This is a genomic window from Dyella flagellata, from assembly GCF_030160275.1.
Classification (GTDB): Bacteria; Pseudomonadota; Gammaproteobacteria; order Xanthomonadales; family Rhodanobacteraceae; genus Dyella_B; species Dyella_B flagellata.
In genome coordinates this window covers 1-113,009 of record NZ_BSOA01000048.1, presented here as the reverse complement: position 1 = coordinate 113,009, position 113,009 = coordinate 1, and the positions used below count along the sequence as shown (strand labels likewise).

The 113,009-nt window shown below is 60.4% G+C and carries 106 protein-coding genes (1 of these 106 running past the window's edge); 69 read left to right on the top strand and 37 right to left on the bottom strand.

The features are described 5' to 3' along the window. On the bottom strand, window positions 1-759 hold the 5' portion of the coding sequence (locus QQJ96_RS19435; protein WP_284333686.1) for a tetratricopeptide repeat protein. The gene continues 837 nt to the left of window position 1, outside the view; the window shows 759 of its 1,596 coding nt (coding positions 1-759); it begins with the start codon at window positions 757-759; the stop codon falls past the left edge of the window. Between the two features lie 230 nt (window positions 760-989). On the opposite strand from QQJ96_RS19435, the gene QQJ96_RS19430 reads away from it, so the two are divergent. From QQJ96_RS19430 to QQJ96_RS19410, 5 genes are all read left to right on the top strand, one after another. Further along, window positions 990-3,656 carry a DUF3857 domain-containing protein gene (locus QQJ96_RS19430; RefSeq protein WP_284333685.1) on the top strand — a complete coding sequence of 889 codons (2,667 nt, stop codon included), beginning with the start codon at window positions 990-992 and terminating at the stop codon, window positions 3,654-3,656. Between the two features lie 130 nt (window positions 3,657-3,786). Beyond that, window positions 3,787-4,635 (top strand): DUF4946 domain-containing protein, encoded by an 849-nt coding sequence (locus QQJ96_RS19425; RefSeq protein WP_284333684.1) that lies wholly within the window; start codon window positions 3,787-3,789, stop codon window positions 4,633-4,635. Between the two features lie 227 nt (window positions 4,636-4,862). Beyond that, entirely contained in the window at window positions 4,863-6,275 is a 1,413-nt protein-coding gene (pdxR, locus tag QQJ96_RS19420; RefSeq protein WP_284333683.1) for a MocR-like pyridoxine biosynthesis transcription factor PdxR, read from the top strand. A gap of 453 nt (window positions 6,276-6,728) precedes the next feature. After that, complete coding sequence (locus tag QQJ96_RS19415; protein WP_284333682.1) at window positions 6,729-7,790, top strand: hypothetical protein; 1,062 nt, start codon at window positions 6,729-6,731, stop codon at window positions 7,788-7,790. A gap of 12 nt (window positions 7,791-7,802) precedes the next feature. Further along, the gene (locus QQJ96_RS19410; RefSeq protein WP_284333814.1) at window positions 7,803-8,789 is read left to right on the top strand and encodes an alpha/beta fold hydrolase; all 987 of its coding nucleotides are present in this window, start codon (window positions 7,803-7,805) and stop codon (window positions 8,787-8,789) included. 240 nt (window positions 8,790-9,029) lie between these two features. Here the strand turns inward: QQJ96_RS19410 and QQJ96_RS19405 are convergent, their stop codons facing one another. Both QQJ96_RS19405 and QQJ96_RS19400 read right to left on the bottom strand, forming a co-directional pair. After that, the gene (locus tag QQJ96_RS19405) at window positions 9,030-10,886 is read right to left on the bottom strand and encodes an ATP-dependent nuclease (protein ID WP_284333681.1); all 1,857 of its coding nucleotides are present in this window, start codon (window positions 10,884-10,886) and stop codon (window positions 9,030-9,032) included. A gap of 142 nt (window positions 10,887-11,028) precedes the next feature. Then, on the bottom strand, window positions 11,029-11,859 hold the full coding sequence (locus QQJ96_RS19400; protein ID WP_404649150.1) for a restriction endonuclease: 831 nt from the start codon (window positions 11,857-11,859) through the stop codon (window positions 11,029-11,031). A gap of 703 nt (window positions 11,860-12,562) precedes the next feature. Here QQJ96_RS19400 and QQJ96_RS19395 point away from each other — a divergent pair. The 8 genes from QQJ96_RS19395 (at window position 12,563) to QQJ96_RS19360 (ending at window position 20,254) form a co-directional block, all read left to right on the top strand. After that, window positions 12,563-12,940 carry a putative PII-like signaling protein gene (locus QQJ96_RS19395; protein ID WP_284333679.1) on the top strand — a complete coding sequence of 126 codons (378 nt, stop codon included), beginning with the start codon at window positions 12,563-12,565 and terminating at the stop codon, window positions 12,938-12,940. A gap of 98 nt (window positions 12,941-13,038) precedes the next feature. After that, the gene (locus QQJ96_RS19390) at window positions 13,039-13,821 is read left to right on the top strand and encodes an Hpt domain-containing response regulator (RefSeq protein ID WP_284333678.1); all 783 of its coding nucleotides are present in this window, start codon (window positions 13,039-13,041) and stop codon (window positions 13,819-13,821) included. A 33-nt stretch (window positions 13,822-13,854) separates the two neighbouring features. Next, on the top strand, window positions 13,855-14,685 hold the full coding sequence (locus tag QQJ96_RS19385) for an Hpt domain-containing response regulator (protein WP_284333677.1): 831 nt from the start codon (window positions 13,855-13,857) through the stop codon (window positions 14,683-14,685). A gap of 245 nt (window positions 14,686-14,930) precedes the next feature. Continuing rightward, window positions 14,931-15,155, top strand: coding sequence for a hypothetical protein (locus QQJ96_RS19380; RefSeq protein WP_284333676.1), 225 nt, complete (start codon window positions 14,931-14,933; stop codon window positions 15,153-15,155). 580 nt (window positions 15,156-15,735) lie between these two features. After that, window positions 15,736-16,899, top strand: a complete 1,164-nt coding sequence (locus tag QQJ96_RS19375; protein ID WP_284333675.1) for a TonB family protein — start codon at window positions 15,736-15,738, stop codon at window positions 16,897-16,899. Window positions 16,900-16,922: 23 nt separating this feature from the next. Continuing rightward, complete coding sequence (locus QQJ96_RS19370) at window positions 16,923-17,672, top strand: energy transducer TonB (RefSeq protein WP_284333674.1); 750 nt, start codon at window positions 16,923-16,925, stop codon at window positions 17,670-17,672. 58 nt (window positions 17,673-17,730) lie between these two features. Next, window positions 17,731-18,048 carry a hypothetical protein gene (locus QQJ96_RS19365; RefSeq protein WP_284333673.1) on the top strand — a complete coding sequence of 106 codons (318 nt, stop codon included), beginning with the start codon at window positions 17,731-17,733 and terminating at the stop codon, window positions 18,046-18,048. Window positions 18,049-18,103: 55 nt separating this feature from the next. Then, entirely contained in the window at window positions 18,104-20,254 is a 2,151-nt protein-coding gene (locus QQJ96_RS19360) for a TonB family protein (RefSeq protein WP_284333672.1), read from the top strand. Between the two features lie 101 nt (window positions 20,255-20,355). Here QQJ96_RS19360 and QQJ96_RS19355 read toward each other — a convergent pair whose 3' ends face one another. Further along, a complete protein-coding gene (locus QQJ96_RS19355) occupies window positions 20,356-21,330 on the bottom strand; it encodes a TolB family protein (protein WP_284333671.1) in 975 nt (324 codons plus the stop codon). 386 nt (window positions 21,331-21,716) lie between these two features. Between QQJ96_RS19355 and QQJ96_RS19350 the strand changes: the two genes are divergently transcribed. The 5 genes from QQJ96_RS19350 (at window position 21,717) to QQJ96_RS19330 (ending at window position 25,993) form a co-directional block, all read left to right on the top strand. Continuing rightward, complete coding sequence (locus tag QQJ96_RS19350; protein WP_284333670.1) at window positions 21,717-22,619, top strand: hypothetical protein; 903 nt, start codon at window positions 21,717-21,719, stop codon at window positions 22,617-22,619. A gap of 297 nt (window positions 22,620-22,916) precedes the next feature. Next, window positions 22,917-23,654 (top strand): DUF4386 domain-containing protein, encoded by a 738-nt coding sequence (locus tag QQJ96_RS19345; RefSeq protein ID WP_284333669.1) that lies wholly within the window; start codon window positions 22,917-22,919, stop codon window positions 23,652-23,654. 358 nt (window positions 23,655-24,012) lie between these two features. After that, window positions 24,013-24,459, top strand: coding sequence for a hypothetical protein (locus tag QQJ96_RS19340; protein ID WP_284333668.1), 447 nt, complete (start codon window positions 24,013-24,015; stop codon window positions 24,457-24,459). A gap of 140 nt (window positions 24,460-24,599) precedes the next feature. Next, complete coding sequence (locus QQJ96_RS19335) at window positions 24,600-25,169, top strand: hypothetical protein (RefSeq protein WP_284333667.1); 570 nt, start codon at window positions 24,600-24,602, stop codon at window positions 25,167-25,169. A 62-nt stretch (window positions 25,170-25,231) separates the two neighbouring features. Further along, the gene (locus QQJ96_RS19330; RefSeq protein ID WP_284333666.1) at window positions 25,232-25,993 is read left to right on the top strand and encodes a DoxX family membrane protein; all 762 of its coding nucleotides are present in this window, start codon (window positions 25,232-25,234) and stop codon (window positions 25,991-25,993) included. 163 nt (window positions 25,994-26,156) lie between these two features. Here QQJ96_RS19330 and QQJ96_RS19325 read toward each other — a convergent pair whose 3' ends face one another. Beyond that, window positions 26,157-28,193, bottom strand: a complete 2,037-nt coding sequence (locus QQJ96_RS19325; RefSeq protein WP_284333665.1) for a M13 family metallopeptidase — start codon at window positions 28,191-28,193, stop codon at window positions 26,157-26,159. A gap of 179 nt (window positions 28,194-28,372) precedes the next feature. Here QQJ96_RS19325 and thpR (QQJ96_RS19320) point away from each other — a divergent pair, with 179 nt between their 5' ends. After that, window positions 28,373-28,957, top strand: a complete 585-nt coding sequence (gene thpR, locus QQJ96_RS19320; protein WP_284333664.1) for an RNA 2',3'-cyclic phosphodiesterase — start codon at window positions 28,373-28,375, stop codon at window positions 28,955-28,957. 154 nt (window positions 28,958-29,111) lie between these two features. Continuing rightward, window positions 29,112-30,242: a tetratricopeptide repeat protein gene (locus tag QQJ96_RS19315; protein WP_284333663.1), complete on the top strand. Its 1,131-nt coding sequence runs from the start codon at window positions 29,112-29,114 to the stop codon at window positions 30,240-30,242. 212 nt (window positions 30,243-30,454) lie between these two features. Here QQJ96_RS19315 and QQJ96_RS19310 read toward each other — a convergent pair whose 3' ends face one another. Both QQJ96_RS19310 and QQJ96_RS19305 read right to left on the bottom strand, forming a co-directional pair. Then, complete coding sequence (locus QQJ96_RS19310) at window positions 30,455-30,955, bottom strand: hypothetical protein (RefSeq protein ID WP_284333662.1); 501 nt, start codon at window positions 30,953-30,955, stop codon at window positions 30,455-30,457. Beyond that, on the bottom strand, window positions 30,955-31,419 hold the full coding sequence (locus QQJ96_RS19305) for a Tse2 family ADP-ribosyltransferase toxin (RefSeq protein WP_284333661.1): 465 nt from the start codon (window positions 31,417-31,419) through the stop codon (window positions 30,955-30,957). The genes QQJ96_RS19310 and QQJ96_RS19305 overlap by 1 nt, the downstream gene beginning before the upstream one ends. A gap of 212 nt (window positions 31,420-31,631) precedes the next feature. On the opposite strand from QQJ96_RS19305, the gene QQJ96_RS19300 reads away from it, so the two are divergent. The 4 genes from QQJ96_RS19300 (at window position 31,632) to QQJ96_RS19285 (ending at window position 35,534) form a co-directional block, all read left to right on the top strand. Beyond that, window positions 31,632-32,273 (top strand): TetR/AcrR family transcriptional regulator, encoded by a 642-nt coding sequence (locus QQJ96_RS19300; RefSeq protein WP_284333660.1) that lies wholly within the window; start codon window positions 31,632-31,634, stop codon window positions 32,271-32,273. Continuing rightward, the gene (locus QQJ96_RS19295; protein ID WP_284333659.1) at window positions 32,270-33,502 is read left to right on the top strand and encodes a glycosyltransferase; all 1,233 of its coding nucleotides are present in this window, start codon (window positions 32,270-32,272) and stop codon (window positions 33,500-33,502) included. Before QQJ96_RS19300 ends, QQJ96_RS19295 begins: the two co-directional genes overlap by 4 nt. A gap of 185 nt (window positions 33,503-33,687) precedes the next feature. Further along, window positions 33,688-33,957: a hypothetical protein gene (locus tag QQJ96_RS19290; RefSeq protein WP_284333658.1), complete on the top strand. Its 270-nt coding sequence runs from the start codon at window positions 33,688-33,690 to the stop codon at window positions 33,955-33,957. Between the two features lie 227 nt (window positions 33,958-34,184). Continuing rightward, a complete protein-coding gene (locus tag QQJ96_RS19285) occupies window positions 34,185-35,534 on the top strand; it encodes a carbohydrate porin (RefSeq protein ID WP_284333657.1) in 1,350 nt (449 codons plus the stop codon). Window positions 35,535-35,556: 22 nt separating this feature from the next. Here the strand turns inward: QQJ96_RS19285 and QQJ96_RS19280 are convergent, their stop codons facing one another. Together QQJ96_RS19280 and QQJ96_RS19275 are read right to left on the bottom strand one after the other, a co-directional pair. After that, the gene (locus tag QQJ96_RS19280) at window positions 35,557-37,662 is read right to left on the bottom strand and encodes a putative bifunctional diguanylate cyclase/phosphodiesterase (protein ID WP_284333656.1); all 2,106 of its coding nucleotides are present in this window, start codon (window positions 37,660-37,662) and stop codon (window positions 35,557-35,559) included. 289 nt (window positions 37,663-37,951) lie between these two features. Beyond that, on the bottom strand, window positions 37,952-38,167 hold the full coding sequence (locus QQJ96_RS19275; RefSeq protein WP_284333655.1) for a DUF3820 family protein: 216 nt from the start codon (window positions 38,165-38,167) through the stop codon (window positions 37,952-37,954). 106 nt (window positions 38,168-38,273) lie between these two features. Between QQJ96_RS19275 and QQJ96_RS19270 the strand changes: the two genes are divergently transcribed. The 5 genes from QQJ96_RS19270 to QQJ96_RS19250 all read left to right on the top strand — a co-directional run bounded on the left by QQJ96_RS19270 (window position 38,274) and on the right by QQJ96_RS19250 (window position 42,637). Next, entirely contained in the window at window positions 38,274-39,320 is a 1,047-nt protein-coding gene (locus QQJ96_RS19270; protein WP_284333654.1) for a sulfotransferase, read from the top strand. 17 nt (window positions 39,321-39,337) lie between these two features. Then, window positions 39,338-39,703, top strand: a complete 366-nt coding sequence (locus QQJ96_RS19265) for a hypothetical protein (RefSeq protein WP_284333653.1) — start codon at window positions 39,338-39,340, stop codon at window positions 39,701-39,703. A 153-nt stretch (window positions 39,704-39,856) separates the two neighbouring features. Beyond that, window positions 39,857-40,459 (top strand): SGNH/GDSL hydrolase family protein, encoded by a 603-nt coding sequence (locus tag QQJ96_RS19260; RefSeq protein WP_284333652.1) that lies wholly within the window; start codon window positions 39,857-39,859, stop codon window positions 40,457-40,459. 109 nt (window positions 40,460-40,568) lie between these two features. After that, complete coding sequence (locus QQJ96_RS19255) at window positions 40,569-41,078, top strand: hypothetical protein (protein WP_284333651.1); 510 nt, start codon at window positions 40,569-40,571, stop codon at window positions 41,076-41,078. A 38-nt stretch (window positions 41,079-41,116) separates the two neighbouring features. Further along, the gene (locus tag QQJ96_RS19250; RefSeq protein ID WP_284333650.1) at window positions 41,117-42,637 is read left to right on the top strand and encodes a M50 family metallopeptidase; all 1,521 of its coding nucleotides are present in this window, start codon (window positions 41,117-41,119) and stop codon (window positions 42,635-42,637) included. 589 nt (window positions 42,638-43,226) lie between these two features. On the opposite strand, the gene QQJ96_RS19245 is transcribed toward QQJ96_RS19250, so the two are convergent. Beyond that, window positions 43,227-44,378: a serine hydrolase domain-containing protein gene (locus QQJ96_RS19245; protein ID WP_284333649.1), complete on the bottom strand. Its 1,152-nt coding sequence runs from the start codon at window positions 44,376-44,378 to the stop codon at window positions 43,227-43,229. 11 nt (window positions 44,379-44,389) lie between these two features. Next, entirely contained in the window at window positions 44,390-44,545 is a 156-nt protein-coding gene (locus QQJ96_RS19240; RefSeq protein WP_284333648.1) for a hypothetical protein, read from the bottom strand. A 174-nt stretch (window positions 44,546-44,719) separates the two neighbouring features. Between QQJ96_RS19240 and QQJ96_RS19235 the strand changes: the two genes are divergently transcribed. Then, window positions 44,720-45,901 carry an acyltransferase family protein gene (locus tag QQJ96_RS19235; protein ID WP_284333647.1) on the top strand — a complete coding sequence of 394 codons (1,182 nt, stop codon included), beginning with the start codon at window positions 44,720-44,722 and terminating at the stop codon, window positions 45,899-45,901. Window positions 45,902-45,918: 17 nt separating this feature from the next. Here the strand turns inward: QQJ96_RS19235 and QQJ96_RS19230 are convergent, their stop codons facing one another. Continuing rightward, complete coding sequence (locus QQJ96_RS19230; protein WP_284333646.1) at window positions 45,919-46,389, bottom strand: hypothetical protein; 471 nt, start codon at window positions 46,387-46,389, stop codon at window positions 45,919-45,921. Window positions 46,390-47,118: 729 nt separating this feature from the next. Between QQJ96_RS19230 and QQJ96_RS19225 the strand changes: the two genes are divergently transcribed. Beyond that, window positions 47,119-48,180: a hypothetical protein gene (locus QQJ96_RS19225; RefSeq protein ID WP_284333645.1), complete on the top strand. Its 1,062-nt coding sequence runs from the start codon at window positions 47,119-47,121 to the stop codon at window positions 48,178-48,180. 701 nt (window positions 48,181-48,881) lie between these two features. Further along, on the top strand, window positions 48,882-50,144 hold the full coding sequence (locus QQJ96_RS19220; RefSeq protein ID WP_284333644.1) for a GGDEF domain-containing protein: 1,263 nt from the start codon (window positions 48,882-48,884) through the stop codon (window positions 50,142-50,144). Window positions 50,145-50,147: 3 nt separating this feature from the next. Here the strand turns inward: QQJ96_RS19220 and QQJ96_RS19215 are convergent, their stop codons facing one another. After that, entirely contained in the window at window positions 50,148-50,513 is a 366-nt protein-coding gene (locus tag QQJ96_RS19215) for a cupin domain-containing protein (protein WP_284333643.1), read from the bottom strand. Between the two features lie 105 nt (window positions 50,514-50,618). On the opposite strand from QQJ96_RS19215, the gene QQJ96_RS19210 reads away from it, so the two are divergent. From QQJ96_RS19210 to QQJ96_RS19200, 3 genes are all read left to right on the top strand, one after another. Beyond that, complete coding sequence (locus QQJ96_RS19210) at window positions 50,619-50,981, top strand: hypothetical protein (protein ID WP_284333642.1); 363 nt, start codon at window positions 50,619-50,621, stop codon at window positions 50,979-50,981. Window positions 50,982-51,049: 68 nt separating this feature from the next. Beyond that, entirely contained in the window at window positions 51,050-51,580 is a 531-nt protein-coding gene (locus tag QQJ96_RS19205) for a DUF1190 domain-containing protein (RefSeq protein ID WP_284333641.1), read from the top strand. After that, on the top strand, window positions 51,577-52,737 hold the full coding sequence (locus QQJ96_RS19200; RefSeq protein ID WP_284333640.1) for a glutathionylspermidine synthase family protein: 1,161 nt from the start codon (window positions 51,577-51,579) through the stop codon (window positions 52,735-52,737). Before QQJ96_RS19205 ends, QQJ96_RS19200 begins: the two co-directional genes overlap by 4 nt. Window positions 52,738-52,978: 241 nt before the next feature. On the opposite strand, the gene QQJ96_RS19195 is transcribed toward QQJ96_RS19200, so the two are convergent. Next, complete coding sequence (locus QQJ96_RS19195; protein ID WP_284333639.1) at window positions 52,979-53,686, bottom strand: hypothetical protein; 708 nt, start codon at window positions 53,684-53,686, stop codon at window positions 52,979-52,981. Between the two features lie 250 nt (window positions 53,687-53,936). On the opposite strand from QQJ96_RS19195, the gene QQJ96_RS19190 reads away from it, so the two are divergent. Continuing rightward, window positions 53,937-54,869 (top strand): helix-turn-helix domain-containing protein, encoded by a 933-nt coding sequence (locus tag QQJ96_RS19190; RefSeq protein WP_284333638.1) that lies wholly within the window; start codon window positions 53,937-53,939, stop codon window positions 54,867-54,869. A gap of 60 nt (window positions 54,870-54,929) precedes the next feature. Here QQJ96_RS19190 and QQJ96_RS19185 read toward each other — a convergent pair whose 3' ends face one another. The 3 genes from QQJ96_RS19185 to QQJ96_RS19175 form a co-directional block, all read right to left on the bottom strand. Continuing rightward, window positions 54,930-55,604: a restriction endonuclease gene (locus QQJ96_RS19185; RefSeq protein ID WP_284333637.1), complete on the bottom strand. Its 675-nt coding sequence runs from the start codon at window positions 55,602-55,604 to the stop codon at window positions 54,930-54,932. Window positions 55,605-55,892: 288 nt separating this feature from the next. After that, window positions 55,893-56,402, bottom strand: a complete 510-nt coding sequence (locus QQJ96_RS19180) for a GNAT family N-acetyltransferase (protein ID WP_284333636.1) — start codon at window positions 56,400-56,402, stop codon at window positions 55,893-55,895. Window positions 56,403-56,438: 36 nt separating this feature from the next. Then, complete coding sequence (locus tag QQJ96_RS19175; protein WP_284333635.1) at window positions 56,439-56,855, bottom strand: hypothetical protein; 417 nt, start codon at window positions 56,853-56,855, stop codon at window positions 56,439-56,441. A gap of 171 nt (window positions 56,856-57,026) precedes the next feature. Between QQJ96_RS19175 and QQJ96_RS19170 the strand changes: the two genes are divergently transcribed. Beyond that, window positions 57,027-57,947 carry an SPFH domain-containing protein gene (locus QQJ96_RS19170; protein WP_284333634.1) on the top strand — a complete coding sequence of 307 codons (921 nt, stop codon included), beginning with the start codon at window positions 57,027-57,029 and terminating at the stop codon, window positions 57,945-57,947. Window positions 57,948-58,543: 596 nt separating this feature from the next. Then, a complete protein-coding gene (locus tag QQJ96_RS19165) occupies window positions 58,544-60,157 on the top strand; it encodes a S53 family peptidase (protein ID WP_284333633.1) in 1,614 nt (537 codons plus the stop codon). A 91-nt stretch (window positions 60,158-60,248) separates the two neighbouring features. Here the strand turns inward: QQJ96_RS19165 and QQJ96_RS19160 are convergent, their stop codons facing one another. After that, complete coding sequence (locus QQJ96_RS19160; protein ID WP_284333632.1) at window positions 60,249-62,144, bottom strand: tetratricopeptide repeat-containing diguanylate cyclase; 1,896 nt, start codon at window positions 62,142-62,144, stop codon at window positions 60,249-60,251. Window positions 62,145-62,430: 286 nt separating this feature from the next. Here QQJ96_RS19160 and QQJ96_RS19155 point away from each other — a divergent pair, with 286 nt between their 5' ends. From QQJ96_RS19155 to QQJ96_RS19135, 5 genes are all read left to right on the top strand, one after another. Beyond that, entirely contained in the window at window positions 62,431-63,066 is a 636-nt protein-coding gene (locus tag QQJ96_RS19155) for a GIY-YIG nuclease family protein (protein WP_284333631.1), read from the top strand. A 92-nt stretch (window positions 63,067-63,158) separates the two neighbouring features. Beyond that, window positions 63,159-63,899: a glutathione S-transferase family protein gene (locus QQJ96_RS19150; protein ID WP_284333630.1), complete on the top strand. Its 741-nt coding sequence runs from the start codon at window positions 63,159-63,161 to the stop codon at window positions 63,897-63,899. 158 nt (window positions 63,900-64,057) lie between these two features. Beyond that, the gene (locus tag QQJ96_RS19145) at window positions 64,058-64,375 is read left to right on the top strand and encodes a hypothetical protein (RefSeq protein ID WP_284333629.1); all 318 of its coding nucleotides are present in this window, start codon (window positions 64,058-64,060) and stop codon (window positions 64,373-64,375) included. Between the two features lie 96 nt (window positions 64,376-64,471). After that, window positions 64,472-65,302 (top strand): creatininase family protein, encoded by an 831-nt coding sequence (locus QQJ96_RS19140; protein ID WP_284333628.1) that lies wholly within the window; start codon window positions 64,472-64,474, stop codon window positions 65,300-65,302. A 51-nt stretch (window positions 65,303-65,353) separates the two neighbouring features. Next, window positions 65,354-66,517 (top strand): YncE family protein, encoded by a 1,164-nt coding sequence (locus QQJ96_RS19135; protein WP_284333627.1) that lies wholly within the window; start codon window positions 65,354-65,356, stop codon window positions 66,515-66,517. A gap of 55 nt (window positions 66,518-66,572) precedes the next feature. Here QQJ96_RS19135 and fabV read toward each other — a convergent pair whose 3' ends face one another. Then, window positions 66,573-67,781, bottom strand: coding sequence for an enoyl-ACP reductase FabV (gene fabV, locus QQJ96_RS19130; RefSeq protein ID WP_284333626.1), 1,209 nt, complete (start codon window positions 67,779-67,781; stop codon window positions 66,573-66,575). A gap of 177 nt (window positions 67,782-67,958) precedes the next feature. Here fabV and QQJ96_RS19125 point away from each other — a divergent pair, with 177 nt between their 5' ends. Beyond that, window positions 67,959-68,135, top strand: a complete 177-nt coding sequence (locus QQJ96_RS19125; RefSeq protein WP_284333625.1) for a hypothetical protein — start codon at window positions 67,959-67,961, stop codon at window positions 68,133-68,135. On the opposite strand, the gene QQJ96_RS19120 is transcribed toward QQJ96_RS19125, so the two are convergent. Both QQJ96_RS19120 and QQJ96_RS19115 read right to left on the bottom strand, forming a co-directional pair. Beyond that, on the bottom strand, window positions 68,136-70,112 hold the full coding sequence (locus QQJ96_RS19120; RefSeq protein WP_284333624.1) for a ferritin-like domain-containing protein: 1,977 nt from the start codon (window positions 70,110-70,112) through the stop codon (window positions 68,136-68,138). It lies immediately after the preceding gene. 144 nt (window positions 70,113-70,256) lie between these two features. Next, window positions 70,257-71,024 carry an SDR family NAD(P)-dependent oxidoreductase gene (locus tag QQJ96_RS19115; protein ID WP_284333623.1) on the bottom strand — a complete coding sequence of 256 codons (768 nt, stop codon included), beginning with the start codon at window positions 71,022-71,024 and terminating at the stop codon, window positions 70,257-70,259. Window positions 71,025-71,146: 122 nt separating this feature from the next. Between QQJ96_RS19115 and QQJ96_RS19110 the strand changes: the two genes are divergently transcribed. Both QQJ96_RS19110 and QQJ96_RS19105 read left to right on the top strand, forming a co-directional pair. Further along, on the top strand, window positions 71,147-72,049 hold the full coding sequence (locus QQJ96_RS19110; protein WP_284333622.1) for a LysR family transcriptional regulator: 903 nt from the start codon (window positions 71,147-71,149) through the stop codon (window positions 72,047-72,049). Window positions 72,050-72,169: 120 nt separating this feature from the next. Next, the gene (locus QQJ96_RS19105; protein WP_284333621.1) at window positions 72,170-73,603 is read left to right on the top strand and encodes an alkaline phosphatase family protein; all 1,434 of its coding nucleotides are present in this window, start codon (window positions 72,170-72,172) and stop codon (window positions 73,601-73,603) included. A gap of 70 nt (window positions 73,604-73,673) precedes the next feature. Here QQJ96_RS19105 and QQJ96_RS19100 read toward each other — a convergent pair whose 3' ends face one another. The 3 genes from QQJ96_RS19100 to QQJ96_RS19090 all read right to left on the bottom strand — a co-directional run bounded on the left by QQJ96_RS19100 (window position 73,674) and on the right by QQJ96_RS19090 (window position 75,908). After that, a complete protein-coding gene (locus tag QQJ96_RS19100; RefSeq protein ID WP_284333620.1) occupies window positions 73,674-74,585 on the bottom strand; it encodes a bifunctional helix-turn-helix transcriptional regulator/GNAT family N-acetyltransferase in 912 nt (303 codons plus the stop codon). A gap of 84 nt (window positions 74,586-74,669) precedes the next feature. Further along, window positions 74,670-75,404 carry a 2OG-Fe dioxygenase family protein gene (locus tag QQJ96_RS19095; protein ID WP_284333619.1) on the bottom strand — a complete coding sequence of 245 codons (735 nt, stop codon included), beginning with the start codon at window positions 75,402-75,404 and terminating at the stop codon, window positions 74,670-74,672. Between the two features lie 105 nt (window positions 75,405-75,509). Further along, window positions 75,510-75,908 (bottom strand): ExbD/TolR family protein, encoded by a 399-nt coding sequence (locus QQJ96_RS19090; RefSeq protein ID WP_284333618.1) that lies wholly within the window; start codon window positions 75,906-75,908, stop codon window positions 75,510-75,512. Between the two features lie 143 nt (window positions 75,909-76,051). Here QQJ96_RS19090 and QQJ96_RS19085 point away from each other — a divergent pair, with 143 nt between their 5' ends. Further along, entirely contained in the window at window positions 76,052-76,537 is a 486-nt protein-coding gene (locus QQJ96_RS19085) for a DUF3455 domain-containing protein (protein WP_284333617.1), read from the top strand. Window positions 76,538-76,603: 66 nt separating this feature from the next. On the opposite strand, the gene QQJ96_RS19080 is transcribed toward QQJ96_RS19085, so the two are convergent. Further along, window positions 76,604-77,707, bottom strand: a complete 1,104-nt coding sequence (locus QQJ96_RS19080) for a calcium:cation antiporter (RefSeq protein WP_284333616.1) — start codon at window positions 77,705-77,707, stop codon at window positions 76,604-76,606. Window positions 77,708-78,046: 339 nt separating this feature from the next. Here QQJ96_RS19080 and QQJ96_RS19075 point away from each other — a divergent pair, with 339 nt between their 5' ends. After that, window positions 78,047-78,754, top strand: coding sequence for a transposase (locus tag QQJ96_RS19075; protein ID WP_284333615.1), 708 nt, complete (start codon window positions 78,047-78,049; stop codon window positions 78,752-78,754). A gap of 68 nt (window positions 78,755-78,822) precedes the next feature. On the opposite strand, the gene QQJ96_RS19070 is transcribed toward QQJ96_RS19075, so the two are convergent. Beyond that, window positions 78,823-79,194 carry an ArsR/SmtB family transcription factor gene (locus tag QQJ96_RS19070; RefSeq protein WP_284333614.1) on the bottom strand — a complete coding sequence of 124 codons (372 nt, stop codon included), beginning with the start codon at window positions 79,192-79,194 and terminating at the stop codon, window positions 78,823-78,825. Further along, on the bottom strand, window positions 79,172-79,633 hold the full coding sequence (locus QQJ96_RS19065) for an SRPBCC family protein (protein ID WP_284333613.1): 462 nt from the start codon (window positions 79,631-79,633) through the stop codon (window positions 79,172-79,174). Before QQJ96_RS19065 ends, QQJ96_RS19070 begins: the two co-directional genes overlap by 23 nt. 186 nt (window positions 79,634-79,819) lie before the next feature. Between QQJ96_RS19065 and QQJ96_RS19060 the strand changes: the two genes are divergently transcribed. The 3 genes from QQJ96_RS19060 to QQJ96_RS19050 all read left to right on the top strand — a co-directional run bounded on the left by QQJ96_RS19060 (window position 79,820) and on the right by QQJ96_RS19050 (window position 82,853). Continuing rightward, on the top strand, window positions 79,820-80,185 hold the full coding sequence (locus tag QQJ96_RS19060; protein ID WP_284333612.1) for a YciI family protein: 366 nt from the start codon (window positions 79,820-79,822) through the stop codon (window positions 80,183-80,185). After that, window positions 80,182-81,435 (top strand): RNA polymerase sigma factor, encoded by a 1,254-nt coding sequence (locus QQJ96_RS19055; protein ID WP_284333611.1) that lies wholly within the window; start codon window positions 80,182-80,184, stop codon window positions 81,433-81,435. Before QQJ96_RS19060 ends, QQJ96_RS19055 begins: the two co-directional genes overlap by 4 nt. 155 nt (window positions 81,436-81,590) lie before the next feature. Further along, entirely contained in the window at window positions 81,591-82,853 is a 1,263-nt protein-coding gene (locus QQJ96_RS19050) for an MFS transporter (protein WP_284333610.1), read from the top strand. Window positions 82,854-82,923: 70 nt separating this feature from the next. Here the strand turns inward: QQJ96_RS19050 and QQJ96_RS19045 are convergent, their stop codons facing one another. Continuing rightward, window positions 82,924-84,129: a hypothetical protein gene (locus QQJ96_RS19045; RefSeq protein WP_284333609.1), complete on the bottom strand. Its 1,206-nt coding sequence runs from the start codon at window positions 84,127-84,129 to the stop codon at window positions 82,924-82,926. Between the two features lie 334 nt (window positions 84,130-84,463). On the opposite strand from QQJ96_RS19045, the gene QQJ96_RS19040 reads away from it, so the two are divergent. After that, window positions 84,464-85,201 carry a 2OG-Fe(II) oxygenase gene (locus QQJ96_RS19040; RefSeq protein WP_284333608.1) on the top strand — a complete coding sequence of 246 codons (738 nt, stop codon included), beginning with the start codon at window positions 84,464-84,466 and terminating at the stop codon, window positions 85,199-85,201. A gap of 188 nt (window positions 85,202-85,389) precedes the next feature. On the opposite strand, the gene QQJ96_RS19035 is transcribed toward QQJ96_RS19040, so the two are convergent. Beyond that, window positions 85,390-86,064 carry a restriction endonuclease gene (locus QQJ96_RS19035; RefSeq protein ID WP_284333607.1) on the bottom strand — a complete coding sequence of 225 codons (675 nt, stop codon included), beginning with the start codon at window positions 86,062-86,064 and terminating at the stop codon, window positions 85,390-85,392. 346 nt (window positions 86,065-86,410) lie between these two features. On the opposite strand from QQJ96_RS19035, the gene QQJ96_RS19030 reads away from it, so the two are divergent. Together QQJ96_RS19030 and QQJ96_RS19025 are read left to right on the top strand one after the other, a co-directional pair. Next, complete coding sequence (locus QQJ96_RS19030; protein ID WP_284333606.1) at window positions 86,411-86,800, top strand: hypothetical protein; 390 nt, start codon at window positions 86,411-86,413, stop codon at window positions 86,798-86,800. A gap of 122 nt (window positions 86,801-86,922) precedes the next feature. Then, on the top strand, window positions 86,923-87,297 hold the full coding sequence (locus tag QQJ96_RS19025; protein WP_284333605.1) for a hypothetical protein: 375 nt from the start codon (window positions 86,923-86,925) through the stop codon (window positions 87,295-87,297). Between the two features lie 21 nt (window positions 87,298-87,318). Here QQJ96_RS19025 and QQJ96_RS19020 read toward each other — a convergent pair whose 3' ends face one another. The 4 genes from QQJ96_RS19020 to QQJ96_RS19005 all read right to left on the bottom strand — a co-directional run bounded on the left by QQJ96_RS19020 (window position 87,319) and on the right by QQJ96_RS19005 (window position 92,807). Then, a complete protein-coding gene (locus QQJ96_RS19020; RefSeq protein ID WP_284333604.1) occupies window positions 87,319-89,103 on the bottom strand; it encodes a GGDEF domain-containing protein in 1,785 nt (594 codons plus the stop codon). 8 nt (window positions 89,104-89,111) lie between these two features. Next, window positions 89,112-90,755: a methyl-accepting chemotaxis protein gene (locus QQJ96_RS19015; protein WP_284333603.1), complete on the bottom strand. Its 1,644-nt coding sequence runs from the start codon at window positions 90,753-90,755 to the stop codon at window positions 89,112-89,114. Between the two features lie 167 nt (window positions 90,756-90,922). Next, on the bottom strand, window positions 90,923-92,146 hold the full coding sequence (locus QQJ96_RS19010; protein ID WP_284333602.1) for an MFS transporter: 1,224 nt from the start codon (window positions 92,144-92,146) through the stop codon (window positions 90,923-90,925). Window positions 92,147-92,309: 163 nt separating this feature from the next. Continuing rightward, window positions 92,310-92,807 carry a VOC family protein gene (locus tag QQJ96_RS19005; protein WP_284333601.1) on the bottom strand — a complete coding sequence of 166 codons (498 nt, stop codon included), beginning with the start codon at window positions 92,805-92,807 and terminating at the stop codon, window positions 92,310-92,312. Window positions 92,808-93,352: 545 nt separating this feature from the next. On the opposite strand from QQJ96_RS19005, the gene QQJ96_RS19000 reads away from it, so the two are divergent. The 3 genes from QQJ96_RS19000 to QQJ96_RS18990 all read left to right on the top strand — a co-directional run bounded on the left by QQJ96_RS19000 (window position 93,353) and on the right by QQJ96_RS18990 (window position 97,761). Next, window positions 93,353-94,924, top strand: coding sequence for a carbohydrate-binding protein (locus QQJ96_RS19000; RefSeq protein ID WP_284333600.1), 1,572 nt, complete (start codon window positions 93,353-93,355; stop codon window positions 94,922-94,924). A gap of 233 nt (window positions 94,925-95,157) precedes the next feature. Continuing rightward, on the top strand, window positions 95,158-96,735 hold the full coding sequence (locus QQJ96_RS18995; RefSeq protein WP_284333599.1) for a carbohydrate-binding protein: 1,578 nt from the start codon (window positions 95,158-95,160) through the stop codon (window positions 96,733-96,735). A gap of 177 nt (window positions 96,736-96,912) precedes the next feature. Next, window positions 96,913-97,761, top strand: a complete 849-nt coding sequence (locus QQJ96_RS18990) for a DUF3014 domain-containing protein (protein WP_284333598.1) — start codon at window positions 96,913-96,915, stop codon at window positions 97,759-97,761. A gap of 99 nt (window positions 97,762-97,860) precedes the next feature. On the opposite strand, the gene QQJ96_RS18985 is transcribed toward QQJ96_RS18990, so the two are convergent. Beyond that, window positions 97,861-99,303 (bottom strand): YXWGXW repeat-containing protein, encoded by a 1,443-nt coding sequence (locus tag QQJ96_RS18985; RefSeq protein WP_284333597.1) that lies wholly within the window; start codon window positions 99,301-99,303, stop codon window positions 97,861-97,863. A gap of 271 nt (window positions 99,304-99,574) precedes the next feature. Between QQJ96_RS18985 and QQJ96_RS18980 the strand changes: the two genes are divergently transcribed. From QQJ96_RS18980 to QQJ96_RS18970, 3 genes are all read left to right on the top strand, one after another. Further along, window positions 99,575-100,081, top strand: coding sequence for a DinB family protein (locus QQJ96_RS18980; RefSeq protein ID WP_284333596.1), 507 nt, complete (start codon window positions 99,575-99,577; stop codon window positions 100,079-100,081). 35 nt (window positions 100,082-100,116) lie between these two features. Beyond that, window positions 100,117-100,719, top strand: coding sequence for an RNA 2',3'-cyclic phosphodiesterase (gene thpR / locus QQJ96_RS18975; protein ID WP_284333595.1), 603 nt, complete (start codon window positions 100,117-100,119; stop codon window positions 100,717-100,719). 83 nt (window positions 100,720-100,802) lie between these two features. Continuing rightward, a complete protein-coding gene (locus QQJ96_RS18970; RefSeq protein ID WP_284333594.1) occupies window positions 100,803-101,588 on the top strand; it encodes a class I SAM-dependent methyltransferase in 786 nt (261 codons plus the stop codon). A 126-nt stretch (window positions 101,589-101,714) separates the two neighbouring features. Here the strand turns inward: QQJ96_RS18970 and QQJ96_RS18965 are convergent, their stop codons facing one another. Beyond that, on the bottom strand, window positions 101,715-102,845 hold the full coding sequence (locus QQJ96_RS18965; protein WP_284333593.1) for a glycoside hydrolase family 18 protein: 1,131 nt from the start codon (window positions 102,843-102,845) through the stop codon (window positions 101,715-101,717). Window positions 102,846-102,939: 94 nt separating this feature from the next. Between QQJ96_RS18965 and QQJ96_RS18960 the strand changes: the two genes are divergently transcribed. From QQJ96_RS18960 to QQJ96_RS18940, 5 genes are all read left to right on the top strand, one after another. Then, a complete protein-coding gene (locus tag QQJ96_RS18960; protein WP_284333592.1) occupies window positions 102,940-103,155 on the top strand; it encodes an oxidoreductase-like domain-containing protein in 216 nt (71 codons plus the stop codon). 186 nt (window positions 103,156-103,341) lie between these two features. Beyond that, complete coding sequence (locus QQJ96_RS18955; RefSeq protein WP_284333591.1) at window positions 103,342-103,863, top strand: hypothetical protein; 522 nt, start codon at window positions 103,342-103,344, stop codon at window positions 103,861-103,863. Between the two features lie 154 nt (window positions 103,864-104,017). Next, a complete protein-coding gene (locus QQJ96_RS18950; RefSeq protein ID WP_284333590.1) occupies window positions 104,018-106,015 on the top strand; it encodes an OPT family oligopeptide transporter in 1,998 nt (665 codons plus the stop codon). A 139-nt stretch (window positions 106,016-106,154) separates the two neighbouring features. After that, window positions 106,155-107,222, top strand: coding sequence for a class I SAM-dependent methyltransferase (locus QQJ96_RS18945; RefSeq protein WP_284333589.1), 1,068 nt, complete (start codon window positions 106,155-106,157; stop codon window positions 107,220-107,222). Next, a complete protein-coding gene (locus QQJ96_RS18940) occupies window positions 107,219-107,926 on the top strand; it encodes a pseudouridine synthase (RefSeq protein WP_284333588.1) in 708 nt (235 codons plus the stop codon). Before QQJ96_RS18945 ends, QQJ96_RS18940 begins: the two co-directional genes overlap by 4 nt. 18 nt (window positions 107,927-107,944) lie before the next feature. Here the strand turns inward: QQJ96_RS18940 and QQJ96_RS18935 are convergent, their stop codons facing one another. Next, window positions 107,945-108,148, bottom strand: a complete 204-nt coding sequence (locus QQJ96_RS18935) for a hypothetical protein (protein ID WP_284333587.1) — start codon at window positions 108,146-108,148, stop codon at window positions 107,945-107,947. A gap of 155 nt (window positions 108,149-108,303) precedes the next feature. Between QQJ96_RS18935 and QQJ96_RS18930 the strand changes: the two genes are divergently transcribed. After that, complete coding sequence (locus QQJ96_RS18930; RefSeq protein WP_425605336.1) at window positions 108,304-109,863, top strand: protein adenylyltransferase SelO; 1,560 nt, start codon at window positions 108,304-108,306, stop codon at window positions 109,861-109,863. Window positions 109,864-109,988: 125 nt separating this feature from the next. On the opposite strand, the gene QQJ96_RS18925 is transcribed toward QQJ96_RS18930, so the two are convergent. Next, complete coding sequence (locus QQJ96_RS18925) at window positions 109,989-110,417, bottom strand: FKBP-type peptidyl-prolyl cis-trans isomerase (protein WP_284333585.1); 429 nt, start codon at window positions 110,415-110,417, stop codon at window positions 109,989-109,991. A gap of 281 nt (window positions 110,418-110,698) precedes the next feature. Between QQJ96_RS18925 and QQJ96_RS18920 the strand changes: the two genes are divergently transcribed. The 3 genes from QQJ96_RS18920 (at window position 110,699) to QQJ96_RS18910 (ending at window position 112,829) form a co-directional block, all read left to right on the top strand. Beyond that, on the top strand, window positions 110,699-111,772 hold the full coding sequence (locus QQJ96_RS18920) for a 3-deoxy-7-phosphoheptulonate synthase (protein WP_284333584.1): 1,074 nt from the start codon (window positions 110,699-110,701) through the stop codon (window positions 111,770-111,772). Between the two features lie 104 nt (window positions 111,773-111,876). Then, window positions 111,877-112,152 (top strand): GNAT family N-acetyltransferase, encoded by a 276-nt coding sequence (locus QQJ96_RS18915; RefSeq protein ID WP_284333583.1) that lies wholly within the window; start codon window positions 111,877-111,879, stop codon window positions 112,150-112,152. After that, window positions 112,149-112,829 carry a DUF1345 domain-containing protein gene (locus tag QQJ96_RS18910; protein WP_284333582.1) on the top strand — a complete coding sequence of 227 codons (681 nt, stop codon included), beginning with the start codon at window positions 112,149-112,151 and terminating at the stop codon, window positions 112,827-112,829. The genes QQJ96_RS18915 and QQJ96_RS18910 overlap by 4 nt, the downstream gene beginning before the upstream one ends. Window positions 112,830-113,009 lie beyond the last annotated feature (180 nt).

Below are 113,009 nucleotides of genomic sequence, written 5' to 3'. Positions count from 1 at the left end.
AGCGGCTTGATACATGTAGGCATCATCGCCACTGAGTGCGGCGGCATAGATCATCTCGCCATACGCGGGGGTGATAGCCGGCAAGAGTGACACCGCCTGATCCAGGTCTTTACGAGCCAGCACCAGCTGCGCCTTCATGCCCGCAACCTGGCTGTCGGTCAAATCACTGGACCAGCCCTCTCCTCTCGCCGCCTGCGCTGCCTCTAGGTACTGCATGCCGCTGGCGGTTAACGCAAAGGCACTGCTTGGTGCTTGCTGCTTCCATTGGTCGATGATCTTGCGAGCATTCGCGTCAGCGTGGTCAAAACCCGCTGCATAGAAGGCGATATCCAAAACCCCGGGTTGAGGGGAGCCATGCAGTTGCGCATCCAGATACCCCTGGAATGCCTTGTCTACTTCGTTGGCTTTGCCTTGTGCCAAGAGCGCGGCGATTTCAGCCTGCGAGAGGCTGTGCTGATTGCGCAGTCGACAGTAGGCGCGCGTACTGTCATCGTGCCAATGTGTACCAGGGATATTCGGGTAATGCAGGCATCGTTCTAGGGGATCGGCAATACCTTCGGCCTGACTAACCCCCGCCATGAATGCCGTGTAATCCGAGTTAACCTGTTGGGTGCGATGGGTATCGTGCCAGTTAGCCCAGGCGCGAAGCACCAGCAGGAGGGCCAATACGGTAAGGATCGTCGCAATTGCCAACCGTACTCCATTGCGTGGCTGTTCTGCGCGGCCCGCCTGGCCTAATTCCTTTCCATTGCCTTGCATATATTTCCCCTGTCCCTTAGGTCGTGCGTATCTCATGCGAGGCTCGACAATGGCCCGCCGTCTAAGATGGCTGCTTCCGTCCAGATATTGCCATAACCGGATTGTCTGGCCATCGGGGCTGCCCCTCTTTTGGGCTTGTACCGTTTAAAAGAGGCGTAAATACCTGCCTCGCTATCGTTCCGTGGAATCCGGTAGCATTCAAAGCACAAGGGGAAATCCGGAGCAGGGCAGTGACAAGGGACGAATCGCGCCTGGTTAGGGGCGCAACAGGCTTGCGCCTGAAAGCGCGCTGGTGGGCGCTGATCACCATGATTTGGTTGGCCGCGCTGATGCCGGCCGCCAGCTACGCCGCCGAATACACCATTGGCCCGGCCCCGGCATGGGTGGTTCCCACCATGCCGGGTTTCCCCAGCGCCGACGCCATCAGCCAGGGTAGTTACGGTGAGGTCTACCTGCTGACCGATAGCCAGGTGCTGGCCGGTGATCAGCAACGCGTGACCTATCACCGGCTGGTCACTACCGCCATCAACGCCAGTGGCGTGAGTGCGGTGGCGAACATCCAAATCTCCTTCGACCCGTCCTACCAGACCCTGGTGTTGCATTCGATCAACATCGTGCGCCATGGCCATGTCATCGCCAAGCTGGCCACCGCGCGCATCCAGGTGCTGCAGCGGGAAGCCGAGCTGGAGGCGCGGATCTACGATGGCACCAAGACCGTCAGCGTGGCTCTGGATGATGTGCGCGAAGGAGATACGGTCGACTACTCCTACAGCACGACCGGTCGCAACCCGGTGTTCAAGGGCCTCGACTTTGGGCGAGACCCTCTGCAGTTTGCTGTCCCGATAGCACGCATTCATATGCGGCTGCTGGTGCCGCAGGATAAACATGTGACGTTCGCCGAGCGAAATACGGCGATCAAGCCAGTGGTGAGCGAGCACAACGGATTGCGCGACTACGTCTGGGACGTGACCAACCCTCCCGTGCTGAAAGTAGAGAACGACGCTCCCCTTTGGTACATGCCGTATGCCGAGGCAGCGTGGAGTGAGTTTGCCGACTGGGCGGCGGTAGCCCGTTGGGCGCAGCCGCTGTACCAGGTGCCGGCAAGCTTGAGCCCGGAGCTGCAGGCCCAGGTTGACCGCATCGCCAAAGCCGAGCCGACCTCCGCCGGGCGCATGCTTGCCGTGTTGCGGCTGGTGCAGAGCGAAGTACGTTATCTGGGTGTGGAGATTGGCCAGAATTCCCACGCGCCCAATCCGCCGGACCTGGTCTACGCCCGACGCTTCGGCGATTGCAAAGACAAAACGCTGCTTACCTTGACCCTGCTTGACCGCCTTGGCATCGAAGCGCATGCAGCCTTGGTCAACACCAGCCTGCAACGAGGCCTGGCGGACCTTTTGCCGTCGCCAGGACTGTTCGATCACGTGCTGGTGCAAGCGCGTCTCGATGGCAAAACCTGGTGGATCGATCCGACCCGCTACACCCAGAAAGCGGATCTCGCGCACCTCTACCAGCCCGATTATGGCCTGGCGCTGATCGTGGGTTCGGCCACGCAAGCGCTTACCCCCATGAAGCGGGCCGACAAGGCCTCAGCCGCGCGCCAATTGAATGTCGTGTTCGATGCCAGCGCCGGCTTCGACAAGCCCGTTCGCTACACGCTGGAAACGACCATCACCGGCGTATTCGCCGAAGCGTTGCGTGCAAGGCTCACCACCATCAACGCCTCGGATGCAGAAAAGACCTTTTTGAACTTCCGCGCAACGCGCTACCCGCACGTCAAATTGGCCGCGCCGCTGCAGATCAAGGATGACGAAGCGGCCAACCGCATCGTCATCAAGGAAACCTACACCATTGCCGACATGGTGACCCCTTCCGGCGATGGCAAACAACGCGTCGCGGACATTATCCTGCCCGACATCTCACAAGTGATGCGCGAGCCCTCGGCAACCGACCGCAAATCGCCGCTGCACCTGGCCTATCCGCAGGACGTAAGCCAGCACACCGAAATATTGCTGCCGGCCAACTGGCCCCTCAAACCCAGCAACGCCACTATCGATGATCCCGCTTTCCATTTCGAGCAAACGGTGCTCATCGACGGCGCGCGGGTAACCATGCTCGATCACTACCAGGCATTGACCGACGAAGTGCCCGCGCAGGACATGCCCCGTTATGTCAGTAACCTGGCGCGAGCGCGCAATTCGGTGGGCTATGAACTGTCGTGGGGCAAGACGGCGGCCGCTACCACCACCACCGCAGCACCCGCTACTCAGCCCTCCACGCTGGATCGCATGAACTGGCCCCTAGTCATGCTGACGTTGGGGATCTTTGCTTTCTGGCCGTGGATGGCCTTCAAGGCCTATCGATACGATCCGCCGCCCAGCGTTGAAAGCGACCCACGCTGGCAGGGCATTGGTGGCTGGTTGCTGCTATTGACTGTGCTGCTGGCGCTGAGGCCGCTGGTGTATGGATCTTCCTTGTTGCACCTGGTCCGCATCCTGTTCTCCGACAAGTGGGCGCAGTTGACCACCTACGGAAGCCACTCCTACCACGCCTTGTATGCTCCAACGATGCTGCTGGAGCTGACGGATGCAGTAGCCCAATTGACCTTCTCGCTGTTGCTGCTACTGCTGTTGTTTCAGCGTCGCAGCAGTTTCCCGCGTGTGGCACTGCTGGTGATAGTCAGCGGCGTGATCGTGCACCTGGGGGACGTGGGCTTGGCCAGTATGGTGCCGATCAAGAACATCTCGCTAAGCACGACCAAAGCGGTATGGAACGTTATCGGTACAGTCGTCTGGTCGGCCTATCTGCTTCAGTCTCGGCGGGTGAAGGCGACCTTTGTGAGGCGATATCGGGCGAGCATGTCGCCGCCGCTATCGCAGTTGGCTGAGCAAGTTTCATAGTGAGATGCGCTTTCTACCAAAGAATCCAAATTGACCGATCCATCGGCAAAAATCGATAAGGTTGGCGGAAGCTTAAATACCCCGTCCCGAAATTTGGGCGATAGGCGAATGTTCAACAAGGGGAAGGAATATGCAGTGCAAAAACTGTCAAACGGAAGTGGTCAGCGGCATGTTTGCATGCCCGCAATGCGGTCTGCCGGTTCAGACCTCTGCAGTGGCACCGCCTGATAAACAGCCTCCATCTTTAAGAAAAGACATCTCATGGCTGGTTTGGGGCCTGTTGTGTGCCCCTTGTCTGCTGCTAAGCATTGCAGAAGTTTGGAAGGGCTCGGTAGATATCGCAAAAATGGAAGGACAGGCGCTGGCTCCAGGGATCATGGCAGCTGGTGTGGCCTGGTTGCTGGGGCGTTTTGGGAAATTCCGCTTCAGGCTGACGATGGTTGTGGCCTATGCCGTTTTGGTCGGTTTATCGCTAATCGGTCTTTTAACACCGGAGGCTGCGGCAGCCGACAGCCCCTCGGCTCAACAGTCAGGTTACGAAGTCCAGTGGTCGGCAGGGTGGCAAGTTCACAAGCAGCCCATACCCCCAGAATCAGAATTAAGGGGTGAGGTGATCAGGGCAACGAAAATGGAAAGTGGCAGGACCGTGGCGACTATTACTCTTACTGTGTTTAAGAGTGAGCCAGGCGTATCTCTGTTGGGCGAGATGCAAAGTTTCGTCGGAAGTGCACAGAATACAGCAGAGAAAGCAGGGTACGAATGGTCATCTTCGCAACCGGCGGCCGGCCGTATGAAAGGGAATCCATCGCTGGAAGTGGAGACTCATTTGAAGAGAGCGAACGTAACGGTAAGGCAGTGGTTCGTAATGACCGCTAGTGATCGGCAAGTTTGCGTCATGGATTTTGCGGCGCAGGATGCCAACTATGAGCGAACGCAAGGCGACTTTCGCCAAGTGCGCGACAGCTTGATTTGTTATTGATGCTGATAAATGTCTGGACGCTGGGGTATCTCCGTGTTTCTTGTCTGCGTCCGTACATGCCTCAAGGCCGTCATTTCCTCGAAAGCGCCTCCACTTTCGCGGGAATGACGTCCAGCTAATTGGAAAGATCACGCTCAGCGTGAATGACCTACTGATTTTGTTGAAGTCATTGAGTAAAAACGCGGGAATACCTCAGCTTCCGACGCGTCTTTGTGTACCATCGCCTGATGGGCAAGCCGCTCGAAATCCCACTCGACCGCTCGAAGAAAACCTCGCTTGCCGAGCAGATCCGCCTGGCCATCAGCGTCGCGATCGATAGCGGTGTGCTTCGGCCTGGGGCCAGGTTGCCCTCGTGGCGCGATCTGGCGGCGCAACTCGGCGTCGCGCGCGGCACGGTGAAGGGAGCCTACGAGCTTCTTTTGGACGCACAGTTGATTGAATCGTCGCGCTCCAGGGGCACCCGTGTAGCAGCTCGGCCCGCGAAGGCAGTAACCCCGGCAGCTCCCACAGACGACAGTCCGCTACCGTCGATGTATCAGGATTACGTCTCCGCTCCGGCTGTCTTCCAGATGGGCGTGCCCTCGCCGGATCTGTATCCAGCCAAACTCTTTTCGCGACTGCAGATCAGTGCCGCTCGCGCGGAAGCATCTTCTCCCGCTGTCTATCCCGATCCGCGCGGCGACCTTGAGTTGCGCCGCGAAATCGCCGCCTATCTCGCTTTTTCCCGCGGCATCGAATGCCGCGCGTCCCAGGTGCTGATCACCAACGGCTTTTCGGGCGCGCTTGCACTCATTGCGCGGGTGCTTCGGATCGAAGGGCGCACAGGCTGGGTCGAAGACCCGGGCTTTCCCAACACTCGCAGGGCTTTACAGTTCGCAGGAACGAGAACCGTTCCTGTACCGGTCGATGAAGAAGGTATCGACGTCGCCTTCGCCATTCAAAGCACGCCCGACGCGACGTTCGCTTTGGTAACGCCGGGACAACAGGCGCCTTTGGGGCCGACCCTGTCGGTTGAACGGCGGGTGCGCCTGCTTGAGTGGGCGGCTGCGGCCGAGGCGTGGATCATCGAAGACGACTATCTCGGCGAACTTCAGCTGAGCGGCCGCGCCGCTCCAGCACTGGCTTCAATCGATCGGGCGGGACGGGTGATCTACGTCGGCTCATTCAGCAAGACAATCGGTCCGAGGCTGCGCTTGGGCTTCGTCGTGGTTCCGCCGATGCTGCTGCGGGAATTTGGCGAAGCCGCCGTCTGCTACGGCCCTGCGCCGGGACCGATAGAGCAACGGGCTACGGCCCAATTCATGCGAGAGGGCCACTACCTGCGCCACCTTCGCCGCACCAAGCGCGCTTATGCCGCGCAACGCGACGCGTTGGCGACCATCCTCCAGCCCATGGGCTATCCCATACGGGCCGCAGGATTGGCGATGCTGCTCGAACTGCCCAAAGGCGCACGCGACACTTTGATTGCGCGCGAGGGGCTCGCTTTGGGCATTGCACCGGCACCGTTATCGATTTGGTACTGCACACCTGAAAGTGAGTGCTCAGGCCTGCTGCTGGGTATTGCGACAGCGCGCGAGGACCAGCTCGGTGAATCCTGCGCGCGGCTGCACGAGCTAATTGACAGATACGCGTCGAATTAGCGTTATCTCTCGGCTGGCGAATTCTCGCTCCCTCCCGTACGTGTAGTAGAGCCTGTCCTCGAATGCTTAAATCGGGGAGGAGGGCTTGGGTGGGGTGAAGCAACCTCGCGACGAACTCAAACATGGCGACAAGCTCGTGTAAGCCTACCCAACCCCTGAAGTGCCTGCGTAACCCAAATGCCGTCATTCCCGCGAAAGCGGGAATCCATCTGCGCTCTTGCATCAAGGCAAAACGGATTGATCAGCATTCGCTGTGGAAAAGCGTCGCCTTCGTGGGCCTGACGGCCAGGCAATATCGAAGCGAGGAGAAGCTCAACAAGCAGAGCAGGGCGCCGCCTATCGCGCGTCCAAGCCATCGTCGCCGTGGTGCAGTCCAAATGCCAGTTTCTGGGCCTGTCCTGGACCACGCCTCTCGTTCCATCATCACCCGGATTGGCACAGTTTGAGATTCAGATGGAAGCGCTTATTCCCCAGCAGAGCCAGCGCAGCCTAGCCGAGCAACGCATCGACTATTGGGCCGCCGCTCCAGCTGTCGCCGCAATGGCCTACCCGTTTCTGCTCAAGGCATTCCACATCACCGTCGGCCCGCCCGGTTCACAGCCTTCGCTCCTGGCCATTATCGGCGCTGTAATCATCCTAGCTTCGGCATTTGCCGTTCCGATGCTCGGAATAGCCCTTGCCTGCCGCTCTGACGTCAACCCTAGTTTCCGCCGCCTCGCCTACGCCAGCGTGCTATCGCCGACGCTCTACGTCTTCTTGGGCGTCGTGCAGGGCATGCTGCGAAGTCCGCTTCCCGACGAATTAGTTTGGTGCGTTATCTGGCTCGGTATGGCGGTTTGGGCTTGGCGCGCCAAAACTCGGCTCCTAGCGCCCGCAGGCAGCGTCACTCGCTGGCGTGTTCTGCATGGAATAACCGCATCAATCCTCTGCCTCTATGTGTTCTTCCACCTGGGCAATCACCTGTTTGGCTTGATCAGTCCCCAAGCGCATGCGGCCGTGATGAAGGCCGGGCGCAAGGTCTATCGGGCGCCGGTCATCGAACCTGTTCTGGTAGCACTCCTGTTGTGGCAAGTCGCGAGCGGTCTTCGCCTCGCGTGGCGCTGGAGCACGTCAGCACAAGGATTTCAGCGAACCTTCCAGGTCGCTTCCGGCGCCTACCTCGCCGTGTTCGTGCTCGGCCATATGAACTCGGTGTTCGTTTACGCACGCACGTATCTGCACATACCGACCGATTGGAATTTTGCAACAGGCGCCCCTACCGGACTGATCCACGACGCCTGGAACATCCGTCTGCTACCTCACTATGCGCTCGGCGTTTTCTTTGTCCTGAGCCACCTGGGTTCCGGTCTGAGAGCGGTGCTGATCGCGCATGGGGTCGATCAACGCTTTGCAGACCGGCTTTGGACATGCTGTGCCGCGGCGAGCATCGTCATCTCAGCGGCAATCATGGCAGGCCTGTGCGGCGTCAGGATTGAGCTGCACGCTTCGGTCATGCCGCTTCCCGCTGTGCACTGACCCGTGAGCCGGATGACAAGCGCATACATCGGTGAAACTGACGGCGCGCCGAAGCGGTCGTCGCGAATTCTAAAGTGGCTGGGAATTTCCGCAGCAGGCGTCCTGGCGCTGGCGGTTGCGGCGGTGCTGATCTGCGCCTATACGCCAGGCGAATCGGCGAATCTCCATTCCGCCTATCTCGACACGGTGGATTCGCGATTCATCGACACCAACCTGGCGAAGTTCCACTACATCCGCGCCGGCAATGGCCCGCCGGTGGTGCTTGTGCATGGCGGTGGCGAATGGGCCTATTCCTACCGCAGCACAATCCAAGCCCTAGCTCGCACCCACACCGTGTATGCCGTGGATCTACCTGGACACGGCTACACGCAGTTGGAGAAGAAAAACTTCGCGTGGACTGTAGATGGAATGGCCGGCTCCCTCGGAACGTTTCTCGACGCCATGGGTCTGAACAAGGTTGACCTGGTGGGCCATTCCTGGGGTGGCGGCTGGGCGCTGCGCTACGCCGAGACGCACCCGGACCGCGTCGATCGGCTGGTGCTGATCGACTCCAGCGGCCTGGTCTACGACGACATCTGGGTTTGGAAGATATTGAACGTTCCGGTCATCGGTGAGCTGATGGTGCATCGAATGGGACCGTCGGACGCGAGATCGTTCCTGCAGAAGTCGTTCCACGACCAGAGCAAGGTCACCGATGCAGTGGCCAATGAATACTGGGCCCCCAGCTCGCAGCCGCTCGCCAGGACGGCGCTGCTGGAACTGCAGCGTAACCAGGATTGGTCAGTGACCGAACGGGATACAGCCAAGGTGGCCGCGCCGACGCTAGTGCTGTGGGGGAGCGATGACGCTTTCATTCCACGCTCAGTGGGTGAGAGGCTTGCAGCGCTGTTGCCTGGTAACCGATTTGTAGCGCTTGAGGGGTGCGGGCATTCCTCATTGGAAGAATGCTCGGGGCAGGGGAATCAGGCGCTGATCGGGTTTCTCGGCAAATACTGGTAAAAATTGGGGGCGTCGGGCCACACCTCAGTGCAAGGAAGGGAAAGACTCTGAGGTTCCGTGATCATGCTGTCTGAGAGCGTGGACTTGGCCTACATGGTTCCGGTCGTCAAGAACATTTTGTAAAGCGAAAGCAATATCAAACGCCACTGACACAGCCATCTGGTTGGCCTGTCTGCTGCAGCCTTGGCGAGTAAGGGCGAATTTTTTGTGAGTCGACATCGAGGGGCGCCGCCGCTCGCCTTAAGCAAGACTATGAGCTTCAGTATGAGCTGCAGCCACTTTCAATTTTTGGAGGCAGAATCTGAAGACTTTCTGAAAATTTTCAGTCGATCCAGTGTTGAGAGGGAGAACGTGGTTGTTGATGAGAGCCTCTTGAATTGCTCGCTGAAAATGCGTCTTATTGAAAAGAGCATCCGATGGGTACGCGAACCTCTGCACTAATAACTTATCGTTCGTATCGGCTAGATCCTCGATTTCTCTATTACGAAACGACGGGTCTACGTCTGCAAGGGAATAGAGAAACGGATTGATAGCAGAGCCAAATAGCTCAAAATATCGATCACGCTGTTTCTTTCCTTCTTTATCGTCGTCAAGTAGAACCAAGAAATTCTTTCCCCATGCTAGATAAAGTTGGATGACAGTGGTCAGTGATCCTGATCCAGTGCCTGGTAGAATGTTAATCGGATGTTTTTGCTTTGCGATAATTTCTTGAAAATATCTTAGGATGTAATAGTCGCTTTTCCCTTCTACCATGATTATGTCTGGTACAAGCTCTAGCTGCGAAGGGCGATAATCAAGAACGTCTAGAATTGGTTGAAAGTATGCACTCTGATCTGGATGCTGGGTTGAAAATGTTCGATATTTGTGCACGGCTATGCGCGTTTTTGTTGGCACTAATTCGTCGAAGAGTGATGGGTCGTGAAGACCCTCGTTCCTAACAATATGCGTAGAGTCAAGCCATTTTGGATTTATTAGATGATGACTATGGGTCGTGTATATGATTTGACTGTTAACACCTATCTTTCCAAAAATGTCTAGAAGCTGAGCTTGTGCTGTTTGATGCAAATTTGATGCTGGTTCATCAAATAAAAATAATACATTTCCGCCAGCTTGCGCTCTGTGAGATCGATAATACGTCAGCAAAAAAAATACAAAAAACCATCTAAAACCAAGTGATCTTTCTGTTATTAGGTAAAGACCATCCACGTCTTCAATGTTAAATTCCAAGTAAACACGGCCGTCTTGGTCCATTCCATGATTAATGGTTACTTTCTTTTTGTCATTTTTGCTTCTAGATATGTTCCCCCATTGAGAAAATACATTTTGAGAAACGTGTCTTGCCATAGTGAGCAGTAGCTGATTTAGGCTGATTTTGTCGGCTTGATCGTTAGATTTTGCTCTGGCAACGATATGGGTCTGTACGTTGGCTCTATTTCCTATGCCGTCTAGAATGTCCTGAACCACATTCCGATAGAATTTGTGTTTCTCATAATCGGTTTCGATATCTTCAAGATAGATTTTTGATGGGAAGTCAAATAAAAAATTGGGGAAAAATAGAATTCCAGGAATGTGTTTCTTTATGACATTGACGACTTTTAACCAAAGGTCTCGGTTCTTGTGGTAGGTCAGGAAGTATGATCTGCCTTTCGCTTTCCGTCCGCGTAAGGAAAGTGTCCATTCAACATTTGTGCGACTAAATTTTGAATCTTTGTACCTAATTATCTGAGAAATATATATATTTTCAATTTTTTGTGTTATCTCGAACCCGGATTCGGCTTTTACGTCTTTGGCTATAGCTATTTCATCGGCATCGTTTAGCTCCAGCTCAACCGATACTGTAATGTTTCCGGTATAGTTTGATCGCAATGATATGGGTATTAGGTTATTGGGGTTATCTATGGTGTATCCCTTTAAATCAAGGGCTGTTAATTTGTCGCTGTTATAAGTAAAATAATTTATGGCTTCAAGAATAGTTGTTTTGCCAGACTCATTTAAACCTACGAGGCAATGAATTTTTGACGATGGGTGGGTACTAATGTCTAGTTTAGTGTTATTAATTCCCTTGAAATTCTTTATTTCAAAGTGCGTGTAAAGCATATACTTCCCCTGTCATGAATATAGGTCGTAAGCTAATTCTAGAAACGGGTTTCGTCAACGTGCATAGGGAAAAACGCAAAAAAAAAGATGTTTTCGGAATGCACGGATCCTCTTTTTGCTCTTTTATTTTTGTCAATCATCATCATATTGTTCTAGTGCCTCGGCACGACGGATACTTTGTACAACCGAAGAAGTGATCTTTGGTTCGGTGATTTAGTCGCTTAACCATAGAGGCGCCACACTTCGGGCAAGTCGGATTTTGTGAAGGTCCAGGTTCCAGCCTGATTGCTTCGGGGGTGTCGATTGCTGCCATTGCCAATTCAGCGGGCATCGGCTTCTGTCTCCCGCGTATCATCGCAAGAAGCGTCTCGCCGTTTATCAACTCTATGGATTTGCCTTCCGCAAAGCGCCGTGCGTCTGCGGTGTATTCACCTATCGCCACAATCTTTACAGCAGCGGCCCCATGATCTACTAGCAGGCCGAACATCTCGCGGACGACCTTGACGTCAACCCGCTGAGTCTTCCATTGCTTGCATTGGGCGAGTATGACTTGGCCATCCTTGCGTAAAATCAGGTCGATACCGCCATCGGCACCGCCAAGCCCCATTTCGCTAATCACATAGCCTTGGCGGCGAAATGCTTCGCCGACGACCATCTCGAACTCACGCCAGGTCATGGTGCGCAGGCTGTCGAGTCCTGTTTGCGTTTCCAGTAAATGCCTACGGTGGCGACGGCGTAGGAAAGAAGCTAATGCTCCAATCCAACTGGCCACAAGAACGAACCACGCAAGTGGCGCGTAGATGCCCGTTGCAGCGGGTTTGCCCATACCTTGCAATATAGGATTGTTTGTCGATGCGAAATACCAGCCAATTCCGTAGCGAATGACTAGGTAAGCTACGATGCCCAATGCAAAACCGATGGGCCAGGGCATCGAGGCAAGTAGCTCGATGCCGCTTCCTTTGCGCCTTGCCATCACTCCCCCTGAGTCATGAGCCTTGCGGACACTCTACCGCGAAAACCTGAGGTGCGCACAACCAGGGGGCGACGAGGGAGTAATGAGGGGCTCAAGCCGGGGCGGGCAAATCGGGTGCTAGTGTCTCGGTCCTGCTATTTTGTGTTTCCCTGCCACGCCGGAGTGGCGCCGCGACTCTCTGGTGCCATCGACCCTTACGTAGCTGTCGATTTCTCCGAAGCGCGAGAACGAGAAGTGACGACAACTCGAGGGTGAATCCAATGTCGTCATGTGGGCATGAAATCGTACGAGTACTAGTCGCCGTACCTACCTTGCCTATCGGCCTAGCCCGACAGAAATTCCGCGTGCATTTGTGCAAAGCTGCCATCGTCGGGTGCGCCCCTAATCATCGGAACCGCGCACCCGACGTGAGATGTAAAGCGCGAACCGATTGAGTTGCACCTCGCACGGTTCGCTGGCCACCATCCAACTGAGTAAGGAGTTGAGTAATGGTTACCCTGAATCTTACGGCATACGCGCGCCTTCAAGTGCGCCCCTCCATGCCAAACACGCGCTTTACCACCACGCCGCTCGCGTGGTGCCAGGTGGTCAAGGGCACCTAGTCGAAATCTGCTGTAAGCCTTTTCTGACTTTGAAGCAGGGCTTCGCTCTGCGCCCATCACGCCGTGCGCAATGTGCGGCGTGACTACCTGGAGCATGCGTGATGAATATTTATTCCGACCGCTACGTTCGCGACTTATTCAGCGCCAAGCGGCGTGCTCGCAACGCAGCCCATGTGCTTCCCTACTATTGGCGTGTGGAAGATCCGGCGCTTCGGGCGTCTTTACGCGAGACGTATCAGGACGACCTCTTGCAGGAACTCAAGGGGTTTCAGCGGGCCTGGTCGATGCGCAGCAGTGTCTGGATGACCTACTTTGCGCATCGCGCGAAAAGCGTCACGCTGGCATTGGATATGCCGGTGGCGATTGAGATCGCGGATCGACTGGAGCGGGCAGCAAGCGGTATCGAGCCAGCATCTCTGAATTCGATCTACGGCAGCTTTCACGCCTTGGAAGAATTTGCCATCCGCTACTTCGAATAAGCGAATTAGCTGCTGTCAACGTCCCCGATTTTGAACAGGGAGCCGCCCTGTGCTCATCGCGCCGTGGGCAACGAACGGCGTGACTACTTGGAGCACGCATGATGAATACCTATTCCCAGCACACCACTTCCACCACCCCTATGGCAGTGAGAGACGCCGCCGCGTCATACGAGGTTCTTATACCCGCCGAGGCACCTGCACGCGTCTTGCTGTTGGAAGCGGACCCCGAGAGCCGCCGCGTTATCGTCGATCAGATCGCGGCGTTGGAGCAGGAACCACTGGTCGTACCTGACGGCTCGGCCGCCTTGGATGCGATCCACCATCAGGCGCCGGCGATGATCTTGATGGCTTGCGTCGGTGCGCCAGACCCGGAGAGTGGCGAAGTCGAGCTGTGTTCGATGATGCGAAAACTGAGAACAGGTCTTCCGTACTTTCCCATCATCATTTTGGCCGCCGAGACGAATGCCCTCCTTTGGCAATACTGCATTGGGGACAACGGAATAGACGGCGTCCTGCAAAAACCACTGCGCGTCGAGAAGCTGGAAACCTTGCTCAGGCTGTGGCTGGACCTACCGTCTCCCGCCAGGGATGAGCCGGTGCAATCACTTCCCCGTGCCCCGAACAGCGGCCTCTGGTACCAAGCCTGCCTCAAGGAAGATATCCGAGGGTTTGAGCGGGCCTGGGCTGATGGTGACATGCCTTCGATGGTTCGCTGTGCGTATCGCCTGCATGGCGTCGCACAGCTGCTGGGGGCGCAGCGGGCGACCAAGCTGGCTGATCGATTAGAACAAGCGGCACGAGGCAACAAGCCATTGGAAGCGGACGCGATGCGGAACACCCTTGCCGCTTTGAAAAAGGCGATCGCTCGCTACTTGGAATAAGTGCAGACGCGTGCCGCAAAAAGCCGGAATGCCTTGCCGCGCTACTTCATGAGTGGCCCCGATGCTGTGATGACTGATTATCCCTCACCCAACTCTTACGCCTCTCCCACGACAAAGTCTTCCGGCTGTGGTGCGGTGACCGATTCATCCGCGTCGGATGGTGCGAACACCGCCTCACGCCAGCCGCTTACACGCATCCTAGTGGTGGATGAAGATCGCGAAAGCCGAGAGATCCTGGTCGACCAACTTATGTCGCTTGGCGTGGAAGCGCTAGGCGTTCCCGACAGCCTGGCAGCCTTGAATGCTGTCGGTTATCAGCTACCCGACTTGATCCTGACGGCTTGCGCGGAGCCGGGTGCGGCAAGTTACGAAACCTCGATGCGCCTGGCGGTGGCCAACCGTGCCAGGGATGCCCGCATCCCCATCATCCTCATGACCACGGCGGTGGATGCCTTTCTTTGGTCACCGCGTGGAGACAACGGAGTCGTTGATGTCCTGTGCAGGCCGGTACGCACCGAGAAACTGCAAGCCGTGCTTGAACTGTGGCTCCGTCGGCCGCTTTCCGCCAGGCCTGCGCCGGAGCCACCGTTTCCACCCATCCGCAGCATCGCCGACTTTTACCGACTCCGCCTCACGGAGGACATCCAGCTGTTTGAGCGGGCCTGGAGCGATCGTGACAACATTTTGATGGCCGACTTGGCGCATCACCTACGAGGCAACGCGCTCATGGTAGGAGCACCACAGGTGTTCATGCTCGCTGATCGACTGGAACGGGCGATAACGGGTAAGAAGCCGTTAGGGCAGGACGCGTTGCGGGACATTCTTGCGGCTTTGAAGGAGGCGATTGCCCGCCATTTTGAATAAGCGCCAGGAGCGGCGGGTCATTTGAGACACGGCCCGCCATTCTTGCAAAACCTTGCAACGGCTTGCAGTTTGTCGACCAAGACACGCCGCAGAGGGTACTTGCGACGCTAGCATCGATCTGGGTTAATACTTGGCAGGGAAGACAAGGGGAATTGCATGGATGACTACCACCCTCAATGCGTCCGGCGCGGTGCTACCCCGGATGCCGCTAGTAGCCAATCAGATCCGCGTCGGCCTGGGCTGACATGAACTCCTCAAGAGCTAAGTCCCCGCAGATCGAGAAAGTGCGGACGGCGCGTGTCATGCTGGAAAATGCATGTGATCTTTTTGAGTCGGGTGAACGCAGAAAATCCGTCAAGTTGTTCTTAAAGGCTGCGTCGATGGGGAGTCTTGAGGCGCAAGTTAACTTGGCCAACCTCTATGACGAAGGTGACGGAGTAAAGGAAAGCTTCGAGAAGGCTCGCTATTGATACAAGCGTGCCATTTCTGGAGGAAGCCCGGAGGCTGCGTACAACCTTGGTATGAGCTATTTAAACAGGGGCTATGCCCGATGGGCTATCCATTGGTTGCGTGTTGCAAAATCAATGGGCGATGACGACGCCAGTCATCGGCTTCGTCAGTTTGAAAACGTGTAATGTACTCATCAAGCGCGACGCGATGCGGCTTAGCTCGGCTAGAATCGGGGTCTGGTTGAGTAAGAAATGATCATCCAGGCCTGGATTGGTATGTATAGGTGCTGGCTTATTGGCCATTACTACTCAACCAGGCCCCGATTTTGCCACTCGATTGACGGCAGCCCTGGCGCGTGAATTTGTGCGATTTTTCGTTTATCGTAATGCCTTGCAAGGGGTGGGGCCTTTGGCCCACGCGTTCATAAAAGAGGCGTAGCTCTCGTTGCGGAAGCAACTTATTGGGGCGCGCTCGAAGCGTATGCAAGGAGAGGTAAGGGGAATGGGGGATGTTCGAAGTATGAAGGCGCGACGCCTTTCTTGGGCGGCGTGCGGCCTGTTTACCGGGCTATTGATGATGCAGGGCGCCTATGGTGCGTCGGTGACCTATCCGCCGCTGACACCCCCTAAGGCATTGGAGCGGCCAACGCCCAATTACCCGGTTGAAGCCATAAGGCAGCGTCATCAGGGCACGGTGATAATCAAGACTCTCGTTGGCTTGCATGGTGAACCGCAAGACATTCGGGTCGAAAAGAGCAGCGGGTTCCGAGAGCTGGACGCAGCCGCCGTGGCGGTAGCGCAGTTATGGAAGTTCACGCCTGAACTCAAATACGGCGTCCCATTCAAGGCGTACGTAAGCGTCCCGTTCAATTTCAATCTGCACAACCTATCCGGGGGCGATGATCAACTGCCCATCGCAACGAGCGCCCTATCAGGGGAGTTCGTTCGCATCGAGCTGCCGGAGGGTAATGCGTACACTGCTTCTCTGGAAAACGGCAATCTGCTTCCTTCTCATCATCCGCCTTTCAAGCTCGGGCCGGGACAACAAAGGTTTCCGCCATTGCCATCCGACCCAAGCGGCTATGCGCAGAGTTTGGAAACCGCCTATCACAATGCTTACGTAACGGCCGCGGCGCACTCCGAGCCGCCTGCATCGCGCTGCCTGATGAACTGCATGCGTACGATCTGGATGGCGTTCAATGACGGGGCGGTCGCCCTTCTGAATGTGCAGGACGGTGGCTCCGAGGCGATTCTGTTCCCACGTGACGGTTTGCCTAGCACCGACGACGCGCGCGCCGTAGCAACCATTGCCGTCTATCTACACCAGCATCCGGGGCTGGAAATGGCAGACTGGGAGCTACGCGAAAAGGGCGGCGCGGGCTTGAAAACGGCGCGCCTGTATTACTACGACATGCCCGCTGACCGTGCTCTGGCCCTGGCAAGGATGGCCATTGCTCCTCCGCCACCGGCACCGCCTCCTCCGCCACCGCCCCAAGCTGGCGACTCTTTACCGCCTGCAGAGGTTTGCCACCGCACTCTAGTGAAAGGGGCAGAGCACACCGTGGTTGCTTCGGCAGCAGAAATACCGGTGGTGACCGTGGTGGTCGATCGCAGCGGCCAGGTTGCACACGAATGGATTGCGCGCTCAAGCGGCTTGAAGTACGTGGATTCGTCGGCGCTGACCGACGCCTCCCACTGGACCTTCAACGGTATCGCTTGCGACGGGCAACGCGTGAGCGAGTCGGTCGGCATCGCCGGGCAATAGCACGGGGATGTCTAGGAGAGTCCATGGATACATCCAAGGCCGTTTTATCCCGTTTCATGAAATTTCTGTTGATAGCAGGGTCGTTGGGTCTGGTCGCCTGTGCGCCGGTTAAGCCAGCGTCGACGTATGTACCGGCTTCACCTGTTAGCGAGACGGTTACGACGCTTCCAGAAATGACCATTACTGCGCACCAAAGAACTGTGGGACTTCTGGTAAGCGTGCGCGCTGATGGCATCGTCGCAGATGCAACGGTGAAACGATCGACAGGTGATGGCGAACTCGACCAGATTGCGGTCGATGCAGCGAAACGATGGCCGTTCAGTCCCGAGTCGTTGACGGGCATGGCGAAGAATTCGCTTGCTCGTGTATCGATGGCGCTGGACGTTCCGCTGCAAGCTGGGCCAGGATGTCCACTCTCCGCTGCCTCTGCGGCGAATCCGTACGTAATGCTACGCATTGTGGGTGATGGACTTCGAGGCGATGGTCCGGTCGATGCGAAGCATGCGATCTACTTGACGGTTCTTACCGATGGCTGTGGGTGGTCGGCATTGACTGCCCAGTGGTATTACGACGGACCTCGCTTGAAACCTCAACTGGTTAATAAGACTAGCAATGACATTCTTTCGCAAGGCCTGGCCACTACGGTATTCCACCTAAAAAATCCTGATCTTTGGCCGGTGGGGTCGTATCATGTAGATATCCAAGTGAATGGCTTGACCGTGAAAACCAGACACTTTGTGATCAGCCGAAGTGGACTTTCCACTGAGGACTGAGTCAAAGCGGGAAAAGAAACGCGTTAATCGGATGGTCTGGACGTGGAGGCGGCAAGGCATGTCATTCGGATGGACCCTGGCAGGTACGATCACCCAACTGATGTTGGCGTTATTCCTGTTCATGCTTGTCGTTTTTTCAGCGGGTGGCCTTGCCAACGGCGCATCGCTAGGCAAGCTTCAGATGGGCATACTGAACTTATCCATCTATTTGCTACCCGCGCTCTGCGTGCTGAGCGCCCTCATTGTGCTGTACTTGCAATGGCACGGTGGCAGTGCAATGTCATACTGGTGGTATACGATGCCTTTAGTGGCAACGGTGCTATACCTCGCTTACGCCATTATTCTTGGCCATTACGTGGCCGGCGCAAGCAAATAACCGTTTAAACAGTGGTGCAGGGGCGTAGCACTGACCACTTCGTCAGGGGGAAAACATGGGCAAGAAGACGGTCTTGGCGGCAGTGCTCGTCGGCGGGCTGGTGGGGGTTATGTCGCTCTGGGCTCAGTCGTCGCCCAGCGCGGCCGATGCACCGCCCGACGCTGACCTTAAGGCGGCTTTCACCGCCTACCACCACGGCGACTACGCGCCGTTTTTGAAGTTGATACAGCCACGAGCCGCCAAGGGAGAGCCGGGCGCGCGGACCATGCTTGGCTTGATCTACCACGATGGCTTGGCGGTGCCGAAGGATGATGCCAAGGCGGCCAACTTGTTTGGCCAAGCCGCTCTCGCCGGCGCTCCCCTCGCTGAGGAGCAACTAGGTGATCTGTATTTTGAGGGGCGTGTCGCGGGCATGCGCAATCCAGTCGTCGGTTATGCGTTGTCGGAGGCGGCTCTGGTTCATATGACCGACACGCTGGAGCGTCCGAAAATCCTGGCCCGACTGCGCTCGGAGCGACGTTCCATGACAGTCGGGCAAATCACGCAGGCACGGGTGCTGGGTGATGAGATCCAGAGACTCGGCATGCTTGCGGCACTACGTGATTACCTTGGCGATAGCGCTGCTGACCAAGTGCTTTGCCAAGTCCCGGTGGGGCCAAATATCTGCGATAAGATTAGCGGCGGTATACAGAAGATGACGCTCTGGGTGGATGCCCTGGGGCAGATTAATCGAAGCGGCAAGCAACCAACTCTCGCAGAACTCAAGTGGCTATTCATGCGGAATGCGATGATGGTGCCACAGCCTGAGGTCGTAATAACCGTCGACGGCGATGGGGCTCTTGTGAGCAACACCGTTCAATTGTTGCTTGCTGAAGCGAAGAGTGCAGGCATCGCCCTGGTTTCCGTAGTTCCGGGCAAGTCGCTGGATAGCGTTCCGCAGGCCGGCGAGCACCATTTGTCTTTCATTCCCGCAGAAGTGCTGGCCGATCCGGAGAGTCAGGTGGTTGCGGCTTTTCCTTCCCCGGTCGCTCCTCGCTTTGTTCCGGATGGCCAACCTGTACTGGTGTGGCTGGATGAGCAGGGTAAGGTTACGGCAGCAAGGCTGGATGCGCGCTACCCAGTAGTAAAGCCCGATGAGGACGCAATACAGAAAGCGAGCCAGTTCACCTACGAGCCTTGCGTGCAAGGCGATGTCGGCACGCCGTGTTTGGTGGAGCTTATGGTTCCGGTTTCAACGCCGCTGCAGTTGGATACAGCAGCGGGGCACAAACATGAACTGACCGTCGTGCACGGATCTTTGCTGACCAGGACAAACCCCATCTACCCCGCCGAAGCCATCAGTGCCATGCACGAGGGGAACGTTACGTTACTAATTCACGTAAATGCCAAGGGCTTGCCGACGGACATCAGCGTTACGCAATCATCAGGTTTTCGCGAGCTGGATCAAGCGGCTGAGGATGCAGTGAAGAATTGGACGTTCAAGCCTCAAACGATCGAGGGCGTCGCCAGCGATTCGGTAATGCAGCTACCGGTGGCTTTCGCTCTCAAGACGTCGCAGGCCAAAGCAGCGCAAAACGGGTCCAAGCTGGACGGCGAACCGTGGCCGTTGGATGCTCAAGGGCATATCGCCAAGGGAACGACGATACTCTTTATCTTGGTTGATTATCGCGGAGTGCCGGTAAAGGCCTGTATCGAGAAGAGCAGCGGCAATGGGGTTCTTGATTCGTCAGCGATGAAACGTATGACCACCCATAGGTTTCAACCGGAGATAAAGGGCGGATTTCCTGCCGCTTCGTATGTTCGAGTTCCCGTGGCCTTTGGCGTGCCACCAGACAATGTGCTTGCTTCAAATCCGCTCCTGATCAACACGGAATGCCAGCCGCAACCGGTGCCTGGAGTCTCCCCAGCAGAGCTGGCGTTGCTGGACGAGCGGCAGTTGACGGTTTCACCCACTCCGGCAGGCCAAGTGCCAGATATCGGTCAGCCCTGGCCTGTGGATGGAAGCGGCCGGCTAGTCAGCTTGAACGCTTATGCGAGCGTCCTTGTGGATCAGGCCGGGCATGTCGTCCAGTTTGAAGGCTTTAAGCCGGAGAATTACGCGGCATTCGACGCAATTGCCTCCCGCCTTGTCACCAAGATGACGTTTTCATCCAGCGATGCAAAACATTGGCAAGTCGTGGCGTTTCGATTTCGCGCTGGAAACTGAAGTCCTTGGCACGTAGGCTGGGATGACAATCCCAGCTTCGGGATCTCGCGTGGAAAGCTGGGATTGTCATCCCAGCCTACGGGTTGGCCGCTGTATTGGCGCTAGTCGTTGATACCGTGTGCCCGCAGCACCTTGGAAATATCCACTCGCCAGATATTGCGCGAACCATTGAGTGGGCCGCCAAGCCGTTGCTGCAAGCTGGCCATCGTGTCGTGGGTTTTGGGAAAGCTCACGTCATCCTGGCGGTTGCTGGATACATACAGCTCGCCGAACGTCGGTCCCAGTGAAGGCGCGTTCTCCAGGCTTTTGGTGTTGACATCGTCACCCAGGTGCTCAGGTTTGCTCCAGCTGCCATCGGCCTGGCGGAAGGCGATGTAGATGTCGGCGCTGCCCAGTGAATCGCCTTCATCGCCGGCAAACAGCAGGAAGCGGCCCCGCGGATCGATGCACGGGTCCATCCGGTTATGCGAGACATCGCCCAGTTCCACGCGCTGCGGAGTGGAGTAGCCGCTGCCGGCAGGGTGCACCACATAGACCTGATAGTACGTACCGGAATCCGGGCGGTGCGCCGAAAAGTAGATATCGCCGTTGGCGGCTACGGAGGGGTTGTAGAGCATGGCGCCGTCGTTGAGCGCGCCGTCCACATGCAGGGGTTCACCCCAGCGTCCATCGGCCTGGCGCTCGACGTACCACAGGTTGGTGCCGGCAAAATGCTGGTTGGCCATTTCTGCAACCAGCGGCCGGTCGCCCGGGTGCACAGGGCGATTGGAAACGAAATACAGGCGCTTGCCATCCGGGGCAAAGGTGGGCTCGGAGTCGTGCCATTGCCCGGAGAACGGCGCCACCTCGGGGATGGACCAGCCCTTGCCGTGACGGTGCGAGACCAGGATGGTGTCGTCCTTCTCCGCAAAGTCCGAGCGCATGAAGTACAGCGTTTGCCCATCCGGCGACAGCGCTGCGCTGGTTTCCTGCAGGCTGGTGGAAATGACGCCAGGGCCGAGCAATTCGGCGGCCCCTGCCGATGCGGAGCAAGCCAGCGCGAAAGCTGCGGTCCAGGCCAGTGTCTGCCACTTCATACGGCTTCCTTGATCAAAGGTCGATGCGACCGGCCGCTATCCTCGACGAAGCGCAAACCATGTGCTGCTAATTTGGGGTAAACGGCTGCGTTCGCGTGGCCGGTGGTCGGCTCCGCGTGCGGGCGGTTCAGTTCATGCGTCGTGCTTCTGGTCGTCAGCCCCTTCAGAACCTTTGGCGCGATGTCTCAGCTGGCGAGTATCTGCTCCGCTCTACGTGTAGTAGGGGAGGGAGCTGTACGTCGCGCAGCTGAGCATCACGCTATAAGGCCGTCAAATGGGGACGAATCGCGTTTCGGGAATCTTCGGAGGAAGAAGACTCTAGCCCGGCGAGCTTGCTATGCTTGGCCCACACGGCGCGGGGGCGCCGCTCTCAAGGAAGTGACATCATGGCAATACGATCCAGGGGACCGTCGGCCGGCTTTGGCTGGCTGGGTCGCGGTATCAGCGTGGGCTTTCGGCATCCGAAGCCACTTTTCGGCGGGGCGTTCTTTTTGCTGCTCGGGATACTGCTTCCCACGCTCATCACACTGCCCTTGCAAATTCATGCGATGCAAGCAGGTACGCCCATGCACCCGGGCGCCTTTGTTGGGCTCATGGGGTTATCCGCGCTGCTTGGCTTACTTGTCTTGCCACTGTACGCCGGCTATCTACAAATAATCGATGCCGTAGAGCAAGGTCGGGTCGCCCGTGCAGGCGACATCATCAAGCCCTATGTACAGGGCAAGGCGCTGCGCCTGATTGGCTACGGCGTTGTGTTGTGGGTGGTCTACCTCGTTATGTTCGGCTCGGTCTTTGTGGCGACCGGTGGCGGTGTCGCCCACTGGTATATGGAAGCGCTATCGGCCCAGGCCAATCATCTGCCACCGCCGACAGCATTGCCCGATGGCTTTGGGATGACACTGTCGTTATGCGGAGTACTCGGCATTTTCATGCTGGGTTTCTATCCGATCAGCCTCGGCCAGGTGGCACTTGGCAATCGCAGCGTGTTCGGTGCCATTGGTGACGGTTTGGTCGGTTCGCTGAAAAACCTGCTGCCGTTGCTTATGCTTGTATTGGGCTTCGTGCTTGCCGGGATCTGCTTCGCCATCTGCTTTGGAATACTTGCTTTTCTACTCGCCATCATCGCCAAGTTAATTGGCGCATGGTTGATGATCGTACTGATCATTCCACTGTATTTCGCTTTGGTTCTTACCTTGAGCACGGTGATGTTCGGCGTCATGTATCACCTCTGGCGTGACGTATGCGGCGACGACACCGCGACGGGAACGGCTGAGCCGCTCGCCGCTTGAGGGAAGATCTGTAGGAATGGGGCGCCCCCGCATGGCGAGCGGGGGCAGTTCCTTTGCGCAAAATGTTTTCAGGCCAGCGCGGTGGTGACGTCAGCATTTTTTTGCTCGGCCCGGGGATCAAGTTTTAGTAGCAAAACCGATATTCGGAAAATGCCCATGCTCCCTGCCACGGTGACCTCTGGCACTAGTTCCCACATCGCCCGGTGCTAGTTTTGTTGTAGTCGAGTTTCCACTTCATGCGCTAATTCATTTTTGCCGCTGATGTTGCGCTAATCCTTGGCGCGCTGAGGAAATGACATGGCGAGCTTCGCGATCGATCGATCCCAACGTATGGCCGCGACAGTTGCGGGTGCTTTGTATCTGCTGCTAATGGCCTGCGGTGTATTCGGTGAATTCGGCGGTCGCGGCAGCCTGATCATCGAAAACGATCCGGCGAAAACCGCGGCGGCGATCCGTGGCCACCTGACGCTGTTTCGCTTCGGCATAGTCAGCGACCTGGTCGCCTTTGCCGGCGATATCGGCATTGCAGTCGCACTGTATGTGCTGCTTAGGCCTGTGGGTAGGAATCTTGCGCTGCTCGCAGCGTTCTGGCGCGTAGCAGAAGCGGCAGTACTTGGCGTGATTACGCTCAACAGTTTCACCATGTTGCTGCTTCTTACGGATGGCCGGTACGCCACGGCGTTTTCTAGTCAGCAGCTGCAAAGCCTCGTCTGGCTATTCAATGACATGCACGATACGGGCTACAACATCGGTCTGATATTTCTATCGCTGGGCTGTATCGTTTTCAGTTGGCTGCTTCTCAAGTCATGTTATGTGCCCCGGCTATTGGCTGGATTTGGCTTATTAGGTTATGCGGTCATGTTGATCGGGGCGATCGCAACCATTGTTTGGCTCGACAATCCGGTGGGGGCGAATTTCGATACGCTGGCTGGACTCTATGAAATCATTATCGGGCTATGGTTGCTTCTGTTTGGCGTCAGGGGCGGGTGGTTTCCTGAGTCTGGCGATGCGTTCAATGACAAGGCGCACGGCTAGCTACAGCCGGCCGGCGTAAGGATGTCGGGGTTGTAGCCTAGCCATGACTCCATCGTCCCGCGTCTCACCGGATTCCGCTTATCGTTTTGCTATGCTCTCCCGGGTCGTTGCGATGGCGCTTTCGGGGAGCGTCGGTCATGACCATGCGTACAGCCGCCTTGTTGGTGGCGGTGATGCTGCTGGCGGGGTGCGCCGCTGCTCCATCCATTACGGTCAGGCATCCTGGCGAGCCTGGGTGCTTTTAAGCTTGCGGAGAGTCGGTACTTTTTGAGTTATAGGGAAGTCGAAAGACGAGGCATGCGCCAATGCAGGCTAGTCGCAACTTAAGTTGCCGCAGAACCAATCACAGGGGAATCGAATGACCGTCCATGATGACAGTTCCATCGAGCAAGTGATGCAGGAGTTCCAAACAGCCCTTCAGAAGAAGGGGCAGGTGGACCAGGTGGCGCCAGAACTCCAGACCCAAGCCATATTCTGGTCCGATTTACGTGAGGAACTATTGTGGTTGATGGATGAATTTCGCAGCTTCCACAATAAACACTATCAGGCACGCATCGAGCCCACGGGAGATGGTGTTAACACGGTCGGTGTTGTGATGTACGCCTTCCGAAATAGAAGCTTCCCCAAGGGCGGCACCCTTCGTTTCTCTTCCACGCCTGCCCCCGACCATGTCCTCGTCGAAGTGGTCTTCCTGGACCAGGTCGTTGACGCCGAAACTTACTACGTCATGGCCATGGACCAGCGTATGGCGACGCGCTGGATCAAGCGATTAGTCGAAGAGTTCAATGCCAGGGCGCAAGGGTAGCTACAGCCGGCCGGTGTAGGGATGCCGGGGCTGTAGCCCAGCCACGGTTCCGGCGTCCATGCGCTCGCTTGCCTGATTCCGCCTAGCGTTTGCTATCCTCCCTTGGGTCGTTGCGATGGCGTTTTCGGGGAGAGTCGGTCATGACCATGCGTACAGCCGCCTTGTTGGTGGCGGTGATGCTGCTGGCGGGGTGCGCCGCTGCTCCATCCATTACGGTCAGGCATCGCGTTCCCCACGGGGCAGCGATTGCCGTGGTGATGTTCCAGGACTGCGATGGCGCAAACCAGGCCGATTGTGACGGTTCCGGGGCGAATGCGGGCGCCATCTTCGTTCGCGTGATTTCGCAAAAGCCTGGTCTGCAAGCGGCCTCGCTGGCTAGGCCCGTTGGGCCCAAGGCTCCGCTCAACGACGATGCCGCGGTCGCTTATGCCAAGGCGAAGGGGTATCGATATGTCTTAAGCGGCGAGGTTCAGGACTATCGGCACACGGGACACTTGGCGTTTCGCTCCAGTCGCGCAGGTATCTCCGTGCGTCTTCTGAGCACCACCAGCGGACAGGCGCTGGCGACCTATACCTATCAAAAGCATTCGAGGGCGCATTCGCCCGACGACATGCTGGAAGTGATGGCCAAGCAATTCGCCGCTTCCATCATCCTGGAAAAAAAGGGTGAGCGCGATAGTAAGTTCCTTTTTTACAAGGGTAAGGAATAGGGCCGATTTTGTAGCTTTCCTGTTGAAGGCCCTGCACAGACGAAACCTTGGAGGGCGGGTGGATGCGCATCGCAAGTGCAGGTCATGCCGTTTTCGCGGTAACCATGATCGCCCTGGGTGTCCAGTGTTTGATCACTGGACACTTTGCCGCCCTCTGGCAGCCGTTGGACCTCAGCGCGCCAAGTCATGCGTGGTTGGCTTATCTTTGTGCACTCCTTTCGTTGGGTTGCGGCTTGGGTTTGCTTTGGCGGCAAGCTGAAGCGGCGCTGGTTCTGCTGGTGTATTTTCTGGCCTGGTTGGTGTTGTATAGGGTGCCCGATTTCTTTTCGGCCACCTCGCAGGACCCCTGGTACGGTAGCGCGGAGTGTGCGGTGTATGTGGCGGCTGCCTGGGTGTTGTTTGCGTGGTTTTCTGCAGGTTGGAAAATGCCGCAGGCCATGCGCTTTGCTACCGGCGACACCGGGGTGCGCATAGCGAGGGTGTTCTACGCGTTGGCAATAATCTACTTCGGCGTGGGGCATTTCCGCTATTTCAAGGAGACCGTCGAGCAGGTGCCTTCGTGGCTGCCGTGGCATGTGGCATGGGCGGGTTTTACTGGCGGTGCTTACATCGCCGCAGGTATTGCGATGCTCATAGGCATTTGTGCACGCCCGGCCGCTGCACTCTCTGCGTTGCAGATGGCGGTATTCACGCTACTCGTCTGGGTGCCCATTTTGATCTCCGGCGCAACGGCCTATCAAGGCAGCGAAAGCGTGGTCTCGTGGGTTTTGACGGCAAGCGGATGGGTGGTGGCGGATTCCTACCGAAAAGACAGCTCGCTTTGAGGCTGCATCAACATAGTGCAATCATTCGAGGGAATGACCGTCAAAAGACGTGGGTATAGCTCAGGATGACAGTCCCAGCATCGCGATGCGGCATGCATGGCAATGCTGGGATTTTCATCCCAGCCTACATAGGCCGATCTACCAAGGTGGTAGCCATCACGCTTTACCAGATCACACAACGATCCGCCTTGATCATCGGACTCGGCGGAACGATGCCGAACGCCTGCTGGAATTCCGGCATGTTGGCCAGCACGCCATTGGTGCGATAGATCTCGGGCGGGTGCGGGTCGGTGGTTACGCGGGTCTTTGCCGTTTCCGGACGGGTGGCCATGGCCCAGGAGTGGCCATAGGCGATAAAGAACTGCTGGTCGGGAGTGAAGCCGCCAATGGTTTTGGCTTGCGCGAAGGCGGGCTGCGCGTGGAATGCGCGCAGGGCCAGGATCAGGCCGCCTTGGTCGGCGATGGCTTCGCCGGTTACCAGCTTGCCCTGGACGTGCACGCCGCCGTCGACGGTGTATTGCGAATATTGGTTGGCGATGCAGTCGACCCCGGCCTGGAATTTTTTCAGGTCCGAAGCGGCCCACCAATTACTTAGATTGCCGTGCCCGTCGAATTGGGCGCCCTGGTCGTCGAAACCGTGCGTCATTTCATGGCCGATGGTGGCACCGGTGTTGCCGTAGTTCACCGAATCGGGCCACGAAGGATCGTACAGCGGTGGCTGCAGCACGCCGGCGGGAATATTGAGATTATTCATCGACGGGTCGTAGTAGGCGTTGACCGTTTGCGGGGTCATGTCCCAATCGCTACGGTCGACGGGCTTGCCGATCTTGGCCAGTTGGCGCTGCACTTCAAAGCTGGTGGCGCGCATCACATTAAGTGCATACGGGCCGCGATCGATCTGCAAGGCGGAGTAGTCGCGCCACTTGTCCGGATAGCCGACGCGCAGCTCCATCATGTCCAGCTTCTTGATCGCCGCCTCGCGTGTCGCCGGGGTCATCCAGGCGAGTGTCTTCAAATCCTGACGCATCGCGTCGCGGATCTGGTTGACCATCTGCGTCGCCGCCTGCTTGTAGGAGGGCGGGAATTTCTGCTCCACATATATTTTGCCAATGGCAAAGCCCAGGGCACTGTCTTCCGCCCTCAGCACACGTTGCCAGCGAGGCTTGAGTTGTTTTTCGCCGCTGAGTACCGAAGCCATGCGGAAGTTTTCATCGACGAACGGCTTGGAAAGGTAGGGCGCATAGGTCTGCACCAGCTGCCAGCGCAGGTAGGTTTTCCAGTCGTTGAGCGAGGTATGGGCCAGCTCTTCGTTGACGGTCTTGAAGAAGTCCGGCGTGGCGACGTTGAGGCTATGGATTTCCGGATGGCCGATTCCTGCCATCAAGCCCTGCCAGTGCAAGCGTGGTGTCTGGGCATCGATGCTTGCGACGTCCATCGGATGGTAGATCGCTTTCGGGTCACGCATCGCGACGTCGGTCATGGAGCCTTTGGCAAGGCTGGTTTCCAGGGCCATGATGGCTTTGGCTTCGGTTTGCGCGAGCGCGGGGCTGTCGCCGAGAAGTTGCAGGCCGCGCCCGACATGCTTGATGTATTCAGCGCGGATCTTCGCGTTGGTGGCGCCGCCTTCCACGTAAAAATCGCGGTCGGGGAGGCCCAGGCCGGCCTGTGTGGCGGCGGCGATCACTTTGCTGCTGTCCTGGTAATCCTGCATCTGCATCAGCGCGAATGGAGCGCTGACGCCGATCATTTGCAAATGGGCGAATTCGTCCGGCAACTGCTCGACCGAGCTGATTTTTGCAATGCGCTCCAGTTCGGGCTGCAGCGGCTTGATGCCGGCGTTATCGATGGCTTTTTCGTCCATGCCGCTGGCATAGAAATCACCGACCTTTTGCTCGGCGCTGCCTGGCGCCGCCTGGGTGTCGTGACTGGCCTTCTCGACCATGTCATGGATAAAGCGTTGGTTCTTGAGGTCGACCGCGACATAGGCACCCCATTCGGAGCGGTCCGGCGGAATCGGGTTGGCCTTGAGCCAGCCGCCATTGGCGAAATGAAAGAAGTCGGTACCGGGCTTTACGCTGCGATCCAGCCAATCCAGATACTGGCCATCGGGACTGCTGAAGTCGGGTGCCTGGTCGGCGGCAAGGGCACCCAGCGGGTAAAGGCACAAGGCGGCAAGCAGCGCCCGTCGGATCGATAGCATTTGCTACTCCTTTCCATCGCTAGAGCATCGTGCTCGGAAGGACGCATGCTAGCGGGAGGCCCGGCCGCTTCCAATGGGCCTAACGCCACTGCAGCCACACCGGCTGGTGGGGGTGCGATTTGTTTGCTATTAAGCACCCCGCCTCCGTTTGCGTTGTGCCAGCACCAAGGACTATCCGCATGCTTTCCCAAGGATCCCTGCCGGGTTTCGACCCCGCCATCCCTACCGATCGCCTTTACCTCGCCATCTTCCCGGATCCCGCCTACGCCGCCCGTTTCGAGGCCTTCGCGGCCAAGCACCTCGCCGCACGCCGGATCGAAGGCAAGCCGGTTCAGGCCAGTCGCCTGCACCTGACGCTGTTCCATCTTGGCGACTTCACCGAACTCCCGCCTGGCCTGGCTACGCAGGCAGCGGAGGCGCTCACGCATCTGGAAGTGGAGCCTTTCAGCATCCGCTTCGACCAGATCGGCAGCTTCAGCAACCGCAGCAGCCACGGCGACTTTGTGCTTACCAGCAGCGATGGCAATGAGGCTTTGCTCGCACTGCACCGGCAACTCGCCATGCACTTGAACGCGGCAGCCCTGAATGCCTATACCAAGGGCTCATTCACGCCGCACATGACCTTGGCTTATAACAAGCCTACGGTGCCGGTTCAGCAAATCGAGCCGGTGGTGTGGCCGGCGCACGAGGTGGTGCTGGTGCATAGCCTGTTGGGCAAGACCCGGCATATACGGGTAGCCGACAAGCTTCTGTATCAAAGGTAGACTGGCATCCGTCGGGCTTGCCGGGACAATGGGCGTCAGCATTTCACGCGCAGACGTTGCGAGTTGCATGATTGCCCGAAACGGGAAGTGCGGCATACAGATACCAATTAGGCAGTCATGACTAGGCTTTTCCAGATTTGCTTAGGGGGCGTCAATGAAGGTTTGGGTGTTTCTACTTGCGATGTTATGCCTTGGAGATGCGTGCGCCGCCGACTTCATGGAGGGAGTCTACGCATTGGGGCGGCATGATTATGCAGCCGCCTTTGCCGTGTTCATGCCACTAGCTCAAAACGGAGATACGAGTGCTCAGCTTAAGCTCGGCACCATGTATCAATACGGATACGGTGTGCCGGTCGATAACCATAGTGCGTTTGAGTGGTATCAAAAAGCAGCCATGCAGGGGGACCCGGATGGGGAGGTCGATCTCGGGCTCATGTATCAGCGAGGCCTCGGTACTCGCCGAGACGCAGCCAAGGCAGTGGAGTGGTTTCGTCGCGCCGAAGACAGACAGTGGTCGCGAGCCGAACTGCAGTTGGCGATCGCCTATGAACGTGGCCTTGGCGTTCGTCCTGATCATGCCCAGGCGATGGAATGGTTGAATAAATCGCTGCGACAGCATTATCCGAAAGCGCAGGCCTACGCTGGATATCTGGCTTTCACTGGACAAGGAGCGCCCCGCGATCTAAACCGAGCGCTGACGCTGTTTCGCCTGGCCGGCTCTTCTGTGGATGAGTTCGCAGAGGGGGACTTTTATCTCGCGAAGATGTACTTCGAAGGCGATGGGGTGGCAAAAGACTATGTGGTTGCCGATGTGCTGAGCATCGCAGCATGCAAGGGGCAAGAAAATGATCCCGTCTTGCCAATGCAACCCGAAAAGCTTAGGCAGCAAATCGAGGGACGCATGTCGCGATCGCAGTTGGCCGATAGCAAAGACCTATGGCGCAGCGCGTATCACCGTGGATTGATCGATGCCATTGATGACAGGGCCTATGCGCTTACAGGGGCAAGCTTTAAAGGAAGTGAGGATCCTCTTTTAAATGCCGTTGTTGACGTTGTATTTGTGGAGATTCATCGTAGTGGTGAAGTGCTTTTCAATGGCCGCGTAATAGATGAACCTTCTTTGCAGGAGCGGATACAGATGCTCTTTCATATGTCTTCAAGGCCCAAGTTGAAGCTCATCATTGATGGTGACGCGAGCCAGCCCAGGGTAAATCAGGCGGTCGAAATGGTGATGAGCTATTTAAAGCAGCTTGGGTGGCGCAATTTCGAGGTGGAAAAGCGGTAGATTGAGGCGAAAGGGCGAGAGGCTGAGGGACTCCCATTGCTTCTCAGGAACCTTCGCGAATCAGAAAGATAGGCCGTCCCAGCCATGTTTCGCGTTTTTCTCCCCATTTCGGCTTTCGCCGGAATGAAGAAGTTGCTTTCAATCCATAGCAGATTTTCTCGACGGAGGATGGCGTCGCAATGTTTGCTCTTAGAGATGAAATCGAGTCGGCACTAGGTGGTATGCAGAATTCTCTCTAGCGGTACGCCGACTTCCGACTCGATCTTGCGGTATTCGTCCTTGACGTATTCCATCAACTTGGCGAGCTGAGCCAGATATTCTTGCTGGTCGCGGATTTTTTCCGGCGAGGTTTCGCCAGGAAGAAGGCTCTCTCTATAGAGGATGGCATCGCGTACCGAGGAAACCATAAGCAAAGCATGCGGATCGGAAACCGATATGCCTTTTCCCTCCGCGGGGGAGGGGGCGCTCTTGCTCGAATAGGCCAGCACGGGAATGTCCGAGTCAAAAAAATCGTCCAGCGGAAGACCGAGTCTGGCCTCGATCTTCTGGTATTGATACGCGATCTCGTCGAGAAACACCGACAGATCCACCGCGTAGGCTTCGTAATCGCTGCGATTGCGCAAGGTCTCACTTTGCAGCAGCCGTTCGTGAAAGCTGACGGCATCACGAACGGCACAGACGGCCAACGGCGCCAGGGTACTGCTGATCTTCATCAGGCCGCCTCTTTGATCACGTTCTCGGCCAGCTTGTTCAACAGAAACTTGAAGTGCGAAAGCGGCATGTCGCGAGCGGGTGCAATGGTGTGATGGGTCGCGCCAGCCTTGCGGTTGTAATGGTCGCGCACGATGCACAGGCCTTCCGGCAAGACGGTGCCGGCAGGAATACGGTAGTAACTCCAGTCTTTACCTGCAGGTATCCCGGTGGCGTCCCAGGTGCTGATGCCGCGCGGCGAATCGGATACGGTGACCCACTGGACCTTGTTGCGCGTGACGATGGTGATGTCCGGCGGCCGATGACGCCCGTTGGACATTTCAAAGGGTTCTTCGATCAAGTCGAACAAAGCCATGCCGCTACGCTGATTCAGGGCGCGCCAGAGCGAGGTGGGGACCTGGCCTTCGTAGTAGCGATCGATTTCGCCCTGTTCCAACAGGATGTCCTTCAGCACTTTCGTTTCCATGTCGCCTCCTTGTGATAACGATTCAACGTCGGACTTCAGCCCATACCAGGCTTTACGAAACTTCAGACTGCCATGGGCCGATGACACCGACAAGTCCTGCCCGTGGGTGCTCGCCGCGCAAGGTCGAGCTGGGTTAACGAACCGCGGCCGTGATTGCGTTCTATAAATGAACAATGCACAATATTGGACATTGTTTAAATAAAGAGACGACCGTGACTGCGCCGGAAGCTCCCAGCCGTCGTGACCGAAAGCGACGAAACACCCAGGACCACCTGGCGAATTCAGCTGCGCGCCTGTTCCATGCGCACGGTTTCGACGCGGTGACGATGGAGCAGATTGCGGTGGAGGCGGATGTAGCCAGGGGCACGCTCTATAACCATTTCCCGGTCAAGGAAGCTGCGTTGGCGCACTGGATTCATATGCAGCTGGCCCACGACATGCAGCACCTCGCCACCGCTATCGACCCGCATGCGGGGTTTGTGCCGAATATCTCGCTCATCCTCGATGCTTCGGCGGACTGGTGCGAGCCCCATCGCGTCTACCTGTTGCCGTACCTGCGTTTTCGAATGCTCGAATCGTTGGTTGACCGGCAAGAGGAGGCCCAAGCCGGCGACATGATCGGCGCCTATGCCGGATTGATTTTCGCCAGTCAGCACGCCGGGCAGATGCGTACGGACCTAAGCGCGGCGCATCTGGCCACCATGTTCCATCACCTGTATCTGGCCGCGCTGTTGCGTTGGTTGAACGAGCCGGGCCTGAGCCTGCGCGAGGAATTCAATGCCGCCGTGCGGCTGTTTGTCGAAGGGGCGACACCGCGCGTCGCCAAGCATCCACCGCGCAGGAAACGAGCATGAAGTTCTCTGTCGTAACCTATGGAACCGAGGGCGACGCACGGCCCTTTGCGGCGCTATGTCGTGCGCTGATGGATGCCGGGCACGAGGCGCAGCTGTTGGCCGATGCTGCCACGCTGGGCAGCGCCAAGGCCCTAGGGGTTCCATCGATGGCGCTCGCGGGAGACATCCGTGGTGCGTTGCAGTCGGACCAGGCCATTTCTGCTGTGGTTGCGAAAGGCGAGCGATTCGGTAATACAGCCAAAGCACTGGCGCATATCGCCAATGTCAACGCTGAGGCCTGGCTCAGGCTCATCGTGATGGCCAGCGAGGGCTGCGATGCGCTCATCGTTGCCGGTCTGGCCGCGTTCGTGGGTTTGTCGGCAGCCGACTATCTTGGTGTGCGCGCGATCGGCGCCGGTATGATCCCGATCACGCCTACGGTGGCCTTTGCTTCGCCTTTCCTGCCGCCGCGCGGGCTACCGCGATGGCTCAATCGTGCCAGCCATGAATTCGTAAACGGCATGCTGTGGCGCGCGTTTCGCAAGGCGACCAATACGGCACGTTCAAAGGTGTGCCAATTGCCCGCTCGCGCGAAACTGTGGACCGGGCATCCCATGCTGTATGGCGTTTCGCCCAGCCTGTTTCCCGCGCTCGATGATTGGCCGGCGAATGCGCAGCTCTGTGGCCAATGGCTAATGCCCTCGCCAGCATGGTCTGCGCCAACGGAACTGAAGGATTTTCTCGCTGCGGGCGAACCACCGGTCTATATCGGCTTTGGAAGCATGGCGGGCTTCGACCGAGCCAAGCTGTTGCGGGAAATAATCAAAGCGGTGGCAGGCCGCCGCGCTTTGTTCTATCCCGGTTGGAGCGGAGTGGATGCCTCGCTGCTGCCCGACAACTTCCTGCTCATCGGCGAAACGCCGCACGACTGGCTGTTTCCTAGAACATCGCTGGTTATTCACCATGGTGGCTCCGGTACCACCCATTCGGCGGCGAGGGCCGGCATACCGTCGGTGGTGGTGCCTTTCGCGGGAGATCAGTTTTTCTGGGCCGAACGCTTGCACCGGGCTGGTGCGGCAGCGCCCGCTGTCAATGGCAAACACCTGGATGCGGTTAAGCTGGCTCAAGCCATGGCTTTCGCACAGACCGAGCAAGTCCTCGCAGGTGCGCGTGCGCTGGGGGAGAAGATGCGCGCTGAGAATGGACTTGGCACAACCGTTTCACTGCTGGAGAAAATCACCGAGGGCTGATTGCGCCTTGCCATATGGGCGGAATCGAATGGCTTAACGATGCTGTGCCGATCATGAACGTGCGCTTGGTCACGTGTCGGCATGTAGGTCGATCTCGGATTTTTATCTTGCTGTTAGTGTCTGTTGATACTTGATGGCAAACGTTCAAAGACCACCGGCAAGTTGCTACACATGAGGGTGTCCCGATGTCCCCGATCGAATCGCTCGCGTTGAATACCGAATTCCGTCCTTCGCCACTGGAAACTTTTCTGGCTTGTGCGCATCAAATGCTGGATCCGGCTACGCCGGAGTCGGTATGCCGGGTGGTGGAGCCGATGCTGGTGGCGCAACTGCCGATACTGCGCGCGTTAGGGGTATTCGACCTGTTCGAAGTGCGCGACCCTGCCATGCGGGCCTGGCTCGATGACGAGCTGCTACGGCTGGTGAGCTTTGAGCCGGACCTCGCGCCGGTGTGAGGCTGCTTCAACGCGAGTCTTCATTCTGGCTTAGGTCGGAATGATGAACAAAAAGATCATCAGGCAGAGTACGACAGGTATGGCAGAGCTTGGTTACTGAACCGGCTATGCCATCTGGCACTGTTTTGGACGCGCTTGCACAACTAAGGTTGTGAGCGACGCTCCGCTCCCCCAAGACAATGTCTTTCACCTTTAGCATCCGCTCCCCACGGGTGCCAGAGACTTTTATGTCTCAAAATATTCGCCGTTACGCGCTGGTGTTGGCTGGAAGTGTGCTGCTGATGTCATGGGCTGTTTGCAATGACGCACACGCAACACTGCTGCTTCCGGCGGACTCTGCCGATGCCAACTTCGGCACCGAAATGCTGCCATGCCATCGCTATGACAGTTTGCAGCCGCAAGGCACTACCAGCCCGGCGATCAGCACCTGCGAAACCATGTCGCCGGGGATGGGCAAGTTGCGCGAAAAGCTGGCTGAGCATGGCTGGCTGATACAAGGCGGTACCATTTTTGGCGGTACCTTCGATCTGCTCGATCATGCTGCGCATCCGCAGCTCTACATTGGGCAAAATTCGACTTACCGGGCCAATACGTTTCTAACCGCCACCTATGATCTTTCCCGGGTGGGTTTCGCCGGCGCGTCGCAATTGGTGTTCAACGCGAACCTGCAATGGTTTTCTTACGCGGGGGAAAACCCCAGCGGTTTCGCCATCAACAGCTTCTATGTCAGCCAGCGCTTCAACGACGGGCGCGTGCAGTTGCAATATGGTTTCGAGGAACTCGGCAACCAGTTTTATGGTTTTTCGCTCGGCACCAGTTCGACGACTTCGCCGGCGGGCGTCGGAAGTTCCATCCCCTACGAAGTCGGTTTCATCTTCAACAAGACGGCGCCCGAGATCAACCTGCGCCTGGCTACGGCAAACAAGCATTTCTACGAGCGATTTGGCGTGACCCGCAGCGTGGATCCCGATGGGCCGCAAGCGGATTGGGACCACAACAATTTCTGGGGACTGAAGTGGCATATTCCCGGTGCCAAGGCGCTTTTCATCAATGAGCTGGGTTACCAGGTCGAAGCCGCGCCGCAGCAGCGGATGATGTGGCTGCGCCAGGGTGTGATCTACAACGAAAGCCATTTCCCCAACTTCCGCGGCGGCTATGCCGATAGCAACTATGCCTATTATCTGGTCGGCGACCGTCAGTTGTGGCAAAGCGATACGTCCCAGGCGTTTCGGGGGCTTTACATCAACGTAAAGGCTGACTATGCGCCACCCGATCGCAACGTCTATGCCGGCGACATCGGCGCGACGTTTTATGTGTTGGGTCCGTTCGAGCGGCCCGATGACGCGTTCGCGTTCGGCTATACCTTCAATCGGTTGAGCCGCTCCTTCCAGCACCAGCAGCAGGCGATGGGCATTGCCGCCGTGGACAACAGCCGCAACTATGCTCTGTCCTACGTCTTCCGCGTGCGGCGCGGCATTTATCTGTCCAACCAGCTGAGCTATACCGTCAATCCGATTCCGGCACCGAGGCAGCCGGAAGCCTTGACGTGGATGAGTTCGTTATCGCTGTCTTATTGAGTGCCGGGATGGTCATCCCAGCCTACGCGGCAGGGCGCGGGCAGGGCTTGGCGTCGATCGATTCGCGCACTCGGTGCTGTTCCAGCAAAACGGCAAAGGCTTCGGCGGTCAAGGGTTTGCCCAGCAAGTAACCTTGTATCTGGTCGCACGCCATGACCCGCAGCTCGGACAGCTGCGACGGGGTTTCCACGCCTTCGGCCACCACTTCCATGTCCAAGGAATGTGCCAGTGCAATGATGGCCGAAACGATGGCCCTGCTTTCATGCCCTTGCGCATCCAGGCCATGGGTGAAGAAGCGGTCGATCTTCAGTTGCTTGACGCGGAAGCGCTCAAGGTAGGCGAGGCTGGAATAGCCGGTGCCGAAGTCGTCGATGGCGATTTCGAAGCCGGCATGTTGGAACGCCTGGATCATTTCCGCGGTCTTCGGTGCATCCTGCATGGCCACGGCCTCGGTGATCTCGAAGATGATCTGATCGCAGCTGACCTGTTCGGAGCGCACGATGCGGATCATGGTGTCGACGAGATCGGCTTGCGCAATCTGGCGCGGTGACAGGTTGACGGCCACTTTCACCGCCGGCAGGCCTGCCGTTTGCCAGCGCCGGATCTGCCGGCAGGTTTCGCGCATCACCCACTGGCCGATTTGCACGATCTGGCCGCTACGCTCGGCGGTGGGAATGAATTCCGCCGGTGCGAGCATGCCCAGTTCGGGATGATCCAGGCGGATCAAGGCTTCCGCACCCACCAGTTCGTTGGTGCTGCCGCAATACTTTGGCTGGAAGCGGAGAGAAAAGCCTTCTTCATGCAGCGCTACGCGCAAAGCGTTCTGGATGTGCAGCGTACGCAACGCAGCACCGTGCATGCTGGCCTCGAAAAAGCGCCAGGTCGCCCGGCCCGCACGCTTGGCTTCGTACATTGCGGCGTCCGCGTTCTTCAGCAACGCGTCGGCGGTTTCGCCGTCGCGTGGAAACAAGGCGATACCTACGCTAGGGACTGCCTGAATCGGCTGCTCGTCGCTCCAATGCCCGCGTCCCATTCGATCGAGAATGATTTGCGCCGCATCCTGGGCGTCGTCCGGCGAGACGAGGTTTTCCATCAGGATGACGAATTCATCGCCGCCCAGTCTTGCCACCGTGTCGCCTTCGCGCACGCACTGCTGCAACCGCCGCGAGAACGCCTGCAAGACTTCGTCACCGGCCGAATGGCCCAGCGAATCGTTGATCGTCTTGAAGCCGTCGATATCCATGAACAGTATGGCGAAGCTTTGCTCGGCGCGTTTGGCGCTATCGATCACGGTCTCGATGCGTTGGACCAGGGCCCTGCGGTTCGGCAGATCGGTCAGCGCGTCGTGGTGGGCCATGCGTACGATCTGGTCGTTGAGCTGGGTCACCGACCCGGTGAGCAAGGCCGTTCTTACGTCGAAACGCGACAGCATCAGCGTCACGATCAGTATCGCGAACGTGAACAGCGTAATGCTGGTCGCAAGCCATCGGGCATCTACGCCGTTGGCGGCGCCACAAACCGAGCCCGGCACGAAATCGGCCGCCGCCATGCCGGTGTAATGCATGCCCGTGATCGCAATGCCCATCACCAATGCGGCACCTGCACGCTTGCTGATGACATGGCGCTGCCCGACGTGGCTCAGCGTGTGAGCGATCCATAGCGCCGCTGTCGACGCCCCGATGGCGATGGCGATGGATGCCGTGAACAGGGCCGGATCGTAGTCGATGCCCGGATGCATGCGCAGGGCGGCCATGCCGGTGTAGTGCATGCAGGCAATGCCTAGCCCCATCAGCACGCCGCCCGCAGCTATCTCGCGTGAACCGAGCCGTGCCCGGGTCACGGCATTGAGCGCGAACCACGAAACGAAGATCGCGATCAGCAATGAACAGCCGGTAATGGCCGGATCGTAGCCGAGAGGGATCGGCAGAGAAAATGCCAGCATACCGATGAAGTGCATCGACCAGATGCCCACCCCCATCGCCGCCGCACCCCCGGCCAGCCACGCATGGCGGCTCGCTGAAGGCTTGAGCAGGGAAATGCGGCTTGCCAGGTCGAGCGCCGTGTAAGAGGCGAGGGTGGCCACCATCAGCGAAATCACGACGAGCAAGGGATTGTAGGTACTGGGCATGGCGGGGATGGGTGGATCAAATTCCGTGGGTCAATTTGCTGCCTGGGGGTGGCAAAACTGCCGTAAATGGGCAGGGTTCCCCACCCATGGCGGCCCCTTCCCCGTCCTCGTGGCACCAGGCAGGTAAGGTTTTCGCGCTGGATAGGAGCTTGGTTTCCGCCCGTTGGCGCCGGTTTCGGGCCATCCAGGCCAGCCCTTGCCGGCTCACGAGCGGGAGCCTTTGGAATAGACCAAGCAAGATAAGCGCCGACCAGTGGGCCGGGATGATCATCGGGGCAAGGCGAGGGCCTTACTGACGCTTCCTGAGTGGTTCGAGCAGCCCCCTCAAGCCGTTGTGGTCGATCTCCAACATCAACGACAGCAAGTTGCCCAGCTCGCCGCGTGGAAAGCCCTTGCGGGCAAACCAGGCCAGGTAGGCGCCAGGCAGGTCAGCGATCAGGCGTCCCTGGTATTTGCCGTAGGGCATGGTAAGGGTTACCAGCCGCTGCAGATCTTCTGGTTTCATTGGGCTTGGTGTGGAGCGGTAAATAGGGCAGCGTACATGGTTCCAGCGTTGGCCAAAGTGTTCCTGCAGGCCATAACGGGGAATGGATAGACTACGAGGTGTGGCCATGACGGGCTTGCTGCAAACCCCTCTGTTTATCGTCAGCACGGGCCGCTCCGGCTCGACGATGCTTTCGGATCTGCTCGCGCTGCATCCGGACGTCCTGAGTCTGTCCGAACTGTTCAATGCGCTTCATCCGCTTGGATTCCGCCAGGACCCGGTCAACGGGCCGGATTTCTGGTCCATGCTGAGCGAGCCACGCCCACGCCACACGGCCTGGCTCCGCCTGATGGAGCGCGGCCTGGTCATCGATGAGTTTCGCTACCCGCTGGCTTGCGCGCTGCGTTTTAGGGAGACGGGCATTCCGCCGCTATTGGCGATGACACTCCCGTCGCTAACCGAAGACCCTGATGGGTTGCATCAGGAGCTGGGTGCCTACGTGCAGTCGTTGCCGGAAGACCGCCTCCACCGGCAATACCTGCGGGTATTCCAGTGGTTGTGTGCGCGCTTAGGTCGTCGATTATGGTGTGAGCGCTCGGGTGCTTCGCTAGCTCTCGTCCATCCCTTGTCGCATTTCTTTCCCGCGGCGAAGTTCATCCATGTCTTCCGCGACGGCCGCGAGTTCGCGGTTTCGGCCAGGCGGTTTGCCCCGATGCGGATGGGCATGATCAGTCAGTTGTTCAAGCAAAGCTTCGGCTCAGCCCCTTATCTCACGCCCGACTACCAGGCACCGGAGAATCTGCCGCCGGCTTGGCGTGGCCTGGTGCCCGAGAGCTTCGACGTCGACGTGTTCCAGCACTTCGAGCTGCCGATCGAGCCGATCGGCATGGCCTGGTCCGAGATGATCGCCATGGGTTTGCAACTGCTGGAGAGGCTGCCTGCCGAGCAAGTCCTCCACGTACGCTACGAATCGATACTCGATGCGCCCGATGCCGAACTCCAACGCATCGTCCGCTTCATGCATCCCAGCTTGGACGATGCTTCCTGGCTGGCGCAGGCGGCCGGGCGCGTGCGAAAAAATCCACTCAAATGGGTAAGCTTGCCCGCTGACGAGCGAGCACGCCTTGAGTCGGCTTGCGCGCCAGGCATGGCGTTGCTTCGCCGGCTTGGGTGAATCAGCGGGGGAATGCCGTGAAGGCAGCGCAGTTAAACAAGGTGATGGGCCGTCTGGAGCAAGCCGAAGCAAAGTTGCTGGACCGGCTTCGCTCCGTTCTCCCTCGCGTAGCGGAATCGGGAGAGATGCTGTTCTTCAATTCCGATTTTTTGCCGGAAATCATCCGACTGCATTGGCTGCCCAAAGAGAGCGAGGAGCTGCTCGGTCTGGCCAAGGAGGCAGTCTCGCTGCGCGAAGAAGCAGGACTGCCCGTTTTAGGGGCGCTAGGCCAGTTATATCTTTCTACGTGCGCCGAAGCGGCGAACATGAGCAATCCGCATCGTCGTGGGCCAAAACAATTGGCCGCTTGGCTGCTTGGCGAAGTAGGGCAGTTCAAGTCATAACGAGCGGGTCAGCTGTTTCGCAAAAAAGCGCCGGCCCGGTCATTCTTCATGATGAAGTGGCTATGTGGATTTGGATTGAAGTGGCTATTTTCCCCAGCCACTCATCGGCCTAGCTTCCACCGTGAGCATTTCCCACGACTGCGGGAGCCGCATATGGCGCTGGTCAACAAATTCCGGGCTGGTTGCTTGCTAGGCAGCCTGATATTCGCGGCAGGCAGCGTGATGGTATGGGCTCAGTCGACCTCCCGCGCCGCTGCTGCCACGGCAGCCGAACACGACGGCCAACATGATTTCAATTTCGAATTCGGCACCTGGAAAACCCATGTGTCGCTGCTCAGGCACCCCTTGACAGGTTCCAAGGATTGGGCCGAATTCGACGGCATCACCGTGGTGCACAAGGTTTGGAATGGCCAGGCGAACCTGCTAGAGCTGGATATGCACAATGCTTCCAGTCACGCGCACCTCGCTTCGTTCCGCTTGTATAACCCGGCCACTCGCCAGTGGGGGCTGTATTTCGTCAATAGCCGCGTTGGCACCATCGGTGTGCCCACTGTCGGTGGTTTCACGAACGGGCGCGGCGAGTTCTCGGACAAGGAAACCCTGGACGGCAAGCCCATACTGGTGCGTTTCGTGATTACCCCGCGTAGCGCTGACGCCATCCATTTCGAGCAGGCGTTTTCCGCGGACAATGGGAAGACGTGGGAGACGAACTGGATTGCGGATGACACGCGGGTCAAGGATCGCCCCAGTGGTTAGCCGCGTAGGCGACTAGTGGGGCCATTCTGGCCAATGGCCCGTCGATTCGATTAATTTAGTGCCCCATGGATGGCGTCCGGGCCTGCCGGATGAATCAAGGAGAGGGGGCATGTACAAAATTCTGACGACCTTCGCTGCAGCGGCATTGGCGTTGGCTTGGGGCCTGAACGCATGGGCCGCCGAACCCATGCCCCATGGCGCTGCGGCCCTTGTTACGCAGGTTTATCGCGACTATGCCTGGCAGGCGATTATCGAAGAGCCGGCCGACGCCGGTGCTGATCTATTCGATCAGCCACCGCAGGTTTTGGGGCGCTATTTCGATTCGCACCTGGTTGAACTCATCGTACGCGATCATCAATGCCGGGAGCGCACGCACGAAGTCTGCCGGCTCGACTTTGCGCCCCTCTGGGATTCGCAGGACCCCGGAGCGGTGGGCATGAAGATCCGCGCCACCTCCGATCCATCGAAGGTATCGGTCGATTTTGCCTACCCGGCGCAAAGCACCCGCGTGCATATCGTCTACGTGCTATCGCAAACCCCGGCAGGTTGGCGAATCACGGATATCCAGGGCCATGACTGGTCGTTGCGCAAGCTGCTAGAAGCCAAGCTGGATCCCTGAAACATGAAGGCGATCAAGCCTTCGCTGTGGAGCTTTGCATGAACAAGAGACGGATTCTCTTCTTTCTGCCGCTGATGCTGGCGGCATTGTGGATACCGAAAATCGTTGCGACATTCTGGATGGGGCGTTTCGGTATAAGCGACGTCCTTGATTTCGGTATTTACGATCCATTTTTCTGGCAAAGCTGGCTGGCCGAGGCCCTGGTGCTTTTGCTGGTCAATCTGTGGTTTTTGAAGGGCATACGGCGACACCAGCTGCCGAACGTATTCACCTTGATCGTCGGTACAGTCGCGCTGTACGTCGGATTGGCGCGAATCGCTAACGCGCGGCTTTTCGATGGCTTCGCTCTCGATGCCTTGGCACTGGTCGGGGCCGGGCTCCTTGCCGATGGGCTGATGTCGTTCATTCGTGTTCTCCTCGGTGCTTCGCAAGCTCCCCGGTCCGGCGACAGTTGGTGGCAGTTCTTGGTTTATTTCATCCAAAGCGGACTTGGGGCACTCGGTGGCTTTGGCGCGATGGTTGTTCTGAACGGCGCATTTGGTCACACCGGCGCGGGAGTTCTTTTTGCGGGAATGACGCTGTTTCTACTCCTTGCCCTGAGTATTGCCATCCATGAGGGAGGGCATTTTGCCGGAGCGTTGTTCACGGGCATGAAGGTGTTGCATGTGCGCGTATTGGCGCTGGAACTCCATCCCCGCCGGGGATGGTGGCTGCTGCGATGGGCGCCTGAGCGAGGTCGCGCCTATCAGGGCATGGTCTTTGCGGTGTCCGACCCCAGCCGTGCCTTGCGAGAGCAGATGCTAATCATGGTTGCCATGGGGCCGTTGGCGAATCTTCTGGCTGGAAGTTTGTCGTCGGTGTTGGCATGGATGGACCTGTCGCCAACCATCACCTCGGTTGCGATGGCCTCTGCCATCGTCAATGGGGTGATGATGATCGTCAATCTATTGCCACGAACCGGACGCTTGACTAGCGATGGTGCGAAGCTTTTGCAGTGGTGGAAACACACGGACGATAAGCTGCCGCAGCTTGCTTACTACCGGCTGCTTTCCCATTCCGTGTTTGGTAGAACCGCCGACGCTTTGCCGGAAGAAGACATTCGGTATCTGGAGAGCCAGCCAATGCCGGTACCGCTGGTGGCAAGCTGGTATCGGCTCAAAGCCGCACAAAATCGGGGTGAGTGGAAACGCGCGCTAGAGTTAGGCGAGAGCTTCGAGCAATCAGTCGCCGCCTGGGGCAAACCACGGCCCGCCTTGAATACCTTTTTCTCTCACATGCGAACGGAAACGGCCTTTTCCCGGGCCATGCTGACGAGCGATGCGAGTGCGCTGGACAAGAGCCTGCTGACTCGCGATGCCAGGCGATTGGCTCCGCATCTGTGGCCTCGCTGTTTGGCGCTGAAAGCCTGTCGCGCAGGTTCAAGCGATGAAGCGAGGCGCCTGCTATCCATATCCATGCGCGAAGCGAAACGGTCGGTTGATTTGGCCTTGGCCAGGAGCGAGGCGATGTTGGCAGGCTATATCTTGCAAGAACCTGAGTCAGCCGGCCCTGGTGCGTGATCTCAACACGAATGATGAGATGGCCGATGGGTTCAAACGGCCTGGATCACACAAGTGGTGTGGTCCAGGCCGTTCTTCTTTATCCACTCTCTTCATGGTCATGGAAGGTAGCAGACAAAGAAGATCGTGAAGCGTGCAAGTGCGGCGTTAGTGGTGACGACTGACCAGTGGCCGATGACGGAAGGATTGCTGCTTAGGCAAGCATCGAACCCAACGTCGTCAGGCAGATAACCAGGCAGGCGACGAACAGGCTGTTGAGCATCAGCGTTTCGAATTTCATGACGGTTCTCCTTAAAGCAGTTTGTCGGGCCTTCGAGTTAGGTTTTGCATAGCCCGTGCCAAGTCGTTCTATCGCTGAAAAGCCTATTTTTAAGGGCTTTTTTTGTAGGTGAGTCGATGTATGAAAGTGTCCGCGGACGCGTGTACGCACTGTCCGGACAGTTTGTGGACGCTAAAGGGCAGTCTGTTTCAGCCGATACGCAGGGCTTGTAGCGCGTAGGCCGGGATGCTGATCCCTGCGTCGGGACGCTATGAAAGAATGCTGGGATTGGCATCCCAGCCTACGCGAAGTCAGGCTCGCATGTGGCCCTTAGGGTGACGGTGCTATCGAATCGATCTGCCGATGGATCGATTGGGCGATGCCCTTCAAGGCGCTTTCGGTGCCCTCGCACGTATCGTTGGCGAGCAGGACGAATCCTTGGTGCTGCCTGGGGTACAGCACCATCTGGCTGGACATGCCGAAGCTGCCGCCGCCGTGCCAGATCATGGGCTGTCCGTTGTCCTGCCCCAGGTACCAGGCCATCGCCTCGCCGTCGCCTGCCGCGCCAACCAGGGGTTGGTGCGAGACGCGGATCGCCGGATCGCGGGTATCGAGCTGCAGGCGAAGGTAGTTCGCCATGTCTTGCGGTGAAGCGTACAGGCCCCAGGCCGCACCGGCGTTTTGAGGGTGATAGGGCATGCTTCGGCCAACGCGGTCGTAGCCGGATACGAGCTTCGCCCGGTCAACGGCGGTCACGGCAAATCCTGTCGAGGTCATGCCCAGTGGCTGGGTGATGCGTTCACGTACCAGGGTTTCGAAGGGCTTGCCGTAGACCTGCTCCAGGCCAAGTCCGATCACCAGAAAGCCCGCGTTCGAATAGGCTTCCTTGGTGCTTGGCTCACTGCGAAGTTTCACGTCGTGCAATGCCGAAAGGAATTGATCACGGCCGAAGCCCTGGAACAGGGCAAGCATGTGAGAGGGGCGCGTGGCGGGGTTGTTTTCAGCGAATATGGCATCCGTGTCGGGGATGTCGCGCGGCATGCCGGAACGATGAGTCAGCAGGGTTAGCAGCGTGATGGGCTTTCCCTGCCATGTCAGGTTCGTATACCTGTCCGGCAGATAGGCCTGGAAATCGCTATCCAGATCCAGGCGCTTTTCGGACACTGCTTGCGCGGCCAGTGTCGCGGTGAAAGTCTTGGTCACGGAGGCGAGTTCGTAGATGCTGTGCTCGGTTGGCAATTGCGGCTTGCTGCGCGAGGTCGAGCCGTAGTTGTAGAAGTAACTGCTGCCGCCCTCGCGCACCACCACAGAAAGTCCTACATGGCAGCTATTGCGGAAGTAGCCTTGGGCTGCCTGGTCGACAGCCCTGTCCAGGGCGGAATGGATCGGATTGTCGCTGCGTACCGAGTGCGCCGTGGTTGACGATTGAGTGGCTGTGCAAGCCAGCATCAGCGCACAACCGATCCAGGTGGTGTTCCGCACGGTGGGCTTGCTCAAACCAGCATGGCGCCGAAGGTGGAAGCGCACAGCACCAGGCAAGCGGCAAACAGGCTGCTCAGCATCACGGTTTCGAATTTCATGGTGGTTCTCCTTGCAGGGTGAATGAGGCGTTTGAGATAGAGATGGCAAAGCCCGTGCCAACCGCTCATGTCGCTGGAAAGCCGCATTCCCAGGCCATTTCTTGATATTTCCCGTAAGCCACGTCACTGTCCGCGGACGGTTGTCCGAGTTGTCCGGACAGCGAGCGGACGTCGCTGCGAGACAGACCGTGATCGGCTACGGTCCGGTGTAACCAAACCCGTTGTGATGCGCACTCACTGCAGATGAGCGCACATGGGAAAAAGCTGGCGTGGATCCAGGCGCTGCGAGGCATTGCGGCCTTGATGGTGGTGATGGTGCATGACCGCGGTGCGCTGGCGGGCGAAGGCGGCGCGGGGCGAACGGTTGCCAATGCCTTATTGCCGATGGCCATGGGGGTGGACCTGTTCTTCCTCATCAGCGGCTTTCTGATGGTGTTGATCACTCGGGATTTCGACGGCAGCAAAGCCTACGCATGGGCGTTTACGGCCAAGCGGATCGCCAGGATCTGGCCCTTGTATGCCATGGTGACGCTGCTGGCCATAGGCGTGGATCACCCTGGCTTGCACGGGTTGGTGGATCGGTCCGTGCTGCTCCCTTATCTGGAAGGGCTCCTCTTCGTCCCGCACAATCCGGCTGCCTCCCACCTCTATTTTCAGATGGCAGTCGGTGTAGCGTGGACTTTGTGTTTTGAATGCTACTTCTATCTAGTGTTTGCGCTTTGCATGCTGTTCGGGCGCTGGCGCTACGGGGTGATGGCGGGATGGTTTGCCTTGACCCTGATCGCGATTCCGGTGCTGCGCGGTGGCTACAACCTGGGGGTGGCTACTCAGCCGCTGGTGGCGTGGTCAAGGTATGCGAACCTCGCCGTCAATCCGATCGTGTGGGAATTCGTGTTCGGGATGCTGGCCGGCTGGCTGTATCTGTCCCGCTTCACGATCCGGTACAACGCAGTGATTTATTCGAGCGTAATGCTGTCGATGGTCGTGCTGCTGCTCGGATGGCATCGGATCGGCATGGTGAATTTCTTCGGCCCCGCCGGCTGGGGCGCGCCGCTGACGCTTTTGTTCTTCGGCGCCGTCCTGCTTGCGAAGAAGGGTGGCCTGGTCGCGCCGGCGTGGTGTGTCTGGCTCGGAGAGATTTCCTATTCGCTTTATCTCGTGCACGTCTATGTTTTCGAACTCGTTGAGCGAATGGCGGTTCGCATTCCGACGAGCAGCGAAATGATCGGGGCTGTGCTTTTCGTGGCACGTCCGATAGCTGCCGTGATGGCGGCATGGATGGTGTTTCGTTATGTCGAGGCGCCTGCTTCGGCCAGGGTGCGCGAGTGCTTGCTTCGAATCTCATGGGGCCGTCATGCGGGCAAGCATTCGCCCCCGTGGCCAGACACGGAATCATCCGTCCGCCGTGTCTCCGGCGGACCTTGAGCAGCTGCGTCCAAGCCTCAATGCCTGATCGCTGTCCCGCTATAGGTTTTGGGCAAGTTACGCATCGCATCCAAGGTATGCACCAGCTCGCCATAGCTGCGTGCCAATTGCTCGTATAGCGCCGCATAAGCTTGCCGGGTGACGTCGGCCACACCCAGGTAGGCGCTGCGTCCGATGGTGATGAAATAGTCCACGCTCACCCGCCGCCGTTCGGCCAGTCCCGGGAACAGTCCGGCTACCAGCAGGCAGCGATCGCCGACGTCGCGCAAGGCGTCCGCGCGAGCCCGGCCCACCAGCTCCAGCGCCTGCAGCCAATCCAGGCCCTGCGCGTGCGACAACAGCATGTTGTCGGCCTGGTATCGCAGCAGCACGAACACCAGGTAGCTTTCGCTCGATTCGTCGAGCCGTCGCCCGGTTCGTTCGTATGCCTCCTGCACCAAGGCTTGCCAGACTTCTACTGGCGTGCCATTTCGGAATGCTTCAATCATGTCGTCTTTCCCCCCGGTCATCCGACGCTTTCAGCCTAGCGCGACGACGACGCCAATGCTTGGCAGCCGGACAAAGAGACTGCTAAACGCCGCCATGGCCGCCGTCAGCTTATTTAGCGGCCGGCATGACGGGCATCGTAGGCTGGGATGACAATCCCGGCGCTTCTGCCCGCTGGGATTGCATCCCAGCCTACAAACGCCGACTGTGCATATCTCTCTAGGACAATTTCCTAGGCGGTATCACAGCAAAAAAGAATTGTCTCGAAACTAGAAGCATTTGCTGCTTGGCGTAAGCTTTTGCGCAAAATGTGTATCACGTTACCTACACATATTGCTTTGCATTCTCGGTAAGGGAACGAGGCATTTTTGCAACGTGGGGAAGCAATGCGAATGCGCTTTTAGCGTTCGCGTGAAAAATTATCGTTATTTCACAGACGGTCGTGCTGACGGCAGCGCAGCCGTGGGAGTGATGTGTGTTCCATAAAAGAAGAGCGCGCAAAAGTATTGCGCCTTGGTGGTAGGGAAAGTTACGGGGTGTACGTCTTGTTGAATGAAGGGATGGTTCGCGGCGCGACTGAACGCGCCAAGTCGATGCGTTTGTGACGGAGCTTCTTTGGTTCAGAGGCTTGTTGCTGTTTGCATGGATGCGGTCGCTGTTGTTAGTACCGCGGCTCTCGGATGGTCCGGAGTCGAAACCATGGCCACTTTTGTTTCTGGGGAGAATCAAAAATGCAATCGAAGTTCAAGTACGCCCTGTTGGCTGGTCTTGTCAGTGCCGTTTGTGTTCCCGCTGCGTTTGCGGCGCAATCTGTGAATGTATTTGGGCAGGCCGATGAACAGGTCGGTCCGATGGAGTCGCTGGCGCGCCAGGCGTGGCGTGAAGACATGGCGCAGGTCGCCACGCCCAAGGAAGGCTGCTTCCAGGCCTCCTATCCCAGCATCATCTGGCAGCAGGTGGCGTGCAAGGCAACGGTGATGCCGCACGTGCATACCCTTCCTGCCAAGGTGAAGCAGAAGCATCTGCAGCCGGAAACGACCGGCAATGGCAACGACTACGTGCTGCAGGCGCCTGGTTCGTCCCATATCAGCAAAACCGTCGGCAGTTTTCCGTCGGTCAAGGGTGTGACCTCCGAGCAGGGCGTGGGTGTTGCCTCGTTTGGCGGTGGCGGCATTCTGGGCCCGAACGAATATTCGCTGCAGATCAACTCGCAGTTCACGTCCACCACGACGGCGTGTCACGGCCATTCCGGCTGCACCGTGTGGCAGCAGTTCGTCTATGCACCGGACTACGAGGTGCAAGGTGAAGCCGCCGGGTTCATGCAGTACTGGCTGATCGGCTACGGCGGCACCAGCTGCCCGAGCGGCTGGGGCAGTGATGGCTCGGGTGACTGCTATCGCAACAGCAATTACGTCTCGCTGGCCGATGTACCGGCGACCAAACTGGCCAGCATGAAGGTGACGGGCTCGGCTACCTCCGGTGGCAATGACACCATCACCGTCACCTATGGCACCTCCGCTTACAGTGCCAGTGGCAAGGACAGCGTGGTTTATCTTGCCAAGGTCTGGCACCAGTCGGAGTTCAACGTGGTGGGCAACGCCGGCGGTTCGGAAGCGGACTTCAACAGCGGCTCATCGATTACGGTGAGGGTTGCCGCCACGTATGGTTCCACCACTGCACCGTCTTGCATTGCCAACGACGGGAGCACTGGCGAGAGCAACAACCTGAACCTTGGTAGCTGCAGCGCCACGGGAGGTAGTTCGCCGTACATCCAGTTCACCGAATCGAACTGATCGGCGGGTTTCACGCGCAAAAAAAGCCGGGGAGGAAACTCCCCGGCTTTTTTTCGTTGGGCATGGCGCAGGAATCTACGTTTCATGGTGGGGAGGGCGTACAGACAGCCGGCATGACTCGTGCTTGTTGTGAACTGCACTCTGGCCATTCCACTACACAAAAGACACCTGAGGATAATTTCGCACGATCTAAAATGCCGCGGCTGTGACTAAGTCCATGAATGAAAAAGCCTAAGCGTGCTTGTCACGCGGCAAGGCGAAACTTGGCGTACCTCGATGCAGCAGTGCCGATTTTTTAACTGTTGTGCCGCGCAAGCGCACGCTTCAATAAAAACCAAAGGCGGGACAGGGGCTTTCACGTGCGAGATGTTCAACCGGGTTCGTTGCATCGCCATTTCGGCCTCGAAGGGACGGGATACACATGCCGGGTAGGCGCTAAAGATACGCGCGTAGCTGCCGATCTATCGAATGGCCTCGCGCATGAGGGCTTTTGTTTATCCCGCGATGCCGGTTCCGGCCATCGGCATGATGCCGGGCAGGCACCGCGTTCCAGGGCTTCTCCAAGACAGCGACGGTCCTTCAGCCAGGTATGGGGGATGGCTGGGTGGCTTGACGGTGCAAGAGGGATAGGGACGTCGCATAACCCATATAGCCGCACGATCCACCACTTATGAGGTTTCCCACTGGCGTGGGGCGAGTGAATGTCCTGGAAAGAAGTTCCTGATCTGCTGGCGGTTGGATTGTTGATCTACGCCTTCGTGACCGTGTCGCGTCCAGCCGGCAGCGTGACGACGCGCCTGTGGCTGGCGGGCTGGGTCTGCGTTGAGCTGCATTTCGCCGCTTATTCGTTCCTTGACCTGCCCGGCGCGGGCGGTGTGATCGCCGACATCGTGGGCACGGCGGCACTGGTGTGGTGCGCGGAACTGTTCTGCTGGTCGATGGATCCGCGCCTGCATCAATGGGAAAGCCGCCTGCTGTTCTGGGCCATGTCGGCGGTGTACACGCTGTACCTGACACTGACTTCGCTGAGCGCGGTGCCCGAAGGCATCATGGTGGGGGCCGCCAGCCTGTTCGCCCTGGTGCCGCTGGCCATCATCGCCACCACCCCGAATGCCGAACGCCCGCCCAACCGGTGGATCACGGTGGTCCTCAATACGGCGCTCGCGCTGGCTTTGCTGCATTGGCAGTTTTCCAAGCACGGGCCGGATCTGGTTTTCGTGTTGCCGCTCTTCGTGGCCTACTTCACCTGTTGCTTGCAGTTCTGCTTTTCCAAGCAGCGCAGGACCGGCGGCTTCGTGGTCACGCTGCTGGGTTTGCTGGCCTGGTCGCTGGTGTTTCCGCTCGGCATGGTGTTCGACATTTTCTACCCGCATGTCGAGGTGGGCGCCGAGGTGTGGAACCTGCCCAAATACCTGGTGGCGGTGGGCATGATCCTGCTGCTGCTGGAAGGCCAGCTGACGCGCAACCAGCATCTGGCGCAGCACGACGCCTTGACCGGCTTGCCGAATCGCCGGCTGTTCCAGGACCGCATCAGTGGCGCGATCGAACGCGCGCGGCAGCACAAGGCGCGGATGGCGATGCTGGCCATCGACCTGGATGGTTTCAAGCAGGTGAACGATACCCGCGGGCATCACGTCGGCGATGCCGTTTTGCAACAGGTTGCACGCCTGTTCATGACGCGGTTGCGACGGATCGACACGCTGGCGCGTACCGGCGGCGATGAGTTTTCGGTGGTGCTGGAAGGACCGATCACGCGCAAGGAGGCCGCCGACGTCGCCAGCGCCTTGCGGCAGTTGCTGGACGCGCCATTGATGATCGAAGGACATGCCATGCAGGTCGGCGCCAGCATCGGCTTGGCCATATTTCCCGACGATGCACAGACACCGCATGGACTTTGCATCCGCGCGGATGAGCGAATGTACATGGCCAAGCGCAATGGCGGTTGCGCGGTGCAGGCGGGCTGAGGATCAGGCGAGCTGTTCGTCCAGGCTACGCGTCTGCGGCGTGACCTCGTCGCCGGTGTGCTTGGTCGACGCGGGCTCGATCAACAGGATCCAGCATTCTTGCTCAGCCACCGGATTGTGACGTACGCCGCGCGGCACGGTGAAGAAATCGCCCTCATGCAGATCGACGACTTGCTGCTCAAGCTCGATGTGCATCTGGCCTTTCACCACGTAGAACAGTTCGTCTTCATCGTCGTGCGCATGCCATACCAGGTGGCCTTTGAGCTTCGCCACCTTGAGCAGCTGGTCGTTGACCCGACCGACGACTTTGGGCGACCAGTAGTCGGTCACACGGTCGAAGGCTTGCAACAGGTTCTTGGATTCAAACATGGGGCGGCCGGCGGGATGAGGGGTCTCTTATCTTAAGCCAGCCGATACCCGCCGATCGCTGATTTGAACTACCATCCGGTCAAATTATCTTGTGCGGGGGCAGGGATGAGTGGTTCGCAAAAATGGCGCGCGGCGATGGCTTGCCTTGGTTTGATCGCGCTTGCAGGGGCGTGTTTCCAGCTGCCCGCGCTATTCAAAATGGTGAGTGTGGGTGAAATGACCATCATCATGATGATGTGCATCGTCATTGGGATGACTGGCCTGTTAGTGGGCGTATTGCGCTTTTTGACGAGCGCTAGTGCCAAGGGGGCACCGTTTGCGCTTGCCTTCAGCGCATTCATTCCAGGTCTGATGGGGCCGTCGTTTCTAAGGCTGTCCCTCTGGTTTGCCTTATTGGTCTCGGCAGCCGTCTTTGGCGCGCTCGTTGGATTTTTGACCGGTGGGGTCAAGGTAACGGCCGGCAGCTGATCTTTTAAGATTGGGCCTCGCCTTTTGAATTAATCTATCCGCATCCAAAATGCCGATCAGGGGATGGCATGAAACGATCCAGGACGGTATCGCTGGTGGTCATGGGATTGACTCCGTTACTGCTCAGCGCATGCGATAACGCGCAAAAAAGCCAGCAGGTGTTCACCACGCTGGGCAACTGCACTGAAGCAGGCGTGCCGGAGGCCAGTTGCGAGGCGGCATATACGAAGGCCGCGGCGGAGGCTCCCAATCTGGCGCCGCACTACGCAACGCAAGATCAATGTGCGCAGGATTACGGCCTGGACGCCTGTCAACAGAACGCTGCCGTGCAAGGCGGCCCGATCTGGAGCCCGGCGATGAACGGGTTCCTGATCGGTCGTGTGATCCAGGCTGGGCGTACCACCTATTTTCCGGCCGGCCCGGTCTTCCGCAAACGCGACGATACGAATTACTCCCCGCGTTACGGGCATGTCTATAGCGGGGGCGCCGGCGGCTGGCATAGTTCTTCATCCAGTGAGGCGGTAGGAGAAGGCGACACCGTCGGACGCGGCGGCTTTGGCCATGGTGGTGGCGAAGGCGGCGAAGGTGGAGGCGAGTGAAGCGCATCGCCATTGAGCCTCGCGCTGATTGGCAGGCGACCGCTCAGCGCTACGGTTTCCAGTTCCATTCCGTGCATGGCGAGCCGTACTGGGATGAATCGGCGTATTACGCTTTCACGCTGCAGCAGATCGAGCGTGATATCGAGGCACCTACGGGCGAGCTGCATCAGATGGCTTTGTCGCTGGTGGACGAAGTCGTCGCCAGCGAGGACTTGCTGACCCAACTCGCCATTCCCTCGCGCTATTGGGATTGGATTGCCGCCTCGTGGCGTGAACGGCAGCCGCATCTGTACGGCCGCATGGACCTGGTCTACGACGGCTGCCATCCGGCCAAGCTGTACGAACTCAATTACGACACGCCGACCTCCGTTTATGAGGCGGCTTTTTTTCAGTGGATCTGGCTGGAAGAGCAGCAGCAGCGCGGCAAGCTTGGGTCGAATACGGATCAGTACAATCAATTGCAGGAACAACTGATTCTGGCTTTCGCCACGATCGGCAAAGCTTTGCCGCGGCCGTTCTATTTCACGGCCGTACGCCATAGCCTGGAAGATCAGGGCACGATCGAGTATTTGCGCGACTGCGCCGTGCAAGCAGGTGTGCACGGCGAGACGATCGCGATCGAGGATATCGGCATTACGCGCCAAGGCAGGTTTACCGACCTGAAGAACAAGGTCATCGGCTCGCTGTTCAAGCTCTATCCGCTGGAGCATTTGTTTGCCGACGAGTACGGCCCCTCCCTGCCACGCTCCGGCTTGCAGCTGATCGAACCGCCCTGGAAGGCCGTGCTGAGCAACAAGGGCATCATGCCGCTGCTTTGGCAGCGCTATCCCGGCCATCCCAACCTGCTGCCGGCGTGCTTCGAGCAGGAGCCGGGTCAGCCATTGTCGCCTGGATGGGTAAGAAAGCCGCTGTTTTCGCGCGAAGGCGCGAACGTGCAAATCACCTTGCCGGACGGAGAAAGCGTCAGCTCGCCCGGGCGCTACACGCAGTGCCCTGTCATCCGGCAGTCGTTCCATCCTTTGCCGCGCTTTGAGGGCGGTTATCCGTTGATCGGCAGCTGGGTGGTCGGCGATACGCCGGCAGGCATGGGGATACGCGAAGATGCAACGCTGATTACACGGGATACGTCGCGGTTTGTGCCGCATGTGATTGTGTAAGCACCAGTCGGCCTCGTCGTGCGCCGCATGAAAGAAGGCCCTCCACAGGGGGGAGGGCCGGGATCCATCTGGGGCTGCATAGGGGATTGAAGCCCGTAGGAAAGGTCACCTCACGGTGAGTAGTCGATTCGTACGTTGTTCGAACCGACGGAACGTAGAGTATTGGCCGCGAGGGTGGAGTGCATGGGGATTTGTCTCATTCCTCTATGTCCAGCCTACGCGCTCCTGGCTTCAACGCGGACTAGGGAACAGTCAGGTAGTAGGTAAATGTATTGGTCATGCCCATGTTGGTGGCGGTACGCACGATGGTGTGCTGCCCCGGTGACAGCGGTTTGAACATCAGGAAATAGCCGTTGATCACCACCGGTTGATAGGAGCCGGTGATGCAGGAATCGAAGGTGGATTGCAGGCTGAGGTCGCCCTTCACCGAGTTCAGGCTGTCGGAGATGTAGTGATCCTTGAGCACGTCGCGGATCGGTTTGCCGTCGAGCGTGACGCTGAGGCTGGTCATCATCATGTAGGTGCCGCTGTCCTGGTACAGGAAGTCATACAGCGATTGCCCCGGCGCCGGACCGAAGTTCGGATTGGGGCAGGGCCAGGTATCGGCCACCCAGGCGACCTGGAACAAGATGGCCTTGTCGCGTGGAATGGTGCATGAGCGGGTGTAGTTGCCGGGGTTCATGGCGAAGATCGGCGCGACGTACCATACCGGCCCCTGCTGGCCTACCGCACAGTATTGGCCGGTGGGATCGAAGTAAGGGTTTTGGCTGTAAGGCTGCGCGTACAGCCACTGCATCGACAGGTTGGCCCAGCCGTTGATGCTGCGGTCGAACGGATGAGACCATTTGGGATATACGGGCGAGCCGTCCTGATCGGGCCATGCCTGAACTGCACTGACGCCTGTCAGCGCGCAGCCGATCGCCAGCCATGTGCAAAGCTTCTTGTGCATAGATCTCTCCAGCGGGTGTGGTTGCTATACAGCGAGTGGGGGAGGCCGGAGCCTGTTGGGGAGGCTTGAGCTTTGCGCAGGCCGATGCGATGCGCTTCCAGAAACGTGCCTGTGCGGCACAGTGTGTGCCTGCCATAAATCGCCGTGAACGGCTTCCACAAACTTGCTTCACGCGGAAGAACACTTTGCGTTGGCGCCAAAGGCGTATGATCGGCGCGGCACCGGGGAAGGATTGGCTCAAGGCACGCCTATGTCGATCATGCAGACAGTGCTGCGCTCGCCGCATTTCAAAGTGGTCAGTCACGTTTGCCAGCGTCCGCGGGTGGATTGCGGCACGGTCATCGGCGGCGAGCCTGCGCGCTTCATCTTTACCCGGCGCGGCTCGTTCATGCTGCACGCCGGTAGCCGTAGCTGGTTTGCCAGGCCGGGGCAAGCGGTGTTGGTGGCGAAGGGCGTCGAATACCACGCCAGCCACCCGGATGCCGAAAGCTGCAATTGCTGCACTGACGTGCTGATCAGTGACGAGATGCTGGACATGCTCGGCGTGCGCACCGACCCAGGCCAGCCTTGCCGTGCATTCGGCCACGATCTGCGTTTCCAGAAAACGCATGTGGAAGTGCTGCGCGGCTTGCTACGCGGCGGTGATGCCGACGACGCAGAAGAAGTTTTGCTGGATACGCTGGGCTATCTGATTGAGTCGCATGAGTCGCGCGCGCCGGCGGCGGATGACATCAAGGTGCTGCGTCAGGTGGCGCGTGTGGAAGCGGCGATTGTCGGCCGCGCCGAGGAAAATCTCGGTGTGGATGAATTGGCGAAGGTGGCGGGCTGCTCACCGTTTCATCTATGCCGGATCTTCCGTGCCTGCACCGGGCAATCGCTACGTCAGTTTCGCATGCAGCAGCGTTTGGGATCTGCGCTGGGGCGTCTGGGCGACGGCGAGCGCGATCTAGCCGCACTCGCTTGCGACATGGGTTTCAACAGTCATAGCCATATGACCGACGCATTCCGGTTGGTGCTTGGCATGTCGCCCAGCGAAGTGCGCGATGACATGCGGCAGAGCGATTTGCGGGTTTTGCGCGAACGCTTGCGGGATACCTTGGGCGGCTCAAGCAGTCGTCATGTTGGTGTAAGCAAAAATCCTTTTGCAAAAAGCAAAGAGATAGCCTTGCTTACACCCGAATGACATCATTCATCGTAAGAAGCTTCGTAATGGCTCGGTTTTTCTGCGAGCCCAGCCTACAAGCTAGGCGGCTTTAACGGGCTTGGGTGGCCGCGCGGTCACCCGGCATTCGCGCACCATCGCAAGCAAGGCATCGCCGGCGATCAGTTCGATGGGTTTGCCGTGCACGAAGCGTTGCGCGTCATCGGTGTAGTGGCCAATGGCCACGATCTTTACCGCGTCGGCGCGATGATGCATAAGCAGTCCGTACATTTCCCGCACCACCCGTACATCGACCAGCTTGGTGCGCCATTGCTTGCATTGCACGAGGATGGTCGCACTGTCCTTGTGCAGAATCAGATCAACGCCGCCGTCCGCGCCGCCGAGCCCGATTTCGCGCACTTTGTAGCCCTGGCGACGAAAGGCTTCCCCTACCAGCATTTCAAATTCGCGCCAGTCCATCGCACTCAAGCTGCGCAGACCCGATTGCGAGGCGAGCAGATGATGGCGGCGCCGGCCGTCGAGATAGGAGATCAGGGCGGCAAGCCAGCAGGCGATCAGCAGCAGCCAGGCAGCTGGAGCGTAGGCACCATCGGCGAGCGAGTTTCCCAGTGCCTGGCCGACCGGGCCACCGAACATAGTCATGCACCAGGCCAGGCCGTAGCGCATCGCGGCATAGCCGGCCACGCCGAGGACGATGCCGGCCTGCCAGGGCAGTTTGGAAACCACTTCGATGCCGTCGTGTTTGCGCCTTCCCACCGCCCCCTCCCGAGCGTCTGCTTTTTCTTTGTATGGCTTGCTGGCTGACTCGCGGAAGCGGTCAGTCACGTTAAGCAGGAAGCGCGCCAATGGATGAGCTTGGCTGGCTTGCTCCAGGCTGACCCTCTGAATTCAAAGAGCCTGGCGATAGTGACACTAAGTGCTTGTTTTGCTTTAGCAACGAAGGTAACGGGCGGATCGGGGGCTAGGGCCGATATGTGACGCAAATCACATTGCCCTGTGACTCCCCGCGTCACCTGACGCAATGGGTACAGCCGGGCGTGCCGCTCAAGCCAGCAGTGATCGGCGGTAGCGGATTTCGTCCACTTCGATGCCCCAAATGCGCTCGCTGCGGCTCGCTCCATCGGGGGCCCAGCCGTCTGCGCGATAGAGCTGATCGGCACGAAGGTTACCGGCCAGCAACCAGAGCATGGCGTGGTCATAGCCCTGTTCGGCCAGGCGCAGGCGGGCGGCGGACAGCAGGGCGCAGCCAATGCCTCGCCGCCAGCAGTCGGGGTCCACATACAGGGCGCACAGCTCGCCGTGGCCGCCAACATCGGCATCACGCGATGGCGCGGTGGTGGCGAAGCCGCAAACGGCTCCGTCTTCGATCGCCACCAGAGTCTTGGGACGCTGCGCATCCGTATTGGCAAAGTCGTAGCGCGATGCTCGCTGTTCCGGACGAAGCTGCGCAAGATAGGCGTCGGGCAGCAAATGGCGATAGCCCACCTGCCACGCGCGCACGTGCACACTCGCCACGCTCAACGCGTCTTCAGGTTTGGCGGGCCGGATCAGCATGCGTGTCAGTCTGGCATGCTTTCCCGCGCGAAGGGATCAGGCGGCTAGACGTTTCAGTGCAATGCCTAACGCAATGCTATAGCTGGTGCGTGCGTCACCGTTGACGACCACGGTGGCCAGCGGCCCGTGCTCAAAGGAGTTCGCCTGTTCCGGCAAGGATTCGCCGTCCTGGACCTCGACGTACGGCATGCCCAGCGCGCCCAGCGCATCGCCAAGCCCTGCTTCCGGGTGCAGCCGGGACTGTTGGGCGAGTGTGCCGGGTGCGAGCACCATGAATTCCGTGCTATGCGGCCGGGCCGTGCGTACGCGAGCGACGAATTCGCGCAAACCCACGCAAGTGCACACTTCAACCGTACGCCCCGCGGCCAGCGCCAATTGCTTTAGCTGACCCAGCAGCTCGCGGCTGAGCGAGGATGCCTGGGCGTGGGGGCCTTGTACGATCATAATGGTCACGGCGACGAACCTGCGTGCGTTTCGTGGATGGCGCATGTTCGTGCCGGCGCCGGTAAAGGAGCTATATGAAGCGCCCGCGGAGCGCGTAAATTCTTCGCAAAGACGGCGCCGACGTGGCAAACGTAACGGCGTTGCGGCAAGATGCCGCCACCATCAGGAAGGGGACCGTCCATGCTCAGCTTGCCACCCAAGGATCCGCGCTCGCCGTTTGGCAGTTTTCGTTTCGGCGGCGGCGTGCTGGTGGCCATCGTCATCGCCTTCCTGCTGTTCAACAGCGTCTTCGTGGTGTCGCCAAGCGAAGAGGCGGGGACGCGCTGGATGGGCGGCACGCCGATGACTTCCACCCCGCTCAAGACCGGCGTGCATTTCAAGGTGCCGTTCTTCGAAACGGTGGATCGCTTGCAGACTAGCCGTTCGGTCTACACGCTCAACGGCCTGGACGTCTACACCAACGACAACCAGAAAGTCACCATCGACGTCAGCCTGATCTACCAGATACCCAGCTCCGCCGTGATGAACCTGCTTTATCACATCGGGCGCGCCGGCTCGGTGGACATCGAAACCACTATTCTGCCGGTGGTGCGCGATCGTGCGTTGGCGGCTTTCGCGCGCTACAACACGCTCACCATTTCCGACCAGCGTGCGCAGATCACGGCGCAGATGCGTAGGGACATCAGTGACGCCTTGCAAAGCCTTTTCAACGTGAATGTGGTCGACGTGCAGCTGGTCGGCATCCACTATTCGCCGATCTTCGATCAGTCGATCGAAGAAGCCGTGCGCGCCAAGAACCTGGCCGTGCAGGCGGAAAATACGGTGGCGCAGAAACGCTACGAGGGCGAACAGAAAACGGTGACCGCCCACGCCGAGGCCACCGCGGCAGTGGAGCGCGCCACTGGTGAAGCGCAGGCCACCGTGCTGCAGTCGCAGGCCCAGGCCAAGGCTATCGAAACCGTGGGTCAAGCACTTAAGAGCAATCCCGAATACAGCCGCTTCTACGGCTTGCAGCATTGGAACGGCATTCTGCCCCAGGTGGTGGGCGCCGGTTCGATTCCAATGATCGACTTGAGCAAGGGACAGGACGCCGGCAAATAGCGGCTGTCCCTTAAAGACAGTCGTATGGCTCGCTTCGGCATACCTGCCTATGTGAAGACGCTGCTTGCGCGGAGCTGTCGATGAGCAAGTGTGCTTGATTCGGCATGCATGCAACGCGACCGGAAAATGCCGCGCAAGCAAGCTTGTTCACGCTGCTTGAATGTTTCAAACAGACAGGGCCATGCGCCATCGCGAGCTTTGCTGTCGATGGGCTTTCCGCCGCGATGAAATGCGTGATGAAGGCGTGAGCCCTAATCCTCCCGAGCGAGCAGGGGATGCATCGATGCTCGCCTACACACTGATGAATCCCGGCTAATTCGAAGCCTTCGAACAGGCAAGCGTCCGATTGACGCGTATGGATTGGCCCACCTAATGTCCGGCAGTTCGCCACACGGAGTGAGCGAACGATTTCCTCGGCGGCATCGACACACCGTGCGTGCCGCCTGAGCGTTCCGTCGGCACTGCTCTCATGGGGAGCGCAGGAAGCGCAGCAGTTCGCCGAGGCTCGGGGAGTCGCGTAATCGATGCGATAAGTCATGGGGTTGCAGGCCAACCCCAGCGGGTTCGTTCGTCCTTAACTTTCGTGGGAGATAAACATGGCAAGTGTTCGTATCAAGTCGCTGGTTATTGCTTTGAGTCTGGCCAGCGCTACATCGGTGTTTGCCGCCGCGCAGGACCATCTGGATGCGATGGTGAGCGTCAAGCAGGCAACGATGTTGCATAAAGGGGATGCCGTCGTCGGTCCGCTGGCGTTCTCGCACCCGATGCATGTCGTGGTGTCGTTGAAGTTGCGCAACAAGGCGCAGTTGGATGCGTATCTGGCCAAGCCGGGCCACAAGCCGCTGACGCCTGAACAATTCAAGCAGCGATACGCGCCGACCGCAAACCAGGCCAAGGCGGTGGCCGATTACCTGACCCGGTCGGGTTTCAGCAAGGTCACGATCGCACCCAACCGTTTGCTGGTGGAGGCTTATGGCCGCGCCGACACTGCGCAGGCTGCTTTCAATACGACGTTCGTGCATGTGCATACGCATGACGGCCGCGATGCCTACGCCAATACCAGCGACGTAAAAATTCCCTCGTCGCTGAAAGGGACGGTGCTGGAAGTGCTGGGCATGCAAGATGTGCATATTGCCCATACGTTCGCCAAGCGCCTGAATCCGAACGCGATACACGCGGACGCCAGCGGCACGGCCGTGGCGCACAATCCCACTGACTACAACGCCATTTACGGCGCGAGCGGCCTTGCTGCGGCAAGCTCGGTTTCCGTGGGTGTGATCACCGAAGGCAGCATGGCCAACGTGCAGAACGATCTGCAGCAGTTCACCAGCAACAACGGTCTGGCGAGCGTCAACGTGCAGGTGGTCGGCAGCGGCAGCAGCGATACCAGTGGCGACGGCGAATGGGACCTGGATACGCAGGACATCGTCGGCATGACTGGTGGCGTGCAGCAGCTGGTATTGTATGACGCGGCTTCCTTGAGCGATTCGGACCTCACCACCGATTACAACGCGGTGGTTTCCGCCAATGCCGTCCCGGTGATCAACGTGTCCCTGGGCGAATGCGAAACCAACGCGCCCACCTCGACGGATGATCAGATCTTCCAGCAGGCGCAAGCGCAGGGACAGACCTTCTCGGTATCTTCCGGTGATTCGGGTGCCGACGAATGCGGCACCGGCGGGATCACGCCAAGTTATCCGGCCAGTTCGCCCTACGTGGTCGCGGTGGGTGGAACGACGCTGTACACCAACAACACGACCACTTGGAGCGACGAAACGGTCTGGAACGACCTCAGTGCGAATCAAGGCGCTACCGGTGGCAGCCCGAGCACCATCGAGTCCATTCCAAGCTGGCAGCAGGGCGTGGGGCAAAACGGCAGCTCACAGTTTCGTGGCGTGCCTGATATCGCTTTTGACGCCAGTCCGAATACGGGCTCGCAGGTGATCGTGGATGGGGCCACCCAGCAGATCGGCGGTACCAGCCTGGCGTCGCCACTGTTCGTCGGCGCGTGGGCGCTGATCATCCAGGCCAAGGGCAGCAATCCGGGTTTTGCCGCTCCGCTGCTCTACTCGGATGCCGCTTCCCATTATGCGACCGATTTCCATGATGTGACGTCGGGGAACAATAACGGCGAAACCGCTGCGGCAGGCTGGGACTACACCACCGGCTTCGGCAGCCTCGTGGTCGGCAATGTGGCAAGCCACCTGTAATAGCCTGTGAAGGTGTGTACGTGGAAAACGAACCGGCCGTTGGGCCGGTTCGTCTTTGTCTGGGCCAGGAAGATCAGGCGCAGACAATGGGTTATTCGGGGGAGTTCGCGTACGGATGCGCGTCGGTGGGTTTGCTGCCATCGGCGCTGGCGGCGGCTCGGGGCGTTTGTTCGTCCATGCTGATGACCACGCGATTGCGGCCGTCGCGCTTGGCGCGATAGAGCGCGCTATCGGCGGCAAGCAGCAGCCGCCGCAAGTCATAGCCGTAGTGCGCGGTGGAGGCGACGCCAAAGCTGGCGGTAAGCGCGACACTGCCTGGCTCGTCGCTGGCCGTTGCCTGAAACGCCAGGCGTATCTGTTCGGCGCGTTCAAGCCCCTGGATGATGGTGCATTCCGGCAGCAGGATGCCGAATTCCTCGCCGCCGATGCGGCCGAACACGTCTGAGGAGTGCAGATGCTGCTGGCAGATCGCCACCGATTGCCTCAACACGCTATCGCCCACAACGTGGCCATGCGTGTCGTTGACGTCCTTGAAGTGGTCCAGGTCGATCAGTACCAGGCAGGCGCCACGCAGAGACTTGGCCCCGTAACGCAGCGTCTGTTGCGCCTCTTCGACGAAATGCTGGCGATTGAAGATGCCGGTCAAGCCGTCGCGGCGCGCCAGACGCATGAAGCGCAGTTGCGAGCGCTTGAGGCGATACAGCCAGAATGCGATCGACGCCAGCACGGTTAGCAGCAGGGTGATGTAAAGACGGCTGGTTACGACGGCTTTGTGGTCCAGCGCCTGTTGCAGCTCAAGGATCTGGTTTTGCCGGTTCAGTTCCTCCAGCTCGATTTTTTTCGTTTCCACCTGTTGCTTGACGACCTGGTAGGCGAGGGCCTTTTCGCGGATGTCGTCGAGATGTCCTTTGTCGGCGGCTACGTATTTTTCGTGATAAGCAAGCGCATCGCGTAAATTGCCGGACTGTCGTTCAATTTGATAAAGCAGTTGATAGGCCTTGACCAGCGGATCGATAAAATCGCTTTTCGAGGCGATATCCACGGTGGCCGACGCATACTTCTGCGCGAGCGCGGCGTTGCCCTTGTTCCAGTAGGCTTGCGCCAAAAGCACCTCGTATTCCGCGGTGAGCTGCGAATAGCTGATCTGCTTGACTTCTTCGTAGTGCCCTTCCAGCACGGACAAGGCCTTGTCAAGCTTGTTTTGCTGCAAGGCCTGGATCGCCATGTCGCGCCGGATGGTATCGGCCGGCAGGATTTCGTGGATGCTCAGGCAGCGATCGAGCGCATCCTGGAATACCTCGTCGGGCAGGGAGGCCTTGCCGCCGAGAACGGCTGCGTCCAGCTCGTACAAGTGTCCCAGACAGTTATACCTGCCGCTGGGATAGCTCGCGATGATTTGCTTGGCGTATGCCGCGGCGAGATCGTATTGACCTGCCTCGGTCAGCAGTTGCGATGCTTCCCCCAGGATATGGGCGCGCGCCTCGGCATCATTGAGCTGCGGGAGATTTTCCAAGGCATGGTCGAGATATTCGAAGGCTTCCTTGTAATGATGTTCGACACCCAGGAGATTGATCAGGACGGAAGTCGCCTTGATCCTGAGGCCGCTATCCGGGCCTTGTTTTATGACCGCTTCCAGCAGCGGCTTGGCCTTGTCGTTCTGTCCGATGTAGGCCGCTTGCCAGCCTTCCAGGTAGCGCAGGCGCCAGGTCTGTGATTCGGACAGTTCCGACGTGCGGTTCTCCAGTTCATGCAGCTGCCGTATGAAGCTGGCGTAATCGGCGGTCTTTACGCTTTCCGTGTCATCCAGCAGTTGGGCGACATTTTCTGCCGGCACGGGTTCGGCTGAGACCGCTGCACCGGCGAGCATGGCGAACAGCAGGAAAGCTCCTGCCCGATAGCCGCCTAGCTTGCCGCCGGCAATACGCATTACGCCCAGGCGGTTGGCAAGCAGGAGGACGAATGCTGCGCGTCCTTCGCACCCCTCCATGGGGCTTGGCTAACTATTTTTTGCAAAAAACCAATGAGCTTGGACATCTGCTTACCCCACATCTGCTTACCCCTGGACTTGCCGTGAGACCCCTTTGTCGGCCACCGTCATCCTTCCTGGAGCCGATTGGTGTCTCATCATATCGCGCGCCGGGATGAGGCGCGCCTGATCGGCAAAGTGATTGGCACTGATACGCCTGTTTGCCAGGATTTAGCCATGGATCGACCGTCATCCGGCCAGCCCGGGTCGTAGAGTATTACGCCCTGGAAGCGGGGAAGGGAGCTGAATGAGCAAGCGCGAAGCACAGCCTGGCTGGGATTTGCCCGATCCTGCGGGACGCGGACGCACGTTTGTTTACGTGCTGCCTTTGTGCGGCGAAGACCTGACCAAGCTGGGTTTCACGCACGATCCGGTGCAGCGTTTTCGTAGCTTCCATCCTCGCTTCTTTGCCTTGTTCGACCTGGAACGCGGCCTGTTGGTGGAGACCGGGCGGCTGCGTGAGGCGCGACGGCTGGAGCGCTTGCTGATCGAGCGTTGGCCGGAGCATCGCGCCCAAGCTCCCTTGTTGGTGGCGGAGGCGGCCGGCGGTCATACCGAATGGTTCCGCGGCATCGCCGAGGAAGTGGATGCGTTCGTGCGCCGTACCGCGGACCGCTACGGCTACCCATTGCATGCGCCATTGAGCGGCTGGTTGCGTGCGCGTTTTTCGGAGCGTGCAGATCAGTTGTACGCGTGGTCGCAGCGTTTGCTGGAAATGATCCAGTGGCAGGCGATGAGTTTGCCGCCGGAGGCGCGCGACCCGCGCTATGCCAAGGCGCTGGTCGACAATCTCGACGCTTGCCGTGCCGTTGGCATGCCGCTGGACAGCTTGCTGCCTGCCGAGGTGCTGGCGTGGTATGCAGCAGCTTGTGGCAGGGGCTAGGGATAGCGCCACGACGGGATCTACTGACAGCACGTTGTCAGTAGCTGGGGTCTAGGCTGAGCGTTCTTTCCCCAAGTGCGGAACTCATGGACATGACCACGCCAAGCATCACCCTGTACGCCACCCGCCCCGGTTTCGGCATGCCGGAAACCAGTCCTTTCGTGATCAAGACCGAAGTGCAACTGCAGATGTCGGGCCTGGCTTATGCGCGGGAATCGACCATTCCACCGCTGGCGCCCAAGGGCAAAGTGCCTTATCTCGTGGACGACGGCGAGGTGGTGTGCGATTCCACTTTCATTCGTGCACATCTGGAGCGCAAGTACGGCGTGGACCTGGACGAGGGTTTGAATGAGAGCCAGCGTGCGCAGTCCTGGGCGATCGAACGGATGCTGGAGGATCATCTGTATTTCGCCATGGTCTGGTTCCGCTGGATCGTGCCGGAGAATTTCGCCAAGGGGCCGGCGCAATTCGCCAATAGCGCGCCGGAAGAGCAGCGCGAAGCCCTGCGTCGCGAGATGCAGGCGCGCAGGGACGGTGATCTGCGCGGGCACGGTATCGGCCGGCATTCGGCGGGCGAGATCGGAGCCCTGGGCGTGCGCTCCATCGATGCGCTGGCTGCCTTGCTGGGCGACAAGCCTTATTTGATGGGCGAACGCTTGACCGCCGTGGATGCGACAGCCTTTGGTGTGCTTGCTTCCATCCTTACACCGTTCTTTGACACGCCGCTGCGCGATGCTGTGCTTGGCCGGCCCAACCTGGTCGTGTATGTGAACAAACTGATGCGGCGTTACTACCCAGGGCATGAGTGGGAGCCGTTGGCCGAGGCCGTCTAAGGAAAAGGAAGCTGGGATGGCCATCCCAGCTTCCGTGGCCTGCGATGCGAAACCTTCGGTTATGTGAACGACCTCCTCGACAAGGCCAGGACGCCTACACAGAATTGATCGGTACCTCCCTAGGCTGTAGCTGTCTTCCAGAACCCGAGGAGTCGCCCATGGAAGTCAGTTTCAATAACTGGGGCGAGGCCGTCGCGTTCCTCTCCGAGCGTACCGATATCGCGCTGGAAGGATTGATGGCGCTTAGCGCGCAACAAATGGTGGACCAGCAGGTGATTGCTGCGCTTCTCGCGTCCCATTCCCACTTGAGAGCCGCCGCGGACGCGTGGCGGCAGATGGCTTCGGCTACCTTGCCGATCACCCACGTGCGTAGCCTGCAGAACGACCAGCCCGAATCGGTGCGCGAAGCCTATTCCGAACGCATGGCCTATTGGGAGGAGATCTTCCGCAAGGCCATTCCCCAGGAGAGCGAATGAGGCAAAACGCGGGCAATCGGTTCTAAAGAGGTGCGAAGACAGGAAGGGCGTGCAACCATAGGGCGCCGTTATTCACATCCCCTTCGCGCCCGCCCCATGACCCAGCGCCATGCTTTCCGACGCGTGATCGCGTCCGTCGTTTTCGTTGTCGCGGCTGCCGCTGCGCAGGCTGCATTCGCCCAAACGCCGCCCACCGTGCAATTGCAGGACCTTACCTGGACGGAGCTGCGTGATCAGGTAAAAAACGGCAAGACCACGGTGATCATTCCCATCGGTGGCACCGAGCAAAGCGGTCCGTATATCGCGGTGGGCAAACACAATGTGCGCGCGGCCTATCTGGCGGAGCGGATCGCGCAAAAGCTTGGCAACGCCCTGGTGGCGCCGGTAGTGGCCTATGTGCCCGAAGGCGGTTATGCGCCGACCACTTCGCACATGCGTTTTCCGGGCACGATCACCGTATCGGATGACGTGTTCGAGAAGATGCTGGAATCGGCCGCCAACAGTTTTGCCGTGCATGGTTTTCGCAACATCGTTTTCCTGGGTGACCATGGCGGTTACCAGAAGGACTTGAAGCAAGTAGTGGCTCGCCTCAACAAAGCCTGGGCAGGAAAGGATGCGCGCGCGATTCTGCCGGCGGCCTACTACGAGGCTTCTTCCGATGGTTATGCCAAGCAGCTACGCCAGCGCGGTTTCCGGGATGACGAAATCGGCACCCATGCGGGTCTCGCCGATACCTCGCTGCAACTTGCGGTGGCGCCGCAGATGGTGCGGTTGAATCAGCTTCGCAAAGCGCCCAAGCCCGATGATGCTGATGGCGTGTACGGCGGCGATCCGCGGCGCGCCAGCGCGGAACTCGGCCAAATCGGCGTGGATGCTATAGTTTCACGCACGGTCGACGCCATCCGCCAGGAAACCGCGGGGCGTTGATCCGATGCTTGGAACCCCTTTCTCAAGTCTACTCAAAATAAGGGAACTGCCGTGAAATTTGATCGTTTTGGGCGTCTTGCCTTGCGTGCCGGCGCCGTGCTGGCCGGTTTGTGTGTTACCGCCGCGGCTGCGGCGCAATCGGTTCAGACCGTTCCTGGCATGCCGCCGGTCACCAACCCCCACGACATGTACAGCAATGCTGGCGCGAACATGTTCAGTCCGGCGGTGAAGGGTGCGCTGCCGCGCATCTATGTGCCGAACCTGCGCTCGAACGACGTGTACGTGATCGATCCGGCCACCTTCAAGGTGGTGGACAGGTTTCCGGTTGGCCACAGCCCGCAGCACGTGGTGCCGGCGTGGGACCTGAAAACACTATGGGTGACCAATAACGCCGAAGGCCGCAATGACGGCAGCCTGACGCCGATCGATCCGATGACGGGCAAGCCGGGCAAGGCCGATCCGGTGGATGATCCGTACAACATGTATTTCACGCCGGATGGCAAGGAAGCGATCGTGGTGGCCGAGGCCTTCGCCCGCCTGGACTTCCGCGACCCGCACACGATGGCGCTGAAATCCCGCTTGCCGGCACCCGAGTGCAAGGGCATCAACCACGCCGATTTCTCGATCGACGGCAAGTACGCCATCTTCACCTGCGAATTCGGCGGCAAGCTGGTGAAGATCGACATGGTCAATCGCAAGGTGCTTGGCTATTTGCAGCTCAGCAAGCGCGGCATGCCGCAGGACATTCGCGTGTCGCCCGACGGCAAGGTGTTCTACGTTGCCGACATGATGGCCGATGGCGTGTACCTGATCGACGGCGACAACTTCAAGCAGATCGGTTTCATCAAGACCGGTATCGGTACGCACGGCCTGTATCCGAGCCGCGACGGCACCAAGCTCTACGTGGCCAACCGCGGCTCGAATAAAGTGCATGGTCCGCGCAACGGCCCGGGCAGCGTGTCGGTGATCGACTTCGCCACGCGCAGCGTGGTGGCGAACTGGCCGATTCCGGGCGGCGGCAGTCCCGACATGGGCAACGTCACGGCTGACGGCAAGTGGTTGTGGCTGTCGGGCCGTTTCGACGACGTGGTGTATGCGTTCGATACCGCGACCGGCAAGGTGAAGATCATCAAGGTGGGCATGGAACCGCACGGCCTGGCGGTGTGGCCGCAACCGGGACGGTTTTCGCTGGGGCATACGGGCATCATGCGTTGATGAAAAAAAGGCCGGCAATCGCCGGCCTTTTTTTAGGTAGGAGTTGGCCTCCAGCCTAGGACAGTTGGACCACGTCAAAGCTCACGTCCGGATTCACGTCCGCGTTGTAATCCACGTCCTTGCGATCGAAGCCGAACAAGCGCAGGAACTCGTTCTTGTAGCCGGCGTAGTCGGTGGTTTCCCACAGGTTTTCGGTACTGACTTGCGGCCATAGCGCCTTGCAGGTCTGCTGCACGTCATCGCGCAATTCCCAGTCGTCCAGGCGCAGGCGGCCTTCCGCGTCGGTGGGCGGAGGCGTGCCGTCCTGGCGGTACAGGAAATCGTGGAACAGGCGGTTGGCCTGCTCGATGGTGCCTTCGTGGATGCCTTTCTCCTTCATGATGCGGAACACCATGGAGACATACAGCGGAATCACCGGGATGGCCGAGCTGGCCTGGGTCACCACCGACTTCATCACGCCCACGTAGGCGTGCAGGTGCTGTCCGGCGTAATGCTGGTTGAGTTCGCGCGCGGTGTTGTCCAGGTGCTGCTTGGCCTGGCCGATGGTGCCGTGCCAGTAGATCGGCCAGGTGATTTCGGTGCCGACGTAGCTGTAGGCAACGGTGGTGGCGTTATCCGCCAGCACGCCGGCCTTGCTCAGCGCGTCGATCCACAGTGCCCAGTCTTCACCGCCCATCACGGCGACGGTGTCCTTGATTTCCTGCTCGTTGGCGGGCTCCACCGTGACCTGCACGACGGTGTCCTTGTTGGTGTCCACCGAGGAGGCGGTGAACGGCTGGCCGATCGTTTTCAGCGTGGAGCGCACCACCTCGCCGTTGTCGGGCAGCTTGCGCACGGGCGAGGCCAACGAGTAGACCACCAGATCCACCGGACCGCCCATTTCGTTCTTGATCAGTTCGATCGCGCGCGCGCGGGTTTCATGCGAGAACGCATCGCCGTTGATGGAGCGCGAATACAGCCCGGCCTGCTTGGCCAGTTTGTCGAAGGCGGCCGAGTTGTACCAGCCGGCGGTGCCGGGCTTGGTGTCGCTGGAGGGTTTCTCGAAGAACACGCCCAGCGTGGCCGCGCCGCAACCGAAGGCTGCCGTGATGCGTGTCGCCAGGCCATATCCCGTGGAAGCTCCGATCACCAGCACGCGCTTGGGACCGGCACCGCAAGCGCCCTTGGCCTGGGTGATGCCGATCTGGTCGAGCACGTTCTTTTCGCAACCGACCGGATGCGCCGTGATACAGATAAAGCCGCGAACCTTGGGATGGATGACCACGAATAAGCCTCACCGGATGAATACAAGGCCGCCATTCTAAGGGGCGAGGGGGGCCATGCGCCTGCGCAGGGTAGGGCAAGGGGCGGGAGTGCACAGATTCTTTACGTCTTCCGTACCCCGTGTTCCTCGTGCTGGCCGGATAGTTGGCTTGCATCACCCACGCGAAAGGAGGCCGCCATGACCACCCGCAAGCCATCCAACGCACCCCATGAAGCCCCGGGCCGCAAAGCGGCCGAACCCTACGATCCGCACAAGCGGCGTGGTCCGCCGCAGCGCCTGGAAGACACCAACGCCAGCGGCGACGCCCTCAATGACACCGGCGAGGACAACCAGCGCCAGAAAGAGGAAGACTGATCAGGCCCCGTCGGCGGTGAAGCCTACCTTGGCATGGCTGCCGTCGCAGAAGGGCTTGTTCTGGCTGTGCCCGCAGCGGCACAGGTAGGTGCTGGTGACACGCGCCACCATGCGGCCGGTGCCGCTGGTGATTTCCAGGTTGCCGCGCACGCACAGCGGGCCGTTCAATTGCGGGTCGATCCGCAAGGGGCCGTCGCGCACCGCCAATTCGTCGGTGGAGTTGCCGGTGGGCGGTTCGCCGCTGGCGGCGAAGCCGATGTCGTGATGCGAACCGTCACAGAACGGCTTGTTCTTCGAGGCGCCGCAGCGGCACAAGGTGGCGCGGAATCCTGCCTGCTTGCCACTCAGGCGCAGGTCGCCGCGAAACGCATACGGCCCTGCTTCGCGCGTCGCGGCAAGATTCACCGGCGGCGCGGATTCGTCCGGACGCCCGTCGCGCCGCTGGTATTGAATGGCGCCCGAGGGGCAGGCATGCGCAATCTCCACCAGGCGCTCAGCGTCCATCGCATCGGGATGGAGCCATGGCCCTTGCACGTTGGCGAGGAAAACTTTCGGCGCACCGGTGACGCAGAAGCGTGCATGGATGCAGCGCTTGGCTTCGAACAGCAAGCTCAGCTTTTCGCCTTCGACCCGCTCGATGCCGTCCTGCGTGGTGCTTGGCGCCGCGGCAGGCGTTGCGGCAATGGTTTGGGTGGCGGCAATCGCAGATGGCGCGGGCCGCTCAAGATCGAAACCTTCCTCGGCCTGCCTGGACAAGCTCGCGAACACACGCGCGGCAGCAATCGTGCGCGGATCTCCTGTTGCACTCAAACGCTCGGCCGCCTCCGTCAGCTGCTGGAGCCGCTCGCGGAAGAAGCGGCGCGCACCGGGTCCTGGCGGTAGCGGCGATGCATCACGCAAGGTGATGAAGGTGACGCCTGCATGGCAGTCCGGATTCGATGGGCCGGCCGGCAGTCGTGCGGCGCGTTCGGCCAGCGGTACCAGCGCGCGCATCAGGCCGATACCCAGCTCGAGCGAAAGATTTTTATCCGGGTCCGGCTGAGGTACCGCGTAGGTGTAGGCGAGCAGCCGCTGCATCAAACCGTATGCGGCGTTGGCAAGATCGACGGTGGCGATCGCATCGGAATCTTCCAGCCACACGCGGCCTTCGGGACGCGGCGGCCGGCGCAATACCGGATTGGTGGCGGCCGGAAAGGCGGGTTTGAAGGACGGGTCAGCCGTGAGCAGCGCCTGGTATTCCGCGCGTATCGCCGCGAAACGCTGGTAGTGCGAATTCTCCGTGTTCTCCAGTGCGCCTTCGCCTTGCGTGATGATGGACTCGAACGCCGCCAGCGCTGTCTTCAGGCAGATCACGCGCTTGGCGCCGGGCAATGACACTTCAGCGCTGGACAACTGCAGTGCCGGGTTGCCGCACATGGCGCCCGCTTCGCCGTGCGCTTCCACCATCAAACGCAGGCCATTGCCCAAGGTCTGGTAGAACTCGCCGACGGTGTCGTAATCGATGCCCATGGGGGTAAGCCGTGCACCGGGTGCGCCGCGCACGAAATGCCGTTCGGGCTCGAAGCCGGCGCCATCGGGTTCGGCCGAACCGGCTGGGCGTTCCAGGTAGATGAAGTGCTGCAGCGTCGCCATGTTGAACGGCGCCAGCTTCACCACCACGCCGGCCGGCAGATAGCCGGGGTCGAGCGGAAAGTTCACGCGACCGACGCGCGGCGCGCCGCCCAGCGCGATGGTGATGTTCCATACCGACATCAGGTGGCCCATCTCCTCGATCGCCACCTGCAGGATGCTGTGCTTCCAGCGCGTGATCGCTTCCAGCTGTTGAGCGGTAACACCTTCCTCCACCGACGACTTCAGCGAGAACGCTGCGTAGAGATACGTGCACATCAGGCAGTGTTCGAGCTCGGCTGCTTCGTAAAGCGCGTGCAGCGCCTGTTCGCGGCTGGGAACGGTATGCAAGGAGCTGTAGCTGACCACGGCTGGGTCCCTCTTGGTGTCAGAACACAGAAGGTACACCGATTGGGGTTGCGTGCGTCTGTGCCGTAGGCTGGGATGGCAATCCCAGCACGGCCATGCATGCAGCACAGGCGATGCTGGGCTTGTCGTACTAGCTTATGTTGTTCAGATGAACATGCCGCCCGAAGCTTCGATGCGCTGCGCATTGATCCAACCGCTTTCCTTTGCCAGCAGCATCGCCACCACGCCGCCGATATCGTCCGGCAAGCCCACGCGGCCCAGTGCCGTCTGCGCAGCGACGTATGCATTCACATCGGCGTTGTCGCGCACCGTGCCGCCACCGAAGTCGGTCTCGATCGCGCCCGGAGCCAGAGTGTTGACAGCGATGCGGCGAACGCCAAGTTCCTTGGCCAGGTAGCGCGTCAGCACTTCGATCGCGCCTTTCATCGCGGCATACGCCGAATAGCCGGGCAGGGCAAAGCGGGCCAGGCCGCTGGAGACATTGAGGATGCGTCCGCCGTCCGCGATCAAAGGCAACAAGGCCTGGGTCAGGAAGAACGTGCCCTTGAGGTGCACGTTGACCAGTTCGTCGAACTGCGCCTCGGTGGTTTCGGCGAAGCTGGCATGGATGCCGATGCCGGCATTGTTGACCAGGTAGTCGAAACCATCGCGTTGCCATTGCTGCTGCAACACCGTGCGCAACTGCTCGGCGAAGGCGGCAAAGGTGGATGCCTTGCCGACGTCCAGCGGCAAAGCGACCGCACGGCGGCCAAGCTTCTTTACTGCCTCCACCACCGCCTCGGCTTCGGCCTGGTTGGAACGGTAGGTCAGCACCACGTCGGTGCCATGTTCGGCCAGTCGCAACACCATGTTCTTGCCAAGGCCGCGGCTGCCGCCGGTGATCAGGGCGATCGGGGTAGAGGTCGTGCTCATGAGTGTCTCCTGGGGTGGGAAGGAACCAACGGCGAACAGGATATTGATCTGTACTTGCCACATAAATCGTCCGATCATGAGTGCTGTGTTCGTAAATAATGAACAATCGAGCGGGGCAGGCGATGAATCGGATCGAAGCCATGCAGATCTTCGTGCGGGTGGCGGAACTGGCCAGTTTCACCCGGGCCGCCGACAGCCTGGGGCTGCCCAAGGCCAGCGCATCCACCGCCGTGCAGCAATTGGAAGCGCAGCTCGGCACCCAGCTTTTGCATCGAACCACGCGCCGGGTGCAATTGACGCAAGACGGCCAGCGCTACTACGAGCGCTGCAAGGATGTGCTGGCCGACCTGGATGAACTGGGCACGATGTTCCGGCAGGAGCCGCAGGCGGTGAGCGGCCGCTTGCGCGTGGACATGAATAGCGGCGTGGCCAGGCATGTGATCGACCATTTGCCGAAATTCCTGCGCGAACACCCGGGCATCGAAGTGGAACTGAGCAGCTCCGATCGCCGTGTCGACCTGGTGGCGGAAGGTTTCGATTGCGTGGTGCGTGTGGGCACGCTGGCCGATTCCAGTCTGGTCGTGCGGCCGCTTGGGCAATACAAGATCATCAACTGCGCGAGCCCGGCATATCTGCAGGAATACGGTGTGCCGCAAACCCTGGGGGATCTCGCGCGTCACCGGCAGATCCACTACGTATCGGTGATGGGGCAGCGGCCACCCGGCTTCGAATACCTGGAAGGCACGCAGTACCGCTACGTGCCCATGCAAGGCGTGCTTACGGTCAATAGCATTGAGGCCTACACCCATGCATGCCTGGCCGGACTGGGCATCATTCAGACGCCTAGAGGGGGCGTGCAGCACCTTCTTCTGGCCGGACGCCTGGTGGAGGTGTTGCCGCAATACGAGGCCGAGCCGATGCCGGTGTCGCTGCTGTATGCACAACGGCGCAATTTGTCGGTGCGCGTGCAAGTGTTCATGGATTGGCTGGCGAAGGTACTGGCTACGTATCTGGATCGCGTCTGAATCGCGGAACCGGTTCGCGGAAAACTGTCATCGTGCTTCACTAAGGTAGCGGCGGTCATGCGCTTTGGCGGAGTTTCGCCACCTGTCATGACGTTCCCTTCACACACGAGGCTGCACGTCATGACGACTCCAGGCAACTCGCTGTCGGCGATCAACCACATCGTCGTATTGATGCTGGAAAACCGCTCTTTCGATCACATGCTCGGTTTTCTGTATGCCGACGCCGGCAATGTCTCACCCGCAGGCCAAGCCTATGAAGGGCTTACCGGCAAGGAATCGAATCCGGATGCGAATGGCAAGCCGGTCAGCGTGTTCAAGATCAAGGGCGGCACCAGCAGCACGTATTTCATGCCGGGTGCGGATCCTGGCGAAGGTTACACCGCGACCAACTCGCAGCTGTTCGGCAGCAATACCGCGCCCACGCCGCCAACCGCCGGCAACCAGGGCTTTGTCAGCAATTTCGCCTATACCTTGAGCTGGGAATCGAAAAGCACGGGCTATTCGATCCTGCCTGGCACCACGGCCAACGACATCATGGGCATGCATACGCCGCAAACCCTGCCGGTGCTCTGTGCGCTGGCGCGTGGCTTTGCCGTGTGCGATCACTGGTATGGCTCGGTGCCGACCGAAACCTTGCCCAATCGCGCGTTCGTGCATGCGGCCACTTCGCAAGGGCACATGGATGACAAGACCAAGACCTTCACGGCGCCCACGATCTACGCCGCGCTCGATAGCAAGCAGATCAGCTGGAAAATCTACGGTTACGATGCCGAGCCGCTGACACGCCACAGTTTCACCGACATCACCAATCTTCCCGACAGCTATTTCGGGCTGTTCAAGGATTTCCAGTCTGATGCGGCAAACGGTTCGCTGCCGGCTTATTCGTTCCTGGAGCCGAGCTGGGGTACGAAAGGAAACAGCCAGCACCCCAACTACGACGTGGCCTTGGGCGAGCAATTCATCCACGATGTGTACTACGCGCTGCGCAACAGTCCGCAGTGGAATCAGACCTTGCTGATCATCACCTACGACGAGCACGGTGGCTGCTACGACCATGTGTCGCCACCGACCAACGCGGTGCCGCCGGACTCGTCGGCTGGCGAATACGGATTCGATTTCAAGCGCTTCGGGCCGCGCGTGCCGACCTTGCTGATTTCGCCGCTGATTCCTGCCGGCACGGTATTTCGCGCGTCCGGCGCCACGCCGTTCGATCACACTTCGATTCTGAAAACGGCGCAGCTGCGCTGGAGCCTGCCGGCGTTGACAGCACGCGACGCCGCTGCGCCCGACGTGGGGAATGTGCTTAGCCTGCACACGCCACGTAAAGACGATCCGCTGGCCGGCGTGGCGGTGCCGCAGTCGAAGGGAACGAATCCTTCGACCAACAAGCCTTCGCATCTGCAGCAGGTGTACGCGGAACTTGCCGCCCACCTGCCGATGCCCGACCCGGCGCCTGGCGCGCAACCGGGCATTGCGAAGCTGAAAACCGCGGATGACTACGATCGCTACATCAAGGAGCGGGTGGCGGGATGGAAGGCGCGCCGCAAGCGCTGATTTGGGTAGGCTGGGATGACCATCCCAGCTTGTTTCCGTGGGGCACGAATGCTGGGATGGTCATCCCAGCCTACGGGCCGAGGTACTTGCGCATGAATACGGTGGCCTGGGGATTGTCGTTGTAGCGTTCGCAGCGTTCATAGCCGCGTTTTTCATACAGTGCGATGGCAGCTTTCAGATCGTCGTAGCTGTCCAGATAGATCCATTCGATGCCCTGGCTGCGCGCATACGCTTCCTGGGCATCGAGCAGCTTGTCGGCGATATGCTGGCCGCGCGCGCTGGGCTTCACATACAGGCGCTTGCATTCGCTGGCGCGCGACAGGGCGGCCAGCTTGCGCAGCACGACGCAACCCACCACTTCGTCGCCCCGATAGGCCAGCCATAGCCCCGAGGCGGGTTCGTCGATCAGTTGCTGGATGCTGCCAGGCTTATCCCGCTGCACGACATGCACGGCTTCGTAGTACTCGCGGAGAATGGCCAGTGCATGGTCATTCGGCGCGGTCAGGCGCGTGATGCGCAGCGGTGCTTGCTGGCGATCTTCAAGCAGGGCGCGGACGCCGGCCAATGACGCCACCAAGGCTTCGCGCTCGGCCGTGCCCAGGTGCGCAAGCATGCCGTGGATATGCGCCATGGACTGCTCGTTGAGGCGCGCGACGGCCTTTTGTCCGGTTGCGGTGAGCAATAGCGGCTTTTCACGCGCGTCTGTGTCGGAGCTTACGCGACGGATCAGCTTGCGCCGGATCAAGCCCGCCACCAGGCGGCTCAGATAGCCGGCATCCAGTTCCAGCGTTTCCTGCAAGGCTGACGCCGTCACTTTCGGCTGGGCGCTCACCTCGTACAGGATGCGCGCTTCGGTCAGCGCAAACTCGCCGTCGAGGTGCCGCTTGCGCAGCAAACCAAGCCGGGCTGTGTAGTAGCGATTGAACTCTCGGATCGCGGCGATCTGCTGCGTGAGTTGCGCTTGCGACGGGAGGGCGTTCATGGAGGAGACTCTATACCCATATAGTTGCTTTTAGCAACTATATGGGTATAGACGTAAAACATGCCTTGTTTCGCAGGGCGCACGTCAGGATTTGCTGCGGAAGGTCACCACCAGCACATCGCGGTGTGCCGGCTCGTCAGCTACCAGCGGAGTAACCGGTGTTACGCCATGAAACACGCGCGGATCGTGGATCAGCGCCGCATCGAACGGGTGGGTGAGGGTGAAGTCGCCCAGGGGCTTGCCGTCCGGTGCATGGATGGTGGTGGTGCCGCTGGCGATATTGTGGCGGTCGATCAGCAGCACCAGCACGAAATCCACGCCATCGCGGTGGCTTCCTTCCGGCGTGGGTTCGCCGGCCGAGGTGGCGTTCGCTTCGATCCGGAACTGATGGACTTCCACGTGCCAATGCAGGCTGGCCGGCGTGAGCGAGCCGAAGAAGCGGTTGCAGAACGCCAGAATGGTAAGCAGGCTGTTGCCGTTTGCTATCGCCGGATCAAGTGGTTCGAACCAGCGCTCGATATCGCCTTGCAGGCGGTTGTATTGCAGCGATTGATAGTGGGGCTGATGCGGCACCAGCATGACGGCACCGTTGGAAGTCGCCGCATAAGTGCCGTGGCGGCGACGACGCTGCCTTCCTGTTGCGGCGAGATAAGGATCGGGGCCGAGCTGATTCCAGCTTGCCGCGAAGCTGTCCCAATCCGATAAATCGCCCGATGCTTGCAGCAGCGGCTGCATGACCTCTGCAGTGACGAAGGAGTAGCCGTCGCGTTTTACGGCGTCGAGCAGCACGGAGACAGGCGAATCTATCGGGTTGCGCATGGCGCGATTATATAGCGGAGCCTGGATTCCCTCGCTCCGAAAGAGCAAGGGAGCCGAGTAGGCTGGGATGACAATCCCAGCGCCTTTTTGGCGTACAGATGTGGGTCAGCGCACTCCGAGCATGTCTATCCTGGCCAGCCCCTGCTCCCTCGCTTCGGACAGGACTGTTGCCACGGTCTGGTAAGCCACGCCGTCGGCCGCATCGATTTCCAGCGCCGGTTGCGTGGATCGCGTTGCGGCTATGGCCAATTGCGTTCGCAGCTGATCGAGGCTGACCGGCGTGTCATTCCAGTACATCGTGCCGTCCGCCTGGATTGCCAGATGGATGGCAGTCGGTGCCTGGGTGAACTGGCTTGAGGCCTGCGGTAAATCCAGTTTTGTTTTATGCGTGATGATCGGGGCGCTGATCATGAAGATGATCAACAGAACCAGCATGACGTCAACCAGCGGCGTGACGTTGATCTGGGCCATTACGGCCTGCGATACACGAGCAGAGAAAGCCATACTTCCTCCTGGGCGAGCGCGTAGATGTGCGCCCGGCATACTTAGGGGGAGCCGGGCGAGGCCAGCTTAGCGCCGGGCCGCGCACAAAAGCAAAGCCATAAGCGCTTATGCTGTCCCGATCGCCACCGGAAAGGAACGACATCATGCTGAGCACACGGGTGTACGGGATGCTGGTCTTGGCAGGTTTCGCAGGCGCGATCCATGCGCAGGCGCCTGCCAAGCCTCCGGCCATCGAAGCGTTTGCCAAGGGAGTGCAGATCTATGCCTGCAAGCCGTCCAACGGCAACTATGCCTGGGTCTTGAAGGCACCGGACGCCAACTTGAGCGATGCCGGCGGCCATGCGCTCGGCAAGCATTTCGCGGGACCCAGCTGGCAGGCCACCGACGGCAGCGTGGTGGTGGGCGAAACGCTCAACTCGTCGCCGTCGCCCGACGCCGGCGCTGTTGCATGGCTGGTGCTGCATGCCAAGTCGCATACCGGCGCGGGCGAGATGGCGAGCGTGCAATACGTGGTCCGCACGCGTACCGAAGGTGGCCTGGCACCCGCCGCGGGCTGCGATGCGGCGCATGCAGGTAGCGAGGTGCGCGTGCCTTACAGCGCCGTCTACCTGTTCTTTCGTGGTGCGTAGGCTGGGATGACAATCCCAGCTTTCCACGCTGTCCCGGTGCTGGGATTGTCATCCCAGCCTATGCGCTCAGGGGCTGAATATCAGCACGATGAACACCACGAATAGTGAAAGATGTACCGCGCCTTCCAGCATGGTGGTGCGCGCGCTGGAGAAGGTCATTGCGCTAAGGATCAAGGTCGCCATCAGCATCACGATGCTCGATGGCGGCACGCCGAGCAGTACCGGTTGGCCGGTATAAAGGCTGATGGCGAGCACGGCCGGCACGGTAAGTCCCAGCGTGGACGCTGCCGAACCCAGGCAAAGATTGATGGCGCGCGTCAGGCGATCGGCGCGCGCGGCGATCAGGGCGGAAATCCCTTCCGGCGCGAACACCAGGATGGCGATGATGATGCCGCCCAGCGCCTTGGGTGCGCCGGTGGCGGCCATACCGTAGTCGAGGATCTTCGCCATGCTCTTGGACAGGATGACGATCGGCAGGATGTTCACCAGCAGCAGCGCGAAGTGCCGCAGCAGTTTTTTTCTGCTGATCGCTCCCGCGGGCTGCTGCGCCACGCTCTTGGCATCGACCGGCTGCGCATCGGCCGTTACGAAGTAGCCACGATGCCGTCCCGTCTGCAGCCACAGGAACACGCCATACAAGGCGAGGGTGAGTAGCGAGAAGGCGAGTGCCTGCGGTGGCGCCAGGGATCCATCGGGCGTGGAGGTGGTGAAGTCCGGCAGCACCAGGGCGGTAAGGGTCAGCGGAATGATCACCGACAGATACGCCGAGGCGCCTTTCAGGTTATAGGCCTGCTCATAGTGGCGAAAGCCACCCAGCAGCAAGCCAAGGCCGACCACGCCATTGAGCACGATCATCAACACCGCGTACATGGTGTCGCGCGCCAGGGTGGAGCTGCCGCTGGAATCGAGCATCACGGCCGAGATCAGCACCACTTCGATGATCACGATGGAGAGCGTCAGCACCAGGGTGCCGAGGGGCTCTCCCAGCATGTGCGCCAGTTCCTCGGCTTCATGCACGACGCCGAAGGCCACCCAGACGATGACGAGGAATAGCCAGGTAAACAGCAGCAGCGCCGAGAGCGGGCTGCCGATGTGGCCTACCCACGAGGAGCCCCATAGCAGGAACAGTACGACGGTCAGCCAGCCGGCCAGGGGACGCATGCTTGTCATGGCTTTATGCATGGGGTGTCTCGTTTCGATCTTCCATGTCGAGCGCGATATTACCGGCCCGGCCGGCCGATGTTGGTGCCGGCGGATGGTGGCTGAAGCGATCCGTCCCCCTTATGCGCCCTGTGGTCAGGCCTTTCCATCACGGCATTTTCACCGATGGGGGCTGAGGCTGTGGCTCGCAAATGGCCGGCAAGCCTGTCTTGGTGGGGTAAACGAGCGACACTCGACGATCCACGTAGATGCGCAGCAGAGCGCGACGTTTGTGCGTGACACGGTCTCGTATCAACAGGGTGGCATCTTCATAGCGACCGCACGCGCATCGCCGCAGGGAGGCCTTCGATGCCACGAGCGTCACGATTCGATCTTGCTTATGTGCCCCAGCACATCATTCAACGCGGGCATGAGGGTAGCGAGTGCTTCTACTCTCCGACCGACTACCGCAGTTATCTCGTGCAGTTGCTGCACGCCAGCAGTCGCTGGGAATGTGCGGTGCATGCCTATGTGTTGATGCCCAATCATGTGCACTTGCTGGTGACGCCGAGCCGCGTGGGCGCGTTGGCGCACATGATGCAGGGCATCGGACGCAACTACGTAAGCTACTTCAACGCGACGTACCACCGTTCGGGGGCGTTGTGGGAAGGGCGCTACAAATCCTGTCTGGTTGGCTCGGACTATGTGCTGAGCTGCCAGTGCTATATCGAACTCAACCCTGTGCGTTCGGGCTTGGTGGGCGAGCCATCCTTCTACCCGTGGTCGAGCTATGCCTGCAACGCGTTGGGCATGCCTGATCCGGTGGTCGTCCCCCATGCGGAGTTTGTGGCACTGGGCAACTATCGCGATCAATGCATGCGCGCCTACCGGCAGCTGTTTGCGGGAGATATCGAGCCCGCCGTGCTGAGGGAAATCCGCACCTACATCCAGCAGCAGCGCGCGTTGGGTTCGTCGGCGTTTCAGGCCCGGGTGGAAGCGATGCTTGGGCGGTGTGCCAAGGCGCGGCCGGCGCACCGGCCAAGGAAGCAGCCTCAGGCGCTTGAACAGGGCCGATAGCGCCGACTGGCGTTTGCTCAAATCCTTTTCGGAGAGAATCTCTTCGGAGAGAAGGGCGTTGGACGCGATTACTTTTCCAGCGCCGCTTTCAGTCTCAGCAGCGCCTGGTCCCATTGTCCGGCAATGACATCGAGCGAGCGCCGGGCTTCCTCCAGCCGCGACGATTCCAATTCCCACAAACGCTCGCGCCCACTTCGAAGGTCGCGCACCAGGCCCGCATCCGCCAACACCTTCAGATGCTTGGTGACAGCTTGCCGCGTGATCTCGGTGCCGGCCGTAAGCTGGGTAATCGACAGCGCACCGCCGGTGCACAGCAGGACGATCAGGCGCAGGCGCGTTTCGTCGCCCAGCGCCGCGAACACCGGCACGGCCTTGCGTAACTGCGGAAACTTTGTGCCGGCGCTTCGTGCCGAAGCATTAGTGCGAGGCAAGATAGACATCGATGTTTTTCATCTGCGCGTCCCAGCCGCCGCTGTTCATGCGGAAGGCTTCCAGCCGCCGGTGTGGTGGGATCTGGTCGAAACCCGATTCGACCAGGCGCAGCAGTGTGCCTTCCGCGGTTTCTTCCAGCTCGAACGCCACCAGGGTGGTGGGTTCGTGCGAATAGTCCACCTCCGGATCCACCGCATAGGGATGCCAGCGAAATGACAGCAGGCGTTCCGGTTCGACGCGCTCGACCACAACTTTCCATAGCAGGTGTTCATAGCCTGGATAGGTGATGTTTCCCTCGCACGGTTCACCAGCCACGAAGCGCTTGCCTTTGAGCGCCACACCGAACCATTCGCCGAAGGATTCAGCGTTGGCCAATGCGCGCCACACCTTCGTGCGCGGCGCCTTGATGTGGATCTGCCGTTCGATGCGATCTGTGGCTGTGTTCATGGGCAACCTCCTGGTTGCATATTAGCCCAGTGGCAGTAGATTATGCAACTTTTTGGTTGCCCTTTGGCGCGCACGCCGGGGCAAGCCGGAATGGGTATGCTCAGTGGCGATGTCCGATTTGCGGCGGCTCGTGCGTCATCACAGTGGCGGCGCATGGTGCCCGCCTTGAACTGACGGAGAAATTCCATGCAATACCTACTGTTGCTGTTTGCCGATGAGAGCGCCTGGGGGCGCATGTCCAGCGCTGATCAGGAACGCGGCGTGGCGGCCTACGGTGCCTATACGCAGGCCCTCAAGGAGGCCGGTGTATGGGTGGGCTCCAACCGGCTGCAAAACACCAATACGGCCACGACGGTGCGCCTGGTCGACGGCAAGTCGCAGGTGCTGGATGGGCCGTACGCGGATTCCAAGGAACAGCTTGCCGGTTATTACCTGATCGAAGCTTCCGACCTGGATGGGGCGCTGGGCTGGGCTGCGCGTTGCCCTGGCGCTGGCCACGGGACCATCGAAGTGCGGCCGGTGTGGCCCACCTACGGAGCCAGCTCATCGTGAGCGATGATGCGTCCGCGCGAGCGGCCGCAAACGCCGTAGCGCGCCGCAGCTACGGCAAGCTGCTCGCGTACCTGGCCGCCGACATGCACGACGTGTCGGCGGCGGAGGACGCGTTGTCGGAAGCGTTCGCCGCCGCACTGGCCGATTGGCCGGTGCATGGCTGCCCTGACAATCCCGAATCCTGGTTGATGACGGTAGCGCGCCGCAAAGGCATCGATGGCGTGCGGCGCCGTCGCAGCGGTGATGCAGCCTCGGTGCAGTTGCAGGCGATAGCCGACATGCGGGCAGAATGCGTGGACACCGGCGAGGAAGAGATCTTTCCCGATCGCCGCCTCGCCCTGCTGTTCGCTTGCGCCCATCCGGCCATCGAGGTAGGCATTCGCGCACCGCTGATGCTGCAGGCCGTGCTGGGCATGGATGCGAAGACCATCGCCTCGGCCTTTCTGGTTTCGCCCGAAGCCATGGGCAAACGGCTGGCTCGCGCCAAACAGAAGATCCGCGAGGCCGGCATCCCTTTCGCCATCCCGGAGCGGGATGCATGGAATGAACGGCTCGAAGGCGTGCTTGCTGCGATCTACGCCACCTATGCCGAAGGCTGGAGCGATCCGGACGATGCCGACCTGATGCGGCGCGACCTCGTCGACGAAGCCATCTTCCTGGCGCGCTTGCTGGCGGAATTGTTGCCGCAAGAACCGGAAACGCTGGGCTTGCTTGCCTGCATGTTGTACGCCGAAGCACGTCGCGGAGCGCGTCGCAACGCGCAAGGCGAGTACGTGCCATTGGCCGAACAGGATGTGCGCTTGTGGGATGCCCGCATGGTCGATGAGGCCGAAGCCTTGTTGCGGCGAGCAAGCACTTTGAAGCATATCGGCCGCTATCAGCTCGAAGCGGCATTGCAATCGGCGCACGTCGAACGCCGGCGTTCCGGGCGGAACGACTGGGCGCCGGAAGTACAGCTTTACGATGCGTTGCACGCACTGACTGGCTCGCCAGTCGTTGCGCTCAACCGTGCGCTGGCGGTGGCGGAGCTGGAAGGGGTCGAGGCCGCCGTTGCCATCCTGCGCGGCCTGTCCGAAGACCGGCGATTGGCCGACTATCAGCCGTATTGGGCTGCGCGTGCGGCGTTGTTTGCACGCGTGGGAGACCTTCACGAAGCCTTGCATGCCTACGACATGGCGATTGGTCTGGCGCGGGATCCGGCGGTACGGCGTTTTTTGCAGCGGCGGCAAAGCGAGGTCGCTACGCGATGATTGCCGTCGCGTAGGCTGGGATGGCAATCCCAGCTTTTCATGCGGTGTGGCATTGCTAATGCTGGGATTGTCATCCCAGCCTACGCAGGCCATCTGCCCGGCCGTATCCTCACTCTGGCAAAATCGGCGCTTCCGCTTACCGGGAAGCCAAACCCATGCGTGACGCTGTCACCACTCCGGCCAATTCGCCAGGCCGGGTGCTGTTCGCCAGTCTGATCGGCACCACCATCGAGTTCTTCGATTTCTACATCTACGCCACGGCGGCGGTGCTGGTGTTTCCCAAGCTGTTCTTCCCTGCGGGCGATGCAGCGACGGCAACCTTGCAATCCTTCGCCACGTTCGCGCTGGCCTTCGTCGCGCGGCCGATCGGTTCGGCCCTGTTCGGCCACTTCGGCGACCGCATTGGCCGCAAGGCGACCTTGGTGGCAGCTCTGCTCACCATGGGCATCTCCACGGTGGTGATCGGCGTGCTGCCCACCTACGCCCAGATCGGACTGTTGGCGCCGACCCTGCTGGCGTTGTGCCGCCTGGGGCAAGGCTTGGGATTGGGCGGCGAGTGGGGTGGCGCGGTGCTGCTGGCGATTGAGAACGCGCCGCCGGGCAAGCGCGCCTGGTACGGCATGTTCCCGCAGCTTGGCGCCCCGCTGGGCTTCCTTGCCGCCACTGGCCTGTTCCTGTGGCTGACCGAGAAAATGGGTGACGCCACCTTCTTTGCCTGGGGCTGGCGCGTGCCGTTCCTGGCCAGCTCGGCGCTGGTGCTGATCGGCTTGTGGATGCGCCTGCGCTTGAACGAAACGCCCGCGTTCGCACGCGCGATGGCGCTGCATGAGCGAGTAAAGGTACCGATGGCGAACGTGCTTGTGCAGCATCCGCGCGCGCTCATCGCCGGTATGTTCGCGGCGCTGGCCACGTTCGTGATTTTCTACCTGACGACAGTGTTCGCCTTGAGCTGGGCCACCTCCAAGCTGGCCTATTCGCGCGAATCGTTCCTGATCGTGCAGATGGTGGGCGTGCTGTTCTTTGCCTTGTTGATTCCGTTCTCCGCCTGGCTGGCGGATAAGCGGGGCGGGCTCTTCGCGATGCTGCTGGCGAACGTGCTGATTTTCATGTTCGGCATTGCCTACGCGCCGCTGTTTGCACATAGCGGCATGCTGTTCATGGTGGTGGGCATGTGCATCGTCGGCCTCACCTACGGTCCGCTGGGCACGGTGCTGGCGCAGATTTTCCCCACCGCGGTGCGTTATACCGGTGCGTCGCTGGCGTTCAACATGGCGGGCATTTTCGGTGCGTCGCTGGCGCCGTATCTCGCCACCTGGCTGGCCAAGACCTATGGCCTGGCCTATGTGGGCTATTACCTTTCGGCAGCGGCCGTGCTGAGCTTGATCGCGTTGCTGGCCAAGCCGCGCGAAGCGAATTAACGGCGCGCCTGGGTGCAGAAAAAAGCCCTGGCGAGCGCGAGCTGCCAGGGCTTTTCGTTAAGCGCGGCCATCAACCGCCCGGGGGATGTTGCTCCTCACGTTTACCCTTCTCCGGCGGCTGCTGCGCAGGGTGCGGCCGTTCGGCTGGATGAGGCTCAGCAGCAGGATGCGGTGCGACCGGACGAGCTTCCTGTGGAGGCGGACCGCCATGGAAAGCCGGTGCTTCCTGCGGCACGGGGTGCGGCCGTTCCGGCGCCATTTCGCGCGGAGCAGGTTGTTCGCGTGGCGCAGGTGCTTCGCGTGGCGTGGGCGCTACTTCACGCGATGGACGTTGCCCGCCGAAGTTTTCAGGCCGTTCTTCGGCCGGGCGATTGGGCGTCATACCTTCACGCGAGGGTGCTTGGTTGGCGTTGCGTTCGGGATGCGGTGCGAAACGCTCCGAAGGCAGGCCACGGTTTTCCTCCGGTTGTGGACGCGCTGCGGGTTGCGGACGCTCGCCACCTGCAGGGGCGCCGTGTGCAGCGACAGTACCTGCGCCAGTGAAAGCAGTCGGTTTAGCCGTGGCTGCGATCTGCGGCGAGCCGTGGTTGGCCGAAAAACGCATCTGCGGATTCTGGCGTGCCATTTGCACGTGCTCCTGCTGCGCTGCTACTGGCGGCGTGTGTTGCGCGTGTTGGTAAGTCATTTCCTGCGGTGTCGGCCGCGCAGCCAAGCCGCCATTGCCGCCGTTGTAGCTCACGTGGTTGACCGTAACGTTGTTGATCACGGTCTTGTTGTACACGTTGGTGACGTGCACGTTGCTGATGTTGTTGACCGTGCGGTTGTAATAGAAGCCACCCGATCCCCAATGGCCGCCTTCGTAGCCTTCGCCGCCATAGCCGTAGCCGTAGTCGACGCCGCCGTAGAAGCCCACCTGCGGGCCCCAATAGCCTTGGTGGAAGACGAACACGGCTCCACTCCAGCCCCAATAGCCTGGCGTCCACAAGGCACCGGTGAACGGTGCGAGCACCCAAGTGCCCGGCACCCAGTAGTATTCCTCGCCATCCCATGCCCAATAACCTGGCGTCCACATGTAGCCATCGCCAGGAATAGGCGGCTGGTCATAAACCGGCAGCGGTGGCGGTGGCGAGCCGGCGGTGATGGTGACGCCGATGGACACCTGTGCCTGCACCGGCGTCGTGACGAACGCGAACGCTGCGGCGGATAGCACGGCGGCGCCGAGCGCCACCGCGCTGCAACGCATGGCAGCCTTCCGCATCAGAGCGTGGTGTTTCATGGATGTTCCTCTTCTTGTTGGCGTGTGCGTAGGAGCAACCTACTGCATGTTGTGCGACGAAACGCTGAGTGTGACGGCTGCCGTTCCTGTTCAATTAAGCGAAAAAAGCCGCTCGACGCCGCCTTGACATGCAAGCGCTTGTATCGCTTTGCAATCGGCAACCTAAATCATGAGTAAAGCGCCACGCGGCGAGGGTGGCCGCTTTCGCGGAACTGACAGCAAGGAAAATACCGCCTGAAGATTGCTTGTCGTGTCTACGCGACAACCGTCCAGCAATAATCGGAGTGCGACGCTTTCTTGCATGGTTTAGCGTGGCGCTTTAGGAGGAATTTCGATGAACAGCAGTCAGGCCGAACGCGCAGCGCAACCACCGGACGATTCCAAGGCCGAGCTTGATTGGCCACGCTTGGCCGGCGATCTCGATCGTTACGGGGTCGCGAGCATTTCGGGTCTCTTGCAGCCCGACGCTTGCCATGCGCTGGCCACGTCGTATGCGGACGATCGCCGTTTCAGAAGCCGCGTGGTGATGGCGCGACATGGGTTTGGAAGCGGCGAGTACAAGTATTTCGCCTACCCGTTGCCTACGCTGATCCAAGAGCTTCGCACGGCCCTCTACCCACCGCTGGCACAGATCGCCAACCGATGGAACCAGGCCATGGATATCGCCGTGCGTTATCCGGCGACCCATGCCCAATACCTGCAGCGCTGTCACGAGGCAGGACAACTGCGCCCGACGCCGTTACTGCTGCAATACGCTGCCGGCGACTACAATTGCCTGCATCAGGATCTGTACGGCGAGCACGTCTTTCCGTTGCAGATGGCCATCCTGCTTTCGCAACCCGGCCGGGACTTCACCGGCGGCGAATTCGTGCTGACCGAGCAGCGGCCACGCATGCAATCGCGGCCGGAAGTGGTGCCGTTACAACAAGGCGATGCGGTGGTGTTTGCCGTGCATCATCGACCGGTGCAGGGCACGCGTGGGGTGTACCGGGTGACGATGCGGCATGGCGTGAGCCGGATTCGCAGTGGGCATCGGCATACGCTGGGGATTATTTTTCATGATGCCGTGTGATGAGCGCTGATCCGCTCCCCGTGGTTGAGTCGGGGCGCAGGGACGCATAAGGAAAACCGCGCAAAAGCGCGTAGGCTGGGATGCTAATCCCAGCTTTCCACACGGCATCCCGATGCTGGGATTGTCATCCCAGCCTACGCACTGCATTTCGTACGTCGGACCGTGCGAGATTCAGATGGAAGCTATGTTTACGTCTGCGCCGCTGTCCGCGCCCGATGATGCATTGGCGGCGGCGAGGAGGGTGCCCGGAATGGCACCACGCACGCGTCGACCGGTAATTGCGCATCGCTCAGCATGGCCACCAGTGTTTCACCATAGATGAGCTCGAAGGGTTTGCCGGCGACGAACTTCCATGCTTCGTCGGTGTAGTCGCCGCAGGCGACGATCTTCACGGCCGAGGCTTGGTGATACCTCATCAGGTTGTGCATCTCACGCACATCCTTCACGTCGACATCGCGGCGCCGCCAGTGACGGCATTGCACCAGCGTGGTCAAGCCGTGCTTGCGCAGGATCAGATCCAGGCCGGCTTCGGCATCGGCATGCCCTACGCGCTCAACGGTATAGCCGCGAAAGCGGAACGCTTGCGCCACGCGCTCTTCGAACGCCTGCCAATGCATGCGGCATAGCTCGGCGAGCTGGTCGCGCACGATCAGACGATGGACTCGCTTGCGATAGCCCAAACAGGTAGCGAACGCGAGCAGCCAACACGCGATCAAGGCCATCCATAACAGCGTCAGGTAGCTTGCGCCATGCACCCCGCGTCCATAGTGGACGCCCAGGCAGGCGCTTAAGCCGAGCAGGATGCCGGCGGGCCAATGCACCAGAACGTAACGTTCGATGCGATGTGTTCCGTGCTTCGCCATCAACTCCCCCGAGCTGTGAACGCTGCTTCCGAACCGCTGATCGACCTTAGCGCGGACGCTACGGGAGATCAGCGTGCAGCGCGGCATTCGGCCGCAGTGCTGTTCTGCCGCAACGTGGTGCGTTTTTGCGGGGGTTCTTTTGTGCGATGCAGCGAAATTTGGGCGGAATGAAGCTCAGCTGTAGCCGTTTTTTCACGTTTTCTCCATGGCCTGACCACCGGCGTATGCTCTGTTACCAGGTCAAACTGAGATCACGGGATTTAGACGGTGTTTTCACACCGCGCATGCCACACCGGACTCGCGGCATCGCCGTTTAGTCATCCCTCTTCCATGGGGAAAAATGGGTATGGGCAAGACAGATACCTGGGTTCGCAGCGTCAGTGTGGATTGGGACGATCCGCAGCTGGTATCGCTGCTGCGCCGTAGCGAAAACTGGAGCATCGACAACCGCGGCGGCTATACGCCTCAGCATGTCCAGGTCTACCTCGGCTGGAGCAACTCGGTGGGCCGTTCGGCCACGCTGGTTTGGGAGCGCGACACGTCGGTGGTGCTGGAAGCCACTTTCCCGCTCGCTCGGGGCGAGCAGGTGCGGGTGGACAAGCACCTGGGCCATCGTGTGCGCACCCTGTGGGGGGTGGTGGTGGAAGGGCGCGAGGGCAATCGTGAAGAAGACCGCCGCAAGGGCATCCATGTGTATTGGCTGCAGGTGCTGAACAAGCCCGGCGACGACTACTAAAGAAACGCCTCGGCCTGCCGATAACCGCCTCAAGTACGCCAGTCACCCAAAGCGTCGAATGCGCTGCCGCTTGCGGCAGAGGGCGCTGCTGGCGTGCCACGGCAGGCAACTTAAAGAGCGGTATGAGTCACTTCAAGCCCGAGTTCAAGGTGTCAAATCATCAGGTGGACTGGAACGATCCGCGCCTGGACGCGCTGCTGCGCAAGACCGAGGACTGGAAGCTCGACAATCGCGGCGCCTACCCGTCGCAGGAAGTCCAGGTCCAGGTTGGCTGGGGGGCCGGCACTACTCGCAAGGCCGTGCTGGTGTGGGAAAGCGATCGCGTGATGGTGCTGGAAACCCGCTTTCTGATTCCGCAGGGCGAGCACGTGCGCGTGGACCGGGTTTTTGGCGACAGCATGCGCACCGGCTGGGGAGTCGTCGCGGAAGGGCGCCCGGGGTTTCGCGAAGAGGACAAGCTCAATGGGGTGTATGTGCATTGGTTGCACGTAACCTAGTGCTGGATTTGTCCCCCTCGTCTACGCCGGATACGGCGTTTCCCCCGCCAGCAAATAAAACCCCACCTGCGCCCGTTTGGCATGTCGTTTCGCGCGCGCCGCCAGCGTGGCGAGCGTTTCCGGATGCCCTGGAAAGGGCGGCAGCACGCGCACGGCGCCGATCGCCACTGTGGTAATCGGAAAGAACTGGGTATTGCCGTGGCGGTCTTCGCCGACGATGCCTTGGCGGGCGAGGTCTTCCTCGGCGAACAAGCCGCGAGCGCGTTGGTTGAACAGCTCCACCATGTGGCGGCAACGCGCCTCCCAATCGCCGCTTTGCAGCACCAGCAGGAAATCGTCGCCACCGATATGGCCAACGAAATCGCAACGCGGATTTACCTGCGCGGTGAGGATGCCGGCTAGCAGGCGGATCATCTCATCGCCTCGGAAGTAGCCATATTGATCGTTGAAGGGCTTGAAGTGGTTGAGATCCACGTAGGCCACGCTGAACGGAAGTTCCGCGCGCAATAGCCGCGCGACATGTTCGGTGACCGGGATATTGCCGGGCAGGAAGGTCAGCGGATTGGCGTAGCGCGCCGCCTCGATGCGCAGTTCGGTCACGCGCCGCACCAACGATTCGCCCGTGCCCAGACCCAGGTACTGCCCCTCGCGCGTGATCACGAAACCATCGCTGAGGTAGCGCTGATCCTGCCCGCGCAGAATGTCCGCCATGCTATCCAGCGATTGGCGCACATCACATAGCAGCGGCGCTTCGTGCATGAAAGCGGTACAGCTTTTGCGACCGTAGAGTTCGCGCGTGTAGGGCTGGGCCATGCGCTCGCTGAACACGCGACGGTTGATCAGGCCGACGGGCCGGTCTTCCTCCACCACCGCCAGCGCATGCAGTTCCGGCTGTCGCGAGAAGATGGCGATCACGTCGTTGTTGGTATGGCGCGGGGTCAGTGCGGGTGCTTCGATCACCAGGTGCCCCAGATGCATGGGGCGCTGGGTGACCGGCCCGCGTGGGCGTGGCAGCACCGACAGCGTGGTGATATCCAGCTCATCGCGCACGTTGTCGCTGACCGCGTCGATCGTCTGCGGCGCGGGACGGCCGAGCAGGAACCCTTGCGCATACGGAATGCCCAGCTCGCGCAGCATGCGCAAATCCTCGATGTCCTCCACGCCTTCGCCGACCAGGTCGGCCCCCAATGTTTCGGCCACCTGGCAGAGCGCGCGCACGATCGCCAGGCGTTCGGCGCTCTTGGACAAGCCATGGATCAGATAACGGTCGATTTTCACCACTTCCGGGTGGAGTTCGTTCCACATCTCGAAGTTGGAATGGCCATTGCCGAAATCGTCGAGCGCAAAACGCACGCCGTGCGCGCGCAGGTAACCCAGCGCGTGGGCGAGGCGTGCAGGCTCCTCCACGATGTCGCGTTCGGTCAGTTCGATGGTGATGCGGCCTAAGTCCATGCCGCCGCTGCCCAGGGCGGCAAGCAGGTCATCGGGCTTGATGGATTCCTGCATGAACGCCTGCGCGCTGAGGTTGACCAGCAACCGCCCGTTCGTCCGTTGCGCGCCAAAGGCGCGGCAAACGGTACGCGCGGCGGTCAGCTCGAATTCCCCCAGCCGGCCTTGGGCACGCGCTAGGTTGAGCAATTCCGGCGTACTGATGTTGCCGAGCTGTTCGGTGGAGCGGGCCAGGCCTTCGTGTGCGACCACTTCCATGGTATCCAGCCGGATCAGCGGTTGGAACATCGCCACCAGGCCGCTTTGCGCGCGGTCCAGCAGGGAAGCGAAGCGGGCATTGTCGCGAAGGAAGACCATGCAGGTTGTCAGGCCGCCTCGTGCCAGGCTGCTTCGTCGTGCTCATTGGATGCAGCGTCGGCATGGCTGGTCTGCAGCGCTTGCGCCTGGGATTGCTCGATGTGAAAGAAGTCCACCTGCCGCAACAAAGCTTCGGCGCTGCTGCGCATGGCGTAACTCATGCCGGCGTTGCGCTCCACTACCGCGGCATTTTCCTGCGTGATGTTGTCCATGCCCGCAATGGCCTGGTTGACCTGTTCGATCCCCGCCTTTTGCTCGCGGCTGGACAGTGCCATGCCGGCCACTGTTTCGGAAACCTGGGCCGCACTCGCCACGATGTTCGCCAGCGCATCGCCGGAACGCTGCGCATGGCGGCGGCCGTCCTGTACCGCATCGGTGCTTTCCTCGATCGATTGCCGCACTTCACGCGCGGCCGCCGAGCAGCGTTGCGCAAGCTGTCGCACTTCGGCCGCCACCACCGCGAAGCCGCGGCCATGCTCGCCGGCACGGGCCGCTTCGACGGCAGCATTGAGCGCCAGCAGGTTAGTCTGGAAGGCGACCTCGTTGATCAGACCGACGAATTCGGCGATGCGCTGGCCCGAGCGGTCGATGGCATTCATGGCGGTGACCGTCTCGCTGACGATGGACTGCCCCTGTTCGGCGAGCTGGCGCGAGGCGGCGGCGACGCGGTTGGCCTGTTCGGCCATGCTGGCGGCTTCGGCGACGTTGGCCGCCATCTGTTCCATCGAGGCGGAGCTTTCTTCCAGGCTGGCAGCCTGTGACTGCGTGCGGCGGCTCAACGCGTGCGTGTTTTGCTCCAGTTGTTGTGCATCGTTGCGCACCTTGGTGGCGCTCAGGCGCACCTGGCGCACTACCTCGGCCAGCTGCTTGTCCATGATGGCTAGCGCACGCAGCAGTTCGCCGATTTCGTCTTCGCGCCCTAGCGCGACCGGCTGGCCCAGTTCGCCACGTGCGATGCGTTTGGCTACGGCGGCGGCGAGGCGCAGGCGTGCGCCTAGTGCACGAATCAGGAAGCCGTCGCTGAGCGCAGCGAGCAGCAAGGCGCCCGCGAAAACCGCCAGCACCACGATCAGGCCTTGGCGATTGGCGGCGTGCTGGGCATCGGCCGCGTTCTTGCCGGCGGTGAGGGCGCTTTCGAACAGATTGGTGAAATCGCTTTGCAGTGGCACTAGCGCTGGCTGCACATCGCTGGCGAGTTTCAGCTGCGCGATATCGAATTGTCCGGCCTGCAGCAGGGCGAGCGTGTCGTCCATGGCCTGTTCGGCATCCTTGCGATGGTCGGCCGCCAGCGTGAGCAGCGCCTTCTGTTGCGTGCCCAGTCCGCTCTGCAGCAGCGGTTTCCAGTAGCGATCGATGTCCACGCGATTGCTCTTGATCGCGGTGGCGGCATCCTCGGCGGCGGAGGGCAGGCGCATCAACACGGCATGCGAGAGCGCCTGGAAGTCATTGTTGATATCGCTCTGGATGCGGCCGACGTCGGAAATCGGCGCCAGGGTGTCACCGACGACGGACTGGATGCGCCGGTCCGCCTTGGTCAGCGCCATGGCGCACAGCGCGCCGATCGCAATCAGCACAACGACGATGCCAGCAAGGCGCAGCAACAGCAGCCGCCGGAGCGTGATACGAAACAGGCCGGGAGGGAGTCGAAGCATGGTGCACCTGGGGGGGCGAGGATGCCTTCTATGTCGGCCAAAAGCGCTTCGACTTGAGTTGGGTGAATCCTAAAAAGTAATATATTTCAAGTATTTGACAGCTTTGTTGCGGCCTCAATACGGTGCCATGGCAGCCATCAGGAAAAGCCACGGCGAGTCGGTTCCTGTTATGCGTGTGTGGCTTGCCTGCGCTCCTTCATCGCTTGCGCTTGTAGCACCAAAGCGAGCACTACCGCGGCCACCGCAGCCAGCGAGGCAAAACCGTAAATGGCGTTGTAGCTCATGCCGCCGGCCACCCAGCCGCCGAGCGGGCCGGCGACGGCCATGGCCACGTCCATGAAGACCGAATACACGCCGAGCGCCGAGCCTCTGCTGTGCGCCGGTACTCGATGGACGGCCTCCACCCCGAGGGCCGGGAACACCAATGAAAAGCCGAAGCCCGCTATGGCGGCACCAATACCGGCCATCATGGCGCCGCTAGCCAGGCATAGAACGATCAGGCCGATGGCTTCGACCGACAGCGACAGCATGGCGACGCGATGGCCGCCAAACCGGGGAATCGTGCGTGCAAAGATGAAACGCACGCCGACAAACACCGTACCGAATATCGTTAGCGCCAGCGCCGCGTTCGCCCAGCCGTGCGCGGCATAGAACAGGGTGATGAAGGTGGCGATACAGCCGAAGCCGATTGAGCCGAGCGCCAGCCCGATGCCATAGGGCATCACGCGTGCGGCCACCATGCGGAACGGCGAACGTTCGGCGGCCGCCATGATCGTGGCGCGCTTGAGCTGCGCCAGCGGCAGGGTGATGAGCGCAAGCAGCAGGGTGAGTGCTCCAATGGCCGCAAAGCCGAACCGATGATCGAGCAGCACACCCAGCGGTGCGCCTGCAGCCAGGGCGCCATAGGTCGCCACGCCGTTCCATGAAATCACGCGGGCGGTATGCTGATGGCCCACCTGACCCATGCCCCAGGCAATGGCGCCGGTACCGACGCAGCTTTCCGCACAGCCCAAAGCCAGCCGCGCGAAAACTATCAGGCCCAGGCTGAGCCAGGGCGTGCGCGTGACCAGAGCGGCCAGTAGCAACAGCAGGCCGCTGGCTGCACACATCGTCAGACCGGTCATCACCGCGCGTTTGGGGCCACGGGCGTCGGCCATGCGGCCGGCGTGGGGGCGGCTGAGCAGCGTCGCCACGTACTGCACGCTGATCGCCAAGCCTGCCAGCATGGCGCCGTAGCTCAGCTTGATGTCCACGAAGCCGGGCAACACGGCCAAAGAAAAGCCGATGGTCAGATAGACCATGAAGGTGAAGGCGACCGTGCTGAGGATCGACAGCAATACGCCGGACTGGCGACCTTCAAGAGTCGCTGAAGAGTGGGAAGCATCGGCCATGATGAGGAAATGGGGAAACCGGGCGGCGGACGAATTATACGTGCGCCATGATGCGGCGCACCATCGCTGGCCGGCTTGATGCTTCCGAAGTTGTCGTGGCCGAATTTGAAGTGGATAGAGTGGCCAGAGCATAGGGGGGGGCGCCACACATCCGCGCCAGATTTCAAGCTGCGGCCTCCTGCAGCACGTCCACATCGAGCTTCTTCATGCTCAGCACGGCTTTCATTACGCGCTGCGCCTTCCGCGCGTCGCCGGAAGCGAGCAGTTCGATCAACTGCACCGGCACCACCTGCCAGGAAACACCGAACCGATCCTGCAGCCAGCCACATTGCTGGGCGGCCGGGTTACCGCCTTTGGATAGCGCATTCCAGAAGTAATCCACCTCGTCCTGCGTGCGGCAGTTCACCACCAGCGAAATGGCGGGATTGAAGGCGAAGGCGGGGCCGCCGTTGAGCGCGGTGAAGTCCTGGCCGTCCAGTTCGAATGCCACCGTCATGACCGAACCCGTCGGCCGGCCGGCGGCGTTGGCGGTGTCACCGTCGTAGTGGGTAACGGCACGGATACGGGAGTGTTCGAACACCGACACGTAATAGTGGGCGGCTTGCTCGGCCTCTTCGTTGAACCAAAGGAAAGGGGTGATGCGTTGGAAGCGGTTGCTCATGGCAGCGGTCTCCGGGAGGGAAGGGCTTCATCCATGCGACGAGGCTAGCGTTCCCAAATCGACAGCGGTGTGGATGTTTTGGATCGAGCGAAAGGCGCAGGGAACTGGCTATCGTTGTCACTCATGTCTGCTCTTAGACGCGATGTGTCAACCCGTCTTGCCTGACTGTGTTGTTGCGGCGCAAACGGTTCATGCATGCGGATTTGCTGGCCCTCGGCCTCTTTGTTGTGCTGCGACGCAGCGTCAATAACCTGCTTTTCCAGGTGTTTTTGATCTTCCATGTGTAAATGGCGTGAAGCAGCATGCGGCCGACATGACATTTATTCCTTTGCGATACGAATCACGTTCCGTCGTGGGCAAATCGGCCAAACGCACTGGACAACGTTGTCATATGAGGCCGATACTCGCGCCACTTTGCAGTCCCATGACAAGCGGTAATCGCGCAGGAAGCGGAGGGCGACTGTCCCCCATGGCCGTTCGGAGTGCGGTCATGCATCGCCGGTGTTCCTTTCACTTGTTCCGTTCATCCTTTTGGAGACAGTCACATGCTCGAGAAGAAGAAGTCGGCGAAGTGGTCCACCGTGGCCTTCAGTTCGTTGAGCACCGCCATCGGCGCGGTACTCTCCACCACCGTGCTCACGGTGGCTCCGGTGCAAACCGTGCACGCACAAACCAGCTGCGCGGCAGCCTGGGTTTCAAGCAATGTTTACGTCGCCGGCAATCAGGCCAGCGAAAACGGCAGCAATTACGTAGCGAATTTCTGGACGCAGGGACAGGATCCGGCCACCAACAGCGGCGGCTCCGGCAGCGGCCAGCCCTGGACCTCCCAAGGCGCGTGCGGTGGTTCGCCCACACCCACGCCAACGCCGACCCCGTCGTCGTCCTGTGATCCAGCCTGGAGTTCTTCAGCTGCCTATAACGGCGGCGCTCTGGTTAGCGAGAACAGCGTCAATTACAAGGCGAACTTCTGGACCCAGGGCCAGGATCCGGCCACCAACAATGGTGCGGCGGGCAGTGGCGCGCCGTGGACGGCGATCGGTTCGTGCAGTGGTTCACCCACACCAACTCCGACGCCTACTCCAACGCCCACCCCGACACCAACACCTACTCCAACCCCAACCCCAACCCCGACGCCTACTCCTACTCCGACACCTACGCCTGCGCCGAGCGGCTTCGTCTTCAGTCCCTACAAGGACATCACCATCAATCTCAACTGGAATACCAGCGCCATGCAGACGGCGGTGACCGGTTCGGTCATTCCGGTGGTCGGCAGTGGCAGCCTGTATTCCAACTACGAGCCGAACCTGCCGGCCATTACGCTGGCGTTCGCCACCGGGGCATGCGGCAGCGAGAACTGGGGCGGCGTGTCGCCATCCGGATTCATTGCCGGCAGCGTCAACCCGCTCAATAGCGCAGGCCTTGACTACATCGTCTCTACCGGCGGTGCGGCCGGCACGTTTACCTGCGGATCGGCGTCGGGGTTCGAGAGCTTTATCGGCGAGTACTACACGCCGCACATGATCGGCGTGGACTTCGATATCGAAGGCGGCCAGACGCAGGCGGACATCCAGCAACTTGTGGCTGACGTGGCCGCGGCGCAATCGCAGTACCCGAACCTGCGCTTTTCCTTCACCCTGGCCACGCTCGGTGCGTCGGATGGCAGCTATGGCGGCGTGAATCAGCTCGGACAGTGGGTGATCCAGGCGATCCAGGCTTCGAGCCCGGCGCTCAACAACTACACCATCAACTTGATGACGATGGATTACGGTTCGGCCATCGCCGCCAACTGCGTAGTGGTTAACGGCGCTTGCGAGATGGGGCAGTCGGCTGTGCAGGCCGTGCAGAATTTGGAGCACAGTTACGGCATACCTGCCAGCCACATCGAGATCACGCCGATGATCGGCCAGAACGATGCGCAAGGCGAAATCACCACGCTGGCCGATATCGACACGATCACCAACTACGCCACGGCCAACGGCCTGGCCGGCGTGCATTTCTGGTCGCTGGATCGCGACACGCCATGCGCGGCGGGCTCGGCTTCATCCACCTGCAATTCGTATCCCAGTGTGGGGGCGTTGGGATACACCAATGAGATCCTGAAAGATCTCGGCAAATAACAGCAGGGATGTCAGGGGGAACGACACAGAGGTCCAGCCCATGGCTGGACCTCTGTGAACGCAACAGCGCGGCAAGCGAGTTGGCGGTTGTGCACCGCGCACTTAAATCATCGCAAAGCCATTACCACCGGTGCATGGATGCGTGATGGCGTTCGCTCCCGCATGGCCGACCGGATTGCGGTCATCACCACGCCGATATTTCTCACCTGTAATCCAACTGTGGAGACAGTCCCATGCAAGTGAAGAGATCCACGAAGTGGTCCACCCTGACATTGAGTTCGTTGAGTACCGCGGTCTGCGCGGCATTTTCCACCACCGCGCTTACCGTCGCGCCGGTGCAAAGCGTGCAAGCGCAATCCACCTGCGCGGCAGCGTGGGTTTCCACCAACGTGTATGTCGCCGGCAACCAGGCCAGCGAAAACGGCGTCAACTATGTCGCCAACTATTGGACGCAAGGCAACGATCCGGCTAGCAACAATGGCGGCGCGGGCAGCGGCAAGCCATGGACCTCCGAAGGGGCGTGCAGCGGCTCGCCAACGCCTACGCCCACACCGACGCCATCACCCGGATGCGACTCGGCCTGGAGTGCTTCAACGGCCTACAACGGCGGCGCGCTGGTCAGCGAAAACAAACTCAACTACAAGGCGAATTTCTGGACCCAAGGCCAGGACCCCGCCACCAACAATGGCGCGGCCGGCAGCGGTGCGCCCTGGACTTCGCTGGGCGCGTGCAGTGGTTCGCCGACACCTACACCCACGCCGACGCCGACGCCCACTCCAACTCCAACTCCAACTCCAACTCCAACGCCGACACCCACTCCAACGCCTACGCCTACGCCTACGCCAAGCGGCTTCGTGTTCAGCCCCTACAAGGACATGGGCATCAACATGAACTGGAACACTTACGCGATGTCGACGCAGGTGACCGGTACGCTGATTCCCATCGTCGGCAGCGGCAGTCTGTATGCCAACGACCTGCCGAACTTGCCTGCTATCACCCTGGCCTTCGCTACCGGTGAATGTGGCAGTGAAAGCTGGGCGGGCGTGACGCCCTCGGAGTTCATCTCCGCCAACATCACGCCAGGCGCCGCCAATTCGCTTGCCAGCGCGGGTCTGGATTACATCGTCTCCACCGGTGGCGAGGCCGGCGTATTTACCTGCGGGTCGGCTTCGGCATTCGAGAGTTTCATTGCCAAGTACTACACGCCACAAATGATCGGCGTGGATTTCGACATCGAAGGCGGGCAGACGCAGTCGCAAGTCCAGCAGTTGGTGGCCGATGTCGCCGCGGCGCAATCGCAGTATCCGAATCTGCGTTTTTCCTTCACGTTGGCTACGCTGGGAGCGTCGGATGGCAGTTATGGCGGTGTGAATCAGCTGGGGCAATGGGTGGTACAGGCGATCCAGGCGTCGAGTCCGGCGCTGAAGAACTACACCATCAACCTGATGACGATGGATTACGGCGGTGCCAGCTCATCGGTTTGCGTCGTGGTGAACGGCGTGTGCGAGATGGGCCAATCGGCGGTGCAGGCGGTGAAGAACCTCCAGCATACCTACGGTATCGCGGCCGGGCATATCGAACTCACGCCGATGATCGGCCAGAACGATTCGGCGAGTGAGGTCACCACGCTGGCGGATATCGACACCATCACCAACTACGCCACGGCGAACGGTCTGGCTGGCGTGCATTTTTGGTCGCTGGATCGCGATACGCCGTGTGCGGCAGGTTCGGCATCGTCGACCTGCAACTCATATCCCAGCGCGGGCACGCTGGCCTTTACCAAGGAGATTCTCAAGGACATCGGCAAGTAGCGATGGTAATCCAGGAGGACTTCGCTCGGACCGGGAGGCATGCTCGGCCGCTGCGAAGAGGCGAGGGGAGCCACCGGCACGCAAGTGCCGGTGGCTTTTTTTCTATGTCCGCCGTGTCGAACAATTGCGCCGCATGCCTGTCACAATAGGCACTCCCACTGTGAAACAGGCAGCATCGTGAATCGCAGAGTCCCCAGGCAGACATCCTACGGTAGTTGGATCGCAGCCATCATCGTCGTGCTCCTCGTAGTGGCGGCGGGCGTGTATCTGATCCAGCGTGCCATGCATCCGGCAGCAACACAGGCAGTCGCACCACCGAATCCACCAGCGGCAACTCAGCCACTTCAGCAGCCCGCACACGCATCGTCGACGATTCAGCATCCCATTGCACAGGCCAATGAGGGGCCGGCGCCCGCATCCACCGCGGCGCTACCGGATCTGGCCGATAGCGATGCCAGCGTGCGGGAGGCAATGCAAGGCCTGGTCCATGGCGGCAATCTCGGCTCGCTGCTGCAAAGCCAGATCATTGCACGCGTAGTGGCAACCGTCGATGCGCTGCCGCGCCACAGCATGGGCAGCACCAATATCCTCCCCTTGCGTACACCAAAAGGCGCGGTACAGACGGCGCAAGCCAACGGCGCCACCGTGATCAGCGCCGGCAATGCCGAGCGTTATGCGCCTTACATGACCGTGCTGGCCGACGTCGATCCGCACGCCTTGGTTGCCTGGTACAAGCACAATTACCCGCTGTTCCAGCAGGCGTATCGCGAGTTGGGCTATCCGCGCGGCTATTTCAACGACCGCCTGGTCGTGGCGATCGACGACATGCTGGTTGCGCCCGATGGGCAGGGACAGGCTGCCGTGGTGCGCTCAGGCGCGCATTATCATTTCGTCGATCCGCAACTGCAGTCGCTGTCGAATGGCCAGAAGCTGATGATCAGGCTGGGACCCCAGAACGAGCAGCAGTTCAAGGCGAAGCTGCGCATGATTCGCGAGCTGTTGGCAGGCGGGCAGGTAGGGCATTGAGCCGTCCGATGCAAGGCTAGGCACTTCAGAGTTGCCAAGCATGCGATAACGAAAAGGCCCGCAATGCGGGCCTTTTCTGGTTGCTGAGGAGCGTTCCGCTCATCCGTGATGCGCATCATGCTGTCCGCCACCGCCGCGCGACGGCGCACTGACTGGATGCGGGGCCGGCGCAGCACGATAGGCGTGATACTCCGGTGCTGCCGGTGCGCGGTATTGCGGCTGCGGCCGGAACTGCGGTTGCGGTTGCGGGCGATACGCAGGGGCTGGCGCTGGATGGAAGGCCGGTGCAGGGCGATAAGCCGTTGCCGGTGCGCGATACGTATTCATGTTCATGGGTTGAGCCGGATGGCTTGCCGGCGCGACACCGCTAACGCCGCCGGGGCGGTAGGGATTACTGTAGCTGGCGCTCGAACGCGACATGTTCGGAGCGGCAGCTGTATTCGCACGCGGGGCGAAGTTGGTCGAACGAGCGGCCATCTCGTTGTTCGGTTGCGCGCGATTCGATACACCCGGCATGTTCGCGTGCGGAGCAAAGCTCGTCGAGCGCAAGGCTGTGCCATTGCCCGGCTCCGCCTGTGGCGCGCGCATCATGTTGTTGCTAGCCATGCGTTGCGCGTTGGCAGCCGTGGGTGTGAGCCGGTCGGTGTTGGCACCCTGGCGCGTCATGTTCGGCACGCTCGCTGTATTCGCGTGTGGCGCGAAACTCGCCGAATGCGGCGCCATGTTGCTGGCCATACGCTGCGCATTGGCTGCAGCAGGCGTGAACTGACCAGCGCCGTGAGCAGGCACTACGCCTGGACCGTTGAATGCGCCGGCATGCTGCGTGGCGGCGATGGGGGGATTGCCGTGGTTGAACGATGCGCGCATCGACGGGTCGTGGCTGGCCAGCTTCATCTGCTGTTGCTGCGCGGCGATCGGTCCCATGCGCGACTGGCGGGCCATGGCCAGTTGTTGTGGCGTGGCGCGGGCCATTACGCCACCATGGCCACCGTTATAGCTGACGCGGTTGACATTGACATTGTTGATCACCGTCCTGTTGTAGACGTTGGTGACATTCACGTTGGTGATGTGGTTGACGGTACGGTTGTAATAGAACCCGCGAGGACCCCAGTAGCCGCCTTCGTAGCCCTCGCCGCCATAACCGCAGCCGTAGTTGATGCCGCCGTAGAAGCCGACGTGATAACCCCAGTAGCCGGCATGGAAAGCGTAGAACCCGTCATCCCAGCCCCAGTAGCCAGGTGTCCACAAGGCGCCATAGAACGGGGCAACCACCCAGGTGCCCGGCACCCAGTAATACTGATCGCCATCCCACGCCCAATAGCCCGGCGTCCAGATGTAGCCAGGACCCGGAATAGGTGGCTGATCGTAGATGGGCAGCGGCGGCGGCGGTACGCCGACTGAAACGCCAACGCCGATGAACACGCCGGCCTGTGCTTTTTGCGGCATCGCGGCGACCGCGGCAACGGCACCCAGCAGACCCGCCAGCGCACGCACGAGCAAGGTGCGCTTGGAAATCTGCTGCGTAAGACTGATGGTTTTCATGGCGTTTCCTCCTGGGTCTGCACCGTACTAGAGAAAACGCCCGAAAAGCCGGCACGTTGCCTTCACCTGGCGTGACAAGTTCGCGACGGTTCAGCAGCATACGCACGCATTTCACCGTGCTTGGTGCGCAACGCCTTGTGCCGTGCGGATTTGAACTTCCAGAATCCCAGCTAAACGAAAAAGTTAGCATGTGGTAAATGCGCGGAGATGGCGGCATGGGCGAGCCTTGCCCTTCATCCGGGATCCTCGGCTCAAAACTCAAGGACTAGCCATGTCTCAGCTTCGTCAACTCCAGATGCTCATGCGTTACCGCGCCTGGGCCGATCGCCTGCTTTTTCAGTCGCTGGCCAAGCTGCCGGAAGCTTCGTTGAGCGCCGCTCAGCCGATCGTGTTCGGCAATCTGCTGCGTACGCTGAACCACACGTATTGCATGGATCAGGTCTGGAAGGCTCATTTGCAGGGTGTGCCACATGGTTTTACCACCCGCAATCCGGAGGATTGCCCTGTGTTCGAGGTGTTGCGTTCCGCGCAGGCGGACATCGACGACTGGTATGTGCGGCACGCCGAAATGCTCGATGAGCGCGCTTGCGGGGAGGCTATCCGGTTCACCTACATCGGTGGCGGCGAGGGTGAGATGCGCCGCGGCGATATCCTGCTGCATGTCGTCAATCACGCAACCTATCATCGCGGGCACGTGGCGATGATGATGTATGGTTTGTCGGTGCCGCCGCCGACGACGGATCTGCCTGTGTTCCTGCGTGATGCCGATTCAGGCTAACGCGTACTGCATGACGAATGCGGTAGTCTTCGTGCATGAGTAAGCGCGGATTTCTCGCGGCGCAGGCCGAATTGTCCGGTTTGCCTGCTGCCGCTCGCACCGAAACGCATCGTCTGTTTTTTGCGTTGGTGCCCGATGCCGCCACGCGCCATGAGATCAATCACGCCGCCGCGCAGGTACAACAGCAGCATCTGTGGCTGCGCGCGCGCTGGGTCAGGCCGGAACGCTTTCACGCTACCCTGAATTTCCTGGGCGATTTTCCGGCCATGCCGGACGAAGTGCTGGAAAAGGCGACGGCCGCCGCGGGTCGCATGTGCGCAGCGCGGTTTGCCTGGACGCTGGATTACGCCGCCAGCTTCCGCGGCCGCGAGCCGCCTTGTGTGCTGCGTAGTTCGCAGGTGCCCGAAGCGCTGCCGGCGCTTTGGCGGAACATGCATGCGGCGCTGCTCGAAACGGGTTTGCGCCTGCGCAACGACCACCAGTTCACGCCGCATGTCACCCTGGCCTACGGCCAGCATGAGCTGCCCGAAGTGACGCCGGTAGCGCCGATCGTCTGGGAGGTGGGGCAATTCGTATTGATCCATAACCTGGTAGGGAAGGGCCATTACCAGGTCTTGGGGAGCTGGGCCCTGTCCTAAAGCGGATGGGCCACAAGTCACCTAGGCGTCCGTTACAGGCCGGCGCACAATCCATGGGCTTCCCAAGCCATCAGGAGGTTGTCATGCGTTCGATATCCGTCGCAGTGCTTGCAGCATTGCTTGTGCCAGGGGCCGCCTTGCTGGCACAAACGCCGCAAGCCAATCACATGCACGCCTTGCAGTACGTGCCACCGTATGTGCATGCGGCCGTCGCCGACCCGGCGCGAGGGCAGGATGCCAGCAACGACGCGCGCCGCAAAATCACCGACGTCATGGTTTTCAGTGAAGTGAAGCCAGGCCAGAAAGTGCTGGAGCTGATTCCTGGCGGCGGCTATTTCACGCGTGTGTTCAGCGGCATCGTCGGCAGCCAGGGCCACGTCTACGAGTTGTGGCCGAATGAGTACGCGAAGGAAGACTCCGACGAAGTGACCGCGTTCGATAAGCTGGCGGCCGATCCGCATTATTCGAACGTGAGCGTGCTCAAGCAGCCGGCGGCGCAGCTCAGTGCGCCCGAACCGGTGGATGTCGTGTTCACCGCGCAGAACTATCACGACTACCCGGACAAATTCATGGGCAAGGTCGATCCGGTCGCGTTCGACAAGCAGGTTTACGCCGCGCTCAAGCCCGGTGGCTTGTTCATCGTGATCGACCACGTGGCGCCGTCAGGATCGGGCATGGCCGATACGGACACCTTGCACCGGATCGATCCGGAGATCGTGAAGAAGCAGGTGGAATCGGCGGGTTTCGTGTTCGCCGGTGCAAGCAATGTGCTGCGCAATCCGGCTGATCCGCACACCAACAAGGTGTTCGACAAGTCGATACGCGGGCATACCGATCAGTTCATGTATCGGTTCCGCAAGCCGGGTTGATGCTTCCTGAGGCCCTCTCGCTGGAAGGGAGAGGGCTGACGGAGCGACCGTCGTAGGCTGGGATGCCAATCCCAGCTTTGCTCCAGGGGGCTGGGATTGGCATCCCAGCCTACGAATCTTGATACATCAGTCGTGCAATCCCTTCCACATCGCATCCAGCAGTTCATCCGTGGGATCGTTGGTCTGCTCCCAGTACATGATGCCGCCCAGATGCTCGGCCCGGACGTACGCTGCCTTGGCGGCAATGGACTGGGGGTCGTCATAGGTCACGAAGCGATGGGTTTTTGCGTTCCATAGCCATGGCGCCTGCGCGACCTCGTCCCAGTGGCGTACGTAGCCTTGCGTGTCGATGTAGCGTTGTTTCAGTTCGGGCCAGGCGATCATGCCCTGGAAATGGCCGTATGTCTGGTAAAGGCCGGCGTGATCGGCTTTTACGTCCGCGAATTCGCGACCATAAAGTGCTGCGCCGATGACCAGCTTTTGCGGTGCCACACCTGCGGCGAGAAACTGCTGCACGGCGCGGTCGGTGGTGCGGCCATCCCCCTTGACCAGCGGCGAGGCATGCAGGCCGGTGTGATGCCCGGTGGTCGGCGTCGCCGCATTGACGAAGTCGTAGGTCATCAGGTTGAACCAGTCCAGCAGCGGATCGACTGCTCCAATGTCGATGCCGCTGACGAAGGGGCCATCGGCAATGGCCGCGCTCAGCGTGTAGTGCTTACCGTCCTTAGTGCCCGCGCGGTCGAGGCTGGCGCGGGTCGCCTTGAGCAGCAGGGTGAAGTTGGCCTTGTCCTCGGGACTGGAGCGGATGCCCGACTCGTGATGGCCGGGGTATTCCCAATCCACGTCCAGGCCATCGGCATGCTGGGTGGTGAGCATTTGTGCGGCGCTGTCGGCGAACTTTTGGCGACCCTCGGCGGTGCTGGCAGCCTCGGAGAAGCCGCCCACCGTCCAGCCGCCTACTGATACGTCCACCTTGAGCCTGGGGTTGGCCGACTTCAGTGCGAGCAGCGTCTGCAAGGTTTTGGCGTGTTCGGCATCGATGCCCACGCGACCGTCCTTCAGTTGCGCGAACGCGAAAATCAAGGTATCGATCTTGCCGACGTCCTTGGTCTGCGCAGGATCCCAACCGGTGGCATAGCCGACGATGCGGTAAGGCGACGGTGAACCAGCCGCGGTGACGACGCTGCCCGTTGCAAGCAGCAGCGGCAATAAAAATCCGGCCAGGCAGCGGCCGGGACGAAGCAAGACCTTACGCATTACTGCACTCCCTCAATGAATCGATGATCTGCCGCCCCGCTTGACGCCGTGGCGGCGGGCTACCATGTAGACGCTATCCGATTTCCATCCGCGCATGAACGATACGTCCATCTCCCACCTAACGCTGCTGAGCGAAGATCCGCCGCCGCGCGCGCCGGTCGAACCCGACTCCGGCGACTGTTGCGGCAACGGCTGCGATCCATGCATCTTCGATCAGTACGAGGAAGCAAGGCAGCACTACCGCTTAGCCCTGGCAGCATGGCGCGAGCGCCATCCAGGCGTGGATCCGGCAACGCTCGAACCACGCTGATCCGCGCGCTTGAATTCCCGACATTGGTTCAATGGCTTTGATCCGGCCAAGCCTAACCAAGCGTGCGCCCGCGGCATTGTGCCCAAAGGCATGGGGTACCTAGGAATAAATCAGAGGCTCCTTGCATTGAAGCAATTGCTGCGTTGCATTAAATTTGCAACGTTGAACGAGATCCAGGGAATCCAGATGAAGCGTTTTGGGGTGATCGGCGCCGCGTTGTTGCTTGGCGCTTGCGGGGGACAGCACGTGCGCGAACCAGCGGAACTCGGTGCGCTGGTGACGCCAGGCAAGGCGCCATGGCTGACGGTGACCGGCGGCGCGGACAAGCTCGACGTGCGTGGACTCGATCACAAGCTCACGCTGCAGCCGTCGCCAGACCTGGCCGCGGCGGTCCAGTCGCAGCTCGGCACGCAGCTGGCCTCCAGTTACGTGCATGACCTGGTCGTGACCTGCAACGGACTGACCACCAGCTTGCGCGTCGATCAGGACAAGTCGCCCGGCAGCGTGTCGATGGAGCTGGGTTTGCACTGCTCCTTGTGGGCGCATGGCTACGAGTCTGCGCGCGACTACAAGACGCAGCCGTCCGCGTCGGTGGGTGGGGGCGCGGCTGACCAGGCCTACGCGCAAGCCTTGCCGAAGCTGCTGGCCGACGGTGCAGGCGACATCGCCGAACAGATGCGCGGGGATATCCGCAAGATTGCGCCCTGATCGCTGCAGCCTGAAAACTGGGCTGGTGGCGGAAGTTTTGCGACGTCACGCTCGATCGGGCGATCGACGTACGGAGCTTTGTCCCGCAGCGCGGCAACACCCCCCGAGCGATCCACGCTAATCTTGCTAGCTGGACAGCTTGGGGAGATCACCCGTGAATGCAGTACCCGGACCCGGCGCGAACCGCGCCGAACTCACCGTACGCGGCCTGATCATAGGCTTCGTGATCACCTTGGTGTTCACGGCGGCCAACGTGTTCTTCGGCCTGAAGGCGGGCCTGACTTTCGCCACGTCGATTCCGGCGGCGGTGATCTCCATGGCCATCCTGCGCGCCATGAAGAACGCGACGATCCAGGAGAATAATATCGTGCAGACGGTGGCTTCGGCGGCCGGCACGCTCTCCTCGATCATCTTCGTGCTGCCGGGCCTGATCATCGTCGGCTGGTGGACCGGGTTTCCGTTCTGGGTTTCGTTCGGCATCTGCGCCGCGGGCGGCATTCTCGGCGTGATGTACACCATCCCGCTGCGCCGCGCGCTGGTCACCGATTCGGACTTGCCATACCCCGAAGGCGTGGCCTGCGCCGAGGTGCTGAAGGTAGGCTCCGGTGAAGTCGTGGTGGCCTCCGATTCGGCCGCGGTGGAAGGCGGCAGCGCCGGCTTGAAGGCGGTGGTGGTCGGCTCGCTCGTTTCCGCCTTGTTCTACATCGTGGTGCAGACCAAGCTTTTCGCCAGCGACCTGGCGCAGTACTTCCGTATTGGCGATCGCGGCTCGGCCAGCGGCTACGACTTCTCGCTTTCGTTCGCGCTGTTCGCGGTCGGGCACCTGGTGGGCCTGTGGGTGGGCCTGGCGATGCTGTTCGGCGCCATTATCGGCTGGGGTTGGGCGGTGCCTTATTTCAGTCATTTGCATCCGGCCGCAGGCGATGTGGCGGAAGTCGCCCAGGGCGTGTGGAACCACTACGTGCGCTTCGTCGGCGCCGGCGCCATCGGCGTGGCTGCGATCTGGACGCTGATCAAGCTGATCAAGCCGGTGGTAAGCGGCCTGTCTTCGGCGATGGCGGTTTCGCGCGTGCGCAAGGCCGGCAAGGGGGACACCCTGCCGCGTACCGAGCAGGACATGCCGATCGGCATCGTTGGCCTGATCGTGCTGATCTGCATGCTGCCGATTGCCTACTTGCTGGGGCATTTCAGCGTGATCAGCGGCCTGAGTTCGCATATGACGCTGCTGGTGATCGGCGGTGTGCTGTTCGTGCTGATCCTGAGCTTCCTGGTGTCTACCGTCTGCGGCTACATGGCGGGCCTGATCGGTTCGTCCAACAGCCCGCTGTCGGGCATCGGCATCCTGGTGGTGATCATCGCCGCGCTATTGCTGGTGGCCGGTCTGAAGTCCGATTTGCCGGTCGATTCCGGCAAGGCGCTGGTGGCTTTCGCGTTGTTCATTACCTCGGTGGTGTTTGCGGTGGCGGCGATCGCCAACAACAACCTGCAGGATCTGAAGACCGGCCAGCTGGTCGACGCGACGCCGTGGCGCCAGCAGGTAGCCTTGGTGATCGGCGTGATCGCCGGTGCCATCGTGATTCCTCCGGTGCTGGATCTGCTGAACAAGGCTTACGGTTTCCTCGGCGCGCCGGGAGTCGATCCTGCGCATGCCTTGCCGGCGCCGCAGGCCGGATTGATCTCGGCCCTGGCGCAGGGCGTGATCCAGCACAACATCGATTGGAGCCTGATCGGCATCGGCGCCGCCATCGGCGTTGGCCTCATCGTGCTGGATGCCATTCTGGCGGGCACCACCAAGTCGGTACGCTTGCCGCCGCTCGCGGTCGGCCTGGGGATTTATCTGCCGACCTCCACCACCTTGATGATCGTCGTCGGCGCCATCGTCGGCTGGTACTTCGACAAGCGCGCGGAGCGCGCGCCGAAGGCGGAAGCGACCAAGCAGCTCGGCGTGCTGCTCGCCTCCGGCCTGATCGTGGGCGAAAGCATCCTCGGCGTGGTGGTGGCGGCCATCGTGGTGTTCTCCGGCAAGCCGGCCCCGCTCGCTCTGGTGGGCGACAGCTTCGAGAACGTATCGGTGTGGATCGGCACCATCGCCTTCGCGGCGGTCACGTTTGCGATGTACCGGTGGATCGCGCGGATGGGCCGCAATAGCTGAGCCGTGTAGCGCACATAGGTTGGAGTGAGGGAAAGCTGGGATTTCGCCCCAGCTTTCCCGTCAGATTGCCGCTCACCGGAAGGAACAGCGGAAGGGGCGCGGGTACAATGGGCGTCTCCTGTTTATCGGATGCCTTAGCTTGACCACTGTCGGCTTCCACGCCGCCGCGCCCGAAGCGGCACTGGATGCACTTTTCCTGCCTTTCTCGGAGGGCGCGTTGCGTCTGCCGGATGACAGCAGCGTACTGTTCCTGCGTGCGCGCGACGGCTTTCGCCTGCGCGAAGTGGCACCGCGAAGCTGGTGGTGCGAGCAAAGCTTCAAGCCGTTTGCCGATGCGCTGAAGCGCAGCGGATACCGAGTGGGTGAGGCCGATCCCGAAGCGCGCTTCAAGCTGGTGCTGGTGTTGCCGCCGCGACAGCGTGAGGAAGCGCGTGCCTGCTTCGCCAAGGCGGCGCGTCATGCCGCAGGCGGCGGCAGGGTGGTGGCGTGCGTGCCGAATGCGGAAGGTGCGAAATCCGCGCAGGCCGATCTTGCGGCCTTGCTGGGACCGGTAGGCCATCTTTCCAAGCACAAATGCCGCGTGTTCTGGGGATCGTCGGATGCGGCGCGCGATCCGGCGCTGCTCGATGACTGGCTGGCGCTCGATTGCCCCCAGGCCAACGCCGCCGGCTACATCAGCCGCCCCGGCTTGTTCGCCTGGGACCGAGTGGATGCAGCTTCCGCTTTGCTCGCGGCGCATTTGCCGGACGATCTGCACGGGTGTGTTGCCGATTTCGGTGCGGGCTACGGTTATCTCGCGGCGCAGATCATCAAGCGTTGTCCGAAGGTCAGCTCGCTGACACTGTACGAAGCCGAAGCGCGCGCCCTGCAGCCGGCACGGCTCAATATCGAGCAGGCCATGTATGAGCACTCGCGCGAGCTTGCGTACGAGCTGCATTGGCATGACGTCACACAGGGTGTCGAACGGCGCTATGACGCAGTGGTTTGCAATCCACCCTTCCACCAGGGCCGCGCGGATCTACCGGACCTGGGCCGTGCCTTCATCGCACAAGCGGCCCGTGCCTTGCTGCCGCACGGATGTCTATGGCTGGTGGCCAATCGCCATCTGCCTTACGAAGCCACGCTCGCCGCACACTTCGAACAGTTGCGCAGCGTGGCCATGCAGGATGGTTTCAAAGTGATCGAGGCAAGAGGCGTACGCGCATGAGGCTGGTCAAGCTGATCGCCAATCTCGGCTATGGCAGCCGTAAGGAAGTCGCATGGATGTTCCGCGAAGGGCGGATTACCGATCCCGCGGGTGAGGTGTTGTACGCCGATGACAAGGTGGAGCACGCGCAGATCCACATCGATGGCGAGCCGCTCGATCCGCCGGGCGGCATGTTATTGATGATGCATAAGCCGCTGGGAGTGACTTGTTCGCGCAAGGATCCCGGTCGCGTGGTGTATGACTTGCTGCCACCGCGCTATCGCCAGCGTAGTCCCGCGTTGTCCACCGTCGGCCGGTTGGATCGCGACACCTCCGGTTTGCTGCTCATCACCGACGATGGCGCGTTGCTGCATCGGATCATCTCGCCCCGCGCGAACGTCACCAAGGTATACGAGGCCACGCTCGCGCAGGATCTGCGCGGTGACGAGCAGGCGCTGTTCGCCAGCGGCACGCTGATGCTGGAATCGGAAACCACGCCGCTGCTGCCGGCGAAGCTGGAAGTGCTTGCGCCACGCCATGTGCGTTTGTCGATTGGCGAAGGGCGTTATCACCAGGTGCGCAGGATGTTTGCCGCCACCGGAAATAACGTCGAGACGCTTGCGCGCACAGCCATTGGGCAATTGCAGCTGCAAGGCGTGCAGCCCGGCGGCTGGCGTCAACTGGGAGCCGATGAGATCGGGCGAATCTTCGAGCCGGCAGCTTGAGCCGCCGGCGTGGCCCGATCAAGGTTTCACTTGCAGGTTGCGACTTCGCGCCAATTCGTCTTCGCGCCGCGATCGTGCGTTGGATGTCCATGAGACCAGCTTGAACTCGACAAGCGTGTCTTTGACGACCTGGCGATGCGTGTCCGGCATATGGTTTGAAAGCATCCCTGCTACCAGCTGCATTCCGCGCATGAGGGCGGAACGAGCGAGAAGCATGTGCATGTTTGTCTACTCCGCCGGCTACCCCTGTCGTAGCCGTGGCCAAACTGTATCAAGCTTTAACAGTCAATGTATAGATGGGGTGAAGGATGTGCGTTTCTTCACAAATTTGTTGCCTTGCACCAGGTTGAACTTGCCCGAATATCCCGTGCATGAATATCCCCTCGCTCAGTTTCGATAACAGTTTCATCCGCGACCTGCCGGGCGATCCGGATCATGGCCGTGGCGCCAGGCAGGTCGTTGGCGCGTTGTACTCCCGGGTAGACCCGAGCCCAGTGTCGGCGCCACGCGTCGTCGCCTGGTCGCCTGAGATGGCGCGGGAGCTGGGCCTGACCGAGGCTGATCTTGCCAGTTCGCTCTTCGCGCAGGTCTTCGCCGGTAACGGTGTGCTGGAGGGCATGCAGCCCTGGGCGTCGAACTACGGCGGGCACCAGTTCGGCGTGTGGGCCGGGCAGCTGGGCGACGGACGCGCCATTTCCCTGGGCGAAGTGTTGACTGCACAGGGCCAACGCTGGGAGCTGCAGCTGAAGGGCGCGGGCGCCACGCCGTATTCGCGCGGAGCAGACGGACGGGCGGTACTGCGTTCGTCGGTCCGTGAATTCCTTTGCAGCGAGGCCATGCATCATCTGGGCGTGCCGACCACGCGAGCGCTCAGCCTGGTGGCGACCGGCGACCTGGTCGAACGCGACATGTTCTACGACGGGCATCCTAAGGACGAGCCTGGCGCCATCGTCTGCCGGGTGGCGCCTTCGTTCATCCGTTTCGGGAATTTCGAGCTGCCGGCTTCACGCGGCGAGATCGACTTGTTGCGTCAGCTGGTCGACTTCACTATCCGCCGCGATTTTCCTCACCTCCACGCCAGCGGAGAAACGCTATACGCCGATTGGTTCGGCGAAGTCTGCGCACGTACTGCCAGCATGATCGCGCACTGGATGCGCGTGGGTTTCGTGCATGGCGTGATGAACACCGACAACATGTCGATACTCGGGCTCACCATCGACTATGGCCCCTATGGCTGGGTCGACGATTTCAATCCGGATTGGACGCCCAACACCACCGACGCGATGCGCCGCCGTTACCGTTTCGGCCAGCAGCCGAACGTGGCGTGGTGGAACCTCAGCCGCCTCGCCGCCGCCATTGCGCCGCTGTTTGGCGACGTCGCGCCGTTGCAGGCGGGTTTGGATCGCTACGTCGCCCAATACACTGCGCAGGCGCGCCGCGATGTCGCCGCCAAGCTAGGGCTGGTGGAGTGCCGCGACGATGATGTGGCGCGCATGGAAACCCTGCAGCAACTGATGCAGCAGGCCGAAGTGGACATGACTTTGTTGTTCCGCGCACTGAGTCGCGTCGATCCGCACGCCCCGCAGTTGGAGCCGCTGCGGCATGCGTTTTACGATGAAGCCAAGCGCGAAGCCGCGGAAGCGGACTTCCTGCGCTGGCTGGACGATTACGCAGCGCGAGTGCGCGAAGATGCGCAGGCGCCAGAGCAGCGGTTGCAGCGCATGAACGCTGCCAACCCTTGCTACGTGTTGCGCAATTACCTTGCGCAGGAAGCGATCGATCGCGCGACGCAAGGCGATTACACCGGCATCCACACCTTGCTCGATGTGCTGCGTCACCCGTATGAAGAACAACCTGGGCGCGAGCACTTCATGCAGAAGCGGCCCGAATGGGCCAGGCATCGCGCGGGCTGTTCGATGCTCTCCTGCAGCTCATGATGGGGCCGCCGAGCGGCCAAACAGCGTTAACCCCTAGCGCGTAGGCTGGGATGACAATCCCAGCATCGGGATGCCGTGTGGAAAGCTGGGATGGGCATCCCAGCCTATGTGCTGGCCGCCGGACGTTAGTGCACGTCCAGCAGTTCGATGTCGAACACCAGGGCGCTGTTAGGCGGCACTTCAGGCGCTGCCCCGCGATGGCCGTAGCCCATGCGCGAGGGAACGATGATGGTGCGCTTGCCACCCACTTTCATGCCGCGCACGCCGCTTTCCATGCCTTCGACCACTTCGCCCGCGCCCATGGTGAAGCTGAGCGGGCGGCCGCTGTCGTAGGAACTGTCGATCTTGGCGCCGTGGTGATCCGGCGTCTTGGCGTCGTACAACCAGCCGGTGTACTGGATGCGTACCTCCGAGTCGTCGCGCGCCGTGTTGCCGGTGCCTACCACCACGTCCTTGGCCACGAAGGACGGCACGTCATCGGCCAGGGCCGGTTGCGGGCCGAGGGCGCCCAGGGCGAGCAGGGCGGTGGCGAGAAAGGCGAACGGGCGCGGCATGGAAAACCTCCGAAAACGACAGGGCGGCGACAGTAGCGCATCCTAAGCCATGGCCATAGTCCATTCCGCCAGTTTGCAACGCAACAATGATGTGGTACTACTGGTCCCATGATCCTCGCCCCCTCCAGCCGCTATTACTTTTGGTATGGCTATCCGAAGCCGGCGGCGGAGCATGGTGTGCGATCGTAACGAGTAAAGATCAGCCACTTTCGAACAAGCCGCCAGCCACCCTGGCGGCTTTTTCATCAGGTCGCCGGGCACCCAACCAGGAGTGCACCGCCGTGACCCACCGTACTGACGACCTTCGCATTCGCGAAATCAAGGAAGTCCCCACCCCCGCCGACGTGATGCGCGATTGCCAGCCCGGCGAAGAGGCCCTTGCCACCGTTGCCCAGGCACGTCGCGCCTTGCATCGGATCCTGCATGGCCTAGACGATCGCCTTGCCGTGGTGATCGGCCCCTGTTCGATCCACGATCCGACTGCCGCGTTGGAATATGCCAGGCGCCTGGCCGTGGAGCGCGCGCGACATGCCGACACGCTGGAGATCGTGATGCGCGTGTATTTCGAAAAGCCGCGTACCACCGTGGGTTGGAAGGGGCTGATCAACGACCCGGACCTGGATGAGAGCTATCACATCGACAAGGGCTTGCATCTGGCACGCCGGCTGCTGTGCGACATCAATGCGCTGGGCCTGCCGGCCGGCACCGAATTTCTCGACCTGATCACGCCGCAATACATTGCCGACCTGGTCGCCTGGGGCGCGATCGGCGCACGCACCACCGAGAGCCAGTCGCATCGCGAACTCGCCTCCGGCTTGTCCTGCCCGGTGGGCTTCAAGAACGGCACCGACGGCAACGTGAAGATCGCGGTGGATGCCGTCCTTGCCGCCGCCCGGCCACACCATTTCATGGCGGTGACCAAGCACGGGCGCACCGCCATCGCCTCCACGGCGGGCAACGAGGACTGCCATGTGATCCTGCGCGGCGGCAAATCGCCCAATTACGATGCGGCGAGCGTGGCCAATGCGTGCAGCGTGCTCGCCAAGGCGGGTCTCGCCGAGCGTCTGATGATCGACGCCAGTCACGCCAATAGCGCCAAGCAACCTGAGAATCAGCCGCGAGTGGTGGCGGATATTGCCACCCAGCTCGAAGCTGGCGAGACGCGCATTCAAGGCGTGATGGTGGAAAGCCACCTGGTTGCCGGCCGCCAGGACCTGATACCAGGGTGCGGGCTGACCTACGGGCAGAGCATTACCGACGGTTGCATCGGTTGGGATACGACGGTGGAGGTGCTTGACCGCCTGGCAAAGGCCGTGCGCGCGCGCCGCGAGACGACCGAGGTCTGCACTGCGTAGGCCGGGATGATAGTCCCAGCTTGCCATGCGCCATCACAATGCCGGGATTGCCATCCCGACCTACGCGCTATGCTTTGCCCATTCGACCTCCGCGGAACGATCCCATGGCTTTGGATATCCGGCACTTGGCTGCAGCCCATCGATTTGAAACGACGGTTGACGGGGTGGTCTGCGAGCTCGAATACAGCCTGCAAGGCTCGGTGATGAGCATTACGCATACCGGCGTACCCGAACAGGTAGGTGGTCGCGGTATTGCCAGCGAGCTGGTGCGTACCGCGCTGGAAACGGCGCGGCACGAAGGCTGGCGAGTGGTGCCGGCATGCAGTTACGCGAAGCTGTGGATGGAACGCCATCCAGACTTCAGCGATCTGCTGGCATGAGTACGGCACTGCCGGAAAAACGCCTGCTGCTTCGCCGCTGGGCACCGCTGCGCTTCGTGCGTGCGCGCCCGTGGCTGGCGATTTCCGGCGTGGTGCTGGTGGCGGTTTGCATGGCGCTGCTGGCTAGCGGGATAAAACCTGCCTCGGCCTTGCTGCTCGGCTTCGACGCCGGTGCCTTGCTTTACCTGAGCATGCTGGCGCGCATGTTTCATCGCGCCACCGCCAAGCACATGGCCAGGCACGCACAACGTCAGGACGCCGGACGGCGTACCACGCTGTGGGTCGCGGTCACGCTGTCGATGGTGGTGATGGTGGCCCTCTCCACCGAGCTGCACGCCGCCAAGAACGGCGGCGCCACGGCCATGGGCATGGCGGCGGTGAGCATCGTGCTGTCATGGCTGTTCATGAACAGCATGTATGCGCTGCATTACGCGCACGGCTACTACGGCAATTTCGGCAGGCAGCACGCGGGGCTGGAATTTCCCGGCACCCAACAGCCGGACTACTGGGACTTCGTGTACTTCGCCTTCGTGATCGGCATGTGCTTTCAAGTGTCGGATGTGCAGATCACCAGCCACACCTTGCGCCGCACCGCCTTGCAGCACAGCGTGGTGGCGTTTTTCTTCAACGTGTTCATTATTGCGATCAGCGTGAACATCGCGGCGGGGCTCGCTTAGGTCGGGGGTTGCCCCCCAACGGCCCCCTTTTGCGTCGCACTGTTGTTGCATGTCGCTGGCTGCTGCATTGCCTGCGGCGCTTTCGGCCTGAAGGCCGAGTCACTTCTCTTTGCTGGCCTGTATGGACCGGAGAGATGGTGGACGGGTGTGCGAGGACATGGTGGACACATGTTAAGCACG

Excerpts from the sequence above, each read along its gene's own strand:
- QQJ96_RS19425 (WP_284333684.1), top strand. The coding sequence starts at position 3,787 with ATGCAGTGCAAAAACTGTCAAACGGAAGTGGTCAGCGGCATGTTTGCA.
- pdxR (WP_284333683.1), top strand. The coding sequence starts at position 4,863 with ATGGGCAAGCCGCTCGAAATCCCACTCGACCGCTCGAAGAAAACCTCG.
- QQJ96_RS19415 (WP_284333682.1), top strand. The coding sequence starts at position 6,729 with ATGGAAGCGCTTATTCCCCAGCAGAGCCAGCGCAGCCTAGCCGAGCAA.
- QQJ96_RS19410 (WP_284333814.1), top strand. The coding sequence starts at position 7,803 with ATGACAAGCGCATACATCGGTGAAACTGACGGCGCGCCGAAGCGGTCG.
- QQJ96_RS19405 (WP_284333681.1), bottom strand. The coding sequence starts at position 10,886 with ATGCTTTACACGCACTTTGAAATAAAGAATTTCAAGGGAATTAATAAC.
- QQJ96_RS19400 (WP_404649150.1), bottom strand. The coding sequence starts at position 11,859 with ATGGCAAGGCGCAAAGGAAGCGGCATCGAGCTACTTGCCTCGATGCCC.
- QQJ96_RS19395 (WP_284333679.1), top strand. The coding sequence starts at position 12,563 with ATGAATATTTATTCCGACCGCTACGTTCGCGACTTATTCAGCGCCAAG.
- QQJ96_RS19390 (WP_284333678.1), top strand. The coding sequence starts at position 13,039 with ATGATGAATACCTATTCCCAGCACACCACTTCCACCACCCCTATGGCA.
- QQJ96_RS19380 (WP_284333676.1), top strand. The coding sequence starts at position 14,931 with ATGAACTCCTCAAGAGCTAAGTCCCCGCAGATCGAGAAAGTGCGGACG.
- QQJ96_RS19370 (WP_284333674.1), top strand. The coding sequence starts at position 16,923 with ATGGATACATCCAAGGCCGTTTTATCCCGTTTCATGAAATTTCTGTTG.
- QQJ96_RS19365 (WP_284333673.1), top strand. The coding sequence starts at position 17,731 with ATGTCATTCGGATGGACCCTGGCAGGTACGATCACCCAACTGATGTTG.
- QQJ96_RS19360 (WP_284333672.1), top strand. The coding sequence starts at position 18,104 with ATGGGCAAGAAGACGGTCTTGGCGGCAGTGCTCGTCGGCGGGCTGGTG.
- QQJ96_RS19355 (WP_284333671.1), bottom strand. The coding sequence starts at position 21,330 with ATGAAGTGGCAGACACTGGCCTGGACCGCAGCTTTCGCGCTGGCTTGC.
- QQJ96_RS19350 (WP_284333670.1), top strand. The coding sequence starts at position 21,717 with ATGGCAATACGATCCAGGGGACCGTCGGCCGGCTTTGGCTGGCTGGGT.
- QQJ96_RS19345 (WP_284333669.1), top strand. The coding sequence starts at position 22,917 with ATGGCGAGCTTCGCGATCGATCGATCCCAACGTATGGCCGCGACAGTT.
- QQJ96_RS19340 (WP_284333668.1), top strand. The coding sequence starts at position 24,013 with ATGACCGTCCATGATGACAGTTCCATCGAGCAAGTGATGCAGGAGTTC.
- QQJ96_RS19335 (WP_284333667.1), top strand. The coding sequence starts at position 24,600 with ATGACCATGCGTACAGCCGCCTTGTTGGTGGCGGTGATGCTGCTGGCG.
- QQJ96_RS19330 (WP_284333666.1), top strand. The coding sequence starts at position 25,232 with ATGCGCATCGCAAGTGCAGGTCATGCCGTTTTCGCGGTAACCATGATC.
- QQJ96_RS19325 (WP_284333665.1), bottom strand. The coding sequence starts at position 28,193 with ATGCTATCGATCCGACGGGCGCTGCTTGCCGCCTTGTGCCTTTACCCG.
- thpR (WP_284333664.1), top strand. The coding sequence starts at position 28,373 with ATGCTTTCCCAAGGATCCCTGCCGGGTTTCGACCCCGCCATCCCTACC.
- QQJ96_RS19315 (WP_284333663.1), top strand. The coding sequence starts at position 29,112 with ATGAAGGTTTGGGTGTTTCTACTTGCGATGTTATGCCTTGGAGATGCG.
- QQJ96_RS19310 (WP_284333662.1), bottom strand. The coding sequence starts at position 30,955 with ATGAAGATCAGCAGTACCCTGGCGCCGTTGGCCGTCTGTGCCGTTCGT.
- QQJ96_RS19305 (WP_284333661.1), bottom strand. The coding sequence starts at position 31,419 with ATGGAAACGAAAGTGCTGAAGGACATCCTGTTGGAACAGGGCGAAATC.
- QQJ96_RS19295 (WP_284333659.1), top strand. The coding sequence starts at position 32,270 with ATGAAGTTCTCTGTCGTAACCTATGGAACCGAGGGCGACGCACGGCCC.
- QQJ96_RS19290 (WP_284333658.1), top strand. The coding sequence starts at position 33,688 with ATGTCCCCGATCGAATCGCTCGCGTTGAATACCGAATTCCGTCCTTCG.
- QQJ96_RS19285 (WP_284333657.1), top strand. The coding sequence starts at position 34,185 with ATGTCTCAAAATATTCGCCGTTACGCGCTGGTGTTGGCTGGAAGTGTG.
- QQJ96_RS19280 (WP_284333656.1), bottom strand. The coding sequence starts at position 37,662 with ATGCCCAGTACCTACAATCCCTTGCTCGTCGTGATTTCGCTGATGGTG.
- QQJ96_RS19275 (WP_284333655.1), bottom strand. The coding sequence starts at position 38,167 with ATGAAACCAGAAGATCTGCAGCGGCTGGTAACCCTTACCATGCCCTAC.
- QQJ96_RS19270 (WP_284333654.1), top strand. The coding sequence starts at position 38,274 with ATGACGGGCTTGCTGCAAACCCCTCTGTTTATCGTCAGCACGGGCCGC.
- QQJ96_RS19260 (WP_284333652.1), top strand. The coding sequence starts at position 39,857 with ATGGCGCTGGTCAACAAATTCCGGGCTGGTTGCTTGCTAGGCAGCCTG.
- QQJ96_RS19255 (WP_284333651.1), top strand. The coding sequence starts at position 40,569 with ATGTACAAAATTCTGACGACCTTCGCTGCAGCGGCATTGGCGTTGGCT.
- QQJ96_RS19250 (WP_284333650.1), top strand. The coding sequence starts at position 41,117 with ATGAACAAGAGACGGATTCTCTTCTTTCTGCCGCTGATGCTGGCGGCA.
- QQJ96_RS19240 (WP_284333648.1), bottom strand. The coding sequence starts at position 44,545 with ATGAGCGGTTGGCACGGGCTTTGCCATCTCTATCTCAAACGCCTCATT.
- QQJ96_RS19235 (WP_284333647.1), top strand. The coding sequence starts at position 44,720 with ATGAGCGCACATGGGAAAAAGCTGGCGTGGATCCAGGCGCTGCGAGGC.
- QQJ96_RS19230 (WP_284333646.1), bottom strand. The coding sequence starts at position 46,389 with ATGATTGAAGCATTCCGAAATGGCACGCCAGTAGAAGTCTGGCAAGCC.
- QQJ96_RS19225 (WP_284333645.1), top strand. The coding sequence starts at position 47,119 with ATGCAATCGAAGTTCAAGTACGCCCTGTTGGCTGGTCTTGTCAGTGCC.
- QQJ96_RS19220 (WP_284333644.1), top strand. The coding sequence starts at position 48,882 with ATGTCCTGGAAAGAAGTTCCTGATCTGCTGGCGGTTGGATTGTTGATC.
- QQJ96_RS19215 (WP_284333643.1), bottom strand. The coding sequence starts at position 50,513 with ATGTTTGAATCCAAGAACCTGTTGCAAGCCTTCGACCGTGTGACCGAC.
- QQJ96_RS19210 (WP_284333642.1), top strand. The coding sequence starts at position 50,619 with ATGAGTGGTTCGCAAAAATGGCGCGCGGCGATGGCTTGCCTTGGTTTG.
- QQJ96_RS19205 (WP_284333641.1), top strand. The coding sequence starts at position 51,050 with ATGAAACGATCCAGGACGGTATCGCTGGTGGTCATGGGATTGACTCCG.
- QQJ96_RS19195 (WP_284333639.1), bottom strand. The coding sequence starts at position 53,686 with ATGCACAAGAAGCTTTGCACATGGCTGGCGATCGGCTGCGCGCTGACA.
- QQJ96_RS19190 (WP_284333638.1), top strand. The coding sequence starts at position 53,937 with ATGTCGATCATGCAGACAGTGCTGCGCTCGCCGCATTTCAAAGTGGTC.
- QQJ96_RS19180 (WP_284333636.1), bottom strand. The coding sequence starts at position 56,402 with ATGCTGATCCGGCCCGCCAAACCTGAAGACGCGTTGAGCGTGGCGAGT.
- QQJ96_RS19170 (WP_284333634.1), top strand. The coding sequence starts at position 57,027 with ATGCTCAGCTTGCCACCCAAGGATCCGCGCTCGCCGTTTGGCAGTTTT.
- QQJ96_RS19165 (WP_284333633.1), top strand. The coding sequence starts at position 58,544 with ATGGCAAGTGTTCGTATCAAGTCGCTGGTTATTGCTTTGAGTCTGGCC.
- QQJ96_RS19160 (WP_284333632.1), bottom strand. The coding sequence starts at position 62,144 with ATGGAGGGGTGCGAAGGACGCGCAGCATTCGTCCTCCTGCTTGCCAAC.
- QQJ96_RS19155 (WP_284333631.1), top strand. The coding sequence starts at position 62,431 with ATGAGCAAGCGCGAAGCACAGCCTGGCTGGGATTTGCCCGATCCTGCG.
- QQJ96_RS19150 (WP_284333630.1), top strand. The coding sequence starts at position 63,159 with ATGACCACGCCAAGCATCACCCTGTACGCCACCCGCCCCGGTTTCGGC.
- QQJ96_RS19145 (WP_284333629.1), top strand. The coding sequence starts at position 64,058 with ATGGAAGTCAGTTTCAATAACTGGGGCGAGGCCGTCGCGTTCCTCTCC.
- QQJ96_RS19140 (WP_284333628.1), top strand. The coding sequence starts at position 64,472 with ATGACCCAGCGCCATGCTTTCCGACGCGTGATCGCGTCCGTCGTTTTC.
- QQJ96_RS19125 (WP_284333625.1), top strand. The coding sequence starts at position 67,959 with ATGACCACCCGCAAGCCATCCAACGCACCCCATGAAGCCCCGGGCCGC.
- QQJ96_RS19115 (WP_284333623.1), bottom strand. The coding sequence starts at position 71,024 with ATGAGCACGACCTCTACCCCGATCGCCCTGATCACCGGCGGCAGCCGC.
- QQJ96_RS19110 (WP_284333622.1), top strand. The coding sequence starts at position 71,147 with ATGAATCGGATCGAAGCCATGCAGATCTTCGTGCGGGTGGCGGAACTG.
- QQJ96_RS19105 (WP_284333621.1), top strand. The coding sequence starts at position 72,170 with ATGACGACTCCAGGCAACTCGCTGTCGGCGATCAACCACATCGTCGTA.
- QQJ96_RS19100 (WP_284333620.1), bottom strand. The coding sequence starts at position 74,585 with ATGAACGCCCTCCCGTCGCAAGCGCAACTCACGCAGCAGATCGCCGCG.
- QQJ96_RS19095 (WP_284333619.1), bottom strand. The coding sequence starts at position 75,404 with ATGCGCAACCCGATAGATTCGCCTGTCTCCGTGCTGCTCGACGCCGTA.
- QQJ96_RS19090 (WP_284333618.1), bottom strand. The coding sequence starts at position 75,908 with ATGGCTTTCTCTGCTCGTGTATCGCAGGCCGTAATGGCCCAGATCAAC.
- QQJ96_RS19085 (WP_284333617.1), top strand. The coding sequence starts at position 76,052 with ATGCTGAGCACACGGGTGTACGGGATGCTGGTCTTGGCAGGTTTCGCA.
- QQJ96_RS19080 (WP_284333616.1), bottom strand. The coding sequence starts at position 77,707 with ATGACAAGCATGCGTCCCCTGGCCGGCTGGCTGACCGTCGTACTGTTC.
- QQJ96_RS19075 (WP_284333615.1), top strand. The coding sequence starts at position 78,047 with ATGCCACGAGCGTCACGATTCGATCTTGCTTATGTGCCCCAGCACATC.
- QQJ96_RS19070 (WP_284333614.1), bottom strand. The coding sequence starts at position 79,194 with ATGTCTATCTTGCCTCGCACTAATGCTTCGGCACGAAGCGCCGGCACA.
- QQJ96_RS19065 (WP_284333613.1), bottom strand. The coding sequence starts at position 79,633 with ATGAACACAGCCACAGATCGCATCGAACGGCAGATCCACATCAAGGCG.
- QQJ96_RS19060 (WP_284333612.1), top strand. The coding sequence starts at position 79,820 with ATGCAATACCTACTGTTGCTGTTTGCCGATGAGAGCGCCTGGGGGCGC.
- QQJ96_RS19050 (WP_284333610.1), top strand. The coding sequence starts at position 81,591 with ATGCGTGACGCTGTCACCACTCCGGCCAATTCGCCAGGCCGGGTGCTG.
- QQJ96_RS19045 (WP_284333609.1), bottom strand. The coding sequence starts at position 84,129 with ATGAAACACCACGCTCTGATGCGGAAGGCTGCCATGCGTTGCAGCGCG.
- QQJ96_RS19040 (WP_284333608.1), top strand. The coding sequence starts at position 84,464 with ATGAACAGCAGTCAGGCCGAACGCGCAGCGCAACCACCGGACGATTCC.
- QQJ96_RS19035 (WP_284333607.1), bottom strand. The coding sequence starts at position 86,064 with ATGGCGAAGCACGGAACACATCGCATCGAACGTTACGTTCTGGTGCAT.
- QQJ96_RS19030 (WP_284333606.1), top strand. The coding sequence starts at position 86,411 with ATGGGCAAGACAGATACCTGGGTTCGCAGCGTCAGTGTGGATTGGGAC.
- QQJ96_RS19025 (WP_284333605.1), top strand. The coding sequence starts at position 86,923 with ATGAGTCACTTCAAGCCCGAGTTCAAGGTGTCAAATCATCAGGTGGAC.
- QQJ96_RS19020 (WP_284333604.1), bottom strand. The coding sequence starts at position 89,103 with ATGGTCTTCCTTCGCGACAATGCCCGCTTCGCTTCCCTGCTGGACCGC.
- QQJ96_RS19015 (WP_284333603.1), bottom strand. The coding sequence starts at position 90,755 with ATGCTTCGACTCCCTCCCGGCCTGTTTCGTATCACGCTCCGGCGGCTG.
- QQJ96_RS19010 (WP_284333602.1), bottom strand. The coding sequence starts at position 92,146 with ATGGCCGATGCTTCCCACTCTTCAGCGACTCTTGAAGGTCGCCAGTCC.
- QQJ96_RS19005 (WP_284333601.1), bottom strand. The coding sequence starts at position 92,807 with ATGAGCAACCGCTTCCAACGCATCACCCCTTTCCTTTGGTTCAACGAA.
- QQJ96_RS19000 (WP_284333600.1), top strand. The coding sequence starts at position 93,353 with ATGCTCGAGAAGAAGAAGTCGGCGAAGTGGTCCACCGTGGCCTTCAGT.
- QQJ96_RS18995 (WP_284333599.1), top strand. The coding sequence starts at position 95,158 with ATGCAAGTGAAGAGATCCACGAAGTGGTCCACCCTGACATTGAGTTCG.
- QQJ96_RS18985 (WP_284333597.1), bottom strand. The coding sequence starts at position 99,303 with ATGAAAACCATCAGTCTTACGCAGCAGATTTCCAAGCGCACCTTGCTC.
- QQJ96_RS18980 (WP_284333596.1), top strand. The coding sequence starts at position 99,575 with ATGTCTCAGCTTCGTCAACTCCAGATGCTCATGCGTTACCGCGCCTGG.
- thpR (WP_284333595.1), top strand. The coding sequence starts at position 100,117 with ATGAGTAAGCGCGGATTTCTCGCGGCGCAGGCCGAATTGTCCGGTTTG.
- QQJ96_RS18970 (WP_284333594.1), top strand. The coding sequence starts at position 100,803 with ATGCGTTCGATATCCGTCGCAGTGCTTGCAGCATTGCTTGTGCCAGGG.
- QQJ96_RS18965 (WP_284333593.1), bottom strand. The coding sequence starts at position 102,845 with ATGCGTAAGGTCTTGCTTCGTCCCGGCCGCTGCCTGGCCGGATTTTTA.
- QQJ96_RS18960 (WP_284333592.1), top strand. The coding sequence starts at position 102,940 with ATGAACGATACGTCCATCTCCCACCTAACGCTGCTGAGCGAAGATCCG.
- QQJ96_RS18955 (WP_284333591.1), top strand. The coding sequence starts at position 103,342 with ATGAAGCGTTTTGGGGTGATCGGCGCCGCGTTGTTGCTTGGCGCTTGC.
- QQJ96_RS18940 (WP_284333588.1), top strand. The coding sequence starts at position 107,219 with ATGAGGCTGGTCAAGCTGATCGCCAATCTCGGCTATGGCAGCCGTAAG.
- QQJ96_RS18935 (WP_284333587.1), bottom strand. The coding sequence starts at position 108,148 with ATGCACATGCTTCTCGCTCGTTCCGCCCTCATGCGCGGAATGCAGCTG.
- QQJ96_RS18925 (WP_284333585.1), bottom strand. The coding sequence starts at position 110,417 with ATGCCGCGCCCGTTCGCCTTTCTCGCCACCGCCCTGCTCGCCCTGGGC.
- QQJ96_RS18915 (WP_284333583.1), top strand. The coding sequence starts at position 111,877 with ATGGCTTTGGATATCCGGCACTTGGCTGCAGCCCATCGATTTGAAACG.
- QQJ96_RS18910 (WP_284333582.1), top strand. The coding sequence starts at position 112,149 with ATGAGTACGGCACTGCCGGAAAAACGCCTGCTGCTTCGCCGCTGGGCA.